We start from the raw sequence: 115343 nt of genomic DNA, 5'->3' as shown, positions 1-115343 counted from the left end.
GTAACCTCTTCTGAATATCCTGCTGGATAGGTTGTTTTTAGCAATAAATCCATCCCTATTTCATTGAACCATGAATATTCAAATTGAAAATACAGATCTTCTCTGTTGGGTAATGTCGCATCCGCTAAACGTTTAAAGTCACCACCGCTTATTTTTCTAATTGTCGATGACTTAAGCAAAGAGCCTTTGTTATATAAGGAAATTTTTGTCAGCCATTCATCTGACCATGTGTCAATATTTATGCTTAATCCAAAACTATCTTCAACCTTATACAAGGTTCTTTGGAAATTATAATTTGTATATGAAAAGCGAAGCTGATGGCCTTTTGCACTGTATAGCCGATTCAGAGTGCCTTCCTTCCGGTCGATAAATTCGATCTCTCCAGAGGCATTAATGACCTTTATTTCACCTTGTTCAGTTCCTGGCGTAGAGACGTAATGAATGCGGATATCTTTTAACTTACGGTATGGTGTTACATACTCATTCTCTGTTGAATTCCATTCAATTTTGAATTGTTGACCATTTCTCAAACTCAATACTGAATTTACATTATCAAAAGAACTAAGTGGTAATGACCAACCTCGCCCAAAGCCAATATCAGTAAAATTATTTATATTATAACCAATAGTTAAATCAAAATAAGGACCATTAAGGCGGTTACCAATTATCGATAATAGTTTTATTTGAGCAGAATAACTTCCCGTTCTGTTATCAACACCTGAGTTAATAAAATCCGAGAAATTATATGCATTACTGATTATATTTTTCATTTTCGCACCAACCTTATACCAATAAGATAAAAAAATAAGCTAAATAGTTAAAATTTAATCTTAAAAAATTTAAATATTATGTAAATACACTAGCACAATGATTTATTTAAAATAAATCACAAAAACCTATAACTTTTTACAGGCAAGATATACATACAAAAAACAAATTACAAAAAACAAATTATAAAACAACAACTTAAAGAAGGGTGCGCATAAAAAAAAGAAAATAGCAAAACAAAAAAGCAGAAATATTCATACCATGAATGAGTTTTATTTGAATTAGCTCCGCAAAAATAAAACTTTAATATTTATTTATAAAGAAATCAGATTCCTGACATTGATTTTTATATAAAACTATCACGCCATAAATAAATTAAAACAAAATAAATTTACACCTTATAATTAATGACTATTAAAACCACCAAAAAAACATACATTATTTACACTTAGACAGGCAATTTAGTTATTTAGACTACCAACTCAATCAAGATTCACCTGATTAAATAAAGTGTTATTTTTATAAAAAAAAATCAATAAAATCTGTATTAGCTATAAATTAACCTAGAAATAGTAACTTCTATTATCTAGAGTGATTACTAAAATATTTACTCCCCCCCCAAAAAAAATAAGAAAACCAAATCAGTTGCACACTGAATGAAAAAGATAACAAATCCAATCTAATATCAACATTCATATCAAACAATGCTAAATGAACCTATCTACAACTGAATTTTTATATATTGTGTGTAAACTAAACACATACTAGGGAAGCTAATAAGAAAAGATCTATGGATAACCTCATAACTCAACTACTGTTCTCAGCCTCAATTACTGGCCCTATTTGCCTAATGTTGTTTTTGGGTGTGGTTCTTAAACGGATTAAATTAATTAACGATAACTTTATTGAGATCGCCTCTAAGCTCGTATTCCAAGTCACTTTGCCTGCAATGCTCTTTTTGAGTATTGTTAATGCCGAGCATAACTTCTCATCAAGCAGTCGTTTAATCATTTACGGATTAATCGCGAACTTCGCCTTTTTCTTATTTACCACCTTTTCAACTAAACTTTTTTTTAACAACAAACAAGATCACGGAGTCATCATTCAAGGTGGATTTCGTGCAAATACAGCCATAATAGCCTTAGCTTATGTTGCTAACGCTTATGGTGATTCAGGGGTAGCTCTTGCCGCTATTTATGTGGCGACGACAACCGTTCTCTATAATATTCAAGCCGTTATTACTCTAACTCCAAAAGAAGAATATAATGAAAAACAAGCGGTAGGAGTAATAATAAAGACTCTGACTAAAAACCCACTCATCATTTCTATCCTACTTGGTGTCGTGTGTTCCTTTCTCTCGATTCCCATTCCAGAGATGATTACTCAAGCAGGCCAATACTTTGCAAACATGACTCTACCTCTTGCCCTTCTGTGTGCTGGTGGATCGTTAAATCTCAACTCAATGAGAGAAGATAAAAGACCGACGTGGTTTGCAACGAGTTATAAACTTATATTAAGCCCGTTATTTATTACCATGGGAGGTATATTGTTAGACTTTAGAGGGTTAGATTTAGGTCTACTATTCTTTATGAGTGCAGCACCAACGGCTGCAGCCAGTTATGTAATGGCAAGGGCGATGGGCGGCAATGCAACATTAGCAGCAAATATTATTGCCCAAACGACGGTTGCCTCTTTAATCACTTGTACTTTGGGGATCTTTATTTTGTCTTCATTCAAATTAATTTAATTTTTATGCAAACTTGTTGGAAATTGAAATAGTCGTATCCTATAAATATAGAGTAACTTTGCTGAACGAGTTATATTCCCCAGAGAACGAATCCTCTTATTCTCTGGGATTTTTTATTAAAGGACGTAACGTACCCCAAATGTAAATGCGATATCCGTCGAATTATCCATATTTACTGCATTTTCTATTACTGATAACTCAAACGCAACTTTCTCTAAAAGATAGCGATAGCCAAGAACAAATTCATTCGAAGGTTCTGAATAGTCTTCACCATCATCAACAGATCCTTCATAAATATGATAAGACGTGACGATATGATGAGATGGAGTAATTGCATAACCATAACCGGCAGAAAAAGCAAACGTGCTATTTTTATAAGAGATATTATCTGCTGCATTATTATCTCTAAAGGTAACTCCTACTGTCGAAAATAACGCGTGTTTTTCATAACTAAAACTGTAGTTGGCTTGCAAACCTTGTTCAAAGCTATCTCGTTTAAAAGATCCACTGTTTACGTGATTAAAATATAAACTGGCACCTAGGCTAATTGCATTATATTGATTGGCAAACACTTGGTATTCAAAATAACTGTGTAATGCACTCGATAAGGTTTCACCTTCAAAGTCATTAATTTCAACTCCATATTTAGGGACCGATATATTAAATCTATCGTTCTCAACCTCATCACGCCCATTTTGCCCAATGCCAAAAAAATCATGAAAACCATGAACAAAAGAATCTAGCCCATTATTGCCCGCATAATTGTATTGGTACTTAAGCTCAGCCTTCATTTTTGGTGTTAATTGCCACTGAGCACCAGTGATAACTTGGTTTTGATAATAATCGAGATTAAAGCTGTCTGAATTAGCCCATACACTGGCAATTGTTCCTGCTGCAAACAACTCAACACTCTCTTCTTTCATTGCAAAAGCGGAACGTAACTCTGTCGATAACGTGTTTGAATGAAGTGGAGCTTGGGCATAAATTTTCATTGGAGTAACGGAAGTATCTGCATTAACCAAAGAAGAAGACAAACTGATAAGAATCGTTGGAGCTAAAATATTTATTATCGGTTTTATAGTAAGCATAATATTTTTCATATAATTAACGGCTACCAATGCACTGATAACAAAAGAAGGAAGTGGAGTAATATTAATCAACACCATTATCACTGATGTTATACCACCCTCTCAAATAAGTTAATGACATGATGGGACATAGATCAAGTTCAATAAGCTTAAACGAACAGAAAAAAGCAGTTAAAAATAATAACCAAACAAACACATAACGAAGATAAATACCTCAAAAATCCACATTCAAATAATCATTATCTTGTTTCTATCATTTGCTGTTGTAACCACTCTTTAAATACTTTTACTTTGTCACTCATTAACCCGTTTTTTTTCCAAACAACGTAATATGCCAGTTCAATGGAGCATTCAAGATCAGGAAAAAGTTGGACTAAGCGACCACAGTCGAGATCGTCTTGTACCAATACACTGCGACCAAGCGCAACGCCTTGGCCACTAATCGCGGCCTGAATAACAGATGCTGAATTATTTATCTTTAATCCTTTATCTGTATTTACATTGTAAATTTCATGTTGCTCCAACCAACGGTTCCATGATGGAAAACCACTTTCTTTAGGTAATGAAAGATCATGTAACAAAGGAAGGAGCACAAGAGATTCAAGCTTATCAATCCCTTTATTAAATAACTCAGGTGAGCAGACAGGGAAAATAGACTCAGTCATTAATAATGATGCTTCCAAACCTTCCCAATTTCCTTTTCCATAACGAACACCGATATCAATGCTTTCTGCAAGGTAATCCACCGTTCTAATATTCGTATCCAACCTCAGATCCCACTCTGGATGAGAAATTTGAAAGTCATCAATTCGCATCAATAGCCATTTAGCAGCAAATGCAGGGCTCACTGCTACCGTTAAAATAGGGCTTATATCTGCTGGTTTTAATAACTCTAACCCTTGTGATAAATGTGTAAATCCACGAATAATCTCGGGCAAACCTTGTGTTGCTTCTTTAGTTAACACTAAGCGAGAAGCACCTGAAGAGCGTCTTTCAAATAAAGAAATACCTAACCATTCTTCTAATAGTTTCACTTGTTGTCCGATAGCAGCAGGGGTGACGTTTAACTCTTTTGCCGCTAAAGAAAAACTCAAGTGACGAGCAGATGCTTCAAAGGCTTTTAATCCATTTAAGTGATTAAGCTTCATTAACTCCCCTTTAACCAATTCATACCAATAAAGAAAAACTTTAGTGAGAGTATAGAAGTTCTGATTTGTTACGCCTAGATAAAAATCAGACAATAAGTTTAATCAACACACACTTATGCAGGTTTACCATGAAACTAAACACTGATTTTTCAAAACACGCAGATGCATTCTTTTCTCAATCAACTTGGGTTCCGTCACCAATAAAAGAAGTCTCTCGTAAAATGTTAGAACGTGATGGGGGAGAGATTGCAACAGCCACTACCTTGGTTAACTATGAACCGAATAGTTATTTTTCTTCCCATGTTCATACTGGAGGAGAAGAGTTTTTAGTATTAGAGGGTGTTTTTTCCGATGAGCATGGAGATTACCCTGTAGGTACTTATATGCGTAACCCTGTAGGAAGCTCACATGCTCCGGCAGTAAAAAAAGGCTGCATGATCCTAGTTAAATTAGGACAATATCAAAAAGGTGATCACACACCAGTTCATATCGATACACAAGCCCACACTTTCATCATGGACCCGATACGTGCTGGTGTTACGTTTCTAAAGTTACATACCTTTAAGAATGAAATAGTTCGTATTGAAGAGTGGCAAAAAAATCACACAATAGAACTTGATAATCAAGGCGGTATAGAAATTTTAGTGCTTGAAGGAGAGTTCTCACACGATAATACAAGTTACCAAAAATTTGATTGGTTACGCTTACCTATTGGTCATTCATTGCATGCAGTAATGAACAATCAACATTGTAAAGTCTGGATAAAAACAGGCCACCATTTACACCAAATTCAGCCTAAGTGAGAACTCAAATGAAAACAGATTATCTTATTGTTGGCGCAGGATTAAGTGGCCTATACATCGCTCATCAACTTGAAAAAATGGGAAAGAGTTTTCGTATTATAGAGGCCAGAGATCGTATTGGTGGGCGGATTTTATCGCATCCAATCATCGATCCCGCGGCTGATTTATCATCCCTTGATAGCGTAGATATGGGACCATCTTGGTTTTGGCCACAAATGCATCCCCGTATTACGCAGCTTATCGACAACTTAATGTTGCCTATTTTCCCACAGTATTCTCAAGGAGCGTATTTACTAGAAAATCAACAAAACAGCGCTCCTATTCGCTATGAATCAGGGTTTGAACAATCCCCAACATCGATGAGAATTGCAGGAGGGATGCAAAGCCTTGTTGATTCATTACTCACCTCTTTACCTACTAATAAAGTTCAACTAAAAAGTACAGTGACTCAAATCGAACACAAAGAAAATGGGTATTCTTATGTCTCAGTCACTCACAATAATAGGCAAGATATCATTGAAACAACCCATGTTATCTTTGCTTTACCATTACGCCTTTTAGCTAACAGCATTGCCTTTACACCGAGTTTACCAACAGAGGTAAAACACCATTTTAAATCAACCTCAACCTGGATGGCTGCTCACGCCAAACTCTTTGCGGTCTATAACACCCCCTTCTGGCAAAAAGAGGGATTATCAGGCTCTGCAAGCAGTCACATAGGCCCATTAGCCGAAATACATGATGCAAGTACATTTGATGGTATTGGGGCGTTATTTGGCTTTGTAGGAGTTGATGCGGCAACACGAATAAAAGCTGGTGATCTACTCATTAAACAAGCGGCAATAGAACAACTCACTCGGATTTTTGGAGAGCAAGCAAACCACCCTATTGATGTAAAGCTAATAGATTGGAGTCAAGAGCCTTATACTGCAACGATAGAAGATCACCAAGCACCGACAACCCACCCTCGCTATGGCTTACCTTCAGCTGCAAAACTATTGGGTCAATTACATTGGTATTTTGCAGGTACTGAAGCTGCACAAGAAAATGGAGGGTATTTAGAAGGTGCATTAGAATCTGCTGACGCCGTAATTTCTGCCCTCAATCTACACTAAAAACAAAAAGGCCAAGTCATTAATAACTTGGCCTTCTATTAGTGTCTGACGCTACAAACTAAGTAACTTAACAGCTGTGTTCCATTAAGAACTGAACATCATCTTCTGCGCTGTAATACACAGGTTCTTTACCATGAGAGAACAATTTAAGTGGTTTCTCATTCGCGGTATGGTAGCTCAATTTGCCATCAAGAATGTGTAACCATGTACCTTCAGGAATACCAACCACTGGCTCGTGTTTATTCACTTCTAGGAACTCTTGAATACGTTCGTCACGAGTTTCACCAAAATGCCCCTCAACCGATGCTTCTAGATAATGAGGGTTGATTTGGAATGGCACTAAGTTTAGCGAAGGAAGAATCGCTCCTGTAATGATAGGCATATCATTGGTGGTACGGATTGTAGGACAACCAATATTTGTACCCGCACTCCAACCAATATAAGGAATTCCGTTGTCCAGTACTGCTTTTCTAATTGGCCCCACTAAACCTAAGTCATGCAATGTTTTGTTTAGCACCCACGTATTACCGCCACTTACTAAAATGCCATCTGCTTCTTGGATCGTTTTGACTGGGTCTTCTGAACGGTGCAGGCCGGTTACTTTGCAATCTAAACCTAGATGATCAAACGTTTGTTGAACCATAGCAACACGGTCATCATGACTAGAGCGAATAACAGCGTATGGGATAAGTACGAGATTTTTCGCTTTAGTGCGTTGAATTTGCTCTACAATTGCTTCACTCGCAAATTCCATCACGTAGTTGTTACCAGAAATCTTGCCGTTACTTAATAATAAAATATCCATTTCTTACTGCCTTATGTCTATTTAACATCGCTTTTTAATGTCATCTAACTCGAGAAAAACAAGCGATAGGATTACGAAAGATGCAAAAACCATATCAGAAATAATGACGTTAAAACTTGTGTTAGATCGTATCTGTAGTCTATAAATTATGTCAAAACAGAAAGAAATCGTCCCGTCATCACAAACAAGACAGAAAATAACTGCTCACCAAAACTTGTGAGAAAGCAGAATATAGGCATAATGCCTTTTAAATTTTATTAATAGTTCAAAAATACGTCACAAGTCACGACGTTTATCTACGCTCATATGAGGTGCAATGAAAATACCAAACAGATTACTACCATTAGTTGAAGATGGTTTAATAGATGAAGTTCTAACCCAATTAATGAGTGGTAAAGAAGCCTCGGTCTACATTGTACGTAGTGGCGATAATATTCAATGTGCCAAAGTCTACAAAGAGATTGAACAACGTAGCTTTAAGCAAGCGGTAGCGTATCGTGAAGGACGAAAAGTAAAAAACAGTCGTCGTGCTCGAGCAATGGAAAAAGGCTCTAAATTTGGCCGTGATGAGCAGGAAAAAGTATGGCAAAACGCAGAAATTGATGCGCTATACAAACTGTCTGAAGCTGACGTTCGTGTACCAACACCTTATGGTTGTTTTGATGGCGTTCTATTAATGGAATTAGTGACTAACGATGAAGGCGCTGTCGCCCCTCGTTTAAACGACATTACGTTAACAAAAGAACAAGCCCTGCGTGACCATGATTTAATGATCCAATACGTCACTCGTATGTTGTGTGTTGGGATTGTGCATGGAGATTTGTCAGAATTTAACGTATTAGTTGATCACCTTGGTCCTGTAATTATCGATTTACCTCAAGCGGTAGATGCATCAGCAAACAATAATGCGAAGTGGATGCTTGAACGTGATGTGAACAACATGACGACTTACTATGGCCAATATGCTCCAGAGTTGCTTGGCACTGAATACGCTAAAGAAATGTGGGCATTGTATGAAACGGGTGAACTATCGCCAAATACCAAGCTTACTGGTGTATTTATCGATGACGGTAAAGATGCTGATGTTGACGGTCTAATGGCAGAAATTAACGCCGTAATGGAAGAAGCTCGTTTACGTAAAGAGCGTCAACTAGAAGATCAAGATCTCGACTAATTTGATAAGCTACATACTCAACGCTTCGTTGGCAGATGATGGATTATCTGCCTTATAGTTTCCTTGCACTTCTTCCTCTTCCCTTTGAAACTTGTGATGCTCAATAAAATAGTCAACTTGATTAACCGTGTCTTTAGCGTAAATCAAACTCGTGTGAGAATGATTTAAACACAAATGATCTGTTAACTCAGGCAACAAGGTTTCTTCTACAGTTACCGTACCATCTGAAGGTTGCTTGTCTCTGATAATAGAAGAGCGAATACCAATCGACATTGTGCCTGCAATAGAACCAACAGGACAATCTACCGTCAACTTATTCATATCAATTAAGCCCTGCTCTTTCGAGCTACCTAAAATAAAGCCTAATTTCATATTGTTCAATTCTTTAGCAATTGAAGAACCTTGAAGTGGAGAACCAATCGTCACCACTGAATCTATTGGTGTATTGTTATCTTGGTGAGAATTGACAAAATGTACGGCTAAAATACCACCAAGACTATGCCCTACAATGACATTTTTCTTAGATACAGATAAGCAATTATGGATACGTTTAAAAAGTAAGGCTTCATTGATACGTAAAGAATTATAAGTAATGACTTGTACTGTATGACCTCTCTTTCTCAATCGAGAGGCTAATGGTTTCATTACGACACCATGCATATACAACCCATGCAACACCACTATATTCGCCATTACTTACCCTTAGAATAAAACTCTTTAACTTTGACTATATCAAGAGAAGAGAGTGCTAATGTATTAGAAATATCATTTATCACGACTCACTACATATGGAGTTTAGAAATCTCGACCTAGAACAAATTATTGAATTAAAAGGTATTAATCATCAATATAATCTGAACTTTCTTCCGCTTCATTATTCAGCCATACCGTGAATAATTGATAGGTTAAACTCAGAACCACAGCACCAACAAATAGCCCCACAATGCCAGACATCGCCATCCCACCCAATGCACCAAGCAAAATGACAATCATAGGAATATGAGAACCACGGCTTAATAAAATCGGTTTTAAAACGGCATCACTGCTGCTTACTAATACACACCAAACAGCAAAAAGCACACCTGATGTTGTAGTATCGACACTGAAAACATAAAAGATAATAGGTAAAAGCACTAATATTGGTGGTAACTGGATAATCGCAAAAACAAGAACTAAGAATATCCATAATCCCAATGCCGGAGCAGGAATACCGATCACCGCCATTCCTAAGCCTGCCATCACTGTTTGTATAACAGCAACACCAATTACCCCTTGAACAACACTTCTAATCGTCGTTTTAGATAATTTAGTTAACTCTTCACCATGTGCCCCAGTTAACCGATTTGAAACTAAAATGGACGCACGTTCACATTTAGCTGCGTTTGCCATAAAAACACCTGCAATGATGGTAGAGATAATAAATTGAATAAATCCACCACCAAGAGAACCGACGATAGATGCTGCTTTACTCGCAACCACTTTTACTTCTGCACTGTATTTAAAAAGCAAACTTTCAAGGTTCGAAGAAGCTAACGACATAAAAGAATACGCTTCATTACCAATAATAGGCCATTCTTGCATACTGGCTTTCGGCTTAGGAATTGCGATAGTTCCATCTTGATAACCTAAAAAGAGTTCAGTACCGCTGGTATAAATACCTGTCGATAAGGCGATTAACGGGATCAGCAGTAATAACACACCAATGATAGTTAAAATTATACTGACCTTACTTTCACTGATCCGTACTTTCTTACTAAAAAAAGCCACAATAGGATACAGAGCGGTTGCAATAATCCCCCCCCAAATCATCAATAATAAAAAAGGTTTTAAAATAGAAAAACACCACAAAACTAGAACCGCAAGGGCACTAATTTTAATAAAGGCATCAATTGCTTGATTAGAGAAATTATGTTCGAGTTTCATCAAAGTTCCTTGTCATAAAAAAGAGCGTTTTATTCATAATAGGGCTTACAATAATCAAAAGTTAACTCTTCTCTCTGGTAAACCACCAACATAATAGTGACGCAATAGTAACCATTATAACGCCTTGCCAAAATTGAATTGTTAGCTCAATGTCTAAAATCCACGCAGAAAAGAAAGTAGATAATATCGGTGTAAAATATGAGAAAGTAGCTAAAAGCACCATGTTGCCACCAATAATACCGATATTCCATAAAGCGTAGCCACTGCCCATAATCATACCGGCAAGCAAGAGGTCTATCGCCGCGTTGCTTGTCATAACAATAGCTCCTTCATCGCTGACTGCATACTTAAGCCAAAGCGTTAATGCTGTTGCAATAAAAAACCACGTAATGGCATTTTTTCCATTCGCTAATTTTTTAGTAATATTGCAATAAATAGCCCAAAGAAATGCACCAGTAAATGCCAAGCTATAACTCACTGGGTTACTTGCCGCATTTTCAATTAATTGAGTTATTGATAATCCTTGATCACCACTTAATGTCCAAGCAACCCCAAAAAATGACAATAATATGGCAGGATAAATCACCTTATTCACTGGCTTATGACTTGCCAGCACCGCAAATAACACCGTTAACGACGGCCACAGATAATTAATAATACTCATTTCTACCGCTTGGTTACGGCTATTTGCCATACCTAACGCTAGCGATAAGCACATCTCATAACTAACAAATAGTCCGCCTCCAATTAATAAATAACGTGGGGAAAATAGACTTAACTTAGGCAATCCCATTACGAGCATTAAAAATAGCGAACCCACGCTATAAATCATTGCAGCGCCACCTATTGAGCCTAATTGCTCAGTCACGTTACGTATTAATCCAACAATCATGCTCCAGAATAAAATAGCAGCACAGCCAGCGATCGTATATTTATATGAGGTATTCAATTTAAGCATTTCCTAACAATAAAAAGTAGCGCTACTACTCTAGCATTTAAATAAGAAATTATATTCATAATATAAATAAAAATGGCACGGACAATGCTTAAAAATACATGAGTCAAATACGTCATTCATTCCTATTATTATCTTCAATGTAATATTTATGACATGATATATTTCGAAGCTTAAAATTATTATGACAAAGTTTAAATACCACTATTCACACAATCATCATTACATAACTAAAAAGATGGAACTCACATGTTAAAAAATTTATCGCTTAAAAACAAATTAGCCATATCAGCTAGTGCTGCAATTATACTCGGGGGAGTATTAGTTGAAGCTCTTTCATTTAATACCTCTTTAGAACGCCTAGATACAGAAGTAACACAGCGCTTAGAAAGCACTACGGCATCGTATAATCAATACGTTACCGACTGGGTTCTCTCGAAGGAACGCGCATTAATCTCATTGCCTCAAGAAACAAATGCAGATGCTATCGTTGTTCACCTAAAACAAGTTCGTGACTCTGCAAAATTTGATAATGTCTTCCTTGCTTATCCAGACGGTTCTCAAGCTAATGCAAATGGCGTTATCCTTCCATCTGGAAATAATGACCCTAGAAAATGGGGTTGGTACACAAATGCTGTTGCCACACCGTCCAAAGTATTTATGGACAATCCAACCGTTGCCGCAGCAACAGGGGCAAATGTTGTTTCTTTAGGCAAAGCGTTAAACCTTCATGGTCAACAAGTCGTTCTTGGCGCAGATGTTGAAATCACCGATATCTTAAATAGCATGGAAAAAGTCATCATTCCTGGTGAAGGTTTTATGTTTATTGCTAATGACAAAGGGAATATTTTTACACACCCAAATACGAAATTACTTAATAAGTCCGTTTCTAGTTTAGGCTTAAATTTTTCAACGATTCAACAAGCAACAAACAGTAACTCTGACATATCTATTGAATTAGATGGTGAGAAATACATTATGCATGCTCAAAAAATTGATGGTACGAGTTTAATTACCGTGAACGTCATTAACTATGACTCGTTAGTTGCTCCTCTATTTGATGCGGTATCTGGCCAAATATTAGTAACCGCGATTGTTGTTATTATCTGTACGTTATTATTCAATCTACTCTGTAATATCTTATTCCGTCCGTTAAATAATGTATCTCAAGCACTTGCACAAATTGCAAATGGTAGCGGTGATTTAACTCAACGAATCCATGTTGAAAATAAAGATGAAGTGGGGGAACTAGCAAATAACTTCAATACTTTTGTGGAAAGCTTACAACAGCTTATTCAGCATATTCGTCAACAATCTCAACAATTAACAGAAGGTTCTGAACAAAGTACTAACCGTGCAAACAATTCAGTTAAAGAGCTTAATCTTCAACAACAAGAAATCACAATGGTTGCCACTGCAGTAACAGAAATGGCATCAGCTACTCGTGAAATAGCCTCTCATGCAGAGCAGACTGCGGAAGCAGCTCAAAACTCATCAAGCAGTACTCAAAAAGGCCATTCTCTTGTTATTGAAACAAAAGCATCAATCAATAATCTAGCAAATGAAGTGAATGAAGCAAGTATGGTAATCAGTGAGCTTCAACAGCACTCTCAAGAAATCAATACCGTATTGGCAACGATTCAAGGTATCGCTGAACAAACGAATTTATTAGCACTAAATGCCGCTATTGAAGCAGCACGAGCAGGAGAGCAAGGGCGCGGCTTTGCTGTTGTTGCCGATGAAGTTCGTGTGTTATCCCAACGTACTCACACTTCAACGGAAGAGATTAAATCAACGATTGATATCCTTCAACAAACAACAAGTCGTGCAGTTAACTTAATGCAAAGCAGCTCTGAGCTAGCAAATAGCTCTGTAGAAGATGCAGACAGAGCAACACTAGCACTAGAAGAGATTAGTTCATCAGTCACTTTAATCAGCGACATGGCTACTCAAATTGCGACCGCCGCTGAAGAACAAACGCACGTAACTGGCGAAATCACTCAAAATGTAACGTCAATTAAAGATGTGACCGATCTGCTTGTTATTGATTCAACAAACAGCTTAACTCAATCCCATTCACTGAAAGAACAAGCAATTGATTTAAGTGAAAAGGTAGCAACCTTTAAATTATCATAAACACTCTAAATGATAAAGGTGGTGATTAACTCACCACCTCTACTGTTTTATGCTGAGGCCCTAAATACGTTCCTTCATTAATATAATACCGCAATGATTCTTCACACTCTGAGCATTCAAAAATCTCATTAGGCTCAATGGCTTCGTCTTCAACCCACTCCCAACCAATATGCTCTTCACAGCTTGGACATTTCATTTCTCTTCCTTATAAAAATTTTTCGCGAGTATAATATCAATCAAATTAAATACTTGAATATTATGTTTACTAAACACATAAAATTATCATTTATTTTTAATATAATAATATTTTGTTATATTGAAACATCATAAGATAACGACTGATTTGGTGATCTATGCTTAACCCTCTATGGCTCAATACATTTTGTACTTTGGTTGATGTTGGCCACTTTACTCAAACGGCAGAACAATTGTACATGACTCAACCGGGGGTCAGTCAGCACATCAAAAAATTAGAAAACACTTGTGGGTATGATTTATTAAAACGTGAGGGAAAAAGTGTTGAGCTGACTGAACAAGGTCGTTTGGTTTATGATTTTGCAAGACAACAACAGCGTAATACAGCTAATCTAATTGAAACACTTAGTTTTGATGACCCACATAAAGGTTTGTGTAAACTGTCTTGTTCTGGTGCCTTAGCGTTGTCTCTTTATCCTGAATGTATCGATTTACAAAAAACATATCCAAAATTAACGACCTCATTAGAAGCGGCACCAAATCATAAAATATTAGATGACATTCAACGTGGGCATATCGATATTGGCATTGTTACTCATAACCCCACGCCTAGTTTATTTCGTAGCGAAGAACTAACCGAGGAGCCTCTTTGTTTAGTTCTGCCAAAAAGCGATCAAAACACGCCCATTACTCTCGATGTATTAATGTCCCGAGGATTAATTAAACACCCAGACGCCGAGCATTATTTGTCGTTATACTTCGATCATTGTAAAGATGAAGCCTTAGAAAAAGGAAATGCGAATGGATTCCCTATCGCAAGCTACATTAATCAATTAAGCCAAATATTATTGCCTATCGCTCAAGGAATTGGTTTTACTGTATTGCCACAAAGTGCCATTGATGCCTTCCCTGACAAAGACAAATTATATATTCACACACCGACAGAGTTGGTTATGGAGCGCTTATTTTTGGTTCAAAAACGAAACAGAGAATTGCCAAAACGATATCAAACACTGATAAAAAAGATCAAAGAAATATTGATATAGAAATGTTTATTTTAAGTAGGTGTTCAGTGGGAATAAATAAATTTTAATATTCAAATTGAATAAACATAAAGCGCTAAAACCAAAAAACTCCTGACGGTCAGGAGTTTTATTTTTTTACCATTTTTTAGCCGTATCTTTTGCAGTGTCTTTCCAGTATTGAATTCGCGCACGTTGCAATTGGGCTTTTCTTGTTCTTTTCATAAGATACTTCCTTTAATCACTCGCTCATCTTTGAGCTGCTGTCATAAATCTCAATGACCCATTCAATCTATAGTAGTGTGGATCACTTTGCGAGGATCAAGATCACGAATATTTAAACGTACTTCGTGTTTTTACTTATATTTTATGATCTATGTAACAGTTTAGCGACTCTCATCACTAAACTGCATTCCATTATTTTTTAACTAAGAAAAGAAACAACTGATTGAAATTATTCTACTAAATGACGAAACTGTGGCATGTAATCTAAATTTTCTCTCACTGTCTCTTCTAATGCTTTGTCTAAAATAGTACCAGTGTTTACTAATGGGTTTAAGATCAGAGCACGTTTAGCAAAATTTAAATCTCCAGTGATTGCAGCTTCAACAGTTAACGTTTCAAATTCTTTCATCAATTGAATAAGACGAAGTGTATCCGTCGGGAATGGTGCTACATTTAATGGCAAAGGACCATTTTTAGTAATCATAGAGCTCACCTCAACCGTACAGTCATCAGGTAAACCTGCTATTGTTCCATTATTACGTGTATTTACATGCATGATAGTTCGTTTATCGTTATAGATAGAACTCATTAACTCGCAAGCGGCTTCTGAATAGTACTGACCACCACGCTTTTCTAATTCTTTTGGCTTCTCATTTAAATCGGGATTACGATATATATCAAACAAACGATCTTCCATCTCTTTAACGACTTCACCACGAGTTCCTTCCCCATCAGCTTCCTTTATTTCTTGCTGCATAATGTCATCACTCATGTAGTAATAACGTAGGTAAGCACACGGGATCATTCCCATTTTAGATAGAAGTTCTTTCGACCATGCAAAAGGGGGGATATTCTTAGGAACTAATTTATCATTGCCCGAGATAATCTCATTAACGATATACGCAAGTTTATCTTGACCTTCATGTAAAATCTGACGTGCCCAAATAAAGTGATTTAAACCCGCAACCTGCATAATTACATCTTCTTCTTTAGCATTTAGTATTTCTGCTACACCTTTTTGCATAATTACAGGTACATTACATAAGCCGACCGTTTTTACTTTAGTGTGTTTTAAAACAGCCTCAGTCACCATACCCGATGGATTAGTAAAATTAAGTAACCATGCATCAGGGCACAATTCTTCAATATCTTTACAAATATCAAGTGTGATTGGGATAGTTCGACACGCATTTGCAAAACCACCGAGGCCATTTGTTTCTTGCCCTATCATTCCATATTTTAATGAAATACGTTCATCACGAATTCGACCTTCTAAACAACCTGCTCTAAATTGAGAGCAGATAAAGTCAGCCCCTTCTAATGCTTCACGACGGTTTAGTGTTACTTTTACCGTTATATTCAAATTTTCACGTTTAATCATACGGCGAGCCAAACCCGCAATAATTTCTACCTTATCTTTTCCGTCTTCAATATCAACCAGCCATAACTCACTTAATGGTAATTCATGCTTTCGCTTTAATAACCCTTCAATTAACTCTGGCGTATAACTTGAACCACCACCGATCACTGCAATTTTTAAAGATTTTTTCATTATGGTTCCCTCAACATAAATTAGACTAACTAATTAAACGTAAAGTTGACTTAACTAACAAACCATATAAAAATGCTTATGAATTAGTAAGGCTAATGCATAGATACGAAGGAAGGACTCCATGAATAATAAACAATCGTTACTCGCGAACTTATATACATTCAATATTGCAGCAAAAAGCTTAAGCTTTACGATTGCAGGAGAAGAGCTTTTTTTAACTCAAGGAGCAATAAGCCAGCGCATTAAACAACTTGAACTCCAATTAGGGTTTACCTTATTCATTCGATTAACTCGAAAATTAGAGCTCACTGAAGAAGGAAAACGTTTATGGGATGTATTAGACTCTTCTCTTGAAACTATTTTTTCTGAAATAGAAGACATTCAATTTAATGAGCTCAGTGGAGAGCTGTACATAGGTGTTGCTCCTACTTTTGCGCAATCATGGCTAATGCCTAGACTGCCTGAATTTCAAGCACTATACCCTAGCCTAGACCTAAAGATTCGAGTAAAAGCAAGCCCATTAGATTTCAAACATGAACCCGTTGATCTCGCCATTTATTACAGTAATGGACAGCACCCAGATCTTCATTGCGAAAAACTTTTTGATGAACATCTCACACCTATTTGTACACCTCATTATGCCCAAAAATTCACTCAACATCCTTTTAATATGAATAATGCTTGCCTAATTCATTGTACTGAATCATTAGATTCTATACGTACAGATTTTGAATGGACATACTGGTTATCAATGACAAATAAACCAACTCCAACACAAATGAAAAACTATGTCTTTAACCATTCAGAAATGGCGATATCTGCAGTAAGAAATGGAATGGGTATTGGCATTGCACGTACCAATCTCATTAGTACATACTTAGAAAATGGCGAATTAATAACTCCTTTTGAATCTATACCTTCTAATCTGAGTTATAATTTGATTTGCCCAAAAGGCCACGAACACCGCCCTAAATATCAAGCATTTACTCGTTGGCTACAACGAAAAATAAAAGAGCAGGGCTAATATTTACCCCTGCTCTATCTTCATAAGCCCAAAATATTAAAACAACGTTAAACCGAAGGCTTTTTTCACATTATGTAAAACTTGATTCGATTCTTCTTGAGACTTCTCACTGTCTTGTCGAAGGATCTCAATCAACTGCGCTTTATCTGATATGTACATTTCTCTGCGCTCACGGATTGGTTTTAGTATTTCCTGTAAACACTCTTCTAAGATTTTTTTAGTTGTCCCATCACCTAAACCATCTTGCTGATACTGGTTTTTTAGTTGATTTATATCTAACAACAAATTAGTAAAAATGCCCCAACATCTTGGAACGACTTATTAGAAGGTTCATACAAAGTAAGCATCGGTGATGTTGGTGTTGCTGCCCAAGCAAATAATGCCGTACTCTCGGCTGCTTTTGCAAACGGTGGCGATGAAGCCAATCTAAAACCTGCAATTAAATTCTTTGCTGAACTAGCAAAACAAGGTCGCCTTTCTTATACCGACCCAGGTTTAGCTAACTTAGAAAAAGGCGAAGTCGAAGTTGCCGTTTTATGGGATTTCAATGCACTTAACTATCGAGACAAATTGGGCCGTGAACGTTTTAGCGTAAATATTCCTCAAGATGGTTCCGTTATTTCAGGCTACACCACCATAATTAATAAATTCGCTAAAAATCCAAACTCGGCAAAATTAGCTCGAGAATATATCTTCAGTGACCAAGGGCAAATCAACTTAGCTGAAGGCTATGCGCGTCCAATACGCAGTGATGTTACATTGCCTCAGTCTATTCAAGATAAATTAATCCCGAACGACCAATACACTAATGTTCACCCTGTAAGTGATTTTAAAGCGTGGGAAAAATCAGCACGCAAACTACCTCGCCAATGGCAAGAAAACGTATTAATTAATCAACAGTAAGAGGTCACAATGAACAATAAGGTTATCCTTGTTGTACTTGATGGCCTTAATTACCAAGTAGCCCGTGATTGCACGGGTTACTTAACTGGGTTAATTGAGCAGCAAAGAGCAACACTATATAAAATTCAATCAGAGCTACCCTCGATGTCACGTCCATTGTACGAATGCTTGCTAACAGGCGTATCACCAGTAAACAGTGGCATTGTGAATAACAATATTGTGCGCTTATCTAATCAAGATTCATATTTAGCTTAGCTACACAACAAGGCAGAACAACGGCAGCAGCGGCATATCATTGGGTCAGTGAACTCTACAATATTTCCCCTTATCATGCTGTTCGTGATCGCTTTACTAATAATAAAGCTCTCAACATTCAACACGCGTGTTTCTACCATTGGGATTACTACCCAGATGAAGCACTCTTTTTGGATGCAGATGATGAGTAGTTCAGTTGTCACTCAATCTAAACGAACATCAATTAGCTCGCCCAAAAACAGGCTAAAAAAACTCAAACCTGCAATTTGGTTAGCTCCTCTCGCCTTGTTTTTCTATCTATTTCAACTTGCTCCCATGCTGTGGGTGTTCATTAATAGTTTTATTTATGAAGATGTGTTCTCGTTAGAAAACTATCATGAAATACTAGATTCCAGTTTTATTCTGCAAGGATTCAGTAACAGCTTATGGTTAGCGATATGGTCTAGTTTTATTGGGCTTTCTATTGCTGCCTTATTAGTTTCATCGCTTCGAAGAATAGATAGCAAAATCCGAGATGGCGTTATCGCATGTACTAATATGAGTAGTAATTTTTCAGGCGTACCACTCGCTTTTGCTTTTATTATTATTCTGGGCGTCAATGGCGCATTTACTTTATTACTAAAACAATATGGTTTGATTGATGATTTTAATCTCTATGGAAAATGGGGATTACTTACTTTATATGTCTACTTTCAAATTCCACTAGCTGTGTTACTACTCTATCCTGCTTTTGATGCATTAAGTGACGATTGGCAAGGCGCTTCAGCCCTTCTTGGTGCGAAAACATGGCAGTATTGGTTCAAAATAGCATTACCCGTGTTATCTCCAGCATTACTAGGTACGTTTATTATTCTCATTGCCAACGCGATTGGTGCTTACGCTAGCGTATACGCCTTAACTAATGGTAACTACAACGTTATTACCGTTCGTATTGCTAGCCTTGTCTCTGGAGACTTATTCCTAGAACCAAACTTAGCCGCTGCAATTTCTGTTATTTTGATGCTGATTTTAGCCTTTATTACCATCATTAATCAGTGGCTTATCGCTAGGAGTTATCATGCAAAACGTTAATTCTATATTCCATAAATCAATCGTCTATTCTATTGTGGGGATCATGATAATCCCTATTATCGCCACTTTAGTTTACTCTCTTTCTTCACGTTGGGGCGCAACCATATTACCTGATGGTTTTACCTTCTCGTGGTACGGTCAACTACTAACAGATCAACGCTTTATTGCAGCCTTTGGACGATCACTCTTCATTGGTATTTCAGAGTTAGCGTAAGTGTTGTTCTTATTATTCCTGCTATTTTTGTGGTTTTTTATTACTTCCCTAAGCTAGATAAAGTAATGAATATACTTATCTTATTGCCCTTTGCTGTTCCGCCTGTCGTCTCTTCCGTTGGCTTATTACAACTCTATGCCAACAGCGCAATTCCATTAGTTGGTACTCCTTGGATACTGATTGGAACCTACTTTACAATTGCACTTCCTTTTATGTATCGCGCCGTAGCAAACAGCTTTGAAGCCATTAATCTAAACGATCTTATGGATGCAGCCCACTTGCTTGGTGCAAGTACGACAAAAGTATTTCTCTTGATCATTCTTCCGAATTTAAAGAAAGGATTAATGGCATCGATCTTCTTATCTTTCTCCTTTTTACTCGGGGAGTTTGTTTTCGCCAACATATTAGTTGGTACTCGTTACGAGACCTTACAAATTTACCTTTATAACATGCGTCAAACCAGCGGGCACTTTACGTCTGCTTTAGTGATGACCTATTTCTTATTCATCTTTTTACTGACTTGGTTAGCAAGTCGTTTTAGCCGAGGCATTAAATAATGAGTTATGTAAGCGTAAGTCAATTAACGAAATCATTTGGTGATAACACTGTCTTTGAAAACATAAATTTCAATATAGAAAAAGGCGAGTTCATAACACTACTAGGTCCAAGCGGTTGTGGAAAATCAACTCTACTTCGCAGTTTAACAGGGTTAGATCCTCTCAATAATGGCGAAATCTGGGTTAACCGTGAAAATATTACAAACCAAACACCACAACAACGTGGCATTGGAATGGTATTTCAATCTTATGCATTATTTCCAAATATGACGGTAACAGAAAACATCGCTTTTGGACTAAAAATGAAAAAAATTGATGCAAAGACCGCTGAAAAGGAAGTAAATAAAGTCATTGAATTAGTAGATTTAAACGATAAAGAAAATCGCTACCCACATCAATTATCAGGCGGACAGCGTCAACGAGTGGCATTGGCTCGTGCATTAGTCGTCAAACCAAGAATATTGCTATTAGATGAGCCTTTATCGGCACTAGATGCCAAGATCAGAAAACGCCTTCGTCAACAGATTCGAGACATTCAAAAAGAACTCAATTTAACCACGATTTTTGTCACTCACGATCAAGAAGAAGCCATGATCATGTCGGATCGCATCTTTTTAATGAACCAAGGTGAAATAGTTCAGCAAGGATCACCCGAAGAGATCTACACACAACCAGCTAATGAGTTTGTTGCTGGATTCATGGGACATTACAACTTAGTTGACGCACCAAAGGGCAAGCAATTATTTAATATTGAAACCGAGTGGAAAGTCGCTATTCGACCAGAATCTATTTATGTAAAAGAAGAAGGACGCCATTATGCAGATCATATATCAACACCCAAACAAGGTATTATTAAAAACCACCAGTTACTTGGAAATGTAATACGATACCAAGTAGAAGTAAATGATTGCAGTTTGACTGTTGATTTACTCAATCGCTCATCAGAAAGACTATTAACCGCAGGAAGTACACTAGACTTACTCTTCAACCTTAATGAAATTCAACCAGTGAGAACTTAGTATGACGCAACCATTGTACGTTTTTGATATGGACTAAACCTTGATTAACGGCGATTGTGCCATGATTTGGAATGAATTTTTAGTTGATAAAGGGATTGTAACTGATCCCGACTTTCTAGACGAAGACAAACGCTTAATGACTCTATACTCTCGAGGTTTGATGGATATGGAGGACTATTTGTCTTTTTCAATGCAGCCATTGAAAACAATACCAAAGAGTGAAATTGCATTACTAACTTCTGAATGTGTCGAGGAACGGATTTTACCTCTATTATTTCCAGAGGCTAAAACACTTATTACCCAGCTAAAACGCGATAATATCGACATGATAATTATCTCTGCATCTGTCGCTTTCTTAGTTCAATCTGTCGCAGATCGCCTTGGTATAGAGCATGCTATTGGAATTGATTTAAAAGAAAAAGGGGAACTCTATACACGTCATATATTAGGTGTTGCGAGTTACAGAGAAGGAAAAGTAGAACGTCTATCAGAATGGTTAAATGGAGGAGATAAAACCTATTCTGAAATACATTTTTATACTGATTCTATCAATGATTTACCATTATGCTTGTACGCGAGCCATACGTACTTAGTAAATCCTTGCGAACAGTTGGCCGCTTATTCAGATAAAAAGAATTGGCCTACATTGTTTTGGGGAGAGTGAATAACCCAAGAGCTGTGATTATAAAGAATAATAATTGATTAATAAGCAATCGAAAAATTGCCAATAGCTTGGTTATTGCTGTTGGTAATGTTTCCTTCACCAGTCTCTTCACAGTATGAAAAACCGATATCAAACGAGTCTAAATTGCCCTTCATCAGAACATTTCTTAGTAGAACATCGCTGTTTAGTTGGTGAATTAATGCATTCCATGACACGTTGTTTTTGAAAATAGTAAAATTTACTTTCATTGAGTACCTTTTATTTTATAAATAAGAAAAATAGTTAATTTTTGGCTCATAAATTTAACGAAGATGAGGCTAAAAATTATTTAATACAGAGTAGTAGATTAATATTACAGAAAAATGATTGGATTAAAACTAAGATGGTAGAAGTAACTAAGAGATTTTTTGACAAGTACAAAACAGGAGCGGATGTTTGAAATGTTGATATCTTACAAAGTAGAACTAAATCGAGTATTAATAGAACATTTAAAAGTAGCGCAAATGGTACTAATACCACCTGCGCAACTTATTTGAAATTAAGCAGCTACAACGTTAGCAGCTTGAGGGCCTTTTTGGCCTTGCTCAACTTCAAAAGAAACTTTTTGGCCTTCAGCAAGAGTTTTGAAACCCTCTGAAGCGATAGCACGGAAATGTACGAATACGTCAGCGCCGCCGTTATCTTGAGTGATAAAACCGAAACCTTTCTCTTCGTTAAACCATTTAACGATACCAGTTGTTTTAGACATGTAATGTCCCTTATATATTTAAATTCATAAAAAATCGCATAATGCGATGTGCTTAGAGCTTGAATTATTAAATGTGACGACAAAGCTAAGGGAAACACTGAGAATAACGACATTACGAAGAAATACTAAGGCTTACTTTACTTGATGTTCATTAACAACTCTGAGCAACAGAGCGAGATGAATAATACCTTAGTGCCAAACATTGTAAAGTTTTTTCTTCAACTTATTTTCGTTTTTGAGGGGTTCTGCTGCATATATCCATACGTTAGTGCCATTATTCTTTCTGATGAACTTCAACGAAGCCTCTTCATTTTAATTAGAATTAACTCATTAATAAACAATAAGTTAAATTAAAAGCTGATAAAGTGAGTTTCTTCATCCAACAAAATCGAAATCTAACATTACCAAGAAAAGCGATTAATTTCTGCTCCTCTTTAGCTATGATGCTTCTATTAATAAGCCATTATTTCTCTATGTTATCGGAGCATTTACGCATGAAAAAAATTGTCCCCTTTATTTTACTCGCCTTTTTCAGTCTGCGTTTATTTGCTTCTGTTGGCCCACACATCCAGCAATTAGAACATGATAGTTTCACTATTTTACGTTCTGCACTAATCGTTGGCGCTGTTTGTTTTGTTATTTCATTGGTTATCAAAAAATTCAAAAAAACATCACCTATAGTAACAAAAACAGATGACATCTCAGAATAGTAGATATCGAGTAGGGTGAGGCGTTGCCGCCTCATCCCTCTCACAGAACCGTACGTACGGACCTCGTATACGGCTCCTGCTTACTTATATTCGTATGTGAACACTTTTCCGACACTTACCGTTTCAAGATTAAATAGTCCTAACTCGGTAAACCACTGATTTGGCATAGCATAGCTCGCTAGTGGACTCTTTGACGAGTTCCATACTCGCATATTGATGTGCTTAAAGGGCGGTTTGTAGTTATGCTGCTTTAACCATCGATGAAGCCTTTCTGGCTTCTTCCATAGCCTTAACTGGATACTACGAAGTCGCCTTCTTATCCAACCTGCTAATGCTTTAAACTGCTTACTGGCATTGGCTATCCGAAAGTATTGGCTAAAACCACGCAACAGGGGATTTAGCTCTTTGATTACCTGCAATAGTGGCTTACCGCCATTTCTTCGGCTTAAATCTCGAACTTTATTTTTGAAGGCGGTTAATTTCTTAGGTTGAATTTGAGTATATCTACTCTTTATTTCTACCCCTAAGAACTTAATACCCTCATCACTGTGTGCTATGTGGCTTTTCTCTTTGTTGATCTCCAACTTGAGTTCACCCTCTAGGATCTTTTCCGCCGTGGCATAAGCATTTTCCGCTGCCTTTTTCGTGCAGCATAGGATTAAAATATCATCCGCATAGCGCACTATGCGATGATTTCTCGCCATCATTTGCTGATCGAATCTATCGAGATAGATATTAGCAATAAGGGGACTAATTACGTAATGCCGATCGTTTAGCTACTTGAACGATCCTCCAGATGCCTCATAATCGGTCGTAACGTAAGTTACGGCCGATTTTTTATGTCTGAATTTTCAAAAGAGTTACAAATTACCGCAGAGTTTTGCCACGAACGTCCAATCGATGTGTTCAGTAAACATATTCCTTTAGAGTGGGTTGAAGAAGCGATTCAACAAACGGGACGAACATCGCTCCGAAAACGCCGACTACCCGCTGAACAAGCTGTTTGGCTAGTTCTAGGGATTGGGCTCCAGCGTAATCGCTCCATTCAAGATGTCTGTGATAAGTTGGAGTTGGCATTCCCTGATGTGGATGGCAAATTCACGCCTATGGCAACAAGCAGTATTATCAAGGGAAAAGAACGTCTCGGTGATAAACCTATGCGCTACTTATTTAAAACTACAGCACAACAGTGGGAGCAACAGTCAGACTTTGATGAAGTTTGCGGTTTGAAGCTTCTTAGTGTCGATGGCACACATTTCAAAACTCATAATACAGAAGAAAATCAACATTTCGGCTTTGCTCAAAAAGGGGCATCGCTTCCGAGTGTACTGGCGGTAACATTGATGTCAACACGCAGCCATCTTGTCTCTGATGCTGCTTTTGGGCCAGTGACAAATAGTGAAATATCCTATGCTCAACAACTAGTGGGCTCAGCACCTGATGATTCATTAACACTCTTTGATAGAGGGTTCACTTCTGCAGAGCTATTTACCACCTGGCGTGGCGCAAGCAGTAACACTCATTGGTTAACCAATCAAGGCTAAGATGCGTTATGACATCGTTGAGAGTTATACTGAACATGATCATCTCATTGATATGCCCGTTTCACCACAAGCTCAAAAGCTTGCTCCTTATCTTGATAAAAAGTGGCAGGCTCGACTTATTCTTATCCCAACGCCTACAGGTGAAATCAAAGGCTTTATTACTTCTTGCCTATGTCCGGAACGCTACCCATTTGATACATTGGTTAAAGTGTATTGGGAGCGTTGGGAAATCGAGCGCAGTTACGGAGAGCTCAAGCAGTATCAGTTGCAGAACAAGCCAGTATTACGAAGCAAGAAAAAAGTTGGCGTATATCAGGAGTTATGGGGAATATTAACCAGCTACAACATAGTAAGGCTGGAAATGGCTGAAATGGCTAAACAGCACGAAGTTGAGCCCCTGCGGATCAGCTTTATCAATGCACTATTTTTAATTATGGACGAGATGATTTGGGCGAGTGATACACGAAGCCCTGGAGCGATACCAAAAAACTTAAAGGCTCTCAGGGAAAGTGGGAAACGGCTTATTCTCCCCAAGAAACGGAATAGGAAACCATATCCCCGAGCAGTTTTAAAAAAGGCAGTCAAATATCCTAATAAACATACCACTCGCCCTTAAGCGAGTGGCATTAACTAATTACGCCACCTTGCGGACTCCCTATCGTCGTCGGCTCGTATGTCCCATTTATCATTACCCCACTTTCGAGAAACTGCCTGATGAGTTTTAGGAGACTTCCATCTGTTACTCGTCTCTTTATGCTCTCAATTATCAAGTCATGATCGAGCATGTCGAAGCATTTCGATAAGTCCATATCAACGACATATTGTCGTTGATATTGTCGGATAAACATTGATGCTTTATTGATTGCATGGTGGCAACTTCGCCCTTTTCTGTATCCGTAGCTTGACGGATGAAAGTTTGGGTCAAAAATGGGGTCAAGCACATCAACGATGGCTTGTTGTACAATGCGATCTCGAACCGTCGGAACACCTAATAGACGAATTCCACCACCATCTTTGGGTATTTCTACCCGTTTAACAGGTTGAGGTTGATACGTTTTAAGGCTTAATTCCTGATGAAGAGCCGTTAAGTTTTCTACTAAATTTTGTTCAAAGTCACTCAGGCTCTGCCTGTCTATTCCGGCCGCACCTTTTGCTCTTTTCACTTGTTTAAATGCATTATATAACCCTCTCAAATCGAGTAAGCGTCCATATAAGCTGTAGAATTTTCTCATCGTTTTTCCATCAATTAAGTGCGCTATTATTTCGTATTTTCTTGTCTGTATGGTGAGTGTGTTTCATCACAGATTTAAGGCGTTCTAGCCAGTTGGCAATCTACCTCAAGGTCTGTGATTACTCCTCTGTACGGCTCTTGGTATCAGTCCACTTATTCCTAAGTAACCAAATCCAGATGTCCTATTTCGTCAAATAGCTTGTGTACCCATATAGCGTCGTTAATATGAATAATAGTCTTTAAGTAAGCTTCCCCCCTTCGCAATCAATTGCACTTTTGGTAGCAATAGACTCTATCAGACATGCTGCTGATAGTCGGCTTGGTTTTGTCCTCCACACCATTACTGGCTTTCATCGGCCTAGCCTTACTCACTACTACGGGTTCATCTGCCACCTCACACCAACATTACTCTTGAGTCACCTCTTGATATAATGCTTCCAGCTGATAGCTGGAGCTGATGTCAGGCTTCCCCAGTTATTGCACTGACTCCCTGTTAGATATCCCACCCTCAAACACAGCATTGGTCTGACTAAGTATTGGGCTTCGCGCTATTTCGGACACTTACCCACCAATTGCTGCCGAAACAGGTTACGGTTAGTTGTGTACATCTAACTTCCTATGGCTTCCTTCAGACCTCACCGTTAGCCAGTGACGCCCTTGCCATTCAGATTGTCTTCCCCTTAGTCGGGGTGACTCTGCTATCTTGCAAGCAGACGGGTTTGCCAGCTTTGCTGGGCAAACAAAAAAATAGCGACCAACTTGGTCGCTATTTTTACTTGTATCTACTGTTGAATTTCAGCTTCATGTTTATAAATATGGAGATCTCGTTGTGGGAATGGGATACTCACACCTTCAGCATCAAAACGTTTCTTAACGGCTTCAGTTACTTCCCAATACACATCCCAATAATCATCCGTCTTCACCCATGGGCGAACAACGAAATCTACTGACGATTCATTTAGTGTATGCAGCTTAATCATGTGTTCAGGCGATTTTAAGACTTTTGGGTGACTTAACAAAATATCATTAAAAATAGATTTTGCTTTTTCAATATCGTCTTGGTAACCAATACCAAAAACCATATCTACACGTCGCACAGTCTCAACCGTGACATTCTTAATCACGTCACCCCAAATTTTATTATTTGGGAAAACCAAATTTTGATTATCAACCGTCTTAATTGTTGTTGAAACTAAGTTCATGTGGCTCACTTTACCCGTAATACCAGCAATCTCAACCAAGTCATTAACATCAAATGGACGGTAAATAAGAATCATCATGCCTGATGCAAAATTTGATAATGTGTCTTTTAATGCAAAACCAATAACGACACCAGCAACACCAAAACCAGCCAATAGCGGTCCCAGATCAATACCAACTTGAGATAGAGCAATCAAGATACCAATCAGCATCACTAATTTAGAACCCATCGATACAAAGAAATCTTGCATCAAACGACTAAATTTCATTTTAGAGTGAGACACACTGCGTTTAATCGTTTTTCCAGCCAATTGAGATAGAACACGAGCAGCCCAAAGGATAATAAAGAAAATAAGCACTTTAAAGACTAAAGATGGCGCATTTTGAATCGCCCATTCTTTAAAGCCATTACCCCACTCTTCCACAAGCCCATAAGCTACACCTATATCAAGCACGTCACTATTGATGTCACCAGTAATAGAGAATATTAACTGTTTATATTTTGTAATATCAACTCCATTTTCTTCCATTAAAGCAGTCGTAGCTTCTAAGCTTGCCACCATTAATGAGATACGTTCTGTCATTGTCACAGCTGTTTGCTTTAATATTTCTTTTTGTTCAGCAGACGCAAACTTTAAACGTTGAGCAATATCACTACGTTGAGAATCGATATAGTGAATTACGTTAAATAATAAATCAGCGCGTCTTTCTAGATCTTTTAAAATCGCTTGCTCTTCATTAGAAAAATTAATTTTTAATTCTTCACCCCAAGCTAAAGTTTCAAATGCTTCTACGTAATATTGGTCCATCAAACCAAGACGCTTTTGAGCTGCAAATTGCAAATCAGCTTTCTCATCGCCACTTGCTTTTCTTAATGCTTTTGTTATGCGAATTAACTCTTTTTGGCTATAGGCCAATAACTGATTAATTAGTAGCATTTCAGATTGAACAAGACCATTTAATTCGGCTTTTTTTGTATCTTCTTGCAGTTCTAATACAATATCAGCTCGAACTTTTTCGTTTTGTCGACGTAATACATCTTCAAAAAAAGGTTTATCGGCAGGATCAGCAGTAGATAGTTGAACTAAACGTTCCTGTAAGTTTTGTTGTGTTGCTTTAATTTCATTAAGACTTTGTGCATAAGTTGGAGCAATAAAGCTAACCATCAATAACAACAAAGCCACATATTTCTTAATCATAAAAAACGTCCTATATAAATCATGACCATATAATAATCTAAGCTTATGTATTCTCGTGCATAACTCTTATCAATCATAGTGGCAAACGATGAAAATGCGCTCAAATGTTGAGAATTTGTGATATTAAAATGCGCTTACTGGGAGTTTTTTTGCTTACTTATGTATCTATCTCTGTGAGATATAGTTAACACACTGACTAAAGCAAAAATTAACCTACAAAAAAAGACGTATTTATATGTAATAAATACGCCTTAAAAAAGAATAAACGTTATATATCTTTATAATGCAGCTACGATAGTTTTTAACTGCTCAACTAATTCTGCGTTTCTTAATTCCCCTTTTTCCATATCAAAGTTATCATAAAAACTTGGTATAGAAAGCGAGCCTTTTACTTCTGCTGCGAAATAAGGAGCAGAGCCAGTCGCTGCGGCTAATACACTTGCTGCACCACCAGGGCCAGGAGATGTCGCTAACATAATCACAGGTTTACCTTGATACACTTTCATATCAATACGTGAAGTCCAATCAAACACATTTTTAAATGCTGCAGCGTATGAACCGTTATGTTCTGCGTATGAAATTACAATCGCATCCGCTTCACCGAGCTTTTGGAAAAAACGTTTAGCCGATTCTAGCTGACCTAGTTCCTTTTCTTTATCTTCACTAAAAATTGGCATTTCAAAATCATTTAAATCTAATACATCAACATCAGCGTTAGGCACTAAACCAGCTGCGTAAGTTGCCAATTGTTTGTTTATTGAAGTTGAACTACTGCTTGCTGCTAATGCTAATACTTTCATCGTTATTCCTTACTTATCTATTTTGAGTAAAAAGAGTAGGTGATACTTTTCTCTTTTCAAGATCATTCTGTTTTTTGCGATAGAGTAACTATAGTTTAATTACAGATATTGATTAATAGCCTAAATGTGCAATGATTGTTTCCATATGACTCGCAATTATACTTAGGAATAGAATAAATGGCGTTTAATTCTGCTCTATTTGATGGAATGATAATTTTTTCTGAAGTGATAAACAGCGGCAGTTTTACTCAAGCTGCACACAATAGTGGCCATTCAACGTCATACATAAGTAAAGAAGTAAGTAAATTAGAAGAGCGCTTAGGTGTTAGATTACTCCATCGTACAACACGAACCTTACGCCTAACTCCAGAGGGAGAGCTCTATTTTCAGCAATGCCAGCAATTAATTGAAGATGCACAAATGGTAGAAAATGCAGTGACAGGTCAACAAGACACCCCAAAAGGTCGCTTAAAAGTCAGTTGCCCTGTTGGCTTTGCACTCTCTCGTTTACGCCCGATACTCGGCAAGTTCTCAGATCGTTATCCAGATATCACTCTAGAATTAGATTTAAATGATAGGAAAATTGATATTGTCGCAGAGGGATTCGATCTTGCGATTAGAGCCTCTCATCAACTTGAAGATTCGAGTTTAATCAGTCGTCGCTTCTTACGATCTGAAGGCATTGTAATAGCCTCACCAGATTACTTAAAAAAACACGGTTCACCAAAACACCCTAAAGATCTATCAAACCATAAGACCATTAGTTATAGCTATGTAAAGCAAGGAGCTGTTTGGGACTTTATTGATAAAGATAACCAACCTTTTGCCGTACCAATACAAAGCCAAATAATCACCAATAATTCATTTATGGAAGTATCTTTGTGTGTTGAAGGTGAAGGTATTACACGAATTCCTCATTTCCATTTAAGAAACGAACTAGAAACAGGACAGCTAGTAGAGTTATTTGCTGACTATCCAAAAATCATCATTGATGTATTTATGGTATACCCAAGTAGAAAGAATATGTCAGGAAAGGTACGCTGCTTTTTAGATTTCATAACAGAACACCTAGGTGATAAGTAGTAACAAGAATAAATACTATTCTTCTAACAACGCTTCAAAACGATCCAATCCTCTCAATGGATCAAAATCTGTTTCTTCAAGAATTAAATCACGCATTGATGAGCTTGCCATAATTGAACGTTGCAAATCATCAATAGCTTGTACCTCAGCCCCCAATTGCGCATACCCACACGCTCGTTGAAACAGAGCATGTGCATTTTGGTCATCGACTTCTAATACTCGATTACATAAATTCAATGCCCAGTGGAATTCACGCATTTCCATTGCGGCATCTGCTTTATAAGTTAACGCTTCTAAATCACCGGGTCTAACTTTTAAAATCTCATCATAAATTTCCATTTTTTGCTCTGCAGTTTGAACGCTTTGAGCTCTCAGCCACAAGTTATGAACTTCATTAATAATTTCAATCTCACGGTTATTTTCAGTAATAATTCGCGTTTTACGCTTGAGATCTCTCTCTAAGGCAACAAATTTTTTCTCATAATCTTGGGCAATTTTATTGAGCTGCTTGTCTGCCATTTCCTTAGTATTCTGTTTAATTTCTTTTAAAGATTGCCACCCTATCAAAGCCACCAATGATGCTACTGCGGCAATAACATAGAAAAAGTACGTCACAGTAACGTTTGAGTAATTAAGCGATTTATCCGCAACAGCAAGCTCTCTATCTGTAATTTGGATAATCATTCTTCGCTCTAAATCTTGCTGATCCGTTCGTAGTGCTTTTAACTCATCAAGAACATAGCGCTCCATTAATGGTTTATCTAAATAATCTTGCTCTGAATACACAACGTCTTCAGCTTGTACGGAAAAAGAGGAGAAAAGAACAACAACGAGCAAGAAAATGTGTCGATACATAGGGATACCCTTATTAATCGTGTATTTATAAATGATGTATTAAAGATAACACATCAAAACCAATTACATCGTATTAACAAGGGGAATTATAATAAAGAAAATACATCTATCATCTGGAAATAATAGGTAATTAAAAACCCATAACCATTGAACCAACAAGCAAGCCCGCCATACTATAATTAAATACTTTTAGATGGCTTGGTTTAGTTAATCTTTTTTGTAATTGCTTCCCTGCTACCGTCCAAAAGCTAACGGTCGGTACATTGATACAAATAAACACAAAAGCAATAAGAAACACACTAAACATATCAGAACTGATCGCGTAAATACTCATCACAGATAATGCCATTGACCATCCTTTGGGATTTACCCATTGAAAGCTCGCCGCTTGCAAAAATGACATTGGCTTATAATCACCATTAACATTATCTACCGATTTACTGCTTGCAATTTTATATGCTAAATATAGTAAATAAACTGCACTCACCATTTGCAGAACTTTTTCTAATTGCGGATAAGTTTGAAAAAATTGCAGTAAACCAAAGCCAACTAAAATCAACATAAACGCAAAACCAAAAATCACACCAAGCATATGTGGGATCGTACGAACAAAACCAACATTCGCACCTGATGTCATCAACATAATATTATTTGGCCCGGGAGTAAACGCACCAACAAAAGCAAAAGTAATTAACGCAAGTAAATGAGGGTATTCCATACTGACAATCTTATAAAAAAATAAATACTGCTTGTATCTTAATGCAAGACTAAGTAAATTTTCTGTCTATATTTGCTTTAAATAAATTAAATACACAAGGATTGGTCGTCATGGATAGATTTGACGAAAGAATATTGCAAGAGTTGAAATTAAATGGCCGACTGACTAATGTCGAGTTATCTGAACGCATTGGATTATCTCCCTCAGCAACTCTTAGACGAGTACAAGAACTAGAAAGAAACCAAACAATTCAAGGATATCGAGCAGTGTTAAACCCTAGCAAATGTGGTGTAGGGTTTATTGCATATGTGACCATTGGCCTATCAAATCACAGTAAACAATCTCAAAAAGAGTTTGAAGCTCAGATTATGGACTCTAAAGAAGTGGTTGAGTGTCATAATATAACAGGTTCAAATGAGTATTTATTGCGGATTGAGACTGAGAGTCTATCCTCTTATAAGCAATTTCATTCAAATGTGCTTGGAGAGATCTCTCAGGTCAACTCAATTGGTACCTTAGTGGTGATGGACACGCCTAAAGATGAACGTACTTAGGCGTGTAAATACTTTGCTAGAAATGTGTTTCGGCTTAACTGATGCAATTGTTTTGCCGAACTCAATATCATCTTCACAGGAACAATAATGAAGTAAATAGAAGCAATCACAACCATGATAGGATCGGCGAGTTGTGCATAGTGTGCGTATGACGTTAATAATAATAATTTAGCTATCATAAAACCAACAAACACTGCAGCACTGATCACGGTATCCATTAACCACTGTTTTGCTTCAGCATCGATCAACGCTGAATTAACTTCATGACCTTGAGTCTTCATAACCCAATAACTGGTATAACAACCAATCATGCTAAAAACACCAAATGCTAACGCTATCCCCGTATTAACTTCTCGACCACCTTCCATTATCGCTTGAACTGCAGCAATAAATGACAATACACACATTAAGGTAATTGCGATCCCTTTTAGCAAAATAACTGAAGACTCAATTACCTTAACGCGCTTAATATTTTTTGATACGTCTTTTCGGCGAATGTATAACACAGCCATTAGGGAAACTAAAGTTAGCCCTAAACTGACTAATGAATATACACCATCAAAAATGATAACGAGTGAGTGAATTAACGTACCTAACGCAATACCAATCATAGCAAACAATAATGCTGAGAACGTTGAGACTAATAACAATTGCCTTTCTTTATGAACTGAATGCGACATATTTTTACCTCTGACTTATTTTTCGTCTTTTTTATATATGTAGCGCATAATATAACGAAAATTGGTGATAGTATAATCAGTCAGCGTCAGGTTATTCGTCGCTTAATGTTAAAGGTATGTTTCCCATTACATTGTTGAGTCAAGATCATGAAAACGAGTCAAATTGAAATGTTCTTATATACGGTTGAGTTGGGGTCTATTGCGGAAGCGGCACGTAAACTTCAAAAAAGCAGAACAACGGTAAGTGCGGCATTAAATGCATTAGAAGATGAGTTAAATGTGACGTTATTAACTCGAACAGGAAATCGAATTACACCGACAGAAATAGGTGAATCTCTTGTACATGATTTCCAACGAATCTCTCTTATTAGTAATGACATTGAAAACAAATGCTTTCAATACAATAACGGAGTCGCTTCAACCATTCGAATCGTTCGGGATGATGCGCTACCTGAAGCAATTTGGCGTCAAATTTTAGGCAAAATGAGTCGTAAATTTCCGAGCACTAGTATTTCGATTTATGTCGCCCCTTCCCCCGAATTAGAAGAAATGGTTGAACAAAATATTGTTGATGTCGCTTATGGTTTATTACCTATTAATAATGAACTCATGCATGTACAGCAAAATGAATTAGGCCAGATAAGAATGATGTCCGTCGCTCATAAAGATCACCCACTTAATCAACTCCGAAAAGTGAACTTAACCGATCTTGAAAGTAATACAGAAATCATTGTGAACTACATTGATGAAGATGGATTAATGATTGTAGAACCCAAATCAAGTAAGTATATCGCTCTGACATTTTATGAGCATTTACGTGATGCGGTATTAGATAAAACAGGCTGGTCTTCTGTCCCTTCATTATTGATTAATGATCACTTACGAGACGGTACATTAAAGGTACTTAAACATAACCGAGCAATGAATTGGCAATCTTTCGCTGAAATGACAAAATCAAACATGCCAAGAGGTGTGATTATTGATTGGTTATCAGAGCAAGTTGAAGACTATTTATTAGAAGTCTCAGAATAATGATTTCTTTCATTCAAAATAAGCAGTAAATTATTCATGATTCACATATGAAAAGGGGCTTAATCATAGCCCTTAATACCAAATGCAGCAGTACACGGAATTATTTATGAGCATTGAAACTTATCTTCTTTTTATCGCAGGGATGTTCGCCTTTTGTGCGATGCCTGGCGCTGATTTCTTTTACGTTCTTTCAAGAGCCTTAGGCGGTGGTGCCAAAACAGGGGTTTATGCCGCTGTGGGTATTGCCACTGGTGTTCTTTTTCATACCTTTTTAGCTGTTGTTGGCTTAAGTGCACTACTGCTCTCTTCAGCAACCGCGTTTATGGTAATTAAATACATAGGTGCCGCTTACCTGTGTTATATCGGATTTAAAATGTTCACAGCAAAAGGCGGTTTTGGCCAAGTAGAAACCACTAATCGTACATCAGATATGAAAGTGTTTCGTCAAGGCATTCTAACTAATGCCCTCAATCCTAAAGTGTGTTTGACCTTTGTTGCTTTTATTCCTCAGTTTTTAACCCCAGAAACGTCATCACCTTTAATGATCGGAATGCTTGGTATTACAACCGCAGTTATCGCTCTATTATGGTTTACTTGTGTGGCCATTTTTGCAGCCAAGTTCAGAACCGTCATTGCCGAAAGCAAAGCATTTTCAAACCTCTTGAAATACGGCCTAAGCTCTTTATTAGTGGGCTTTGGTGCTAAGTTAGCTATGACTAACTAACCTCATGACTAAAAAACAAACAAATAAAAGGTTGAAGATAGCAATACCTTCAACCTTTTTATCATCTCTTATTTGAAGTTTTTATAAAGGCTAATTAACCAACTCTTATAATCCAGCCATATTAATTTTATGCCCTAAATACATAACACTGACCTTAGCATAACCAAAAGAAACCGCTTCAAACTGTTGGCTTAACTCTCGAGCATGTGCTTCATCTTTTGCCATGACAGATACAGAATAAGTTGGACGCGTAGAACCATCTTTCACTGTTTGAGTATTAATATACGATGACGTCACTAATCCCGATGCATTCAAAGAAACCACGCGCTGTAAGTCAACTCCAATAACACGATCCATTTCCATTACATCAATATCTGCATCCCACTGAAACATCAATGCATAATTTTTATTTATCGGTGTATTATCCAACCACTTACCGCCTAACAATTGGATATTAGAAATTTTAACGATGTTTTCTTTATAAAAAGGAAGTGATGCTAGTTTATTTTCAACCTCTTTTTCACTATCCGCTTGGATAACAAATCGAAGGATACCCATTGGTTTTCCGTCAATATCACTTTCAGAAATAAACATATCTTTAATTTCTTTTTGCTTAATTAATTCTCCAAATGCGGAACGTTGAGCACTCATTAACTCCAGTACTTTTTCAACATTCGTAGTATTCCAGTTTAATGAAACACCATAATCAGCTGCTTGTGTTAGCGTTGAAAATCCAAATAGTGATGCGATCAATAATGTTGATTTAATTAATTTTTTCATGACTTTATCCTCTCTAATTTAATTATTTTTGTATTGTTCTAATCAGGAGTTACTTAAAAACGTGAACGGTAAGAACGGTGACACGCATTACACGTATCTTGTGCTTGCTCTAAACCCGTTTTTGCCGCTTCTTTATCTTGTTTCAGGCTTGCTTGATAAAGTTGAACAAAGCCACTATCCATCTCTTGCATTAATTGATTAAATTTTTCAGGTTTACCCCATACCGCTTCTTTTGCTTTACTGCCGTCTTGGCTACCTTCAGGAAATGCCGTGCTTAGTAATTGGCTATGTTTATAAAGTTCATGACTGACCGACTCAATTTCATTCCAATTAGGAGCATCTTCATCAAGCATGCCCTCTACTTGCTCTGATTGATTTTCGATATGTACAAAAGCCTGTTGTCTTACGTTAATTAGGTCAACACTCGCTTGTGAAAATGCAATATTTGGAAATAAAACACATAAACTAATTATTAATTTTTTCATTACTTTCTCTCTAATAAATGTCTGTCTCGCTTCGAGTTGCATTTAATTTACACCACAACAGTTGCACATGCAACTGTTGTGGTGTAAATTATTTATAGTTAGTTAAAACAACCATTAATTAGGAACAAGAAAATGAAGATTTGGGATTTACCAACACGCGTATATCATTGGCTCCAAGCTCTGCTTTTTATCGGATTAGCCGCAAGTGGCTTTAATGGAGAAGGACCGCATGTCTATTTAGGTTTAGTCCTGTTTACTCTTATTATGTGGCGCATTGTATGGGGCTTTGTTGGCAGTGATACGAGCCGTTTTAAAAAATTTATTGCTTCCCCAAAACGTACCATTCGTTATTTATTAGGAAAAGAGCCATCAAAAGTAGGCCATAATCCAGCAGGATCTTGGATGGTTATCGGGTTAATTTTCACTTTATTTATTCAATGTATTACCGGTATCGCGTTAGCAGGGTTATTCGATCACATCCCTTACTCTGATATCGTTTTAAATGATGATGTCTTTGATATTTTCGTTACCCTGCATGGAATATGTGCACGTTTGTTACCGGTATTAGTCATACTGCATTTAGTTGCCATTCTTTTTTATAAATTACGCTCAAAGCCGCTTGTTTGGGCAATGGTTACTGGTATACAAAAGAAACTCACAGAAAATCAAATATCATCAAACTTGATGTTTGTATCAAATAAACGTGCATTATTGGTGCTAATTGCAACCGGATTAGTTACCATTGCAATAGTTGTAAGCGCAGGAGTTTGAACACAATGGAAGAATTTGATCGTCAAAGCAGCTTTGGATGGATGATTAACGTTATTGCCAACCAAGCCTCAAAACATTTCGAAGCAGAGTTAAAACAGCACGGTTTAACAGTTGCTCTTTGGCCAACCATGATGTGTTTATGGGAAGAAGAAGGAGTCACTCAACGCGATATTGCTGAAAAATCAAAAGTGGAAAACTCCACAACAACACGAACATTAGATAAATTAGAAAAGCTTGGCCTTGTTGAGCGACAAGCCGATCCCAACAGTCGTCGTTCATTTCGAATTTACTTAACTGATGAAGGTCGAGCATTAAAAGAAACCCTTTTGCCGATCCCTATTAAAGTAAATAAAGAAATACTTAGCTCTCTTGAATTAAATGAGCAAAAAGAGATGATTCGGCTACTGCAAAAAATGGTCGCTGCCGTATAAATCTTACTCTTTTAAACTAATAAATAGCCCAAATCATCATGGGCTATTTTTGTATCTACGCCACCTTCATATCCAAATCAAAGCCCTCACAGATACTAAGAGAACTAATCTATTTTTCTCTATTTATTATTTTAGCAATCGAACTTAAATGTGATTTAGATCGCATTTAATTGGACTTAATCGTCTTTTTTGTGTCATTAATTTGCTTTTCAACTGCTAAAAATGCCCATAATAAAAAGGAATTTAATTAGAGTACAAAGGATATGTATTTACATATGACTATTGCAGCGCCCAGAATCTTGTGTTCAAGCATGGATATTGAACCCAGCAAAAAATGGACATTTAGAGAACCGTCAAGGACAGACGGTGACGATGTTTACGCATTGATCACCGAGTGTCCTCCTCTTGATATCAACTCTTCATACTGCAATTTTCTCCAATCTACCCATTTCAGTAAGACCTGCGTTTTAGCAGAGAAAGACGGCAACCTTGCTGGTTTTATCTCTGGTTACCATAAGCCTGATGACCCAAAAACATTATTCATCTGGCAAGTCGCTGTCTCTCCTCGCTACCGAGGTAAAGGTTTAGCTTACTCAATGCTAAATGAGCTTTTACAGCGCAAAAACATCAAACATACCGAATTCGTAGAAACAACCATCACCAAAGCCAATACCGCTTCATGGTCGCTATTTAAAAAGCTCGATGCCGAACACGGTGACCAAGGTAAGGTAACCACGTTTCTAGACAAAGAAGCCCATTTCAAAGGCAAACACGATACTGAATATTTGTATCGTATCGCTCTAAAATAAAATAGGAATCATAAACGGACTCATCATGAATATTTTCAAGAAGCAAGAATCACAAGTACGTTCATACTCAAACAGTTTTCCAGTTGTCTTCCAAAAAGCAAAAGGATGTTGGCTAGAAACCGAAAGCGGCGAACGTTACCTAGACTTCCTTGCTGGAGCCGGATCACTCAACTACGGTCACAACAACCCAGTCTTAAAGCAAGCTTTACTTGAATACATCGAAAATGATGGCATTACGCATGGCTTAGATATGCACTCAAGTGCAAAAGCCACTTTCTTGAATGCATTGAATAATTACATCCTAGAACCTAGAGATCTAGATTATAAAGTTCAATTTACCGGTCCTACCGGAACCAATGCCGTTGAGGCCGCTTTAAAACTGGCACGTAAAGTCACTAACCGAACTAACATTGTCGCCTTCACTAATGGCTTCCACGGTTGTACTGCTGGTGCACTTGCAGCAACAGGTAATCAACACCACCGCCAAGGTGCAGGTTTTAGTTTAAACAACATCACTCGCATTCCTTTTGAAGGCTATGCCGACATCGATGGTCTTAATCTGTTTGAAACCATGCTATCTGATAATTCAAGCGGTTTAGATAAACCAGCTGCGGTACTTTTAGAAACCGTACAAGGCGAAGGTGGTTTAAATGTTGCGTCCAATGAATGGCTACAGCGTTTAAGCAAAATTTGTAAAGCCAACGACATTCTAATGATTGTTGATGATATCCAAGCAGGCTGTGGTCGTACTGGCACCTTCTTCAGTTTTGAACCATCAGGTATTAAACCAGATATGGTTACATTATCTAAATCCATTGGTGGCTACGGCTTACCAATGGCGGTTGTCTTACTAAAACCAGAATTAGATGAATGGAAACCGGGTGAGCACAACGGTACTTTCCGTGGTAATAATCACGCGTTCATTACTGCAGCAAAAGCACTAGAGATTTACTGGGCAAACTCAGATTTTGAAACACACATCAAACAGTGCTCTCAAAAAGTCAGTGATGTCATTCTTCGTGCTGTAAAACGCTACCCTAAATTGTTTGTTCAGCAAAAAGGTCGCGGCATGATGATTGGTATTGAGTGTAAAGATGGCATTATCTCAAGTGATATCACTAAAGATTGTTTTAAAAACGGCATGATCATTGAAACTGCTGGTCCATCTGATGAAGTAGTGAAATTCTTCTGTCCATTAACGATCACAGAATCAGAGCTAGAAGAAGGCCTAACTATCTTTGAAAACGCAATTGATAATATTGCAGAAAAACACTTCAAAAAAGCATCTTAATCAGGGACGATACAATGATTGTTAGAACACTAGACGAATGTCGTGATAGCGAACGACGCGTAGCATCAGAAACATGGGAAAGCGTAAGAATGTTGTTGAAAGACGACAACATGGGCTTCTCTTTCCACATCACCACAATTTACCAAGATACAGAAACGCATATTCACTACAAAAACCACCTAGAGTCAGTCTATTGCATGAGTGGCGAAGGTGAAATTGAAGTCATTGGCGGTAAAACCTACCCAATCAAACCGGGCACCTTGTACATTCTTGATAAGCATGACGAACACTACTTGCGTGCTTATAAAGATAAAGAAATGGTGATGGCGTGCGTGTTCAATCCACCAATCACAGGTGCCGAAGTTCATGATAAAAACGGTGTCTACCCTATCTTAGATTAAACACTCATTCCCCCTAGTGCTTATTTAAGTTAGTAGTAAATCCACTTGGGTTCAAGGTGACTCAAGTGGATTCTCCCTCTCAAAGTCAAAAAGGATTTACCCATGACTTATACCGTAGAAAAAATCGGCGGTACTTCTATGACTGCGTTTGACGCCGTTTTAGACAACATCTTTCTTCGCCCTCAGAATCCATATAATCGCGTTTTTGTGGTCTCTGCCTATGGTGGCATTACCGATTCATTACTTGAGTGCAAAAAGACAGGCAAACCTGGTGTTTATAAACTTATCGCTAAGCGCGACGATAGCTGGGATGAAGCATTAGAGTATGTGAAAAATCGTATGCTATTAACCAATGAACACCTCTTTATTGATCCTTTAAATCGTTTAAGAGCAGATAAGTTCATTTGCTCACGAATTGATGAAGCCAAAACCTGTATTTCTAATATTCTTGAAACCTGTCAATACGGCCAGTTCTCATTGCGTCGTTATTTACCTCAAGTGCGTGAATTTCTATCTTCTATTGGTGAAGCTCACAGTGCCTTTAACACGGCATTAAAGCTAAAAACCGTTGGAATTAACGCGAAGTTCGTCGATCTCTCTGGTTGGGATAACCAAACTCCGAGAACATTAGATGAAACCATCACTGATGTATTTAAAGATATAGATGTCACCACAGAGCTACCAATTGTTACTGGCTATGCCTATTGCAAAGAAGGCTTAATGGGCACGTACGATCGTGGTTACAGTGAAATGACCTTTAGCCGCATCGCATCACTTACTCATGCTGATTTGGCGATTATCCATAAAGAATATCACTTAAGCTCGGCTGATCCGCGTGTTGTAAGCACCGATAAGGTATTCCCGATTGGACGTACCAATTACGATGTTGCTGACCAATTAGCAAGCTTAGGCATGGAAGCGATTCACCCTAATGCTGCGGCAGGGCTTCGTGAAAGTGACATTGAAATCCAGATTAAAAACACTTTTGAGCCAGAACACAAAGGCACATTAATCTCATCAGATTACCAGCCAGAAACCAACAAAGTCGAAATCATTGCAGGTAAAGAAAAAGTGTTTGCCCTACATCTGTTTGATCAAGCAATAGTAGGCCAGGTAGATAACGTCGGCTATGAGTTAATGGAGATTATCTCAGACGCACAAGTGAGTTTAATTGGAAAAGAAATGAATGCTAATTCAATTACTTATTACCTTGGCGGTAGCACTGAAAATCTCAATAAACTGTTATACAAAGCAGAAAAACGCTATCCAAACGCCTCTATTAAAGGTCGTATGGTGGCATTAATTTCGGTGATTGGCTCGCAGATTGATACTAACAAAGCACTAGCAAAAGGGGTTTTATCATTGATGAATAATGATGTCACTCCTGTTGCTCTGCACGCGTCTATGCGTAACGTAAACGTGCAATTTGTAGTAAGCGATCAAGACTATCAAAACGCTATACGAGCGCTGCACCACGAATTTTGTGAAAATACAGCCACCACACAAGTAAAAACTGAACAGGTCGCTTAGTTCCGTTTTACAGTGTAAATAAACCGTTAGTTCATTAATAATGAGCTGGCGGTTTTTTTTGACTAATCGTTTGTAAAGAGGACAATAACTCTTCTAATACAGGGCCAAATACATGACTACGCGATACCAAACACCCCATAGGGGTAAGCCAGCCATCAAATTCATGTGCAATCGGCAGCGCCACAAGTTTATTCTGCTCTAGTAAGCTTGCAATACTATGCTCTGGTACTATCGTCCAACCCACTCCTTTACAAGCAAGATCCATCAAGGTTTGATGCGTATTGGCGTACCACAACTTTGAGCTTATCCCATAGCTGAACCATAACTCTTTACGCTTTGAGCTGCGATGCACTAACTGTCTGTGCCCTTTCAATGCGGCATCATTCACGACAGGCAAACTGGCTAACTCATGCTCTGGAGACACAACCGTCAAAAAACGCACATGACCTAGAGTAAAGAAATCCATGTCTACTTTTAGCTCGCCATCTGCATAGACAATCCCTACTTGGGCTTTGCCTTTTTTTACTAACTCTTCAACATCAAAAGTTGAGGTTGTGATGATCTCAAAATCCGTCACAGGAAACTTATCTGCCAATGCCGCCAATATTTGTAATACATCGTCATTCATTAAGCTCTCATCAATGGCGATGACTAACTCATATTCGTGCTCTCTTTCTAACGATTCAACTTTTTGGTCAAAGTATTTTTGTTGATGCAAAATAGATTGAGCAATCGGCAATAACGCTCTGCCTTTCTCTGTTAGCACAGGCGTGTTTTTCTCACGATTAAACAACTCTTGGTTAATTGAGATCTCTAAATTGGCAATAGCCTGACTCACACCGGATTGAGCGCGCTTTAACTGACGAGCTGCGGCAGAGAATGAACCACACTCACACACGGTGACAAAGATTTTCAATTGCTCAAAACTGTACATGGCATTGGCTTAATAATTGGATTAAACACCCAAACTATCACGATTCGTGATGGCTGTTAACTTTATCTCTTTTATTCGCTCTCTATAATCGCTGATTCATTATCTTTAAATGTATCAATAATCATTAAGAGTCATCGCTATGAAAACCACTGAACGTATTTTCCACGCTGTATTATTTGAGGTATTGGCGGTATCACTGTCTATTCTTGGGTTAGCTATTTTTACTAATCACGACGTTACCTCCCTATCAGGAACCATGATAGTCGTTGCCACTATCGCGATGATCTGGAACTTTATTTATAATTGGATTTTCGATCAATTCTTCACTGGCGAGAAAACACAGCGCACCCTTTCATTACGCATCTTCCACGTTGTTTTGTTTGAATTAGGGTTACTGTTCGTAACTGTACCTGTGATGGCTTACTTATTAAACGTAGGCATCTGGGAAGCGTTTGTGATGGATATCGGCGTGACTATCTTTATCACCATTTACGCATTCACCTTTAACTGGGTATACGACAATGTAAGAGCTGTATTGGTACGAAAAATGGAGAAAAATGAGTCGGTCACTGCATAATGCATTGGATGTAATGTATAGAAGCAGATAGTAAACAACCCGCTGATTGGCGGGTTGTTTTTATAAGTGCTAATTGAACAATTATTTATTCTTAATTAATGTACTAACCTCAGAAATAATCAACTTTGCTCTTTGTTTCTTAAACTGATGAATATGATTAGAGGAATAAAGTGATAATTTATTTGGCATTACATTTGAGTCAAGTATTTCCGTAATTTTATTCTGAGGAACTAAGTTCTTAAAATATTCTGATGGAGCTTTAGCACTAATTTTCTTATTGGATGCTGATGATAAAAAACAGAAGTTCAATAAGCTATACCTTTCATCTTTATCAGTCATTTTAAGCTCATTCTTCAGATAAGAATCCGGAAATATATGATGAAACTCACTACGATTATAATTAGATAGCACTTTCCCTATATTTACTTTCACGCCAGAAACTAAATCCATAGGAGAATATTGAGCTTGGAATAAAAGAACTGTTCTAGTTAATGAGCTTCTAATTGAAAATACTGATTTCATTAGAATCTCTTCTGTTATTTTTAAATTCTCAATATTTGTAGCTTTATCCCCAGCTATCAACCGAATCATTACCGTTAAGTCATGATCCATTTTTTGGGTCGTATTACCGCCATCATACCGACGGTTGAATGACGTAATCCAAAACCAAGCGTTCAGCGCCTCAATCTGTTTTGAACTAGGTTTAGGGCATTTATAGAAGAAGTAACTCACACTACATAAAAGTTGCTTATTAGGTAAAAACTTCCCTGACTTACAAAGTAAGTCTGTTGATAAATGATCAATTGCCTTTCTTATAGCAGAACAGATCGATTCCCAATTAGCTTTAAATACATTAGGGTTAATAGATAAAATACTACGAGAAGATGTTGAGTCATTAATAATTGATGATGTAATTTGAAGTATTAACGTGCTATCTAACTTAAATGAACAATGCATTTCCAACTCTTCCAATAACTCATCGATTTCATCTCTCAGATGAAACTCTTCATCCCATGTCCATGCAGTCATTAGATCCATTGTGTTAAGTTTGACACCTGTATTATTAATTCTCTCAAAAATAACGCCAACCTCATCAATCGCACGATTACTAATTTGAATAATTGGCATATCGTAATTCAAGAAATTACTAGATAATTGACTAACTTTTTTCATTCGCTCCTTTTCATAACTATGAGTCATAAACACATCAATTTGTTTCTCATTTGATAATAAGTTGCGAAGATAAAAATAACGCTTTTCATCAATAATATTAATTTCATTAGCATGTACGAAGCAATCATCTTCAAGATCATAGTAAACCTCAAAGACACCTTGATCTGGATTATATTGGGAGCAGCCTACAGAATTAGCATGCTGCCAAAATACACCAAATAATGTAGAAATACGTTGTTGCCCATCAAGACAGTATTGAACAGGGTATTTATCAGGGACATCAGGTAAATCAATACCTGCTATATGCCGTGAAGACTGAAGTTTATCTCCTTTCTCAGCTTCCCACAAAAGAATACTTCCAATCGGATAGTTTTTCACAATACTTTCAAGTAATTCAATTACTTGCTGAGATTTCCATACATAGCCTCGTTGAAATTCGGGAACTTTTATAGCTCCATTTTCAATTTTTTCTATCAGTTTTTGTACACGAATAGATGTTACATCAAGCTCTGCGTTGTTTTTTGAATTCATTTATTAATTCTTATTATTAGTGATTATACTTGTTAAATAACAACAACTTACGTTATTTGAATATATAATATATCAAGAGCTAATGACCTACTAGAGTTAATAAGCTAAAAAAACCTTAGTTTGTAACAAAATGTAACACTCGACAAAATACTACCAAATCAAGGAAGGGAATTAACCTTTCATTAAGCTCTATAATACTTTTGGCTTATTATTAGAAATTATTCAGAGTAAATAAGAAATATCGATTACTTTTCCAATAAATCTAAATTCTACATACAGTTAAATATTAAGAAAAATATATAATCACTATCAAGATAAAGCAAAATTCGTAAACCATTAAGCATCAACTTTGAGCAAAAAACACAAGACTAACACCATAAGTTAATATTCAACTTATGGCACTTGCTTAAGCTTGCTAGACCGTAATTGCACCTTACTCGTTACTAAAACCTCTGCCTTGTCAGCATCCTCCATTGTGGATCATCTAATATGTCTTCTTGATAGCCTTGTTTAATATTATTCTCAGTGGTGTAAGTGCCCATTACATCACGCCAGAATTTAACTGCGTGATCAGCACCTTCTTACTTGCTTCATCTCCCACAAACCACCTCATTGCTTAAATAGCGCTGAAATAAAAATTTTGCCTACTTGGTTCTTTCTAAAGAATGATAACCAATAAGTCAGGAGCTGCGTAATAGATTGGATGTGGTGGTAGAGAGCTAGATAGTAAACAACCCGCTGATTGGCGGGTTGTTATTTTTTAACTAGCAGAGAGCTGTGCTAACTCATTTTCGCCGATTTCAACTTACTGAATAATTTTCAGTCCATTCGGGTAATAAAGGTTTGCTCGTCATCCACAAAAGCCACAAAGCCGCCGTGATAGATAAACACTCGACCACGCCCCTCAACTAGGCAAGCAAGTTGTGGGAGCAAATCTTCTTCGTTATCCTGACTTTGAAATGTGCCTGTATCGGTGATTACGCCGCTGAATGTAGGCAAATACCCATAAGTGCGCTTAGCTTGATCAATCAGGCTCAATTCACTACTGATAGAGAAGCAAGAGGGGATCGCACCGCCTTCTTCGATAAACATCGTTTTAAGTTCTTCAAAAGCGGTAATCACCAGCCAGTCGATATCGTTAACATGATGGATAAACATAGCGTTTCTCGGTTATTCTGATACGGCGATTTTATCACTATTAAGGGGTAACCTAGTAGATATTTAATGGCTAAATTTTTTCCGAAGATTCATTGATCCAACTTGAAATGCGTTTTGTTCATTTCCTAAACCAATCACTTATTTTCGACATCACTCCTTATATCCTCAAACTCCTTCGCACAAGAACTCTACTTTCAAAAAACACAATAGAATATATCTCTCCAGAGGCTCTTAATTTAGTTTATTACACTAATTTAACATCGGATGATAAGTTATATACAAAGAAACACCTACTTACATATATTCTCTATTTATAAAATAAATACGGTGCGTTGCTGATATTTCCAGTATAGAATCCCCGCTCAATGTCCAGTCTATGTCTTCGCAGCCCTTACTTTCTAAATAAGGTGATGCTGAACACGGTAGATTTGTGATAAATAGACGCTGGCTAAATACAGAGAAAAAATGAATCTCTATTTAGTGATAACAGCACTGATGTGGCATTGAGAAAATTTAAAATGAGTAGTACAACAATGAAACCAACAATTGTTATTGCCCTAGGCGGCAATGCACTATTGCGTCGTGGTCAGGTTCTTTCTTATGAAAATCAACTTGAAAACGTAAAGGTAGCGGCAGAATCTATTGCGAAATTAAGTGAAGATTACCGTATTGCTATTGTTCATGGAAATGGCCCACAAGTTGGTTTATTAAGCCAACAAAATGATGCCTTTGATGCTGTCCCATCTTACCCTCTTAGCTGTTTAGTTGCCGAGTCCCAAGGGATGATTGCAACCATGCTTGCGCAAGAATTACGTAACCGTGTTGATTGTAACGTATCAACAATTCTTACTCATGTTGATGTTGATAAAGCCGACCCTGCGTTTAACGACCCGATGAAATTTATAGGTCAAGTCTATTCAGAAGCAGAAGCTAAAGCACTTGCTGAAGAGTTTGATTGGTCTATTCGCCAAGATGGTGACTACTTTAGACGTGTTGTTGCCTCTCCTGCTCCTAAAAATATTCGTGAAAGTGAATTGATTTCATTAGCTTTGCAGCACGATAACATCGTTATTTGTTGTGGCGGTGGCGGCATTCCTATTTGTACTGATGAGAATGGCATCACTTCAAATATTGATTGTGTTATTGATAAAGACTCAACGGCATCGTTACTTTCTCAACAAATTTCCGCCGACTTTTTCTTAATTTTGACCGATGGTGATGGGGTATTCTTCCATTACGGTAAGCCAAACCAAATCAAATTAGACATTGCGACAACCGAAGAATTAAAAGGTTATGCGTTTGATAAAGGCTCTATGCAGCCAAAAATTGATGCGATGATCAACTATGTTGAAAATGTCGATATTTCAATTGGTATCATTACCGATTTGCATTTGGCTTTAGATGCTCTTAATGGCACTGCTGGAACGAAGATCGTCAAAGAAAAATTTTATGATGATTCTATTTCTCATCAACAAAATGATGGTGAGTTAACTCTAGCTTAATTGTTTTAATGCACTAGAAAAATAAAAAAGCCCTAACGCATTGTTAGGGCTTTATGACTAATTAGAATCGATATGCAGCACTTATATAGAGTGAACTTAAATTAAAAAAGTGATCTTCAGATGTCGTGATATTAGAATAAAGGTAAGTCACCTCTTCATCTGCAAAGAATAAATCAGCCTCATAACCAACCCTTAGGCTTAGAGATTTCAATCTCCGAGGGGTATATTCAACCCCAAAGCCATAATGAAACCCAATGTACTTTTCATCATTCAATGTTTTTTTAGATTCATTCATATCAATATTCGATAGCCCCGCAATGCCAAAAGGTCGTAAACCATTACTAAATGTATAACCCACATTTGCCGCAATAGAGAGTGATTCAGGAGACCAACTGTATGTATTTCCCCCTCCAAATAAAGGTGTAGTAACATTTATATCACCATATTTAGTATATTGCGCTTCAACAGCTACAATTCGATTAAACTGATAGCCAGCAATAAATTTAAATGTATTTCCGTCTTCATCAACTGATAATGTATTAAACAAATCATCGTAATCATTTAGTGTCGTAGACCCAACACCAATACCAGCATAAAATTTTCGCATCTCGTTAGCTTGAGAAAATGTAGCCATAAATAGTGAGCTTAAAATAACGAGTGTTTTAATAAAATTCATATTCTTAATAAAAATCCAAGTAAATGTATATTTTCAATTAAATATAGAGAGGAGTATTCCCAATGAAATAAGTAATAACGACTGCTAGAGCTATTATTTATTGTAGTGATTCAACATGAAATTTTCTTTTGTGAGATATTTTTTAGGTGATGTTCCTGTAAAGTATCGGAACTCCTTAATAAAATGAGGCTGATCGTAATAACCATTATCTAAAGCAATATCCACATAATTATTATCTGCATTATTCAACTGCATACGTAACGTTGATTGAAATCGTGCTGTACGTTCAAAATACTTGGCATCAACTCCTGTATATAATTTAAATTTGCGTTGAAAAGTTCGTTTACTCATATTTACCTCTAGCTGTAATTCATTGATCCCTCGATAGTTTTGTTGATAGTAAGCTCTATCAATAGCCCATATAATCGCAGACGAAGTTAAAACCCTAGGGTTAACTCTTCCCATTAGCCATGATTCAAGTAAACGTATTTTTTCAGCGTAATTAGACTTAATAATAATGCGTTCTATTAATTCTTCTGGTAAAAACTGATACATATCGATTATTTTATCAGATAGTTCATCCATAGGAATACCAAAAATAGAATAGCAACCACTAGAACGAAATCTAATAGAAATAAGTTGGCTTTCTCCTATCTTTTTAAATTTAAACGTCGTTCTTCGTGGACAAATAAGTACGCTTTGCCCAGTTAATAATAAATGATGAAATGGTTGTAAAATAACCAACGGACCACCAATGTTAATTAATAACTCAGCCCCCGTCCCTGGAAGAATATCGGGAACATAAGGATGATGTGTACTTTTCCATAGCCAATAATGCGCAATAAAAGGTGAAAGTTGTTGATTAGGTTTAATACGATTTATATGCAAAATAGTAGCAGCCAAATTATATCCATACGACATAGTAATGATGGTAACCCATATTATCATTACAATAAATGATAATATTAACAATTATTATTTAGCTATAAATAACGTATCACCACTAACATTATCTAAACAAGGATGGTGATCAAAACGAACAACACCAATTGGAATACGTCCGGCAACTACTTTAGATATTTCAGCGACTCCTTGATGGCCAAAGCCACCACACAATTCAATTGCTTTAATGCCTTCTTTTTCAAGCCCATCAATAGAATCACATGCTTCTTGGTAACTGGATACCGCTAGAGTTTTAACATGAACTTCAGGGGTTATCACCCATGAAGAGTTAGAGTTTGCATTCGTTTCTGGTGCAATAAAAATAAATGCGGCTTTAAATATTGTTGTCATTTTTCGTTACCTCTGTGTGATTTCCGATGATAATACGAATAATCACACTGGTAATATTGTAGAAATACGCCAAATTTAAACAGTTAGACCTAATTAATAATCAACACTGCGCAAATCAAAATTAGATATATTTATATCCAGAAACGTAAGTCAAACTCCTCTATTACAATATTTTATTATTTATTTGGAAGTGTGAATCTATACTTCAAGATAAGAGCGGATCACGCTAAAGACACCTGCTTCTTTATTACTTGGCGCGATAAAGCGTGCCGTATCTTTGACCTTCTGATGTGCATTTTCCATCGCGTAAGAGTAGCAGCTCTCTTGCAGCATTTCTAAATCATTTAGATAATCACCAAAGCTCATTGTCTCTTCGAAGCTAAAGCCAAGCGTGTTTTGAAGATGTTTGATCGCCGCCCCTTTAGAGGCAACCACATTCATTACATCGAGCCAGATCTTAGCGCTGACCACCACTTGATGTGTATAACCAAACTCTGCATTTATTACGGGATTAATATGCTCTGCTGAGCCATCAAAATGACAAATGGCCACTTTAATGAACTCATCATCCACTGCTAATAAATCTTCTACGTATTGGCAACGTTGATAATATTTAGAGAACTCAGCTAATGCTTGTGGATCTTGAGTTTCAATGTAAGCGGATTGTTTTCCGCACAATACAATGTGTGCTCCATCTATTGAACGTGCGCTTTGAATAATGTTTTTGATTGATGGTGTATCTATCGTGCAACTATAAAGCTCTTGGCCTTTATGCATCACTAAGGTGCCGTTTTCTGCAATGAACATCATGCGATCTTTCACTGGTTCAAAGGTTTCTAATAAACTGTAATATTGACGCCCAGAGGCCGCCGCAAATATGATATTTTTATCTTCCAGTTGCTGATAAAGATCGAAAAAAGCAGGGTCTAATTGGCTATATTCGTTAAGCAGTGTGCCATCCATATCGGCAGCGATAAATTTTACGTTATGTTTTTGCATTAATAAGTACTCAGAATAAATTGGACAATAGAATGCGCTGAGGCGAGATAATGACAAAAGAGTATATACCTTAGCATTAGGGAACCGAACCACTCTAGTTCAAAATGAGAGGTTAATATCACTCTTTTTGTAAATATCGAGTAGGGTGAGGCGTTGCCGCCTCATCCCTCTCACAGAACCGTACGTACGGACCTCGTATACGGCTCCTGCTTACTTATATTCGTATGTGAACACCTTTCCGACACTTACCGTTTCAAGATTAAATAGTCCTAACTCGGTAAACCACTGATTTGGCATAGCATAGCTCGCTAGTGGACTCTTTGACGAGTTCCATACTCGCATGTTGATGTGCTTAAAAGGCGGTTTGTAGTTATGCTGCTTTAACCATCGATGAAGCCTTTCTGGCTTCTTCCATAGCCTTAACTGGATACTACGAAGTCGCCTTCTTATCCAACCTGCTAATGCTTTAAACTGCTTACTGGCATTGGCTATCCGAAAGTATTGGCTAAAACCACGCAACAGGGGGTTTAGCTCTTTGATTACCTGCAATAGTGGCTTACCGCCATTTCTTCGGGTTAAATCTCGAACTTTATTTTTGAAGGCGGTTAATTTCTTAGGTTGAATTTGAGTATATCTACTCTTTATTTCTACTCCTAAGAACTTAATACCCTCATCACTGTGTGCTATGTGGCTTTTCTCTTTGTTGAGCTCCAACTTGAGTTCACCCTCTAGGATCTTTTCCGCCGTGGCATAAGCATTTTCCGCTGCCTTTTTCGTGCAGCATAGGATTAAAATATCATCCGCATAGCGCACTATGCGATGATTTCTCGCCATCATTTGCTGATCGAATCTATCGAGATAGATATTAGCAATAAGGGGACTAATTACGCCACCTTGCGGACTGCCTATCGTCGTCGGCTCGTATGTCCCATTTATCATTACCCCACTTTCGAGAAACTGCCTGATGAGTTTTAGGAGACTTCCATCTGTTACTCGTCTCTTTATGCTCTCAATTATCAAGTTATGATCGAGCATGTCGAAGCATTTCGATAAGTCCATATCAACGACATATTGTCGTTGATATTGTCGGATAAACATTGATGCTTTATTGATTGCATGGTGGCAACTTCGCCCTTTTCTGTATCCGTAGCTTGACGGATGAAAGTTTGGGTCAAAGATAGGGTCAAGCACATCAACGATGGCTTGTTGTATAATGCGATCTCGAACCGTCGGAACACCTAATAAACGAATTCCACCGCCATCTTTGGGTATTTCTACCCGTTTAACAGGTTGAGGTTGATACGTTTTAAGGCTTAATTCCTTATGAAGAGCCGTTAAGTTTTCTACTAAATTTTGTTCAAAGTCACTCAGGCTCTGCCTGTCTATTCCGGCCGCACCTTTTGCTCTTTTCACTTGTTTAAATGCATTATATAACCCTCTCAAGTCAAGTAGACGACCATATAAGCTATAGAATTTTCTCATCGTTTCTCTATCAGTTAAGTGCGCTATTATTTTGTATTTTCTTGTCTGTATGGTGAGTATGTTTCATCACAGATTTAAGGCGTTCTAGCCAGTTGGCAATCTACCTCAAGGTCTGTGATTACTCCTCTGTACGGCTCTTGGTATCAGTCCACTTATTCCTAAATAACCAAATCCAAATGTCCTATTTCGTCAAATAGCTTGTGTACCCATATAGCGTCGTTAATATGAATAATAGTCTTTAAGTAAGCTTCCCCCCTTCGCAATCAATTGCACTTTTGGTAGCAATAGACTCTATCAGACATGCTGCTGATAGTCGGCTTGGTTTTGTCCTCCACACCATTACTGGCTTTCATCGGCCTAGCCTTACTCACTACTACGGGTTCATCTGCCACCTCACACCAACATTACTCTTGAGTCACCTCTTGATATAATGCTTCCAGCTGATAGCTGGAGCTGATGTCAGGCTTCCCCAGTTATTGCACTGACTCCCTGTTAGATATCCCACCCTCAAACACAGCATTGGTCTGACTAAGTATTGGGCTTCGCGCTATTTCGGACACTTACCCACCAATTGCTGCCGAAACAGGTTACGGTTAGTTGTGTACATCTAACTTCCTATGGCTTCCTTCAGACCTCACCGTTAGCCAGTGACGCCCTTGCCATTCAGATTGTCTTCCCCTTAGTCGGGGTGACTCTGCTATCTTGCAAGCAGACGGGTTTGCCAGCTTTGCTGGGCAAACAAAAAAGGAGCCACGAAGGCCCCTTTTGGTTTAGTAACTCAATGATTTACTGAAAAATTACTCATCATCAATGTGAACAAGCTTAGTACTGCCACCATGCAGTTTCTCACGACGACGTTGCACCATCGCATAAAAACCAGGGATAAGTAATGTACCCACCAATAACACGCACAGTAAGCCGCCAATCAGTGACACACCCAGAGAGTTTTGGCTGATGTAACCGGCACCTGATGCAAACACCAATGGCAGAATACCTAAGATGAATGACCACGATGTCATGTTTACCGCGCGGAATCGTAAACGACCACCATTCACCGATGCGTTATCTAAATCTGTCTCTTTCTCTTCACGCTCGTTTTTTGCAAACTCTACAATCAAGATGGCATTTTTTGCGGCTAGCGCGATTAAGAGAACCAAACCAATTTGAGCGTATAGATTCAATGGCATTCCGGCGAAATTTAAGGCCACAAAGGAGCCTAATGTCGCCACAGGAACCACAAGTATGATCGCCAGAGGAATACTCCAACTCTCGTACTGTGCCACCATAAACAAGTAGATAAAGATCAGTGCTAAAGCGAATGCATAAATCGCTTGGTTACCCGCTTTTACTTCTTGGTAAGCCATGCCTGTCCATTCGTATTGATAACCATGAGGAAGCACCTCTGCTGCCACACGCTCCATTGCAGCAATCGCATCACCACTTGAATACCCTTCTGCAGGTTGGCCTTGAATAACGGCTGAACGATACATGTTATAACGCCACGCCACATCAGGTTCAAATACAGTGTCATAAGTAACCAGTGTACTTAGCGGTACCATTTGACCTGAGCTTGCACGAACATGGAATTTATCCAAATCATCCATACTGCTGCGGTACTCACTGTCCGCTTGCATCGTTACGCGGAAGTTCTTACCAAACATGGTGAAGTCATTGACGTACATTGACCCCAAATTACCTTGCAGCGTTTGAAAGATAGAACCAAGTGAGACACCAAGTTGTTTGGCTTTTTCACGGTCAATATCTACATAGTAGTGCGGAACATTGGCACGGAAGGTACTAAAGGTATATTGAATTTCAGGCTGTTGATTAGCAGTCTGGATCATCTCATTCATTACGTTAGCTAAATCGGTACGATTACGACCTAACGTATCTTCTAAGACAAATTCAAAACCAGAAGCTGCCCCCATACCCGGAACCGCAGGAGCACCCATTGCAAAGATCACCGCTTCTGGTAGTTCCATTGCTGCACGGCCATTGATACGATTAGTAATGGCAAATGAAGAGTTATCTCCCTTCATATCATTACGGGCATCCCATGGCTTTAATTTCACAAATAACGACGCACCATTTGATGCCGCAGCACCAGTTAAGAATGCATAACCATTTGCAACGGTAACACCATCAACGCCTTGCTCTTGCTCTACAATCTCTAGTAATTTTGCAGATACTTCCTCTGTACGAGATAGCGACGCAGAATCTGGTAACTGCACGTTAACCAATAAGATCCCTTTATCTTCTTGAGGAACAAAGGCAGTAGAGGTATTTTTTGCAAGGTAGGTTACCGAGCCAAGAGCCACAGCAAAGAACATCATCAGGATCATTGTTTTTCGAACAAAGAAGCCTGCAATTTCACCGTATTTATTAGTTACATTATCTAAACCACGGTTGAACGCTTTAAACCAACGAGCCGTATTATCTCCGCCCTGTTTTAATACCAAAGAACACAATGCAGGAGAAAGCGTTAATGCATTAATTGATGAGATAACAACAGCAATACAGATGGTTAATGCGAACTGGCGATACATAATGCCAGTAATACCTGGAAGCATAGCAACTGGAATAAACACCGCAAGCAGTACCAGAGTCGAAGTAATGATTGGGCCAGTTACTTCTTTCATTGCCATTAAGGTGGCTTTTCTAGGGCTTAAGGACGGATCACGCTTCATGATAGTATCAACGTTTTCGATAACCAAAATAGCATCATCCACCACGATACCAATCGCTAAGATCAAACCAAATAACGTCACGGTATTGATCGTGAACCCCGTCATTAGCATCACAGCAAACGTACCAATTAACGATACTGGAATTGCGACAACAGGAATCAAGGTGGCACGCGCACTGCCTAAGAACAAATACGTCACCGCAATAACCAATAGAATAGCTTCAATCAGGGTTTTAATTACCCCTTTAATGGATTCCGCAACAAACAGCGTGGTGTCATAACTGGTTTCATACGCCAAGCCTTCAGGGAAAGTCGCACTTAGCTTTTCAAGCATCTCCATTACCGCCTTTCCACTCTCCAATGCGTTCGCATCAGATTGCAAAGAAAGCGTTACGATAGAAGCGTCTTTTCCTCTAAATTGACCATTACCGTCGTAGAATTTCTTGCCTAACTCAACACGGGCAATGTCTTTTAAATAAACAGAAGATCCATCGTTATTTGCTCGAAGAACGACATTTTCAAACTCTTCAACCGACTCTAAACGTCCTTTAGTTACTAGGTTAAACTGCACATCTTGCGCACTCGCGTAAGGTGCTGCACCTATTTTACCCGCTGCAACTTGTACGTTTTGTTCGGCTAACGCGGCATGAACATCGGATGTGGTTAATCCTAAGTTGGTCATTTTGTCTGGATCAAGCCAAACACGCATGGCGTATTCACCACCACCAAGCACACCAACTTCACTGATGCCAGTAACACGAGCCAACTGATCTTTGATATTCAGATTTACGTAGTTAATTAAGAATTGATCGTCATATTTCCCATCAGGCGAGTAGAAGTTCAATACCATCAAAAGGTCTGGAGAACGCTTCTTCACTGTCACGCCAACCATTCGAACTTCTTGTGGCAGTTTAGATTCTATCTGCGCCACGCGGTTCTGAACGTTAACCTGAGCCATATCTGGGTCAGTACCGACATCAAAGGTTACGTTCAGAGAGTACGATCCGTCATTGGCACTTTTAGAAGACATATAAATCATGTTTTCAACGCCGTTGACCGAGGTTTCTATCGGGTCGGCAATGGCTTGCTCTACCACCTCTGCACTTGCCCCTGTGTAGTACGCATTAACGCTCACTGAAGGCGGACTGATTTTTGGGTATTCCGCCACAGGAAGAATTGCTAAAGAAATGGCTCCGGCAAGAGTGAGGATGATAGAAATAACCAGAGCAAATTTAGGACGCTGTATAAAAAATCGACTTAACATATTAAGACTCCGCGTTCTCTAGACGAACCTGAACGCCATTTCTTACACGTTGTAATCCTTTTACTAGCACTTGCTCATTCGCATCTAAACCAGAGCTGATAATCACCCCTTCTGGCAGTTGCTTACCCAAGGTAACATTGCGTCGTTCAACAATATTTCCTTCAGTCAGTACCATCACAAAGCTGCCTTCTAAGTCACTTTGCACCGCACGACGAGGCGTAACAATGACGTCAGTTGGTTTCTTTTCTCGTAGATTTACGTTGATATGCTGACCCGGAAGCAAGGTGAAATCAGGGTTTTGAACCAATGCACGAAGTGTTAACGTACCTGTGGTTTGGTCGATACGGTTACCAATGTAGTCAATCTTACCTAAATGATTATATTCTTTACCATTCTCAAGATTCAGAACGACTTCAACTTGGCTTGATGCGCCATCACCATCGCCTTTCACTTGATCGATCCCCATTAATAAACGTTCGCGCTCACTAATGGTAAAACGGGTGTGAATTGGGTTTAAACTCACCAAAGTAGTCAATACACCAGAAGCCGGTGAAACCAAATCACCGATGCTGACTTTACTGTCGCTAATACGTCCTGAAAATGGGGCGGTAATGGTGGTGTAAGAAAGGTTAACTTCTGCCAATTTTAATTGTGCTTGAGCCGACTCAACTTGTGCTTCACCACTTAATAATTGTGCGGTTAAGCCATCGAATTCAGCTTGGCTAATGTTGCCTTTAGGAAGTAGGTTTTTACCACGCTGGAAATCAAGTTGTGCTTTTTTTAATGCTGCATTCGCTTGAGTGATGCCCGCTTTGGCATTGGCTACTTGCGCTTCAAAGGTAGAAGGATCGATCTGAAAAAGTACATCGCCTTTCTCAACCATTTGGCCTTCTTTAAATGAACGAGACTGAATATAACCAGAAACATGAGCAACAATAGACGCATCTTCCATCGCTTCAATACGGCCAATATAAGTTTTACCTTGTTGGTATTGAATAGACTCTACGGTATGGGTTGCTACAAGAGGGGCAGGAGGTGCTGTTTTTGTCGCTGCTTCATCACTGCAACCGACAAGAAAGGCCGCACTAATTAAAGAAGCAAGAAGAGTTTTTGATTTCATAAAATAACCATTTAACTGTCGAATTCTGTGTATTCTGACAGCTAAATGATTGAAATTATTAATGTTAAATCGCAGAGATTGTTACTGAATGTGTCTGCAATTTACGTTTAGTCAAATTTAGAAACGTTTTATAACTAACCTATTGATAGGTAAAGAATAAAATCAGTATCTAAAAGCTTACAAATTTACATTAGCTTGGAATGTCCATGCCACAAAACGGCTGATTTTCTGACCTTGAGCCATATCAACTGTCTTAATTGTTTTAACTCCTAATCGTGCAAGCTCTTGATGTAAAGCTTCTACGTTTTCTTTCTTAGAAATCAATGTCGTAAACCATTGAACTTGCAGTGCAAATTCACAACTCTCTTTTGCCATTTTAGTAATGAATGCTAATTCACCACCTTCACACCAAAGCTCTGCTTTTTGGCCACCGAAATTCAGTTTTTTCACGCCTCTTAATTCATTGTAAGCGTGACCTTTCTTCGATTTATTTGTCGCTAGATTCTGTTGTTTACGTTCAGATCCTGCTGTTGCTTCTGCTTCTGATGCATGGAACGGAGGGTTACACATGGTGAACGCAAATTCATCTTGTGACTTGATAATACCTCTAAAGATATTCTCTTCATTTTTCTGCTGACGACACTCAATACCCTTCTTCAGACTTGGGTTATTGTTTGCAATAAACGACGCCATTTTAAGCGCTTGAAGATCAATATCAGAACCAACAAAGTTCCATTTGTATTCGCGGTGACCAATGATTGGGTATACACAGTTAGCACCCACACCGATATCTAAACCACGCACGTTTTTACCTGTTGGGATCTCACCGTCATTAGTGATTGCAAGTAAATCAGCAATGTTATGAATGTAATCTGCACGACCTGGGATTGGTGGGCATAAGTAACCTTCTGGAATATCCCAAAATGGCACATTGTAAAAATGCGCTAATAAGGCTTTGTTTAACGCTTTTACTGCCATTGGATCTGAAAAGTTAATTGACTCATTACCATATTGATTCATTTCAACAAATGCTTTCAGTTCAGGACAAGTTGCAATCAGTGCTGGAAAATCATAATTTGCATTATGCTTGTTACGCGGGTGCAATGATTTTTTAATCGGAGCTTCGTTATTATTCTTAGATGCCGATTGATTTTTTGAAAAATGAGAATGAGACATGTGAACTCAATGGTAATAAATAATTGCGGATATAATAGCTTATCTTCAGCATAATTACTTTAAATAACGTCGATAAAACTACGTGAAATAATACTCTTTGATGCATAAAAAAAGCATCAAATGTACACTGACATTAGATGCTTTTTTATCAAAAAATAAACGTATTAATTAGAATGCTTGAGGAGCAAAACCTGTCATTTCTTTAAGACCAAGTTCTTTGCCTAAAGCAGTCATTGGATGAACAACTACTAGACCACGTACTGATTTCTTCAGTTTGCCCATGTCAGCTTGCTCAGCTTTAGTAATTGCACGTTTGAATTCAAGGTTACGAACTTCAGTTCCTTTGTTCCCTGTTTCAAATTGCTTTTTACCATTTAATTTTGCTACTTTCTTTTCTAGCGTTTGGATTTCATGCAAAAACTGTTTAACGACAGGTTGATCGTCACGCTTTTGTGCAGCGTCTAAACGATGCTTACAACGATCTAAACGGTTATGAATTTTTTGCAGTTCTTCTTTTACACTCATGAAATTACCTTTGTATTGAAAATGGTGCGTATCGACGCTACCTGGTAGTATACCCCCTAATAGAAGAACGATCATAGGTTTATTACATGTTAACCATTTCAAATTACGTTCAGTTGGCCAGTTGGGAAATTGAACTCACCGCGATTAGAGCACAAGGTGCTGGTGGTCAAAATGTCAATAAAGTCTCAAGTGCGATTCATTTACGCTTTGATATCAATAACTCAAGCCTCCCCCCTTTCTATAAAGAACGACTATTGAAAATGAAAGACAGTCGTATTACCAAAGAAGGGATTATCGTTATTAAGGCACAGCAATTTAGAACGCAAGAAAAAAACCGTGACGACGCACTTGAACGCTTAAAAACCTTAATCATATCAGCGGCTGAAACTCAAAAAGCACGCCGAGAAACCAAACCCACTCGCAGTTCTCAACGTAAACGTGTGGATAATAAAACACAACGCGGCCAAACTAAAAGCATGAGAAAGAAGGTAGATTACTAATGACATACCAGAAGACATTAAAAAACGTATTTGGTTTTGACTCTCTAAGAGGTGGCCAGCAACACGTTATTGAAAAAGTACTCAATGGTCATTCGTCTGCTGCTATCTTTCCGACAGGCTCAGGAAAGTCATTATGCTACCAATTGCCTGCACTTTTATTACCCAATCTAACGTTGGTTATTTCACCCTTACTTGCTTTGATGAAAGATCAAATTTCATTTTTAAAAAGCAAAGGCATTGCCGCCGTATCAATTGATTCAACTCAAACTAGAGAAGAGACTCAAGCGATACTGCAAGGGGTACGAAATGGCGAAATTAAAATTTTGATGATCTCAGTAGAGCGCTTAAAGAACGAGCGTTTTCGTCAGTTTATCGCTCAAATCAATATTTCATTATTGGTCGTCGATGAAGCACACTGTATCTCTGAGTGGGGCCACAATTTTAGACCCGATTATCTTAAACTACCTCAAGACAGAGAAGCATTAAATATCCCAAACGTCTTGTTATTAACGGCAACGGCAACGCCTGCAGTTATTGAAGATATGAGTAAAAAATTCAAAATAGATAAAGACGATATTGTCATTACTGGTTTTTATCGCCCTAATTTAGATATTTCAATTATTCCTGTGGAAGAAGAGCAAAAACGTTCTGCTTTATTTGCCACATTACAACAAAGACCAAACCAACCAAGTATCGTTTATGTCACGCTACAACAAACAGCTGAGAATGTGGCTCAATGGCTTCAAAGCAATGGCATTCAAGCCAAAGCCTATCATGCAGGTCTGAAACACGATATCAGGGAAGACATTCAACATAAATTCATGCATGGTGAACTTAACTGTATTGTCGCCACCATAGCATTTGGAATGGGTGTCGATAAATCGGATATTCGTCAAGTTATTCACTTTGATTTACCTAAATCAATTGAAAACTATTCACAAGAAATTGGACGTGCGGGTCGAGATGGTAACCCATCTTTTTGTACCGTGCTTGCCAATACTTCTGGACTGAATGTTTTAGAAAACTTTGTTTATGGAGATACACCAGACAGAGAAGCGATTCAATATGTATTGGATGATATCTATAAATCTTCTGATACATGGGAAACCCAATTACTACGCTTATCTAAAGACAGTAATGTTCGCCAACTCCCATTAAAAACACTGTTAGTTTATTTGGAACTCAAGAAAATAATCCAAGCTAAATACAGTTATTATGCAGATTATCGATTTAAAATCTTAATTCCAGTGAATGATATTATTGGTAAATTCCAAACTGAACGCCAGTATTTTGTATCCACAGTTTTTCAGTGTTCTCCAAAATCAAGAACATGGCACACAGTGGATTTTGATGCGCTTTGGATTGGTTACCAAGCTGAACGTAAGCGTGTCATTGCAGCATTAGATTACTTTCACGAACAAGGTTGGATAGAGCTTGAAAGTAAGTTAATGACTGAAGTTTACCAAGTATTAAATAAGGTAGAGAGCACTCACGTACTTTCTCAAGAGCAGCATCAGCTGTTCAAAAATAAAGAAGAAAGTGAGATTAATCGTATTCATGCCATGCTCGATTTCTTTGAAACAAAAACATGTTTAAGCCATTCATTAGCGAATTACTTTGCTGATTTTAATGCGCCAGAACAATGTGGTCACTGTTCAGCTTGTCGATCTAAAGGCGCTTATTTACCAAGAAATAATTTTGTCTTTGTGGCAGATGACGAACAAGTAAAAAGTTGGTGCCAAGAATTACAAAATGGCAGTAAAGAACCTCTTGCCAATGCTGTTTTTGCTCGTTTCTTATGTGGAATATCAACACCTCTAACGACAAAAATTAAAGCGAATAAAATGCAAGGGTTCGCGAAATTTGAATCTCAACCATTTTTTGAGGTACTCGAATTAGTCGGAAAATTAAACGGATAATTTATAAACTGTGAGCGTGTTGGCACTTATTTACATATTTCGTAAACCCCATACGCTATAAGTGATAATGTTCTTTCTTAATACTGAGAATTCAGCACCTATTGGGAGAGAATATGATCGATCACTTTTTGGCATTTTCAGATAATAAATCTGTTATACGTTTTATTGTTCCTGAAAATACAACATTAAACCAATCTATTGAGGTAATGCATTTTCATCAAGCATTACACTCAATTGGTGCTGATCAATTTTATCTTTTTGAAAATAAAGTAGAAGAAATTATCGTTGCAATTAATAAAGGCAGCCTTAGTTCTATTGATGATACTGTGATAGCACAACGCCTAAATGCTCAATTATCTATCCACATTCAAGACGATGAAATGAAAGCCTCTATGACGGTAACTGGTGCTTATGGCGGGCAACCTCTACGCGGTCCTGCCATTATTACAGCATTAACAGAAAATAGAATATTAAAAGGCATACAGAAAGAAAGCCTTAAAACCTTATTATTAAAAAGCAAAGATCTTGCTTCTGGTGAAACCTATTCTGAAGTCATTGCTATTGGTCGAGAAGCTATACCAGGGCAAGACACACTATTTGAAGCGTTAGTTCCTAATGTAAAAGAACGCATTCTACAACCACAAGAAACCGACGATGGTCATGTGGATATGCGAAATTTAGGAGAAGTTATTAGTGTTAAGAAAAATACGCCATTAATGAAACGTACCCCTGCAACACAAGGAGTTAATGGTAAAACGATTACAGGAAAAATAGTAATTGCTACACCAGGAAATGATTCCCCATTCCAACTTTACTCTGGCTCCTCTCTTTCTCCAAATGATCCTGAATTACTCATTTCTGATATTAATGGTACACCACTGATTCACAAAGCAGGCGTTGGTATCGATAATTTGCTAACACTAAAAAGTGTTAATGCAACGACTGGACACGTTTCATTTGAAGGCAGTATTTTTGTACAAGAAGATATTGAATCAGGAATGAAAGTGACCGCAACAGGTTCTATTACCGTAGGCGGTTTTATTGAAAATGCTGAGGTAACGGCAAAACATGATATTACCGTAATGAATGGCATTATAGGTCGCCCTGTACACGATGATGATAACTTAACTTGCGTACTCAAAGCAGAAGGGTCTATAACCAGTAAACTTGCTCAAAATGCATATTTAATGGCTCATAACGACATTCATATTACTCTTCATGCGAACCATTGTTTAGTGGAATCATTAGGCTCTATTTATGTTCTAGATAAAACAGAGAGAAATGGCACCATCAGTGGAGGCAGTCTTACCGCTAATGGCTCGATTAAAACGGCCAATTTAGGCATTGAAGGAGGGGCTTATACTAAGGTTCATGCTTTTCATAATTTTAATGAGCAAAAAGAAAACCTGCATTCACTCCAAAAACATCTAGATGATGTAAGCGCTCAAGTTGTAAAAATTGCACAAATAAATATTGAACGACAGTCTCCAGAATTAGCAGAGAAGATATTGCGCTCAAAAGAAAAATCAACTCAAGATTTGCAGGTTATAAAATCAAAATTAGCCAAAGAACAGATCATCTTTAATGCAAATTTAAAAGATAATCATGTATTTGTTACTAATAAAATATTTCCAAGAGTAGACGTCCAATTTAACACTGAACATTTAGTCACAAAAAGAGAATATAGCCCAAGTAAAATATCCTACTCTGGTTATGACATAGATATTGAACCTGTCATGATCAAGAAAAAATAATCAATAAACCAATCCAATATCACCTTAAAAAAGACAAAAAATAGCATTGGCGGTTTCGCTCAATGCTATTTTTTATGATGTTATTTAGAGAGTATTATTGCTCTGCTAATACCATTTTTTCTTCTTTATTTGATTTAAATACCAATACAGCACCAATGAATAAGAACACCAATTGTAGCAGCATAATACTACCCATTGAGATAGGACCTAAATAGCTAATGCTTGATACCATTGCACTTGCTGCTACACAAAATAGCATTTGTAAAAAGTTTAATAGACCTGAAGCAACTGCGCTGCCTTCTTTAAAATCCATTAATGCGTTATTTACAACAATCGGATACACCGCGCCATTCGCTGCTGCTAAGAAACAGAAAGGAATTAACATTGGAATGATTGATGAAACGTCCATTCTCCACGAGATTAAAAATACTGTAACTACGCTTGCAACAGATAGTTTCAAAATCCAAGGAAGTACTTTTTGGCTTTCAAAACGCTCTAGCGCCCAACGACAGCCATAACCACCAACAATGAATGCGATTGTTTGTGGAATGTAGCTCAAACCAATATCTGCGCCTGAATAACCCATTTGTGTCATGACAAAAGGTGAGCCTGTTAACCATGCAAAGAAAATTGCAGAGCTTGCAGCGTAAATTAGCATATTACCTGTGAATTTTTTTGACTTAATAACATCACGGAAAGTAATGGTTTTTACATTCGAATTTGCAGCTTGCGCTGGCTCTTTATCAGCAAACGTTCTTGCCGCTAGACCAACACCAATAACCGTTAATGTTACAAAAATCATCGACCAGCCATAGAACTTTTCAATTGCCGCACCAAGTAAAGGAGCCAGTGCAGGAGAGAGGGCAACTAGCGGCATAATCGTTGCGAAAATACGTTGAGATGTTTTTGCATCATAACGTTGAATCACCATCGCTTGCCAGATAACGTTTGCACTACAAGCACCTAACGCTTGGAAAAAACGAGCAACTAATAGCATTTCGACACTGGTTGAAAATGAAGCAACTAAACTGCTTATTGCAAAAATGCTTAGACCAATGATTAATGATTTTTTCGTGCCTAATTTTTGAGTCAAACGCCCATAAAAAAGTTGACCAATGGCCATACCAAACAAGAAAATACTTAACGTTAGACCTATCATGCTTTCTGTTGTTGCCAGATCACCACGAATGATATCGAATGCTGGTAAATACATATCTGTAGCTAAAAAGCCCAACATACTTAGGCCAGCAAGCCAGATATAAGGAATAGATTGTTTTTGCTTATCCATGTTCTTTCTCCAAAGATGAACATATTTCTAGAATGATTTGCATTCTATTTGCTAGTTGCTACTCTTGTGAAACGATAATATTTGCACTTTGCATCAATATTTTTGATGTGAATAATTCACCATCAGGTTTTTTATGTTTTCTTATCACGAATTAATCACTATTGAGTCTGTAGCACGTCTTGGCAGTTTTAGTCACGCTGCTGAAGAATTGCACAAAGTACCGAGTGCAATTAGCTATACAATTAAGTCTGTTGAAGACCGCTTAACCGTGTCTCTTTTTACTCGTTTGCATCGTAAAGTAGAATTAACTGCTGCCGGTGAATATTTTGTAGAACAAGCAAGAAAACTGCTTAAAGAGATGGAAGATATACGTTTAAATACACAACGAGTCGCTAATGGTTGGCAACAAAGTGTCTCTGTGGCACTAGATAACGTCGTTCGTGAAAATAGCGTAAACCAACTGGTTCGTGATTTTTATGCAACCTTCCCAGATATAGAGCTTCAATTGACAATGGAGGTATTTAATGGCGTATGGGACGCCTTAATGACAGGCAGAGCGGATATTGGTATTGGAGCAACGGCAACGATACCTATCGGTGGTAACTTCTCTTATCGTCCAATGGGGGAGCTTTCATGGGACTTTGTTATGAGTACAACTCACCCACTCGCAAACTATGACGGTGCAATCCCCGATTCTGAATTAATGAAATACCCTGTAATATGCCTAGAAGATACTTCTCGTATATTACCAAAACGAACAACTTGGCAGTTAGATAATCAACGTCGATTAATTGTTCCTAATTGGCACAGTGCTGAACAGTGCTTTATTGATGGTCTAGGTGTTGGTGTTATGCCGAGCCATAAAGCGAAGCGACTATTATCTTCTGGGCATATAATTAGTAAAAAAATCGAAAATAATATAGATCCAAGCCCTTGCTGTTTAGCATGGAATAAAAACAATCAATCCATCGCAATTCAGTGGCTACTAGATTATTTAGGTGATACAGAAAAACTTAACACTGAATGGTTAAAAGAGAGATAAAAAATACCGATGACCATAGATCATCGGTATTTTTATGAAATAATTAAGATCAAACCACAATTACGTCAAGATCATGGCGCTAATCGGTCAATCACCCATTCATCTTGATCTTTACTGTATAAAAAACGATCGTGCAAACGGCTATCACCACCTTGCCAAAACTCAATAGAATCGATTTTAATTTTAAAACCGCCCCAAAATTTTGGTACCGGAATTTCTCCTTTCGCAAATTTTTGTTTCAACTCAAGAAACTTTCCTTCTAATGCAGAGCGTGTTGTCAATCTACTGCTTTGTTTACTTGCCCAAGCTGCAATCTGACTATCTTTTGGTCTCGAAGTGAAATATTTCATATTCTCTAGCGCTGAAAGTTTTTCGGCTGTACCCGTTATATGAACTTGACGCTCCAGAGGATGCCATGGGAAATGCAATGAGATTTTACTATGGTCTTCTAAATGCTGTGCCTTTCTAGAAGCAAGATTGGTGTAGAACACAAAGCCTGTCTTATCAAAATGTTTTAATAACACAATACGTTGAAAAGGCTGTCCATTCTTGTCAACCGTAGCGACTGTCATCGCAGTTGGATCTGTCAATTTAGCTTCAACAGCTTGTTTTAACCATAACTCAAACAGCTCAATCGGTTCCTGTGGTAAATCCGCTCTACGTAGACCACCAAGGCTATAATCCCGACGAATATCTTCTAATTCCATTACTGTATCTCCAACTGCTTTTTCTAAATTGTGCTCTTTTGAAATCATTTAATCAAGAGCCATTCTTAATGGTGGTATAACAAGTAAAAAGGGCCTCAAATAGGCCCTTTATCTAGTTCACGTTATATAACTAACTAATTATTATTATCTAACTTAAACAGTTGATTATCTAATAGCTGAGTTAAGATCTCTGATTGATTAGAGAAGTTCGCATCCTCTAATCCAAATGAACCGACCCCGCCCTCGACAATAATGGTGTGATTATTATCAGAATCATCGGTAATCGCTAGCGTTAAGTCATTACCACTTTCAGATACGGTAACATGAGACAATAAATCTTCCATATCAACAGCACTATCATTACCACTAATGATTTCTGTTAGATCAATTAAATCCTCACCAACAGTAAAATCTTTAATTGTATCAGTACCTGTATCAACACCTTGATCAATCCACTTGAAAATATCTTCCCCTGCACCACCAACTAAAATATCGTCACCTAATCCACCAATTAGAATATCGTTACCTTCATGGCCTAAAATAATATCTGCATTATCTGTGCCGATAACAACATCGTCACCTGTTGATGCATTCAGACTAGAGGTAACAGCAGCATTAACTTCTCCACTAGGGCTTATATTTAATGTTACAAGCTGCTCATCTTCTATCCCATTATCATCGACTGTCGTATATAAAACTTCAAAGGCGACTGATTTTCCTCCTTCAATTTCAGGAGCTGATAATGATGGTTGGAAGTAATAAGACCCATCTTCCTCAATACGTAAATCACCGTATTCAGTATCAATAAGTAATTGATTATTATCTTGACTAACTACATAGGTTGTATTTGAAATAACGCCATCTTGCTCTATAACTCTCAGAACTTCAGCTTTAGTTTCATCAATAACAATAGCGGCAGCGTCTAAACCAATAATCCCCATAAGTAATGCCCCTGCCTGCCCAATTGTAGGACGAAGCTTTGGTAACTCAGTAAATAGTTGCCCATCCGTAAGATAAATAATTTTATCCGAAATTTTATTTAATCCACTTAATGTCGTATCTGAGTCTCTAACAATACCAATAGCAGTAACATCTTTACCTATAATAAAGTTTTCCCAAATATCTTTAGGTCCATTAGTACCACCTTGCCAACCACCGTCATTATTACCATCACTAAAGAAGTAGACAACATCATTAGTTTCTCCAGTAATATTAGTAACTTGAATATCCTGATAGCCCGAAATTACAGCATAAATGCCTTCTTCGTAATCAGTTCCTCCGTCTGGATAAAAATCTTTATCCCCATCTTCCGCCGCGATATTACCTAAAGCGGCATTTAATGTATTAATTGCACTTTGAACAGTGAACCAACCAAGCGACTCTACATTTTCATCCTCACTGTGATGCTTTTGGTTATCAAAATCGACTAACTGAACGAGAACCTCTTCAGAGCCTTCTTGAGAATTCACATTATCAAGCATGGCAATGGATGCTTCTAAAACGAGCTCCATTCTAGTTTTATCTTGATCTGGATTTGAGTCATCAGATTTAAACGGTTGATGATTCATACTACCGGATGAATCAAGAACTAAAGAAATCAATGTGGTCGGCGTTTCCCCGCCTTGATCTGCATTTATATCTTGACTAGGTGACGCATTCACGGTTGTTGTCGCTTCTGAATTATTTGAAGATTCTTTTGCAACTGCTGAAACATCAATATCAAGAGTTTCTGTCGATGGATAACGAATAACTAAATTATCGTAATTAACCGTTTGAGTATTTTCTCCAATAATATCAATTACCCAAACTTGCTCACCATTAACCTCTTTAAACTCTCCAAGAGGCTGATTTGAATCTTTATCAATAATTTGAGCACCAGCAGGAAGACCTGAAATATTAATAGCATCTAAATATTCACTGCCATCGGTATCCACTACAGATGCAGATAAATCGAGAGCCGTTTCTGTCTCTTGTAGAATCGTATATGTTCCATCAGGATTTAGCTCAACAATGGCATCAGAGAAGATTAATCGCTCGATTTGATATAACTGATCACCATTATCTTCAGGTGCAGTATGGTCATATCCGGTATCTCTACCTAGCGTATCAGTTACTACCCAGTGATCAATACCGCCACCATGAGCGCCACCTTGATTTACAATTAAGTACTCACTGATTTTACCACTGTATATAACACCATCAATACCAAAATCTAGAGGCCCTGTACCTCCATAAATTGAATCATTATTTGCTCCTCCAACAAAAATATCATTGCCAGTACCTGAAACTGAATCACCAATCAAATTATTAACAACACCAGTACCAATAATTAGATTATTACCATCATCACCAAGTACCATTTCACCGCTATAAACAACATTTCCTATGCCTGGTATCGTTCCACCATTAGCAAAGAAGTCTTTAATTGAATCTACATCACTTGTATCAAAGCCTGGACCAGCAACGGCTGACTCGCCTAGCACAACAGATAACGTTGGTTCGTCTGCCACAGCATTAACTATCAGTGTTGCTGTTCCTGTTGAAGATTGATATCCGTCGGTCGCTGTTATTTCAAATTCAACTGCATTATTACTATCAAAATGTACATTTTCTGCAGGCGTAAATTGAGCACCTATAACTTCATCACCATTAAAAATAAGCTCTAAAGAACCAAATGCTGGATCAACCGTAATATTAGTTAACGTAATATCATCTCCATCCAGATCTGTTATCAGCAAGTCGTTTAAATTTAATGGGATAGCGACATCTTCATACGTCGCATTAAATACTGAATCGTCAATGATTGGGGCATTATTTATCGCACGCTCAGTACTGTCAGTTGAAACAGTAATAACACCAGTATCGGTAGCATCATCACTATCTGCTGCTTGATAAGGAATATCTTCACTCACCATAGCATCAACGACTTCAACACCTTGTAATGTCACATTCGAATTTGATGCAGTGGAACCCTCTCCATGAACGGTATAAACCCGAATTTGGTCAAAGCCGCTATCAAGTTGAATATTAGCGGTAAACTCACCGCTGCCATCATAAACATTATGAGTTTCATCATCGAAGATATAAGGGCTTTCTCCAACAAGAGCCCCATCTTTAAATAATAAGATATGAATTTCAGCATTCGCATTACTATTTTCTGAATAATGACCATAGACACTACCAAAATCAATATTAACTTCTTTAATATCAACATCTGTTGTATTCGCATTACCTACATGAGTGAAATCCACTTCAATATAATCTTTTGAATTTACATCTATTTCACGATTACCGACACCAAGACCTGTTTCGTTTGTTGCCGAATCATAATAAAGTTCGTCTGCCATTAATGTACTTGTTGTATCCGGTCTTGTTCCAGAATAAGTACCACCAGAAACAATAACACCGCTAGCTAGGGTGAAAGACGTCACCGTCCCATTATTATAATTAGGCGCAAAGTCTTCTGTTGCATTAAAACTCAGATCATCATTTATCGTATCATCAAGCACATATTCAATTTGAGAATCTTCAGTTAACACCGTTGCTGCGGTAATCTCTGTACGGCTAACACCATCAACAAGATACAATGTTCCTAACTCTGGCAGATTTGTAATCTGAATTTCAATAGATTTACCATCTGTATTGCTAGCATCATCTTCAATGTCACTAACATGAGGCTCAAAAGTAAATTGAACACTTGCATCATCTGTTAGCGTGATTTCAAAATCTGTAGCAATAGGGTCAGAATTAACCGTCACATCCTGCGTTGTTGATATTGTATTACCTACCGCATCTTCCGCTACGATAAATAGTGAGTTTGAACCTTCTTTCAGCGAGTTTGTTATCCCGATGATGTATACACCGTTCATGTCCGCTGTACCAGTCGCCGTCTGCGCTTGGTTATTCGCATCCGTATAATTAATCGTTACAGTAGCACCCGCTTCCGTCACACCGGTTATATCTGGTGTATGAATATTAGTAACAGTATCCGCGTTTGAGCCAGTATTAGTCGCGTTCGTAATATCAGAAGTCAATCCGATAACTTGGGTATCTACCGTATGGATTGATGTCGCAGTGCTGTTAATCGTGTTACCCGCCACATCCGTTGAGGTTACAACAACCTCGAACTCGGTGTCGCTGGCTAGATCATTGCCCGCAACATCGACACTCCAATTGCCGTTTTCATCAACCGTGGTTTGGTAGTCAGTGCCATTAATGGTCATGGTGACCACATCGTTTTCACTGATGTCGCCACCCGTTGCAGTACCTGTGACCGCAATCACTTGCCCACTTTCGGCTGCATTAATCACGTCATCTGCCGTAATATCCGCCACCGTTACGGTGCCTGTATCTGCAACCAGATCGACCGTGTGAGTTGAGGTTGCTGAACTTTCGATAGTATTTCCAGCAGCATCATTTGAGGTTACAACAACCTCGAACTCGGTGTCGTTGGCTAGATCATTGCCCGCAACATCGACACTCCAGTTGCCGCTCTCATCAACCGTGGTTTGGTAGTCAGTGCCGTTGATGGTCATGGTGACCACATCGTTTTCACTGATGTCGCCACCCGTTGCAGTACCTGTGACCGAAATCACTTGCCCACTTTCGGCTGCATTAATCACGTCATCTTCCGTGATATCCGCCACCGTTACGGTGCCTGCATCCGCAACCAGATCGACCGTGTGAGTTGAGGTTGCTGAACTTTCGATGGTATTTCCAGCAGCATCATTTGAGGTTACAACAACCTCGAACTCAGTATCGTTGGCTAGATCATTGCCCGCAACATCGACACTCCAGTTGCCGCTCTCATCAACCGTGGTTTGGTAGTCAATGCCATTGATGGTCATGGTTACCACATCGTTTTCACTGATGTCGCCACCTGTTGCAGTACCTGTGACCGCAATCACTTGCCCACTTTCGGCTGCATTAATCACGTCATCTGCCGTGATATCTGCCACCGTTACGGTGCCTGCATCCGCAACCAGATCGACCGTGTGGGTTGAGGTTGCGGTACTGTTGACTTCGTTACCCGCCGCGTCCGTTGACGCCACGACAGCCTCGAACTCAGTATCGTTAGCGAGATCCGCACCCGCAACATCGACACTCCAATTGCCGTTTTCATCAACCGTGGTTTGGTAGTCAGTGCCATTAATGGTCATGGTGACCACATCGTTTTCACTGATGTCGCCACCCGTTGCAGTACCTGTGACCGCAATCACTTGCCCACTTTCGGCTGCATTAATCACGTCATCTGCCGTGATATCCGCCACCGTTACGGTGCCTGCATCCGCAACCAGATCGACCGTATGAGTTGAGGTTGCTGAACTTTCGATGGTATTTCCAGCAGCATCATTTGAGGTTACAACAACCTCGAACTCGGTGTCGTTCGCGAGATCCGCACCCGCAACATCGACACTCCAATTGCCGTTTTCATCAACCGTGGTTTGGTAGTCAGTGCCATTAATGGTCATGGTTACCACATCGTTTTCACTGATGTCGCCACCTATCGCCGTACCTGTGACCGCAATCACTTGTCCACTTTCGGCTGCGTTTATCACGTCATCTGCCGTGATATCCGCCACCGTTACGGTGCCTGCATCCGCAACCAGATCGACCGTGTGGGTTGAGGTTGCGGTACTGTTGACTTCGTTACCCGCCGCGTCCGTTGACGCCACGACAGCCTCGAACTCAGTATCGTTAGCGAGATCCGCACCCGCAACATCGACACTCCAATTGCCGTTTTCATCAACCGCGGTTTGGTAGTCAGTGCCGTTGATGGTCATGGTTACCACATCGTTTTCACTGATGTCGCCACCTATCGCCGTGCCTGTCACCGCAATCACTTGCCCACTTTCGGCTGCATTAATCACGTCATCTGCCGTGATATCCGCCACCGTTACGGTGCCTGCATCCGCAACCAGATCGACCGTATGAGTTGAGGTTGCTGAACTTTCGATGGTATTTCCAGCAGCATCATTTGAGGTTACAACAACCTCGAACTCGGTGTCGTTCGCGAGATCATTGCCCGCAACATCGACACTCCAATTGCCGTTTTCATCAACCGTGGTTTGGTAGTCAGTGCCATTAATGGTCATGGTTACCACATCGTTTTCACTGATGTCGCCACCTATCGCCGTACCTGTGACCGCAATCACTTGTCCACTTTCGGCTGCGTTTATCACGTCATCTGCCGTGATATCCGCCACCGTTACGGTGCCTGCATCCGCAACCAAATCGACAGTATGAGTTGAGGTTGCTGAACTTTCGATGGTATTTCCAGCAGCATCATTTGAGGTTACGACAACCTCGAACTCAGTGTCGTTGGCTAGATCATTGCCCGCAACATCGACACTCCAATTGCCGTTTTCATCAACCGTGGTTTGGTAGTCAGTGCCGTTGATGGTCATAGTGACCACATCGTTTTCACTGATGTCGCCACCCGTTGCAGTACCTGTGACCGCAATCACTTGCCCACTTTCGGTTGCATTAATCACGTCATCTGCCGTAATATCAGCCACCGTTACGGTGCCTGCATCCGCAACCAGATCGACCGTGTGGGTTGAGGTTGCGGTGCTGTTGACTTCGTTGCCCGCCGCGTCCGTTGACGCCACGACAACTTCGAATTCAGTATCGTTAGCGAGATCCGCACCCGCAACATCGACACTCCAGTTGCCGCTCTCATCAACCGTGGTTTGGTAGTCAGTGCCGTTGATGGTCATGGTGACCACATCGTTTTCACTGATGTCGCCACCCGTTGCAGTACCTGTGACCGCAATCACTTGCCCACTTTCGGCTGCATTAATCACGTCATCTGCCGTGATATCCGCCACCGTTACGGTGCCTGCATCCGCAACCAGATCGACCGTATGAGTTGAGGTTGCTGAACTTTCGATGGTATTTCCAGCAGCATCATTTGAGGTTACAACAACCTCGAACTCAGTATCGTTGGCTAGATCATTGCCCGCAACATCAACACTCCAATTGCCGTTTTCATCAACCGTGGTTTGGTAGTCAGTGCCGTTGATGGTCATGGTGACCACATCGTTTTCACTGATGTCGCCATCCGTTGCAGTACCTGTGACCGAAATCACTTGCCCACTTTCGGCTGCATTAATCACGTCATCTTCCGTGATATCTGCCACCGTTACGGTGCCAGCATCCGCAACCAGATCGACCGTATGAGTTGAGGTTGCTGAACTTTCGATGGTATTTCCAGCAGCATCATTTGAGGTTACAACAACCTCGAACTCGGTGTCGCTGGCTAGATCATTGCCCGCAACATCGACACTCCAATTGCCGTTTTCATCAACCGTGGTTTGATAGTCAGTACCATTAATCGTCATGGTGACCACATCATTTTCACTGATGTCGCCACCCGTTACAGTACCTGTGACCGCAATCACTTGCCCACTTTCGGCTGCATTAATCACGTCATCTGCCGTGATATCTGCCACCGTTACGGTGCCTGCATCCGCAACCAGATCGACCGTGTGGGTTGAGGTTGCTGAACTTTCGATGGTATTTCCAGCAGCATCATTTGAGGTTACAACAACCTCGAACTCGGTGTCGTTGGCTAGATCATTGCCCGCAACATCGACACTCCAGTTGCCGTTTTCATCAACCGTGGTTTGATAGTCAATGCCATTGATGGTCATGGTGACCACATCGTTTTCACTGATGTCGCCACCCGTTGCAGTACCTGTGACCGCAATCACTTGCCCACTTTCGGCTGCATTAATCACGTCATCTGCCGTGATATCCGCCACCGTTACGGTGCCAGCATCTGCAACCAGATCGACCGTGTGAGTTGAGGTTGCTGAACTTTCGATGGTATTTCCAGCAGCATCATTTGAGGTTACGACAACCTCGAACTCAGTGTCGTTGGCTAGATCATTGCCCGCAACATCGACACTCCAATTGCCGTTTTCATCAACCGTGGTTTGGTAGTCAGTGCCGTTGATGGTCATGGTGACCACATCGTTTTCACTGATGTCGCCACCCGTTGCAGTACCTGTGACCGCAATCACTTGCCCACTTTCGGTTGCATTAATCACGTCATCTGCCGTAATATCAGCCACCGTTACGGTGCCTGCATCCGCAACCAGATCGACCGTGTGGGTTGAGGTTGCGGTGCTGTTGACTTCGTTGCCCGCCGCGTCCGTTGACGCCACGACAACTTCGAATTCAGTATCGTTAGCGAGATCCGCACCCGCAACATCGACACTCCAGTTGCCGCTCTCATCAACCGTGGTTTGGTAGTCAGTGCCGTTGATGGTCATGGTGACCACATCGTTTTCACTGATGTCGCCACCCGTTGCAGTACCTGTGACCGCAATCACTTGCCCACTTTCGGCTGCATTAATCACGTCATCTGCCGTGATATCCGCCACCGTTACGGTGCCTGCATCCGCAACCAGATCGACCGTATGAGTTGAGGTTGCTGAACTTTCGATGGTATTTCCAGCAGCATCATTTGAGGTTACAACAACCTCGAACTCAGTATCGTTGGCTAGATCATTGCCCGCAACATCAACACTCCAATTGCCGTTTTCATCAACCGTGGTTTGGTAGTCAGTGCCGTTGATGGTCATGGTGACCACATCGTTTTCACTGATGTCGCCATCCGTTGCAGTACCTGTGACCGAAATCACTTGCCCACTTTCGGCTGCATTAATCACGTCATCTTCCGTGATATCTGCCACCGTTACGGTGCCAGCATCCGCAACCAGATCGACCGTATGAGTTGAGGTTGCTGAACTTTCGATGGTATTTCCAGCAGCATCATTTGAGGTTACAACAACCTCGAACTCGGTGTCGCTGGCTAGATCATTGCCCGCAACATCGACACTCCAATTGCCGTTTTCATCAACCGTGGTTTGATAGTCAGTACCATTAATCGTCATGGTGACCACATCATTTTCACTGATGTCGCCACCCGTTGCAGTACCTGTGACCGCAATCACTTGCCCACTTTCGGCTGCATTAATCACGTCATCTGCCGTGATATCTGCCACCGTTACGGTGCCTGCATCTGCAACCAGATCGACCGTGTGAGTTGAGGTTGCTGAACTTTCGATAGTATTTCCAGCAGCATCATTTGAGGTTACGACAACCTCGAACTCCGTGTCGCTGGCTAGATCATTGCCCGCAACATCAACACTCCAATTGCCGTTTTCATCAACCGTGGTTTGGTAGTCAGTGCCATTAATGGTCATGGTGACCACATCGTTTTCACTGATGTCGCCACCCGTTGCAGTACCTGTGACCGCAATCACTTGCCCACTTTCGGCTGCATTAATCACGTCATCTGCCGTGATATCCGCCACCGTTACGGTGCCTGCATCTGCAACCAGATCGACCGTGTGAGTTGAGGTTGCTGAACTTTCGATGGTATTTCCAGCAGCATCATTTGAGGTTACAACAACCTCGAACTCGGTGTCGTTCGCGAGATCATTGCCCGCAACATCGACACTCCAATTGCCGTTTTCATCAACCGTGGTTTGGTAGTCAGTGCCGTTGATGGTCATGGTGACCACATCGTTTTCACTGATGTCGCCATCCGTTGCAGTACCTGTGACCGAAATCACTTGCCCACTTTCGGCTGCATTAATCACGTCATCTTCCGTGATATCTGCCACCGTTACGGTGCCAGCATCCGCAACCAGATCGACCGTATGAGTTGAGGTTGCTGAACTTTCGATGGTATTTCCAGCAGCATCATTTGAGGTTACAACAACCTCGAACTCGGTGTCGCTGGCTAGATCATTGCCCGCAACATCGACACTCCAGTTGCCGCTCTCATCAACCGTGGTTTGGTAGTCAATGCCATTGATGGTCATGGTTACCACATCGTTTTCACTGATGTCGCCACCTATCGCCGTGCCTGTCACCGCAATCACTTGCCCACTTTCGGCTGCATTAATCACGTCATCTGCCGTGATATCCGCCACCGTTACGGTGCCTGCATCCGCAACCAGATCGACGGTATGAGTTGAGGTTGCGGTGCTATTAATCGTGTTGCCCGCAGCATCGGTTGATGCCACGCTCACTTCAAATTCGGTATCGTTCGCGAGATCATTGCCCGCAACATCGACACTCCAATTGCCGTTTTCATCAACCGTGGTTTGGTAGTCAGTGCCATTAATGGTCATGGTTACCACATCGTTTTCACTGATGTCGCCACCCGTTGCAGTACCTGTGACCGCAATCACTTGTCCACTTTCGGCTGCATTAATCACGTCATCTGCCGTGATATCCGCCACCGTTACGGTGCCTGCATCTGCAACCAGATCGACCGTGTGGGTTGAGGTTGCTGAACTTTCGATGGTATTTCCAGCAGCATCATTTGAGGTTACAACAACCTCGAACTCGGTGTCGCTGGCTAGATCATTGCCCGCAACATCGACACTCCAATTGCCGTTTTCATCAACCGTGGTTTGATAGTCAGTACCATTAATCGTCATGGTTACCACATCATTTTCACTGATGTCGCCACCCGTTGCAGTACCTGTGACCGCAATCACTTGCCCACTTTCGGCTGCATTAATCACGTCATCTGCCGTGATATCCGCCACCGTTACGGTACCTGCATCTGCAACCAGATCGACCGTGTGAGTTGAGGTTGCTGAACTTTCGATGGTATTTCCAGCAGCATCATTTGAGGTTACAACAACCTCGAACTCGGTGTCGCTGGCTAGATCATTGCCCGCAACATCGACACTCCAATTGCCGTTTTCATCAACCGTGGTTTGGTAGTCAGTGCCGTTGATGGTCATGGTGACCACATCGTTTTCACTGATGTCGCCATCCGTTGCAGTACCTGTGACCGAAATCACTTGCCCACTTTCGGCTGCATTAATCACGTCATCTTCCGTGATATCTGCCACCGTTACGGTGCCAGCATCCGCAACCAGATCGACCGTATGAGTTGAGGTTGCTGAACTTTCGATGGTATTTCCAGCAGCATCATTTGAGGTTACAACAGCCTCGAACTCAGTATCGTTAGCGAGATCCGCACCCGCAACATCGACACTCCAGTTGCCGCTCTCATCAACCGTGGTTTGGTAGTCAGTGCCGTTGATGGTCATGGTGACCACATCGTTTTCACTGATGTCGCCACCCGTTGCAGTACCTGTGACCGCAATCACTTGCCCACTTTCGGCTGCATTAATCACGTCATCTGCCGTGATATCCGCCACCGTTACGGTGCCAGCATCCGCAACCAGATCGACCGTATGAGTTGAGGTTGCTGAACTTTCGATGGTATTTCCAGCAGCATCATTTGAGGTTACAACAACCTCGAACTCGGTGTCGCTGGCTAGATCATTGCCCGCAACATCGACACTCCAATTGCCGTTTTCATCAACCGTGGTTTGGTAGTCAGTGCCGTTGATGGTCATGGTTACCACATCGTTTTCACTGATGTCGCCACCTATCGCCGTACCTGTGACCGCAATCACTTGTCCACTTTCGGCTGCGTTTATCACGTCATCTGCCGTGATATCCGCCACCGTTACGGTGCCTGCATCCGCAACCAGATCGACCGTGTGGGTTGAGGTTGCTGAACTTTCGATGGTATTTCCAGCAGCATCATTTGAGGTTACGACAACCTCGAACTCAGTGTCGTTGGCTAGATCATTGCCCGCAACATCGACACTCCAATTGCCGCTCTCATCAACCGTGGTTTGGTAGTCAATGCCATTGATGGTCATGGTTACCACATCATTTTCACTGATGTCGCCACCCGTTGCAGTACCTGTGACCGCAATCACTTGCCCACTTTCGGCTGCGTTTATCACGTCATCTGCCGTGATATCCGCCACCGTTACGGTGCCTGCATCCGCAACCAGATCGACCGTGTGGGTTGAGGTTGCGGTGCTGTTGACTTCGTTACCCGCCGCGTCCGTTGACGCCACGACAACCTCGAATTCAGTATCGTTAGCGAGATCCGCACCCGCAACATCGACACTCCAATTGCCGTTTTCATCAACCGTGGTTTGATAGTCAGTACCATTAATCGTCATGGTTACCACATCATTTTCACTGATGTCGCCACCCGTTGCAGTACCTGTGACCGCAATCACTTGCCCACTTTCGGCTGCGTTTATCACGTCATCTGCCGTGATATCCGCCACCGTTACGGTGCCTGCATCCGCAACCAGATCGACCGTGTGAGTTGAGGTTGCTGAACTTTCGATGGTATTTCCAGCAGCATCATTTGAGGTTACAACAACCTCGAACTCGGTGTCGCTGGCTAGATCATTGCCCGCAACATCGACACTCCAATTGCCGTTTTCATCAACCGTGGTTTGATAGTCAGTACCATTAATCGTCATGGTTACCACATCATTTTCACTGATGTCGCCACCCGTTGCAGTACCTGTGACCGCAATCACTTGCCCACTTTCGGCTGCATTAATCACGTCATCTGCCGTGATATCTGCCACCGTTACGGTGCCTGCATCTGCAACCAGATCGACCGTGTGAGTTGAGGTTGCTGAACTTTCGATAGTATTTCCAGCAGCATCATTTGAGGTTACAACAACCTCGAACTCGGTGTCGCTGGCTAGATCATTGCCCGCAACATCAACACTCCAATTGCCGTTTTCATCAACCGTGGTTTGGTAGTCAGTGCCGTTGATGGTCATGGTGACCACATCGTTTTCACTGATGTCGCCACCCGTTGCAGTACCTGTGACCGCAATCACTTGCCCACTTTCGGCTGCATTAATCACGTCATCTGCCGTGATATCCGCCACCGTTACGGTACCTGCATCTGCAACCAGATCGACCGTGTGAGTTGAGGTTGCTGAACTTTCGATGGTATTTCCAGCAGCATCATTTGAGGTTACAACAACCTCGAACTCGGTGTCGTTCGCGAGATCATTGCCCGCAACATCGACACTCCAATTGCCGTTTTCATCAACCGTGGTTTGGTAGTCAGTGCCGTTGATGGTCATGGTGACCACATCGTTTTCACTGATGTCGCCATCCGTTGCAGTACCTGTGACCGCAATCACTTGCCCACTTTCGGCTGCATTAATCACGTCATCTGCCGTGATATCCGCCACCGTTACGGTGCCTGCATCCGCAACCAGATCGACCGTGTGGGTTGAGGTTGCGGTACTGTTGACTTCGTTACCCGCCGCGTCCGTTGACGCCACGACAGCCTCGAACTCAGTATCGTTAGCGAGATCCGCACCCGCAACATCGACACTCCAATTGCCGTTTTCATCAACCGTGGTTTGGTAGTCAGTGCCATTAATGGTCATGGTGACCACATCGTTTTCACTGATGTCGCCACCCGTTGCAGTACCTGTGACCGCAATCACTTGCCCACTTTCGGCTGCATTAATCACGTCATCTGCCGTGATATCCGCCACCGTTACGGTGCCTGCATCCGCAACCAGATCGACCGTATGAGTTGAGGTTGCTGAACTTTCGATGGTATTTCCAGCAGCATCATTTGAGGTTACAACAACCTCGAACTCGGTGTCGCTGGCTAGATCATTGCCCGCAACATCGACACTCCAATTGCCGTTTTCATCAACCGTGGTTTGATAGTCAGTACCATTAATCGTCATGGTTACCACATCATTTTCACTGATGTCGCCACCCGTTGCAGTACCTGTGACCGCAATCACTTGCCCACTTTCGGCTGCATTAATCACGTCATCTGCCGTAATATCCGCCACCGTTACGGTGCCTGCATCCGCAACCAGATCGACCGTGTGGGTTGAGGTTGCGGTGCTGTTGACTTCGTTACCCGCCGCGTCCGTTGACGCCACGACAACCTCGAATTCAGTATCGTTAGCGAGATCCGCACCCGCAACATCGACACTCCAATTGCCGTTTTCATCAACCGTGGTTTGATAGTCAGTACCATTAATCGTCATGGTTACCACATCATTTTCACTGATGTCGCCACCCGTTGCAGTACCTGTGACCGCAATCACTTGCCCACTTTCGGCTGCGTTTATCACGTCATCTGCCGTGATATCCGCCACCGTTACGGTGCCTGCATCCGCAACCAGATCGACCGTGTGGGTTGAGGTTGCGGTGCTGTTGACTTCGTTACCCGCCGCGTCCGTTGACGCCACGACAACCTCGAATTCAGTATCGTTAGCGAGATCCGCACCCGCAACATCGACACTCCAATTGCCGTTTTCATCAACCGTGGTTTGGTAGTCAGTGCCATTAATGGTCATGGTGACCACATCGTTTTCACTGATGTCGCCACCCGTTGCAGTACCTGTGACCGCAATCACTTGCCCACTTTCGGCTGCATTAATCACGTCATCTTCCGTGATATCCGCCACCGTTACGGTGCCTGCATCTGCAACCAGATCGACCGTGTGGGTTGAGGTTGCTGAACTTTCGATGGTATTTCCAGCAGCATCATTTGAGGTTACAACAACCTCGAACTCGGTGTCGTTCGCGAGATCATTGCCCGCAACATCGACACTCCAATTGCCGTTTTCATCAACCGTGGTTTGGTAGTCAGTGCCGTTGATGGTCATGGTGACCACATCGTTTTCACTGATGTCGCCATCCGTTGCAGTACCTGTGACCGAAATCACTTGCCCACTTTCGGCTGCATTAATCACGTCATCTGCCGTGATATCCGCCACCGTTACGGTGCCAGCATCCGCAACCAGATCGACCGTATGAGTTGAGGTTGCTGAACTTTCGATGGTATTTCCAGCAGCATCATTTGAGGTTACAACAACCTCGAACTCGGTGTCGCTGGCTAGATCATTGCCCGCAACATCGACACTCCAATTGCCGTTTTCATCAACCGTGGTTTGATAGTCAGTACCATTAATCGTCATGGTTACCACATCATTTTCACTGATGTCGCCACCCGTTGCAGTACCTGTGACCGCAATCACTTGCCCACTTTCGGCTGCATTAATCACGTCATCTGCCGTGATATCTGCCACCGTTACGGTGCCTGCATCTGCAACCAGATCGACCGTGTGAGTTGAGGTTGCTGAACTTTCGATGGTATTTCCAGCAGCATCATTTGAGGTTACAACAACCTCGAACTCGGTGTCGCTGGCTAGATCATTGCCCGCAACATCGACACTCCAATTGCCGTTTTCATCAACCGTGGTTTGATAGTCAGTACCATTAATCGTCATGGTTACCACATCATTTTCACTGATGTCGCCACCCGTTGCAGTACCTGTGACCGCAATCACTTGCCCACTTTCGGCTGCGTTTATCACGTCATCTGCCGTGATATCCGCCACCGTTACGGTGCCTGCATCCGCAACCAGATCGACCGTGTGGGTTGAGGTTGCGGTGCTGTTGACTTCGTTACCCGCCGCGTCCGTTGACGCCACGACAACCTCGAATTCAGTATCGTTAGCGAGATCCGCACCCGCAACATCGACACTCCAATTGCCGTTTTCATCAACCGTGGTTTGATAGTCAGTACCATTAATCGTCATGGTTACCACATCATTTTCACTGATGTCGCCACCCGTTGCAGTACCTGTGACCGCAATCACTTGCCCACTTTCGGCTGCGTTTATCACGTCATCTGCCGTGATATCCGCCACCGTTACGGTGCCTGCATCCGCAACCAGATCGACCGTGTGAGTTGAGGTTGCTGAACTTTCGATGGTATTTCCAGCAGCATCATTTGAGGTTACAACAACCTCGAACTCGGTGTCGCTGGCTAGATCATTGCCCGCAACATCGACACTCCAATTGCCGTTTTCATCAACCGTGGTTTGATAGTCAGTACCATTAATCGTCATGGTTACCACATCATTTTCACTGATGTCGCCACCCGTTGCAGTACCTGTGACCGCAATCACTTGTCCACTTTCGGCTGCATTAATCACGTCATCTTCCGTGATATCCGCCACCGTTACGGTGCCAGCATCCGCAACCAGATCGACCGTATGAGTTGAGGTTGCTGAACTTTCGATAGTATTTCCAGCAGCATCATTTGAGGTTACGACAACCTCGAACTCAGTGTCGTTGGCTAGATCATTGCCCGCAACATCGACACTCCAATTGCCGTTTTCATCAACCGTGGTTTGATAGTCAGTACCATTAATCGTCATGGTTACCACATCATTTTCACTGATGTCGCCACCCGTTGCAGTACCTGTGACCGCAATCACTTGCCCACTTTCGGCTGCATTAATCACGTCATCTGCCGTAATATCCGCCACCGTTACGGTGCCTGTATCTGCAACCAGATCGACCGTGTGGGTTGAGGTTGCGGTACTGTTGACTTCGTTACCCGCCGCGTCCGTTGACGCCACGACAGCCTCGAACTCAGTATCGTTAGCGAGATCCGCACCCGCAACATCGACACTCCAGTTGCCGCTCTCATCAACCGTGGTTTGGTAGTCAATGCCATTGATGGTCATGGTTACCACATCGTTTTCACTGATGTCGCCACCTGTTGCAGTACCTGTGACCGCAATCACTTGCCCACTTTCGGCTGCATTAATCACGTCATCTGCCGTGATATCTGCCACCGTTACGGTGCCTGCATCCGCAACCAGATCGACCGTGTGGGTTGAGGTTGCGGTACTGTTGACTTCGTTACCCGCCGCGTCCGTTGACGCCACGACAGCCTCGAACTCAGTATCGTTAGCGAGATCCGCACCCGCAACATCGACACTCCAATTGCCGTTTTCATCAACCGTGGTTTGGTAGTCAGTGCCATTAATGGTCATGGTGACCACATCGTTTTCACTGATGTCGCCACCCGTTGCAGTACCTGTGACCGCAATCACTTGCCCACTTTCGGCTGCATTAATCACGTCATCTGCCGTGATATCCGCCACCGTTACGGTGCCTGCATCCGCAACCAGATCGACCGTATGAGTTGAGGTTGCTGAACTTTCGATGGTATTTCCAGCAGCATCATTTGAGGTTACAACAACCTCGAACTCGGTGTCGCTGGCTAGATCATTGCCCGCAACATCGACACTCCAATTGCCGTTTTCATCAACCGTGGTTTGATAGTCAGTACCATTAATCGTCATGGTTACCACATCATTTTCACTGATGTCGCCACCCGTTGCAGTACCTGTGACCGCAATCACTTGCCCACTTTCGGCTGCATTAATCACGTCATCTGCCGTAATATCCGCCACCGTTACGGTGCCTGCATCCGCAACCAGATCGACCGTGTGGGTTGAGGTTGCGGTGCTGTTGACTTCGTTACCCGCCGCGTCCGTTGACGCCACGACAACCTCGAATTCAGTATCGTTAGCGAGATCCGCACCCGCAACATCGACACTCCAATTGCCGTTTTCATCAACCGTGGTTTGATAGTCAGTACCATTAATCGTCATGGTTACCACATCATTTTCACTGATGTCGCCACCCGTTGCAGTACCTGTGACCGCAATCACTTGCCCACTTTCGGCTGCGTTTATCACGTCATCTGCCGTGATATCCGCCACCGTTACGGTGCCTGCATCCGCAACCAGATCGACCGTGTGGGTTGAGGTTGCGGTGCTGTTGACTTCGTTACCCGCCGCGTCCGTTGACGCCACGACAACCTCGAATTCAGTATCGTTAGCGAGATCCGCACCCGCAACATCGACACTCCAATTGCCGTTTTCATCAACCGTGGTTTGGTAGTCAGTGCCATTAATGGTCATGGTGACCACATCGTTTTCACTGATGTCGCCACCCGTTGCAGTACCTGTGACCGCAATCACTTGCCCACTTTCGGCTGCATTAATCACGTCATCTGCCGTAATATCCGCCACCGTTACGGTGCCTGTATCTGCAACCAGATCGACCGTGTGGGTTGAGGTTGCGGTACTGTTGACTTCGTTACCCGCCGCGTCCGTTGACGCCACGACAGCCTCGAACTCAGTATCGTTAGCGAGATCCGCACCCGCAACATCGACACTCCAGTTGCCGCTCTCATCAACCGTGGTTTGGTAGTCAGTGCCGTTGATGGTCATGGTGACCACATCGTTTTCACTGATGTCGCCACCCGTTGCAGTACCTGTGACCGCAATCACTTGCCCACTTTCGGCTGCATTAATCACGTCATCTGCCGTGATATCCGCCACCGTTACGGTGCCTGTATCTGCTGATGTATCTACCGTGTGAGTTGAGGTTGCTGTGCTATTAATCGTGTTGCCCGCTACATCGGTTGACGCCACGCTCACTTCAAATTCGCTATCGTTAGCTAGATCCGCACCCGCAACATCGACACTCCAGTTGCCGTTTTCATCAACCGTGGTTTGGTAGTCAGTGCCATTAATGGTCATGGTTACCACATCGTTTTCACTGATGTCGCCACCCGTTGCAGTACCTGTGACCGCAATCACTTGCCCACTTTCGGCTGCATTAATCACGTCATCTGCCGTGATATCCGCCACCGTTACGGTACCTGCATCTGCTGATGTATCTAACTCAAATTCTACTTTATTAGAACTTGGGCCTATATCACCAGCAGGATCTGTAATCTCAGCTACGTATTCATAACTTCCATCTGGTTTAGGTGCTGATACTGTAATTTCAACACTACCGCTCGTAATGTCATCTTCTGTAATTAAATGCGTTCCAACCACAGTACCTGTACCATCACTCAACTCAATTATGTCACCGCCCTCAGTCCCTTCAGGTAATGTAATATCTACTTGAATACCGTTTTCCACTTGCTCTTCATTAATCACACCATTTTCATCAATTTCAGCAATGAAAATACTAGGAGCAGACTTAATTAGCTCATTATTTGGGATCGTTATTTGGAAATCACCAGTCTCTCTAAAAGACTTATATTGTTCTAGTAACGTTAAACTTTGAATTCTTGATAAACCAATGGTTTCGAGTGAGGATGTATCAAAATTAGTTTCTGCAATCGTACTTTTCCCTATGCGCTCAATCTCAGTAGAGGCAGTTAAACTCGATCCCCCCTCTTCACCTGCAGCAGGAGCTTCGGATATAACGCTAGGGTCTTCACCGCTAGCGATAGCGTTAAGTATGTTATTAATATCATTATTTTTTTCAGAATCATCAGCCAAATCAACAGATACTTCGCCTGATTCATACTCTATAACAATGTCACCAGGCAGTATCGGCTCACCCGAATTAATCAATTTCAGGTTACCGTTTTTATCAATAGTGATGATCTGTTTTTCTGATGTCATTAGAGCCATGATATTAATTCCCAAATCCATTTATAATCAAAAAGCATTCATTAAAGCTAAGCTAATCACAATACCCATTAATTTTATCATATACGCAACAAATCGACCACATACGAAAAAAATAGAAAACAATGAGAGAAATACGTCCAAAATCAATTTTATTCTCAATTATTCTAACCAGATCACAAAACGTAAGATTAATTCCATTTTTATACAAAGGAAATACTTAGATATACATATTCCGAATGTAATTAACATAAAAAACCTGATCAAAGTCTTATATGTAATACTTTTTTTATTTAAATTTATATTGTGATTTTAAAAACCTCATCAAGTTAACTATTCTTTTAATATGAGAAACTATTAACTTATCAGTTTTCAATAAGTTAAATTTTGCTTTTTAAATAAATATCACGTAGCATTTCTTTGATATTGAAAAACAAAAATACATACAGTAATGATAATTATATCACTACAAGCTAGCTACTTTTAAACCAAATGTCATGCTCACTGCTTCTGTTTTTAGGATTCAGTGATTTAGGAGAAACACTTTGAAATGGATGAAACTTGCGACTTACAGTAGCTTGCTAGTTTTGAGTGTATCAGCTCAAGCACAAACGTTAGAGCAAGCAATATCACAAACACTAACAACCAATCCTGAAGTAAAGAAAGCATATAATGCTTATCTAAGTTTTGTGGCGGATAGTGATAGCGTCTCTGGAAACTATTTACCATCAATTGACTTAGATGCAGGTATTGGTTATGAGCAGATCAACCCAGCGCGTGAAAATGATACAGATCTCACACGTAAAGATGCGACCTTATCCTTAACCCAATTAATTTGGGACGGTTCGAATACAATTAATGATATGGACCGAACTGATGCAGAAGCAGAATCAGCTCGTTTACAACTAATTTCTTTAGCTGAAAATAAAGCATTAGACGTTTCTCAAGTATATTTGGATGCAGTAAAAGCAACTGAAATTCTAGCTCTATCTGAGAGTAATCTTGCTATTCATAAAAAAATCTACAAAGACATTAAAAAAAGAGCCGATTCTGGAATTGGTTCTACTGCTGATGTATCGCAAATAGAAGCACGTATTGCTAGAGCTCACGGTAACCTACTTGCAGCTCAGAATAACTTATTTGATACACATACTGTATTTACACAAATTGTAGGCTCTCCACCTCAGGCACTAATTTATCCTCGAGCAGATGCTAATACTCTCCCTCTAAGTTTGCAGGAAGGTATCGAACGAGCTTATGAGCATCATCCTGTTATTTTGACTGCACAATCAGATATCCAAGCTGCTAAATATCAATATGCACAATCAAAAAGTACAAACTATCCAACCTTTTCGTTAGAAGCTGCTCAAACATGGCGTGATGATGCTGGTGGTATAGAAGGAAATAGTGATGAGTTTTCTGCCATGATCCGCATGCGCTATAATTTATATAACGGTGGTAGCGACAGTGCCCTTTCAGATAAAAGCGCATATCAATTAAATATGGCAAAAGACCTTCGTGACAGTGCTTATCGTAATGTTGAAGAAGGGTTTCGCCTTTCTTGGAGTGCTTTAGATTTAACTCTACAGCAAAAAGAGTTTCTAGCAGACCATGTTGATGCCGCCTCTGACACCGTTATTGCATACGAGAAGCAATATCGTATAGGAAAGCGTACATTACTTGATTTATTAAATACTGAAAATGAATTGTTTGAAGCTCGTAAGTCTTATTTAGATGCCCATTATTCTGAACAATTTGCAAAATTTAGAGTTTTACATGCAACAGGCACACTTATACCTTCATTATTGATAGATACACCAAAAGAATGGAATCCAAACAAGTCTGAAGAAGAGGAGAAATAAGAATGAAAAATCTAATTTACCCAACACTTATTACGTCTCTTTTTTTAACTGCCTGTGTATCTGGAGATAAAGATTACATTGAAACTCCAAAATCCGATCAAATTGCCGATCTAAGAGACGATGATTACGATGGCGTAATTAACGCAAGAGATGTTTGCCCGGGAACCCCTCGAGGTGCTGAAATTGACAATGATGGCTGTGCTGAATACGTCGAACATTCAGATAAAAAAGACCTTAAAATTCTTTTTGCAAATAACTCATCTGAAATTTCACCTATTTTTAAAAGTGAAATTAGAACGATGGCTGAATTCTTAAATGAATATAAAGAAGCCTCAATCCAACTGCAAGGTTTTGCAAGTCAACAAGGTAATGCTGAATATAATATTCGTCTTTCAGAGTTACGAGCATCAGCAGTCAGAGTTGCATTAATCGAATATGGCGTAGAACCAGATAGAATAGAAACCATAGGCTTTGGAGATACCCTACTAACAGCAAAAGGCGATTCTGCTGTTAGCCATGCTTTAAACCGTCGTGTTGTTGCTACTGTTGTTGGTTTTAAAGGTGACGTTGTAAATGAATGGAATATCTTTACACGCAAGAAAAAATAGAACGCAAATAACAGTATTGTAGACAAAAAAGAGGCAGTGAATTCACAGCCTCTTTTTTATTAAAGTAATAACTAACTAACCGCTCTTACTTTTCCTGTTTTCAACTCATTTAAGACCTGATTTTTAGGCCCATCAGCGATGATATGTCCTTTTTCCATAACAATAATACGGTCAACGACATCAAGCATTGACGTTTTATGAGTGATCAAAATTAAGGTTTCAGAGGGCTTTAAGTGTGATAACTGGTTCTTAAATAACATCTCAGAACGATTATCCATACTACTTGTTGGTTCATCTAATAATAAGACAGGTGGGCGTCCAATAAGAGCTCGAGCAATCGCAACTGATTGACGCTGACCACCAGAAAGTAATAACCCCCCCTCTCCAACTTGGCGCTCTAATCCAGCAGGATCTTGCTGTGTAAATGCAGTAACACCAGCTCGGTTTGCTGCATCCATCATTTCAGCATCATCAGACAACTCTCTCCCTAAAATAATATTTTCTCTAATAGAGCCATAAAATAGAGTAATGTCCTGCGGTACACAGCCTATATTGCGTCGCACATCAACGTGATGAAGCTGAGAGATATCTGTATCATCTATTCGAACAGAACCCTCTGTGGCTTGATATAGCCCCATAATAAGGCGCTCTAACGTTGTTTTCCCTGAGCCAATTCGGCCAATGATGGCTACTTTTTCTCCAGGATTAATCGTAAGGCTAATGTCTCTAACCGCTGCGACTTGAGATTCTGGATAGCTAAAATTCACCTTATCTAGTTCAATTTTTCCTTGAAGTATCGGGCGATGAATATAACGCTTCTCTTCTTCTTGCTCATCAGGCATTGCCATCAATTGCTCAATGATCGTCATTGATGATTTAGCTTGATTATAACGTGTAGATAACAGCGATATTTGAACTAATGGTCCAATAGCTTTACCACTAAGCATGGTTGAAGCGATTAATGCTCCCATCGTTAAATCACCATTAGCAATAAGGTAAACACCAACGATGATCATTCCAATATTAACCGCCTGCTGTACAAAACCAGCCATATTTTGAATTGAATCAGTAATACGTCTACTTTTGATACTCCAATTTGAAATATGAGTTACCGCTTCTTCCCATTTATATTGAAATTGACTCTGAGCATTAAAAATCTTTAATGTTTCTAAACCAACTAGGCTTTCAATTAAATTGGCATATTTTTGCGAGGCAAGTCGAGAACCTTCTTCTATTGTCTTCTTCAAAGGCCCTTGGATAATTGCAGCATGGATCAATAACAAAACAATACCGACAATTGGAACAAGAACAATAGGGCCAGCAACAAGATAAATCACAAACAAAAATAATAGAGCAAACGGCAGGTCAATCAATGCAGCTATCGTAGCTGAAGTGAAGAACTCTCGGATTGACTCAAATTCTTGTAAATGTCTCGCAAAAGCACCAACAGACGGAGGTCTAGCCTCCATCCTAATGCCTAATACTTTTTGAAATAATTTAGATGAAATTAATACATCTGATTTTTTACCAGCAACATCAATAAAATAGCCTCGAACATATTTCAAAATAAAATCAAAAATAAAAACTACAAAAATACCAGACGCTAATACCCATAATGATTCAAAAGCTAAATTAGGAACAACCTTGTCATAGACTAACCGTGTAAACATTGGTGTTGCAATAGCAAAAATATTAATCAATATAGACGCGATAAACACATCACGATAGATGTGTTTAGATTCAAACAAAGTACTCCAGAACCAATGTCCTTCCCGCTTCTTTAATATTTCAGGGGATCGGTCATCATATCTAAATTGCTTTTTTAACAAAAAATACCGACCAACATACTGAATAGAAAGTTCCTCTATTGAGATCGATATCGGCATCATTCCTGAGCTAGCGGTTATTATTTCAGCATGTTCATTATCAGCATCAAAACCAATTAATACACAAGATTCACCGCCTTTAAGTAAAAGAATTGCGGGTAATACAAGTTGAGGGATTTTTAACAATTCAGTTTGATTTTCTTTTGCAACTAATCCAGCTCTCTCTGCGGCACGAGAGAAAAGAAAAGGCGTTAATTTACCATCTTGTAAGGGTAAACCATTTATCAAAGCCTCAGGTGAGTTAACTTGGCCATAATAGCGGCCAACGTAGCACAGTGAATGCAGTAATGAATCTTTCATTTTATTCACCTTTTACTTTTTCATTAACAAAAAAGCCTTGGAAAACATCAACATGATGTTCAGAGAGCAGCTCAAGTTGTTCTTTATTCTCAACTCGTGACGCAATAGTAATAACCCCTAAATTTTGAGCAGTTCTAGAAATAGAAGCAAGGATGTAACGTTGCTTTTCATCATCAAGTTGATGAGTAAATAAATAATCCAATTTCACGTATTTAGGCCTGAACGTTTCTATATATTCTAATGATTCAAAATTTCGTCCGAAATTATCAACACCGAACTCAGAACCTGATGAACGAATCACATTACACAATAATGCAGTATGATCTTCATTATCAATAAATGACGTTTCTTGAATCTCAAAGTGAAGTAGCTGTGCAATTGATTTATGCTTTTTCAATGAGTTTGTTAACCAACGAACAAAACTTGGATCCTCAATACTTCGATTCGCTAAGTTAATAGCAACTGGTTGAGTTATTTCTCCGCTAACAATACGCTCAATCATAGAACGAATAACAAACTGGTCAAAAGAAGTTGTTTCATTCAATTGTTCAAGAGCAAATAAATATTGATTAGCAGAGTATCGTTGATTATCTTTTTCAATAGCAGAAAATACTTCTTGATGAAAAACAGCACCACCGCGGGTTGTCGCTAGTTGCAATGTAAAATCAAACAAATGCTCATTTATCGCTTCATCAACAAATTGTTTCCATTGTTGTTTACCCATTAACTCATGCTCACTCTCATCTGCAATATAACCAAAGAGTAATTCTGGACTCGTATGAGCCTGAGTTAGAGCATTATCAGCTAACGATAATATATCTGTTGTTGTTTTTCTTGATTCATTAAATACAACACCAAGATTAGCATCAATAGGGGCAGTAGCGGTTGGATCACCTTTAATATCTTGGGTATACGCAATAATATTTTCTGCGGCTAATCTCAGTTCTTCTTCTTCTATATTTGGAAAAATAAAACCAAATTCATAAGAGTTAAGTCGAGTAAGGATGACATTTGTTGAAGGCAGTGTGATTTTTAACAAATCCGCAAGCTCTCTAACTTTTTCATCTCCAGCTTCATAACCTTCTTCTTCATACACTTTATTTATAAAATTAACTCTAAATAAAGCAATACCACCTTTAGCTGATTCAGATAACCAAGTATTAAGTTGAGCCATAAAGAAAGCTCGATTCCCTAATCCTGAAATAGGATCAAGATAAACTTTATCTCTCAACTTCTCTGCTTCTTTTGCTTGGGACTTAAAGCTTTGTGCTATTTGAGATGACATGGAATTTATACCAACAATCACAGCTTCAAGATCTTTCGTTTTTGGTTTCTCTAATTCATTACTAAAATTATTTTCAGAAACCTCTTTCATCTTCACAATTATTAATTGTAATGGTGCTAATGCCCTCTTAACAACAAAAGCAATGATAATAACGCCGGCCAACATAATGATTGCAAAAGTAGTTAGTAGCTGCGTAAATGCCAACCATAACTGTTGATAAGCATAAGCAGGGTTAGTCACAATCTCTACTTCTGCCAGCTGTAACCAGCCACTAGTAATAGTACGATTTTCTGAAATAACACGAAATAAATGCAGATCAGAAAACCATTGGGGCACTGTATCTATTCTTAATGGATAAACTCTAACTATCTCATCATTAGTACTGAGTAACGTTAAACGTACAGCAGAATAATAACTACCATCGAATAAAGCGTTAATAACAGATTCAGCAGCAACTTTATCTTCGTTTTCTAGATATGGGGCCAGTGCTAAACCAACAGTATTTATACTATTATTTACTTCCGAGCGTTGCTGGTTTTCCAAAAATGCTTTTGTATTAAAAAATTCAATGGCAAAGACAGAGATCATTAATATTAAAAAGACGGCTGTCATCCATGATACTAGCTGTTTATATAATGTCATTTGGCTACTCATCATAATTTATAATTGGGTGGTTTAATCTCAGGCCTTTATTTCTTGCTCGTAAATCATTCCATAAGCTTAGTCGCGAAGATTTACCTGCCTGTTGTCCGTTTCCTTTACCTTTCATTAGCCACAGATGTTGACCGTTAAAACTATAAATAGGTAATAAATCGGTACGCTCTGTGGCTGGCTTTATTTCTTTATCTATATTATCTAAAATTAAAGGGATCGAAGATGGTGTTGGATAATACGCCAACACCATATGAAATTGATTTAGCTCTAACGCTTTCAAATAAATTAATCTTAATTTTTTATCCGGTACGCCAAGTTCTAATAAAGAAAAATATTTTGCAATAGTAAAATCTTCACAATCTCCTGCATTACTTCCCAAGAACTCTAGTGGCGTAGCCCAATAATCTTTTTTCCCCCAAAGCTTAATATCATCGACAAAATACAATTGATTAAAAAATTGATTAATACCGACTAACTGTTCTTTCTCTTTTTTATTATCTAACTCTGATATGAGTTCACGCCAAGCATTAACTCGCCTTGATGCTCTCTCCCCATACTCTTCTTTTACTGCTTTAATCCAAAGATTATCTTGTTTGGTTAAAGCGATTGTTGCTAGAGAGAATATAGTGAGAGGGATAATGAATAACCACTTAGCTCTCATTATTTATTACTCTCCTTATTCATTATCACTCTTTAAATGCAGACCCTTTCACTTGAATTATAGGTTTAAGTAAGTAATCTAAAACACTTCGCTTTCCAGTAATAATATCTACAGAAGTTGTCATTCCCGGAATAATATAAAACTGTGTTTTCTCTGCTAAATCTTCTTGCGAAGTTCGTACCCGAACCAGATAAAAGCTATTTCCTTCTTCATCCTGAATAGTATCAGCACTGATATGCTCTAACGTTCCCTTCAACCCACCATAACGAGTAAAATCATAAGCACTAAATTTCACAATAGCAGGAAGGCCCGGTCTTAAAAAAGCAATATCTTGTGGTGCGATTTTAGCTTCAATCAACAAAGTATCTTCTGTAGGTACAATCTCAATTAAGTCCATACCTGGCTGAATAACACCACCGACGGTATTAATATAGATTTTCTTAATTGTCCCTGTTACAGGAGAAAGCACAATAGTTCGATTTACTTTATCTTTCAATCCAACTTGTGACTCTGTTAACGCAGAAAGCTTATCTTGTATGCTGTTTAATTTTTCTTGCTGTTCTGAACGAAATTTAAGGGCTGCATCTATTCGGTTTAATACCGCTTCTTGAATGGTTGAAGTTAATACTGGGATTTTTAATTCAGTCGACGTTAACTCTCGTTTTGTATCGTTAACTTGTCGCTGTAACTTGAGAAGCTCAATCCTAGGAACAACACCTTCGTCTGCTAACGGTTTAGTTATATCTAGTTCTTTCTTAGCCAGCCCATAACTTCCTTTTAAACTTCTAACACGAGATTTGATTTCAACGAGGTCTTGTTGCTTTTGTCTGACTTGCTGATCAAATACATTAATGCGGTTTTTTAAATTATTCATGTCCGCTTTGTATTCGGCCATTTGTCTTCTAACTACAACTGGATTTTCTTTAATAAACTCTTCTTCAAATTTTAATTTATCAGTAGATAGAATTACTGATTCTTTCCAGCGTTTTTTACTATTAATATCTTGAATTAAAATACTGTCCATTGAAGCAGACAATTGCATTGCACTTGCAGTAAGATTGATTAGTTGTTTTTTCCTTTCTCTAAAATCAGAGCGAAAACGAGTATCATCAATTAATAATAATTGTTGACCCTTTGTCACCTTATCGCCTTCTTTGACTAGCATCTCTTTTACTAGTCCACCCTCAAGGTTTTGAACAACTTGCAATTGAGATGAAGGAATCACTTTACCTTGACCAACAGTAACTTTGTCGATCTCAGCCCACGATGCCCAAGCAATCGCGATGCCGAAGAAAATAGCAATTATCCATAAAATTATTTTAGCGTTTGCTGGCGTATTTAAAAGTAAAGCAGCTGTTCTATCGTCTACAAAATCCAGCTCTTCTTTTTTTAAATTATTAAATCCTTTTTCATTCATTTCTGTATCCCTAGACATCGTATAAATGAATAACATTTTTATTACATTAAGAATATAGCATTTATGAATAACTCACTAGGTTAATTGTCTATATTTTATGGACTTGGTTACAAAATGAGAAAAGAATTTATAAGGTTGATTTACAGTGTAAATTAAAATTAGGGGAATCGATTTACACTGTAAATTAAGGTGGGATTTAAAATCAAAGGAATTAGGATTTACACTGTAAATTATGAACCATGACCTTGATACACTCTCGAAGTACTGCTTCTGCATTCTTACGGCCAATTAGCTCACATTGAGCAATAACTGAATGCCAATCATGACTCTGAATTATTTTCGTAATAACAACTTTTTGTTGTTGATTGCTTAACGAAGATAAGACCTCAATATTAGATAACACAAAATGACGTAATTCATACTGAAGCAATTCAAAACCTCCTCCCCCTTCAATAAAAATAGTAATGCGTTTTTTCATTAAAGAGCTTATTGGCTCTATATCAGAAATATCCGCAAGTAAGCTGAGAACTTCATCATAATTCAAATCTGAAAAAGTAGACATTAACTGCTCAGGAAAAGAGGTTCTAAAATACTCTTTAGCTGCAGGTAACCAGGTCTCTGCATCATTGCTTAATGATTTCACAGCTAATAAGGAATGCGTACCACTGGCTTTATCTTTACTAATGCCTAAACGAACAAATTCAAAACCAAGAGCACGCCAGAAATTATTAAGTTCAGGTGTTGAGCCAAAGCTAGTACTGAGATAATTGATCCCCTCTTCTGAGTAATAATCTTCAATCGCTTCTATAAAATGAGAGCCAATTCCATTATGTTGATACCCAACCGCAACCGCGATTCGCATCACTCTAATGCTAGTTTGAAGTGCTGGCTCATCAATACATAATATTTGGGTTAGAGATACAGGCGCTAAATGCCCTTTAGGTCTTCTTTTCCCATATTGAACATCATTAACTAAATCACTATCTAGCTCGCCTTCTTTTGATAATAAAGCACAACAAAGTAACCTTTTTGAGTCAGTATCAACACCTATCCAACAAGAAAGTGTTGGATCCGTTAATAATGATAACCAATCATTAGGAGATGTTTGATAGTGAGCAGAGGCAAGTAACGAAAATAAAGATTGAGCAAGTTCAGCATTATCTAGTAAGTCTGAAATAGATAAAGAAAAGTAATCTATCGATGATAGAGACAACTCTTCACATGAAGAGGATAGATCTTCCAGATGATTTAATAGGAAAACAGCAGACAACCAAAGCTCAAGTGGGTCATTAATACTCCATCGGATCGGTTGTTGCATTTCAATAGAACGATAACTAGGTCGCAATTGTGCTAACTGCTTCTTAAATTTAATTTCAAAACCACGCCCAGTTCCTTCGTAACCATTAATCGTTGTGGAAAAAACCATACGTGAATATTGTTCAACTAAAGAAAGTAATATAGGAGCAGGAATAGCAGCGGCTTCGTCCACACACAATAAATCTAAATACTGAGGGTTTCTCAATAATTCATCAGGGGCGATATAAACAATTTGAGTATCATTAATCATTAATTTATTTTTTTGATTACTTACATCAACATTCTTCAATCGTGCAATACGTTCAGCATGTATAAAGATTTCATCGACACTTGCACGTTGTGGTGCCGTTACACCAATAACTAAAGAGCGTTCCATTGCTAACTCAGCAATTGCAATTCCAAGGGCTGATGACTTACCTCTCCCACGATCGGCAGTCATGACTAATGGCCGCTTTGAGTGGCCTGTAACTACTTTTTGAATCGCACTTACTGCGATCTCTTGATCCGATGAACGATAAACCGCATCATCCCATTTAGGCATATCATCAATTAAAAGAGGATTTTCAGGTAATACGCAATCGGAACCTGTTTCTTTTAAGCACACCATTTGAGTTACAAATTGCGATAACCAATGACTAACCACAGGAGAAAGTGAAGAGGTATTAGTACGAATAAAAAAAACTACCCCCCCACCAACAACGGTTCCACATACTGCATTAATAGCATTCGCATTAAATTCATGAGAAATATCGATAACTAAACAATCGGTTTCTTGGCCTAATTTCTTTAAAGCAGACTTAATAGGAAAAGCCGTATGCCCAGGAATAGTTAAATCACCGTATAATTCAACGTTAGTAAATCGAGAACTTTGCTGAATAAAAAAAGAATCTAATAATGACTCACACCATAGCTTTGAACCTTCAAGCAAAATGGGATAACGGATATAACCACTCGCAGCATAAGAAGATAACGTATTTAGAAATGACAGCGCAGAAAGCATTGCAGAAAAGTCCATTAACATAAGAAGATATTATGCATAAATTGTAGCATGAGATGAATATTTTCTATCTATTAAGAAAAGAAAGTATGACGAGACAAATCCGGAGAAGGTATAATGCTTATTACATTTAAGCCTTCATCATTTAGGAATGACCATGCATTTAAGTCAACTTACTCAACCTATCTACCAAAAGCTATATCAAGACATTGAACAATTTAGAAGTACCTTTGACTTAGCAGTAGAAGCACCTGAATCATTAGATGAAAAAAATGATCTATTACACACCTCGTTAGCAATCGAAGAGTTAACGGAATTAGCAGAAGCAGACAGTAAAATTGAACAAGCTGATGCTATTGTGGATACAGTTTATGTCTTAATGGGACGTGCGGTACATTTAGGAACGAAGAATTTAGAAGACAATTTAAGTATCTCATACTTAATTGACCTTCTATTGAACGTTGCAAAAAACTTAGACATCAATTTTGTACCGTGTTGGGATGAAGTTCATTCAAGCAATATGAGTAAAGTGTGTAAAACAGAAGATGAATACCAAGCAACAAAAACGTTCTACGCAGAGCAAGGCATTGAACTGATGTCGACTGAAAAAGGTGGATTCATCATTGCTAAATGCGCTAAAAATGTAGAATTAGAAAACAAAGTAATTAAGCAAGGTAAGGTTTTAAAATCAGTAAACTATCGTCCAGCGGACCTTGCGCCATTAGTGTAATTTGAAGCTAAAGATTCAAATATAAAAAAACGCCGGACTTAGTTAACTAAATCCGGCGTTTTTTATTAAACAATTAATAGCGAATAAAACCTATTAAGATACTTTTTGGCTAATATAGGCAAGGATATCTTCCATTAATGCGTCATCAACTTTTTTCAGGTTAAGTATTAGAGCAGAGCCTTTACGCTTATATGATGCACGACCTTTTACCAATTCAGTGCTTAATGGCTTGGCCGCTTCTCTTTTTGGTAATAAGTCTTCAACCCAAACCTCAATAAGTTCTGTCACTTCTTTAGTCATTCGGCTAACACCAAGCGCAGCAGAACGTGTCCAGACGGCTCCTTGCTCGCCAGCACACTGCTCAAGTAAGGTTTTTTGATCTTCTTCAGAGAGCGTATTATAGAGCTTATGAAGCTTAACTACGGTAGGGCGACCAATTTCGCTAACACTTGGGTACGCTTGAAGCAGCTCTAACGGTAATGTCGCGGCTTTTAATGCACCACTCACTAATGCTTCACTACACTGGCATACTTTAGCTAGCTCTTTTTGATCAGCAACATCGCCTCGAGAAAGCATTGCATGCATCTCTTTACCGCGCTCATACAGTGATAACGGTTTATGCGCATTGGCGACATCAGAAAGAAACTTAGCATGCGTAGTATTGATGCCTTCAGCAACATAAATTAAGAAGTCCTGCTCTGCCAAAATACATGACATACGACGACGGCTACCGTCAAGAACCTCTATTTTTCCACCTTCAACAATACGACCAACAGCAGGATATTGCTGTCCACGATCACGTAGTGTCGTTAAAATATCCGATAAAGCATGCTCAGTTAGAAATGATTGTTCACGAGCATTTTCGGCAAAAACAACCGTCGAATTACGCACGTCTTTCGCTGGAATTTTACGTAATTCAAAGGTCACCATATCTTCACCAGCAACTGCTAGTTCAATCACTTGAGCTTGAGATTTTGCTGCTTTTTGTGCTTCTACTGGAGTCGTCGCTCTGCGCTTATTTGTTTTACCAAATAACTTAGCATTTAAGTCTGAAGTTTTAATTGCCATGGATTAGTACTCCCCTTTATTTAACGAATTCCAGTGACTGTGAAGTACTCGCTCAAACTCTAATGCACTTTTCTTCACTGCATCTTGAGCAACAGCTAACGTTTTCTTACCACCTTCAAAGTCAGCCGCGGTTAAATCAAAAACAGTACTGTAGGTATCGGCACAAATTTCAAATGCACGACTTCTTGGAATCGTCGCCATCATCACTTGATCCGCCAATAAATAATTCATTTCAGTTAGTACCGAAACTTGTTTTTTATTATCATCTTCAAACATCGTTGGCATCAGGCGAACAAATTCTAGTCCATGCCAATCTTCAGGGAACATTTCATATACAGTTGGTAGATGTTGGAAAAAGTTAACTGTCGATGCCCAGTCTAAACGCTTTGCTGCACATGGAATTAACAGTGAATTCGATGCATACATTGCATTCCAAACTAATGGGTCAACATGTGGCCCAGTGTCAATCATGATCACATCAAACTGATCTGCAATTGGGTCTATAACCTTTTCTTTTAATAACTTAACAATATCTAATGAACCATTTGTTGATAGATCTTGCCACGCTTCTGCATTAAACATCGCATCTTCAGGGAAAGCAGAAATAGTCTTCAAGTTCGGATATTGTGTATTTAGAAGTACATTTTTAGCCATAAACTGACCATCAATAACTTCATTTTCAGGGACATTATCCAGCATAATATCAACAGCTGAATAGATGGTATCTTGCTCTGAAACGCTAATTTGAGGGTTTAAGAAAAGACGTAGTGACCCTTGAGGATCCAAATCGATTAAACAAATACGGTAACGCTTTTCCAAATTTAGCGCCAAACAAGCAGCAAGATGTACTGCACTCATTGACTTACCTGTACCACCTTTTTGGTTTTGAACATTTACAACCCAAGGCTTATTGTTCACATTTTTTTTCTGTTCATGAAACGCTGGCATTCCTGCCGCACCCATCAACATATGTGCTTCTGTTAATGAAATCGAATAATGATTTGCATTATTCTTCGTAAATTGATGACCCTCAGACTCTAAACGAGTAATTGCTTCATCAAGTTTTCTTCTTGTTAAGCCAGAACGAGTTTCCATCATTGCTTTTGACATTGGAGGGAAATGTTCGTTATTTCTTTCTTCAAGAACCAGTTCGATACGGTCGGATTGTACCTGTTGGGTCTGCTCTGCCAATGCAGCTAAATTAGCAATGGTTTTTTCTCTGTTCATAATATTCGCCATTAATGTAACTATGAAATTAATTGTACAGCAATGAAGGTCAATTACAACAAATTGGTGAACATGAATTTAATAATGTGATATACATTAAAAAGAAAAAATAACTAACAAAGCTGTTATTTATGTTAAATAGATCACGATTTTATCTCTATAACTAATGGATAAAGTCTAAATAACAAAAGTGTTACAGTGTCACCTACCATGGATTTACAGTGTAAATTTCTACGGAAGCGTGAAATAAAATCCCTATATTACGGAGCTTGTATTTTCAATAAAAAAAACGGGAAAAATAATGATAAAAATGTATCTTATGGAGAGATAAAAGGGAACTAAAAATTAGATAAAATGAAGCATGATCAAGGTATGAATTATAGGGAAATGAAGATATATGTACTGTAAATTGGACTTAATTTAAAGGAAGCATGATCAAGAATACAAATTTATCGGAAGCATGATAACAATCAGATAAATTACAGTAAATGTATATTCTATAAGGGTTCCTAAAGGATCACTTCATAAAACATAGGATTGATAAATTCAAAATACAACTTGATCATTCTTCTGGATCCATAGTTTGTATTAAATTAGATCTAAACTCGTTGAAAATAAAACTCAAAATAACAAAATAGAGCTCAGGTTGAATCTATAAACAAAAAAACTTTAAGAAAAGCATCAATGACTAAAAATTAAGGAATAAATTAGCGGTCGAAGATCCAATCTGTGGATAACTTGTGCAAATACCATGATCATTCTTCAATAATATTCATGATCATGGATTCATGTTAACGATGATCATGCTTTTGAATATTAGTGATCATAGCTCCGAACTTGTATTGATCATGCTTTCTAAAAACTCTTGATCATACTTTCATTGCGAAAAAAAATAAAGCTTATATATACAATAACTTACAAGCAAAAAACCAACCAGATCATAGATCAATATAATCATATAGATCAGTATTAATCATAAAGATCAATTTAAAAGAATAATAATTTTTTTCTTTCTTTAAAGATCCAATTCATTTAACCTATACGAAAGAATGATTAAAATACAATGAATGTCAGTTGAAAATGAATCATATAAAAACAGCAGATAATGAAAAGATCTACATTCCTCTTCCTAGAGATCACAAGGGAGGACACTTATTTGAGATACCTACAAACTTAGTTGATTGGATCACTCAATATCAACATTTTAAAGGTGTCACAAAAAGTATTTTAGAATTAATGAATCTAATTTCGTTAAAAGGATTTTCATCCACTGATGGTTTAGTCTCAACAACTGAAATTATAGAAACAACAGATGGACATCTAACACGAGCAGCTATCCAACAACGTTTACGTACTGCGGTAAGTATCGGATTATTCGAACAATATCCAGTTCGTTTCGAACAAGGATTAGCAGGCAAAACAATGTTACATAAATTTATTAATCCATCGCAGTTAATTTCAACGCTAGGTATTACTAGCTTAAAGTCCGAACAAAGTCATGAACAAGAAAAACAAAAACGTTCAAAAGCATTAGCTCAAACTCAAGTGAATCGTCAGTTTTTAACAGAACATGGATTAGCGATCCCTCCAAGTATGAGAGATGAAGCTGATCAATTTGTTGTATCTCCAACAAATTGGGCAGGGATCATAGACCAAGCATTAGCACCACCACGAACACGCAAGAATTATCAAAAAGCAATGGTTGCGATTTCTGGAACAAAAGCAATTATAGAAACAAGGTCATCAAAAAATATCATGACAGTTGATGATCTAATGACTCTTTTTGCTCTGTTTACACTGACAGTCCAATATCATGATCATCACCAAGACGATTATCACATTCAAACCAAAACGATGGGGAATAAAACCCCAATTTACATTACTGATATTTTAACATTACGTGGGAAAAAAGATTCCGGTCCTGCACGTGATTCTATCCGAGAAAGTATTGATCGTATTGAGTTTACAGATTTTCAACTTCATGAGCTTACAGGACGTTGGCTCAGTGAAAATATGCCTAAAGGCTTCAAAAGTGATCGTTTCCGTTTTTTAGCTAGAACGATTACAGCATCAGATGAAGCACCAAAAGAAGGCAAAGACGGTGAAATTAAAATTAAACCTAATTTGTATATTTTGGTTTGGGAACCGTCATTTTATGATGAATTATTGACCAAAGATTACTTCTTTTTATTCCCACCAGAGATCTTGAAGCAACATACGTTAGTATTTCAGCTCTATAGCTTCTTCAGAAGCCGCCTAGCGCGCCGAATGACTGACAACCTACTCCTAAGCGAAATAAACCAAAAACTCGCTCGTAACGTTGATTGGAGACGATTTTCTTTAGATCTCATTAGAGAATTAAAAAAACTCGCCAAAGATAAAGTGACTGATGAGTTATTTATTGTAAATCTTTGGGGTTACCATTTAACGATCTCGATGCTTGATAGTAATGAAAAATTACCAGATTATCAGGTAGATATTCGTTGCGATCCTGAAGAGGTGATCCGTTATTCTCGAGCAAGAACCACAAATGCTGGAAAACGTAATATGGCACCAACAATGCCAAATCCATTACGTAATGAGATCATGCCTAAGCAGCAACTTGATCAACTTTCCACAATTATTGATGGTGAATTTGAGCCTATTAAACGTAATACGGCTAATAAATCCGGCCGTTTAGGTCGACGAGTGAAACTGCGTAAGCATTCTGCTGAGATTAACGCTGATGAGTTGACTATCACATTAACCAAATACACATCAGAACAAGCATTAGAGAGAAGTATTACGGCGTTGTCTGCTATGACTGGACACAGTTCATCATCGATTTCTGAAGAGTGTAAAGAATTGCAAGAGAAGCTCGATTACTTAAAAGTAGGGGGAGAAATATTACCTTACGAAACATTGAGTAAAACGATTGAATTTTATAACAGTCAAGATCATGGAAAACACTTATCTATTGAGAACTTAATCGCAGGTCTTGCGGTAAGAAGGAAGATCAGTAAATTAGTTTACTCTCAGAACTATGATCAAGACGTTTTACGAGCTTTGGATGAAATGGCGGGATAGTCAGTCTATTGACATTTTTATAGCTATACTCTGACAAGGTGCTGACAAAAGAATAGGGATGAAGGTTATCATTAAAAACGAATAGACAACCTTTGTCCTTTACCAATCGAAAGATTGGCTCATATTGTTACACATCTAACTTTTATTGTTTTCAATAATCGTATTGGCGAGCTTAGTGCTCGCCGTTTTTTTATCTAGCGATAAATCCTCTTCACACTCCCCGTATCCTATGAGACCATGATCATTCTTCCATTATGAAATAAGGCTTTAACGCGAAGAGTCCTCGTATTTTCTTTTATTTTTTATTACTCTAGCACTCTAAATTACACCTTAATATTTTAGAAGTAGGTAAGTATGATTGAACGTCAAGAAACAAAACAACGTATGAGCCGTATTGTGAAACATAATGGAACCATTTATCTGTGTGGCCAAGTGTGTGCTGATGCAACAAAAGACATCGCAGAACAAACTCAGACAATGCTAGATAAAGTGGATCTATTATTAGAACAAGCTGGCAGTTCACGTGAGCACATGCTATCTGCGACGATCTACATTAAAGATATGAAAGATTTTGCTGAAATGAATGCTGTTTGGGATGCATGGGTACCAGAAGGTCACGCTCCAGCACGTGCATGTGTTGAAGCGAGTATGGCTCGTGAAGCTCTTCTTGTGGAAATATCAGTAGTCGCTGCTGAAAAATAATAAAAAATAGATAACTAAAATAATAGCTTACTTAGTTTATCTTTGGGTAGCTAAGTAAGCTTGATATAAGGAAATATCATGCTCAATCATTCAGAACCCGCTTTTTATCTTGATGGTGTAAAGTATCAATCTCATCATTTTTCTTTGCCTCTTAATTACGATGATTACACTGCTACCCCTGATCATGTTTCCGTTTATGCTCGAGAATTAGTAAAAGCAGAAAATAGCGATCTTGATCTTCCATATTTAGTTTATTTTCAAGGTGGGCCAGGTTTCCCTGCTGCTCGTCCACTCAGTAATTCTGGTTGGTTAAAGCGTGCCTTAGAACAATATCGTGTGATCTTATTGGATCAGCGTGGTACGGGATTAAGCTCTCCGATCACAACTCAAACGATCCAACACTTAAATCCGATAAAACAAGCAGAATATTTAAGCCACTTTCGAGCCGATAATATTGTTCGTGATGCTGAAGCGATTAGAAAGCATTTTAGTGTTGATAAATGGGCGATTATTGGCCAGAGTTTTGGTGGTTTCTGTTCTCTAACATATTTATCTATGTTTCCTGAGAGTTTACTGGCTTCGTATATTACTGGTGGGATCCCTTCTATTACACGTAATATTGATGATGTTTACCATGCGACATATAAGCGTACGTTAGATAAAAATAGTGAATTCTTTGATCGCTTCCCACGAGCGCAAGAGCTGTGTGATCGCATTGCGAACCGCTTACTAGATCACTCGGTGACGTTACCTAATGGCCAGATCTTCACCGTTGAGCAATTTCAAAAAATGGGGATCTGTTTTGGTATGGCGGGAGGACCAGAAGAGCTCTATTTCCAATTAGAAACAGCTTTTGTAGATGTAAATGGCCAACAAGAGTTAGGTTATGGCTTTTTAAATTATGTACTTTCACAACAAGCGCATTTAACTAATCCACTGTATGCGATTTTACATGAGTCGATTTATTGCCAACATTATGCTTCAAAGTGGTCTGCACACCGAGTTAGAGAGAGTTACCCTGAATTTAACCATCAAAAAGGCGCTTCATTGCGTTTTACCGGTGAAATGGTCTATCCATGGTTCTTTGACCAGCTTGAAACCTTAAAACCGTTAAAAGAGGCTGCAGAGCTTTTGGCGGCAAAGTCTGATTGGCCAAATTTATACAATGTTGATCAATTAGCAAAGAACAGAGTACCCGTGGCGGCAGCAACGTATGTTAATGACATGTTTGTTGAGTTTGATTTTTCACGTGAAACGTTAAAGTCTATTCCTAACTCTAGAGCATGGATGACCAGTGAGTATGAGCACAATGGCTTGCGAGTCGATGGGGAGAAGATCTTATCAACTCTAATATCAATGGCTGAAGATATTAAAGCCATTCAATAAGTTTTTTATTGATCCAGAAGCATGATCAAGTAGGATGTGATCCCTTGATCATGCTTCTTATATTTAGTTTGTTTGCTTAAAATAATGATCCCAACTTTGACTTAATGAATCAAATTGAAATTCACAAAACTCTTTTCTATCCTCAGACTCAAATGTAAACATATCTGCTGCACTTATCGCAATATCATCACCACTATCTACATAGTTTAATAATAAGATGGTTGCAAAGTGATCGACGGCATCTTCTTTTCCTAAAACCGGAATGTTCTGATCAGCGATAAAAGCATGACCTGCCTCATGCAATAAAGTATCAAGCGCACCTAGCTGCGGCGATTTATTAAAGCGTTATTAGTATTTATTTTTTGAAAAGTAATCGAGTGATTCTTTATGGACAGGAATTTCAAAGTTGAGAGTAACAACAATATCGAGTCATACCTTAAGTCCTGTAAGGACATTCGATAAGAGCAATTCTTTCTAATTCTCTGGATATTCCCAATCTGTTTGTTTTTCACTCAGAATGACATCAAAAAGACGGTTCTATCCTAGTAATACTGTCTACATTGGCCTTAATAACGCTAGGTTTCAATTGACCAAGCTTAGGCCCTCGGATAAATCCGCTGAAAAACATTTTTGAACCACAGTCCTAATTCAGCTAATGCTAAGTGAATATGGCAATTAAAGTTTAGCTTCCGACCATAGGTATGAAGAGCCGCAAAAATACCTATGGTTAATTTTTTAGTTTTCGCCTGAGTGAGTAACGTATTTGCAGAAATAGAAAAAAGATCCCCCAAGAGTCACCGGTTTAATTGAAATAAAGGCCAAAACTGACCTGGCATGGTGAAGGTAATATGGCGAAATTTACAATCTGGAAGTATTTCACTCTGAGCTGCTATCCAACGTTTTGTGGTCTTTTGGCCACACGAGGGGCATAACTTACTACAAGTACTAAAAACGTATTTTACGTGTGAGCAGGCGTTGTTTCTGCATGAATAGGTTAGCTTCCCTAAGCGGTCTGTTTTGCAAGAAAGATATTTTACGACGGCTTCTAATTCTACAGTGCGAAAAGGGTAATTATCTTTGTATGCTTTATAGAAGCACCTGCCAAGAGTAAATAGATGTTTAAAATGATTAGGGTCGTACATAGAAAAGGCTAACGTGATGTTGTCACGTTATTGTATTCGAAAGGGTTGCAGCGTGGAAGCTGCAACCGAAGGTTGCTTATCTTGATGAATTAATGTAAAGAATGAAAATAAATGTCGAATATAATCAATCTCTTATAATTTTATAAAACTGAACTATCTAATAAATTAATTACTTGATCTTTGTTCTAATGTTGAGTCAATGATTTAACGGTTCTAATTATTTGCAACAACCCCGTAAATCAATGCCACCTCAGCAACATTCAAATTCCTTATCTTAATATAAAAATCTCCAACCAAACTTGATAAACATCGAATCTAATTTACCTTTTAATCTATTAAAGGAACTGCTTCTATATCAGCACGCCAAATCATAGATGAGGTTTTACTTAGATTTACTCATCAAATAGGTTTGCCCTAATTAAAGTTAACTGAAGATGAACTGACTTTAAATTTTGACGAAATTAAGAGTGCATTTCATTTACTATCCAGCAACAGAAACGCTTCAATTAGAAGCAGGAATTGTCGATCTACAAATGGCGTTGTTAACTAAATCAAGGAACCTTTCGTAAATTTTGTGATCAGATCATTATCACTGATTCTAAGAGGTTTACTTGATAGGTAAGTTAAAGAATAAAATCACAAATTGGCCTTCATATAACCGTGGTTAATATGAAGGCCACCAAGGTTTTAATAAGCATAGTGAAATAAATAGAGGTGTTAAATGGATTATGAAGCTTTAGCTGATAATTTTCAAGACGGAGATGTAATTTACGGTTTAGATTCTCCTCGAGCCGTAGCATTAGCAACACTTAAAAACCGAGGTATAAATCGAACTCAGCCAATAACGACAGCCTATTGCTGTGGATTGTTTGGCTCGACAGCCATTAAAAGGCACATAATTATTCAAAATGATATTACTAACGCGGTCTGGGATCCAAGTTCACCCAAAAGCTATTCTAGTAATAAAAGCATTAATCGTGGGTTAATTGATGGTCCGCGAGGAGTTGCTTTTAAAAAATTCATAGAAAATGATCCCTATTATAATGTTGCTTCTCGGCATGATCCAGAATTAGATCCACAAAAAAGAGCTAAAAATGCATGGCAACGTACAAGTAAATGCGGGCTAAAATTCCACATAGAAAGTAGGGGAACAATACATTTTATCATAACCAATTTACAGATCGATGCAGTCGTATCAAAAGTAGGGTATGGCGAAAGTATAACCAGTGCAGAATTGCGTTGGCTATATAGGCATAAGAATGTGCAGGCTGTAATTGATCATGTGAAATTTTATGTGGCAGATAAAGAAGTTCTTTATCAAGATGTGTTTAATGACCGAGCTTGGGATACTTATATACCGAGTAATACATACGGTAGTGACGGGGAAGTTCTGAGAATTTCAAAAATGATTGATCAGGTAAGAAGTGCACGCATATAAAGAATAACGGTTCGAAAATATATCGATTAGATGCCATTGAGTCAGATCATTCCCCATTAAGGAATTGGTTCTGGCCACTGGTGGTTTCAAACTGAGGAAACGAGCTTGGTTAACCATCCAAGGATTTGAATCATTACGAATGTTGAATAAAGGCCAGTTTTATTTCTGGCTTCGTCATGATGAACGTAAAACCCTTGTGCGGGAGAGCTCCGCCTTTCTCAATTGATTATTTAACCTCGTTAGTTAATGAAAATTAATTATCGGGGTCTTCGTCTATTTACCGTCTAAAAAACTTATGTCAGTCGCTATTCTAACTTAAACACTTTCCTTAATCTGTATACGGTCTATTGTTTTATTTGAGGTGTGACAGTAGAGTTTCCCTTACTGTCATATGACAATAAAGTTATGCTTGGTTTTCGTGGTATTTGAAATAAAACGTGATCGCGAGCAACAAAAAAAGCCACCAATTTAGGCAACCTCTGTGATTCGTAAAGAAATGTTATAGACACCTTGATGTGTTGTTAGCAATATTCCCCACCTAACCAACTTAAATTCATTTCTTGTTTTATTTGCCTCTGAGTTTTTTTGTATGCTCTCTTACCAATTGGATAATCTTTAAATTACTTACGAAGTTCTAACCATTCTTGCGATAACACACTGTATTGTGCAGGATTATCTAATAGATGCAGAAATACTCATGATTGCGGGTTTTATGTTCGTTTTAATCTCATTTAATGAGTTTTAGATACACTTATCCTACAAACCTTATTATGCAACCCTCAATTCTGACTGAACTATCGTATGGGTGACTAAATCATTGACCGAATTTCCGACTCGGAAATTCGTAAACACCAAACGACTTTCACATAAAATACATTCGTACGGATCTACTTTTACATATCCTTTTAACATTGCGGCATACTCTGGCATTTTCGGCTCAGCCTCTATATTGTCATACCTAAAGCGGCATAAACTCTAGGCAGAGCTTCTCCACGACGACGCATTGATAAAAAACCGTAGTATCGGATCATCTTGAAATGTTTATCAGGATAGTGCTCTACTATCCGTCTTATCATCTCTTCTGGTGATAACGTTAGGCTGTCTGTTTTTCCTGTTCGATGGCCTAAATAATCAAACGTTATCATTCCGCCTTTGGCGTAATGACTTAAGCGTGACGCTGAAATCGGTGGCTGTTTTAAATACCGACCAAGATAGTTCATCGTCGGTTTTACATTATTTGTCTTTTTAGTAAAATGAAGCTTCCAACGACGATTATATTGATTGCTTAAAAAGCGTGACCAATCCGCTTTATTACGGATGTAGGGGCATTCTTTGCTTGATAAATCAAGCTCATCATAAGCCTTGCCTAATAAACTGACGATAGCCGCTCTCCAACAAGGCTCTGTCGTTTTCATTTGGAAGTAAATTGGTTTCCATAAACCAGTACGTTCACAAATTCCCCATGAGTGACCGATAAATGTAAGTGCGTATTCCAATTCAGTTTTCGACCGTAAGTATGAAGAGCACAAAAGATACCGATATCTATTCCTTTCTCTTTTGTCCATTCCAGCAGAATGTTTGTCGCACATTTGAATAATTTATTTAACAGCCAGCGGTTATGACGAAAGATTGGCCATAACGTGTTTGGAAGGGTAAAGGTGATGTGTTGGTATTCGCATTCAGGGAAGACATGTTGTTGTTTTTGTATCCATCGCTCAGTGGCTTTCATGCCACAGCTACTGCACGCTCGTGATTTACAGGTTTGGTGAATATATTTGATATGGGTGCAGTTAGGATTACAACAATGATATTCGCGAGAGCCAAAAGCCGCTGTCCCACAGGACAGCATCTTTGTGACATTTTCAATCACGATCGCTCTTAGGTTGGCTTTGTTATCATGAAGAAGTTTAAGCCAGTTGTTTTGACTATTAAATACTTGCTTCAGTGGCTTATATGCGTGTATGACGATAGGATAAACGATTTATTGGCAATAATGGAAGAGGGTTGAGTCCTTTTGATTTGCGCCGTAGGCGCCTATTGTTCTTAAATGGGAAATAGTCGTTAGAAAGAGCTATCAATGTGTCATTAATGCCACTTTCTTTTATCGTTTGCTGAATTGTGATTTCTTGCTGATTTAAAGGTTTTGAATATTGTATTGATATATTAGGTTTTTCAGCAAAGCTACATAAACAGATGCCCATTAAGGAAATGAAGAGAGGGGGAGGAATAGCTGTTTTCATAGTTAGTCCATTAAGCAGTCTCGAATTAGTTGTAGCATAGTATAAGTCAATTAAGGATCCAGAAGAATGTAACCTTGATCATGCTTCTGTTTTGATCTCTATTTTCTTTATTAGAAGTAAGAATAAAGAAAGATCTGACAGAGGGTTCACATGTTTTTTCTTTTCCTTTGTAAACTTTAGCTAGTTTATCTGTTTGGTTTATTTATGTATTTCTTAAAAGTGTCACCTTTCTTCTTTTTGTCATTATTCTTGGCTGGCTGTGGTTCTAATGATGCTTCGCCGACAGATCCCATAAATTATTATGATACAGCAATGGGAAGTTCGGTTACTGAAAAGGGTGGTTTGGTAACGACTAAGCCAAAAATCAGTTGCCAAGTATTTATTAATCCTGATATTGGCTTTACTGATTTTCATTCTATTTCCATTAAAGATAATCAATGGAAGCCCATTCCCTCTTACTCCTTAAACTAATACCGTTTATTATCGCTGGAATTGGTCTGATATTCAGCCAACAGATGCTGATTTGTTTGATTTTAGTGAGATTCAGAAGGTTGTTGATAAAGCTAAAGCGGTTAATAAAAAATTAGCTCTACGTATTATTGCTATGGAAAATACAGGATATGGATCAAATGAAAGTAAATTACCTGATTGGTTAATGGCTAAAGTATCTGTTGTTGCTTCTCCAAACGGCCCTTTAGTTCCTGATTATACCGAATCTGTATTTCTAATGGCTGCAGAGGCATTGATTAATGAATTAGGAACTAAGTTTGATGATCCTAATATTATTACCAGTATCGATATTGGAATGATTGGATCTTGGGGGAGTTGAATCTTGAAGATGCTTATCCTAGTAGTGGGACACTAGAGTTATATGCAAATAATCAAGAAGGCTTGTTTAGAAGATAAGTATGGTTACTTCTCTGACTCATGGAGCCATATGGATGAAGGCTATCCTGAGGCGCTAGATAATGCTGAAAATAATGGGTCTCAAATTCGAAGTATTTGGAAACAAGCTCCCGTTCAATTTGAAACATGTGATGATATGACAAAATGGAAAACAGAGCATGACTTTAGTGAAAAAGAGGTAATCGAGGTATTCAATTATGCGCTAGACCACCACGCCTCATTAATTAATGCTAAATCAAAGCCTATTCCTAATGAATACCAACCTGAAGTTCAAGAGGTGCTTAAAAAGCTTGGTTATCGCTTTGAGCTGAGATCGTTAACACACCCTAAAGTTGCTCCTAGTGGGAGTTCAATAACTATAATGTCTGAATGGAAAAATAGTGGGGTTGCCCCATCTTATTATCCTTATCGCGTTGCATATCGTTTTGTTGATTCTTCGGGGAATGTAGAGAAACAGGAAGGACTTCAAGAGAAGTGTTAGATTGGTTACCAGCTGAAACTAGAATGGGGGATGCACCAGTGATTGCTATTAATGACGACATAACTGTTTCAGTTTTAGCCGGTGAATATGATTTACAAATCGCTTTAGTCAATGATCTTGGTGAAGCCAAAATTAAACTGGCGATTGATATGCCCCAAGAAAAAAGGTTCATCGCAGATTCGCGGGAATTGAAAACAAAAACGGCAGTTAGTGGTAAAGTTACATCGCCAAACACAACTTTTCACAAACTGCCGTTTTCATGCCAAATAATACTTTTTTATCATCATTCTGGAAAGGTTTTCAGATCGTAAAGTCTCATAAAACTGATTCATTAATCTCTATAACCTTAAAGCCTGATTCCCCAGCATTCTGCTCTTGCGGGCGACTCTCTGAATTTACTCACGATACTCAGTGGCGAATTATTAAAGACGCTATGATATTAGGAGCTCCAGTTGAACTTTTGATTCAGACTAGGCGCATTACATGTTAGCTATGTGGTACAAAAACGGAAGCAATATCTTGGCTTAAACCATACTCACGCCTGACTAATCGATTGATAGAATATATTGAACAACTGCTGCCTTTGCTGCCGATTAAACATATTTCAGAACTGACTGGAGTACATTGGCACACGATAAAGAACATTGATAAACAACGACTTAAACGAGTTATCCCTGACATACCATGGGATAAATTACGTCAACTAGTGATGGATGAGTTTGCCATATTTAAAGGACATCGATATGCAACAGTGATTGCCGATGCGCAGACACATCAAGTGCTTTGGATTGGTTTAGGTAGAAGCCGAACTGATATCAGGCCTTTCTTTGAAGAGCTTGGTGAGCATGCCGAAAATATCGAAACAGTAGCTATGGATATGAATACAGCTTTCGATCTCGAAGTGAAAGCTCATTGCCCTAATGCGCGTATTGTATACGATCTTTTTCATGTGGTAGCCAAATATGGACGAGAGGTAATGGATAGAGTTAGGGTAGATCAAGCGAATCAACTCAAAGAAGACAAAAAAGCTCGTCGTTGGATTAAGCGTTCACGCTGGATCCTTTTGAAAAATAGAGACAACCTAGACGCAAATCAACAGAGTTATCTAGATGAAATACTTTCGGTAAACCACGATTTAATGGTGACTCATTTGCTAGGAGAGCAATTAAAAGAGCTCTGGTATTGTGACTCAGAAACGCAGGCAATAGAACTATGGGATGTATGGTGGCAACAGGTAAATGAGAGTGGGATCCAACCATTAATCAGTTTTGCACGAAAGTTAAAACCATACCTTCACGGAATTGTTAGTTCGGCTTTATATTGATTAAATACATGTACACTGGAAGGAATAAATAACAAAATTAAGCTGATCAAAAGAATGGGGTATGGCTACAGAGATACAGACTATTTCTTTATGAAGATAAAAGCGGCTTTCCCCGGAAAGCCGCGATGAACCTTTTTTTCTATTAAAAATTTAATCTAGCATCAATGAGAAATTCGAAATCAATTAGCTTTGCTACAACATCATGACAGCTACTTTCAAAGGTAATATTTATTACCCGTTTATTAGCTAGGCAATATTTTATATTAATCGAAAGGGTTAGATATTCAATATCTTCATTACTGAAATCAAAGTCATTTAATTGAATGCTATTTTCTAGCTCTATATCTATAAGATTAAATTGTTTATTATATGAGAAACTAGAAACTAAAAATTCAGATAAGCTATAACTGCAATGTCCTTTTCCTGTTATTAGCTTATGAATTTCTGACTTTAACTTTAAATTACCAGAGTAGTAGATCTTTAAACTGTTAATATCTTCTATATACATAATTTGTTAACCACGTTATAAAATCTGATTAGGTGTTAACTGAGGTGAGGTTTTTGTAACCGTCATTTTTAAGCCACTATTTTTAATAAATAACTTTTTAAGACTTTCAATTTCATTGGTCATTAGTGGAAAGGTGCAATGAATATTTGTATCCTCAACCAACTCGTTAATGCACATATCAATAAATGATTGATAAGTGTTAGCAATAAGTGTCTTTGTCATTATATACCTCTTAAAATTTTAATAATATGTAAATCCTATTAAGGCCCCGATAAGCAGAGATAAATATTATTCAATAATAAAAACTGTTACTTTCAAGGTCTAGGAAACTATTCACAGGAAAAATGCTAGTGAGACTAATAACTTGCATTTCTATTTGTAATATTCCAAGTTATTTAACTTGTTCGGTTGATTTATTCCTTTTGCTGTCATTCTACCCTCATATTACTTATTTAAAAATGACAGCGCGTGAGAACTCCACTTTGATTATCGCTAGTACATGACAGCTTTTTCTAGTTAAGTGTTTATCGTACATTAGTTAAATTTATGAAACACTAAAACTACGTGTTTTCAATGTTAAAAAAATCCATATCCAATTTCAAATTATGAGCTAGTTTCATTACCCTATTACTAGAATTAACAGTTTCGTATATTCCTTCAAGATTTTTTTGAACCAAAATACTCATACCTTCAAGCTGTTTTGAAATATCCATTGTTACTGCACTTTGCTCCTCTGAAGCTGTCGCAACAATGGCGTTAACGTCAGAAATACTTGCGACTTTTTCTGAAATAACGATAAATGATTTAGCTAATTCTTCTGTTGCCAATTGCGTAATATTCATTAACTTTACATTTTTACTCATTGATTCATCAGCTTGTTTAGATTGATCCTGTAATTGAGAGATAATTTCTTGAATATCGATCGTTGATTGTTGAGTCTTTCCAGCCAAAGCTCTCACTTCATCAGCAACTACAGCAAAGCCTCTCCCTTGCTCTCCAGCACGAGCAGCTTCTATTGCAGCGTTCAATGCTAATAAATTAGTTTGCTCTGAAATATTGGTAATAACATCTACAACACTGCTAATTTTCTCTGAATGTTCTCTAAGGTTGATAACGATCTTTTGTGCTTCAATAATCGAATTAGAAACCGATTCTGTTGTTTGGGTTGAATGATTTAACGTATATTGACTTGATAAAATAACCTCATTAGCTTCTTGAGCTGCTAGCTCAGCCTTTTGAGCATTATCTGCAACATCACTGGCTGTCGATGCCAGTTCTGTCGATGCCGTCGCAATTTGCTCTACAGAAGATAGCTCGTTTAAAGAATTATTTTTATTTTCTGCCATTAAAATTAGTAATGACTCTTGTTGAGATCTAATTCCTTCACTTCCTTCTCTAACACTCATAATTGGACAAATTAAAGAGTCATTCATAGCAACAAGTTCACCAAGAATTCCTTTAACTTGTTCAACTCCTTTAGTTTTTACTAATTTTCCTTGAGAAATATCTTTCATTAGGCGAGCTATTTTCTCTGGCTCTCCACCTAAGGAATTAAAAACCCGATTAAAAATTATTCTGGCATTAAAAGATAGTATTGTTACAAAGAATAACCCAAAGAAAATTGCATAACGTTTATATTCGGTCAGTAATTTATTGAGTATAGGACCAATGATATCTTGTTCTTTTATACTAGATAACTTCTCATTTTCAGATTCTGATGATAGCTTCGGACCAATAATATCCAAGTAAGAAGCTTTCGAGTTCATTAAAATCAAATTTTTCACTGATTTCGACAGCAAAGTTTTATAAGTAGATAAAGCGAGAGTCTCATTGTCCTTTTTTCCCAAAGCAATATTTAGACTTTTGTTCAAGGCTAAATCATTTGGATTATGTGAAAGTTTAATGTACATGTTTTCTAGTTCGATAAGACTAATCAAAACTTTTTTTGATAATATTGAATTATTTGATCGTATTGATGACATAAGTTCTTTATATGATTCATTTCGATCTTCTTCTATAGATATCCATTCTTTCTTGGTCTCAATGTATTCCTGAAATGACTCATTATATAACTTTAGTTCACTTTGAATATTTGGATAATTAGAAGAGTTTTCAATCGAAGCCTGTAGCCTTTGCTTGAAACGGTCGATGTTAGATTGGTTAAGATTAGTATTATTCATATACTTAATAGCCTGGATTCTAGCTTCCAATACATTAGCTTGGATTCTTCCCCATTCAGTACTCTTTAAAGCTTGAGAACGATACTTTATGGCCATACTTGATAAATCAGACAAAGCCAAAAAAGAAGAAACGGAAGCAAAGAATGATAATGCAATCATTATCGAAAAACTTAATATCAAAAATCGTTTAAACATAACGAATTATCCTTATAAAGATATCCACGATACCTAATTGTTACGACTTATTGGATTGTATTCTCAATAGTCTTATTTCGCACAAAAAAATAACAACCCTATAACCATTAATGGCTGTAAGGTTGTTATTTATAAACATAATTACTAATAATTAGTTTGAGCTAAATTATAATTTATAAAGAGTATATTAAATGTAAATCAGCTTGTATGTTTATCAAATTTGGTTGGCATTTTTTATATGAATGTTTCTTCTGTAGGTGATGTAAATATTAACGGTGTTTTATTTAGTAAATTCCAAAGAGTATTCTCACTTAATTCCGTATAGAGTTTTATTTGCGAAATAAATAAAGTAATAGAGATTTATAAG

At 38.9% G+C, this 115343-nt stretch carries 86 protein-coding genes and 10 pseudogenes (1 of these 96 running past the window's edge); 46 read left to right on the top strand and 50 right to left on the bottom strand.

What is annotated here, in order from left to right:
* Positions 1 to 770, bottom strand: partial view of an RHS repeat protein gene (locus AC2IP4_RS17025; RefSeq protein WP_486311177.1) — the start only. Its footprint begins 3013 nt before the window's first position; only the first 770 of its 3783 coding nucleotides appear in the window; the start codon lies at positions 768 to 770; the stop codon falls past the left edge of the window.
* Between the two features lie 788 nt (positions 771 to 1558).
* On the opposite strand from AC2IP4_RS17025, the gene AC2IP4_RS17020 reads away from it, so the two are divergent.
* The gene (locus tag AC2IP4_RS17020; RefSeq protein WP_486311176.1) at positions 1559 to 2515 is read left to right on the top strand and encodes an AEC family transporter; all 957 of its coding nucleotides are present in this window, start codon (positions 1559 to 1561) and stop codon (positions 2513 to 2515) included.
* Positions 2516 to 2631: 116 nt separating this feature from the next.
* Here AC2IP4_RS17020 and AC2IP4_RS17015 read toward each other — a convergent pair whose 3' ends face one another.
* Both AC2IP4_RS17015 and AC2IP4_RS17010 read right to left on the bottom strand, forming a co-directional pair.
* Positions 2632 to 3603 (bottom strand): DUF3187 family protein, encoded by a 972-nt coding sequence (locus AC2IP4_RS17015; RefSeq protein WP_375319979.1) that lies wholly within the window; start codon positions 3601 to 3603, stop codon positions 2632 to 2634.
* Between the two features lie 239 nt (positions 3604 to 3842).
* Complete coding sequence (locus tag AC2IP4_RS17010) at positions 3843 to 4751, bottom strand: LysR substrate-binding domain-containing protein (protein WP_375319980.1); 909 nt, start codon at positions 4749 to 4751, stop codon at positions 3843 to 3845.
* Between the two features lie 128 nt (positions 4752 to 4879).
* Here AC2IP4_RS17010 and AC2IP4_RS17005 point away from each other — a divergent pair, with 128 nt between their 5' ends.
* Together AC2IP4_RS17005 and AC2IP4_RS17000 are read left to right on the top strand one after the other, a co-directional pair.
* The gene (locus tag AC2IP4_RS17005) at positions 4880 to 5554 is read left to right on the top strand and encodes a cupin domain-containing protein (RefSeq protein ID WP_486311175.1); all 675 of its coding nucleotides are present in this window, start codon (positions 4880 to 4882) and stop codon (positions 5552 to 5554) included.
* 8 nt (positions 5555 to 5562) lie between these two features.
* Complete coding sequence (locus AC2IP4_RS17000; protein ID WP_375319982.1) at positions 5563 to 6669, top strand: flavin monoamine oxidase family protein; 1107 nt, start codon at positions 5563 to 5565, stop codon at positions 6667 to 6669.
* Between the two features lie 67 nt (positions 6670 to 6736).
* Here the strand turns inward: AC2IP4_RS17000 and pepE are convergent, their stop codons facing one another.
* Complete coding sequence (gene pepE / locus AC2IP4_RS16995) at positions 6737 to 7474, bottom strand: dipeptidase PepE (RefSeq protein WP_375319983.1); 738 nt, start codon at positions 7472 to 7474, stop codon at positions 6737 to 6739.
* A gap of 316 nt (positions 7475 to 7790) precedes the next feature.
* On the opposite strand from pepE, the gene AC2IP4_RS16990 reads away from it, so the two are divergent.
* Positions 7791 to 8648: a PA4780 family RIO1-like protein kinase gene (locus AC2IP4_RS16990; RefSeq protein ID WP_105055642.1), complete on the top strand. Its 858-nt coding sequence runs from the start codon at positions 7791 to 7793 to the stop codon at positions 8646 to 8648.
* Between the two features lie 9 nt (positions 8649 to 8657).
* Here AC2IP4_RS16990 and AC2IP4_RS16985 read toward each other — a convergent pair whose 3' ends face one another.
* The 3 genes from AC2IP4_RS16985 to yddG form a co-directional block, all read right to left on the bottom strand.
* Positions 8658 to 9341, bottom strand: a complete 684-nt coding sequence (locus AC2IP4_RS16985; RefSeq protein WP_375319984.1) for an alpha/beta fold hydrolase — start codon at positions 9339 to 9341, stop codon at positions 8658 to 8660.
* A 144-nt stretch (positions 9342 to 9485) separates the two neighbouring features.
* Positions 9486 to 10571 (bottom strand): AI-2E family transporter, encoded by a 1086-nt coding sequence (locus AC2IP4_RS16980; protein ID WP_105055640.1) that lies wholly within the window; start codon positions 10569 to 10571, stop codon positions 9486 to 9488.
* Between the two features lie 61 nt (positions 10572 to 10632).
* Positions 10633 to 11520, bottom strand: coding sequence for an aromatic amino acid DMT transporter YddG (gene yddG, locus AC2IP4_RS16975; RefSeq protein ID WP_486307781.1), 888 nt, complete (start codon positions 11518 to 11520; stop codon positions 10633 to 10635).
* Positions 11521 to 11775: 255 nt separating this feature from the next.
* Between yddG and AC2IP4_RS16970 the strand changes: the two genes are divergently transcribed.
* Positions 11776 to 13662 (top strand): methyl-accepting chemotaxis protein, encoded by a 1887-nt coding sequence (locus tag AC2IP4_RS16970; protein WP_375319986.1) that lies wholly within the window; start codon positions 11776 to 11778, stop codon positions 13660 to 13662.
* Positions 13663 to 13687: 25 nt separating this feature from the next.
* On the opposite strand, the gene AC2IP4_RS16965 is transcribed toward AC2IP4_RS16970, so the two are convergent.
* Positions 13688 to 13858, bottom strand: coding sequence for a hypothetical protein (locus AC2IP4_RS16965; protein WP_375319987.1), 171 nt, complete (start codon positions 13856 to 13858; stop codon positions 13688 to 13690).
* A gap of 157 nt (positions 13859 to 14015) precedes the next feature.
* Here AC2IP4_RS16965 and AC2IP4_RS16960 point away from each other — a divergent pair, with 157 nt between their 5' ends.
* Positions 14016 to 14903: a LysR family transcriptional regulator gene (locus tag AC2IP4_RS16960; RefSeq protein ID WP_486307779.1), complete on the top strand. Its 888-nt coding sequence runs from the start codon at positions 14016 to 14018 to the stop codon at positions 14901 to 14903.
* Positions 14904 to 15333: 430 nt separating this feature from the next.
* Here the strand turns inward: AC2IP4_RS16960 and AC2IP4_RS16955 are convergent, their stop codons facing one another.
* The gene (locus AC2IP4_RS16955) at positions 15334 to 16656 is read right to left on the bottom strand and encodes a 6-phospho-beta-glucosidase (RefSeq protein WP_375319989.1); all 1323 of its coding nucleotides are present in this window, start codon (positions 16654 to 16656) and stop codon (positions 15334 to 15336) included.
* A gap of 121 nt (positions 16657 to 16777) precedes the next feature.
* On the opposite strand from AC2IP4_RS16955, the gene AC2IP4_RS16950 reads away from it, so the two are divergent.
* Entirely contained in the window at positions 16778 to 17680 is a 903-nt protein-coding gene (locus AC2IP4_RS16950) for a LysR substrate-binding domain-containing protein (protein ID WP_375319990.1), read from the top strand.
* A 36-nt stretch (positions 17681 to 17716) separates the two neighbouring features.
* Here the strand turns inward: AC2IP4_RS16950 and AC2IP4_RS16945 are convergent.
* Positions 17717 to 17953 (bottom strand): annotated as a pseudogene (locus AC2IP4_RS16945) (tryptophan--tRNA ligase); the annotation flags it as partial.
* On the opposite strand from AC2IP4_RS16945, the pseudogene AC2IP4_RS16940 reads away from it, so the two are divergent.
* From AC2IP4_RS16940 to AC2IP4_RS16915, 6 genes and pseudogenes are all read left to right on the top strand, one after another.
* A pseudogene (locus AC2IP4_RS16940) lies at positions 17949 to 18583 on the top strand (ABC transporter substrate-binding protein); the annotation flags it as partial. The pseudogenes AC2IP4_RS16945 and AC2IP4_RS16940 sit on opposite strands and share 5 nt — an antisense overlap.
* A 9-nt stretch (positions 18584 to 18592) precedes the next feature.
* Positions 18593 to 19020, top strand: a pseudogene (locus AC2IP4_RS16935) (alkaline phosphatase family protein); the annotation flags it as partial.
* A gap of 1 nt (position 19021) precedes the next feature.
* Positions 19022 to 19909 carry an ABC transporter permease gene (locus AC2IP4_RS16930; protein ID WP_375320840.1) on the top strand — a complete coding sequence of 296 codons (888 nt, stop codon included), beginning with the start codon at positions 19022 to 19024 and terminating at the stop codon, positions 19907 to 19909.
* Positions 19896 to 20680, top strand: a pseudogene (locus AC2IP4_RS16925) (ABC transporter permease). The gene AC2IP4_RS16930 and the pseudogene AC2IP4_RS16925 overlap by 14 nt, the downstream one beginning before the upstream one ends.
* Positions 20680 to 21699: an ABC transporter ATP-binding protein gene (locus AC2IP4_RS16920; RefSeq protein ID WP_375319991.1), complete on the top strand. Its 1020-nt coding sequence runs from the start codon at positions 20680 to 20682 to the stop codon at positions 21697 to 21699. Before AC2IP4_RS16925 ends, AC2IP4_RS16920 begins: the two are co-directional and overlap by 1 nt.
* 40 nt (positions 21700 to 21739) lie before the next feature.
* On the top strand, positions 21740 to 22363 hold the full coding sequence (locus AC2IP4_RS16915; RefSeq protein WP_486307778.1) for an HAD family hydrolase: 624 nt from the start codon (positions 21740 to 21742) through the stop codon (positions 22361 to 22363).
* A 38-nt stretch (positions 22364 to 22401) separates the two neighbouring features.
* On the opposite strand, the gene AC2IP4_RS16910 is transcribed toward AC2IP4_RS16915, so the two are convergent.
* Positions 22402 to 22611, bottom strand: a complete 210-nt coding sequence (locus AC2IP4_RS16910) for a hypothetical protein (RefSeq protein WP_045104442.1) — start codon at positions 22609 to 22611, stop codon at positions 22402 to 22404.
* A gap of 290 nt (positions 22612 to 22901) precedes the next feature.
* Positions 22902 to 23111: a transcription antiterminator/RNA stability regulator CspE gene (cspE, locus tag AC2IP4_RS16905; protein ID WP_012552262.1), complete on the bottom strand. Its 210-nt coding sequence runs from the start codon at positions 23109 to 23111 to the stop codon at positions 22902 to 22904.
* Between the two features lie 494 nt (positions 23112 to 23605).
* Here cspE and AC2IP4_RS16900 point away from each other — a divergent pair, with 494 nt between their 5' ends.
* Complete coding sequence (locus tag AC2IP4_RS16900) at positions 23606 to 23821, top strand: hypothetical protein (RefSeq protein ID WP_375319993.1); 216 nt, start codon at positions 23606 to 23608, stop codon at positions 23819 to 23821.
* Between the two features lie 80 nt (positions 23822 to 23901).
* On the opposite strand, the gene AC2IP4_RS16895 is transcribed toward AC2IP4_RS16900, so the two are convergent.
* Positions 23902 to 24528 (bottom strand): group II intron maturase-specific domain-containing protein, encoded by a 627-nt coding sequence (locus AC2IP4_RS16895; protein WP_486311174.1) that lies wholly within the window; start codon positions 24526 to 24528, stop codon positions 23902 to 23904.
* Positions 24529 to 24660: 132 nt separating this feature from the next.
* Between AC2IP4_RS16895 and AC2IP4_RS16890 the strand changes: the two genes are divergently transcribed.
* Together AC2IP4_RS16890 and AC2IP4_RS16885 are read left to right on the top strand one after the other, a co-directional pair.
* Positions 24661 to 25365: an IS4 family transposase gene (locus tag AC2IP4_RS16890; protein WP_486311173.1), complete on the top strand. Its 705-nt coding sequence runs from the start codon at positions 24661 to 24663 to the stop codon at positions 25363 to 25365.
* A 1-nt stretch (position 25366) separates the two neighbouring features.
* Positions 25367 to 25981 (top strand): transposase, encoded by a 615-nt coding sequence (locus tag AC2IP4_RS16885; RefSeq protein WP_486311172.1) that lies wholly within the window; start codon positions 25367 to 25369, stop codon positions 25979 to 25981.
* Positions 25982 to 25994: 13 nt separating this feature from the next.
* On the opposite strand, the pseudogene AC2IP4_RS16880 reads toward AC2IP4_RS16885, so the two are convergent.
* The 3 genes and pseudogenes from AC2IP4_RS16880 to AC2IP4_RS16870 form a co-directional block, all read right to left on the bottom strand.
* Positions 25995 to 26597: pseudogene (locus tag AC2IP4_RS16880) on the bottom strand (reverse transcriptase domain-containing protein); the annotation flags it as partial.
* Between the two features lie 781 nt (positions 26598 to 27378).
* Positions 27379 to 28995, bottom strand: a complete 1617-nt coding sequence (locus AC2IP4_RS16875) for a mechanosensitive ion channel domain-containing protein (protein ID WP_375319995.1) — start codon at positions 28993 to 28995, stop codon at positions 27379 to 27381.
* Positions 28996 to 29273: 278 nt separating this feature from the next.
* Positions 29274 to 29795 (bottom strand): NADPH-dependent FMN reductase, encoded by a 522-nt coding sequence (locus tag AC2IP4_RS16870; RefSeq protein WP_375319996.1) that lies wholly within the window; start codon positions 29793 to 29795, stop codon positions 29274 to 29276.
* Between the two features lie 177 nt (positions 29796 to 29972).
* On the opposite strand from AC2IP4_RS16870, the gene AC2IP4_RS16865 reads away from it, so the two are divergent.
* The gene (locus AC2IP4_RS16865) at positions 29973 to 30878 is read left to right on the top strand and encodes a LysR family transcriptional regulator (protein ID WP_486311171.1); all 906 of its coding nucleotides are present in this window, start codon (positions 29973 to 29975) and stop codon (positions 30876 to 30878) included.
* Between the two features lie 15 nt (positions 30879 to 30893).
* Here the strand turns inward: AC2IP4_RS16865 and AC2IP4_RS16860 are convergent, their stop codons facing one another.
* Positions 30894 to 31733 carry a TPR end-of-group domain-containing protein gene (locus tag AC2IP4_RS16860; RefSeq protein WP_375319997.1) on the bottom strand — a complete coding sequence of 280 codons (840 nt, stop codon included), beginning with the start codon at positions 31731 to 31733 and terminating at the stop codon, positions 30894 to 30896.
* Between the two features lie 130 nt (positions 31734 to 31863).
* Entirely contained in the window at positions 31864 to 32451 is a 588-nt protein-coding gene (locus AC2IP4_RS16855; protein ID WP_375319998.1) for a LysE family translocator, read from the bottom strand.
* Positions 32452 to 32561: 110 nt separating this feature from the next.
* Between AC2IP4_RS16855 and AC2IP4_RS16850 the strand changes: the two genes are divergently transcribed.
* The gene (locus tag AC2IP4_RS16850) at positions 32562 to 33005 is read left to right on the top strand and encodes an Lrp/AsnC family transcriptional regulator (protein WP_375319999.1); all 444 of its coding nucleotides are present in this window, start codon (positions 32562 to 32564) and stop codon (positions 33003 to 33005) included.
* On the opposite strand, the gene AC2IP4_RS16845 is transcribed toward AC2IP4_RS16850, so the two are convergent.
* Positions 33002 to 33685: a cation efflux transmembrane domain-containing protein gene (locus tag AC2IP4_RS16845; protein WP_375320000.1), complete on the bottom strand. Its 684-nt coding sequence runs from the start codon at positions 33683 to 33685 to the stop codon at positions 33002 to 33004. The two genes, AC2IP4_RS16850 and AC2IP4_RS16845, sit on opposite strands and share 4 nt — an antisense overlap.
* A 147-nt stretch (positions 33686 to 33832) precedes the next feature.
* Here AC2IP4_RS16845 and AC2IP4_RS16840 point away from each other — a divergent pair, with 147 nt between their 5' ends.
* Both AC2IP4_RS16840 and AC2IP4_RS16835 read left to right on the top strand, forming a co-directional pair.
* On the top strand, positions 33833 to 34717 hold the full coding sequence (locus AC2IP4_RS16840) for a LysR family transcriptional regulator (protein ID WP_375320001.1): 885 nt from the start codon (positions 33833 to 33835) through the stop codon (positions 34715 to 34717).
* Positions 34718 to 34823: 106 nt separating this feature from the next.
* A complete protein-coding gene (locus tag AC2IP4_RS16835; protein ID WP_486307777.1) occupies positions 34824 to 35441 on the top strand; it encodes a LysE family translocator in 618 nt (205 codons plus the stop codon).
* 105 nt (positions 35442 to 35546) lie between these two features.
* Here the strand turns inward: AC2IP4_RS16835 and AC2IP4_RS16830 are convergent, their stop codons facing one another.
* Complete coding sequence (locus AC2IP4_RS16830) at positions 35547 to 36221, bottom strand: hypothetical protein (protein WP_375320003.1); 675 nt, start codon at positions 36219 to 36221, stop codon at positions 35547 to 35549.
* Positions 36222 to 36274: 53 nt separating this feature from the next.
* The gene (locus AC2IP4_RS16825; protein WP_375320004.1) at positions 36275 to 36706 is read right to left on the bottom strand and encodes a c-type cytochrome; all 432 of its coding nucleotides are present in this window, start codon (positions 36704 to 36706) and stop codon (positions 36275 to 36277) included.
* 132 nt (positions 36707 to 36838) lie between these two features.
* Between AC2IP4_RS16825 and AC2IP4_RS16820 the strand changes: the two genes are divergently transcribed.
* The 6 genes from AC2IP4_RS16820 (at position 36839) to AC2IP4_RS16795 (ending at position 41939) form a co-directional block, all read left to right on the top strand.
* Positions 36839 to 37477 (top strand): cytochrome b/b6 domain-containing protein, encoded by a 639-nt coding sequence (locus tag AC2IP4_RS16820; RefSeq protein ID WP_375320005.1) that lies wholly within the window; start codon positions 36839 to 36841, stop codon positions 37475 to 37477.
* Between the two features lie 5 nt (positions 37478 to 37482).
* Positions 37483 to 37908: a MarR family winged helix-turn-helix transcriptional regulator gene (locus AC2IP4_RS16815; protein ID WP_375320006.1), complete on the top strand. Its 426-nt coding sequence runs from the start codon at positions 37483 to 37485 to the stop codon at positions 37906 to 37908.
* Positions 37909 to 38183: 275 nt separating this feature from the next.
* Positions 38184 to 38717 (top strand): diaminobutyrate acetyltransferase, encoded by a 534-nt coding sequence (ectA, locus tag AC2IP4_RS16810; protein ID WP_165367175.1) that lies wholly within the window; start codon positions 38184 to 38186, stop codon positions 38715 to 38717.
* A gap of 25 nt (positions 38718 to 38742) precedes the next feature.
* Positions 38743 to 40008, top strand: a complete 1266-nt coding sequence (ectB, locus tag AC2IP4_RS16805) for a diaminobutyrate--2-oxoglutarate transaminase (RefSeq protein WP_486307775.1) — start codon at positions 38743 to 38745, stop codon at positions 40006 to 40008.
* 14 nt (positions 40009 to 40022) lie between these two features.
* Complete coding sequence (locus AC2IP4_RS16800) at positions 40023 to 40409, top strand: ectoine synthase (protein WP_375320007.1); 387 nt, start codon at positions 40023 to 40025, stop codon at positions 40407 to 40409.
* Positions 40410 to 40511: 102 nt separating this feature from the next.
* Positions 40512 to 41939, top strand: coding sequence for an aspartate kinase (locus AC2IP4_RS16795; protein ID WP_486311170.1), 1428 nt, complete (start codon positions 40512 to 40514; stop codon positions 41937 to 41939).
* 34 nt (positions 41940 to 41973) lie between these two features.
* On the opposite strand, the gene AC2IP4_RS16790 is transcribed toward AC2IP4_RS16795, so the two are convergent.
* Entirely contained in the window at positions 41974 to 42873 is a 900-nt protein-coding gene (locus AC2IP4_RS16790; protein WP_486311169.1) for a LysR family transcriptional regulator, read from the bottom strand.
* Between the two features lie 139 nt (positions 42874 to 43012).
* Here AC2IP4_RS16790 and AC2IP4_RS16785 point away from each other — a divergent pair, with 139 nt between their 5' ends.
* The gene (locus AC2IP4_RS16785; protein WP_486311168.1) at positions 43013 to 43450 is read left to right on the top strand and encodes a PACE efflux transporter; all 438 of its coding nucleotides are present in this window, start codon (positions 43013 to 43015) and stop codon (positions 43448 to 43450) included.
* Positions 43451 to 43531: 81 nt separating this feature from the next.
* Here AC2IP4_RS16785 and AC2IP4_RS16780 read toward each other — a convergent pair whose 3' ends face one another.
* Both AC2IP4_RS16780 and AC2IP4_RS16775 read right to left on the bottom strand, forming a co-directional pair.
* Positions 43532 to 45154, bottom strand: a complete 1623-nt coding sequence (locus tag AC2IP4_RS16780) for a GmrSD restriction endonuclease domain-containing protein (RefSeq protein ID WP_486311167.1) — start codon at positions 45152 to 45154, stop codon at positions 43532 to 43534.
* Between the two features lie 819 nt (positions 45155 to 45973).
* A complete protein-coding gene (locus AC2IP4_RS16775) occupies positions 45974 to 46312 on the bottom strand; it encodes a cytosolic protein (RefSeq protein ID WP_486311166.1) in 339 nt (112 codons plus the stop codon).
* Positions 46313 to 46830: 518 nt separating this feature from the next.
* Between AC2IP4_RS16775 and AC2IP4_RS16770 the strand changes: the two genes are divergently transcribed.
* Positions 46831 to 47814 carry a carbamate kinase gene (locus AC2IP4_RS16770; RefSeq protein ID WP_486311165.1) on the top strand — a complete coding sequence of 328 codons (984 nt, stop codon included), beginning with the start codon at positions 46831 to 46833 and terminating at the stop codon, positions 47812 to 47814.
* A 61-nt stretch (positions 47815 to 47875) separates the two neighbouring features.
* Here AC2IP4_RS16770 and AC2IP4_RS16765 read toward each other — a convergent pair whose 3' ends face one another.
* The 9 genes from AC2IP4_RS16765 to AC2IP4_RS16725 all read right to left on the bottom strand — a co-directional run bounded on the left by AC2IP4_RS16765 (position 47876) and on the right by AC2IP4_RS16725 (position 59035).
* The gene (locus AC2IP4_RS16765; protein WP_486307774.1) at positions 47876 to 48490 is read right to left on the bottom strand and encodes a porin family protein; all 615 of its coding nucleotides are present in this window, start codon (positions 48488 to 48490) and stop codon (positions 47876 to 47878) included.
* A gap of 93 nt (positions 48491 to 48583) precedes the next feature.
* Positions 48584 to 49393, bottom strand: a complete 810-nt coding sequence (locus tag AC2IP4_RS16760) for a DUF6597 domain-containing transcriptional factor (RefSeq protein WP_375320014.1) — start codon at positions 49391 to 49393, stop codon at positions 48584 to 48586.
* Positions 49394 to 49465: 72 nt separating this feature from the next.
* Positions 49466 to 49783 (bottom strand): DUF6506 family protein, encoded by a 318-nt coding sequence (locus AC2IP4_RS16755; protein WP_060993074.1) that lies wholly within the window; start codon positions 49781 to 49783, stop codon positions 49466 to 49468.
* Between the two features lie 198 nt (positions 49784 to 49981).
* Positions 49982 to 50782, bottom strand: a complete 801-nt coding sequence (locus tag AC2IP4_RS16750) for a Cof-type HAD-IIB family hydrolase (RefSeq protein WP_375320015.1) — start codon at positions 50780 to 50782, stop codon at positions 49982 to 49984.
* A gap of 210 nt (positions 50783 to 50992) precedes the next feature.
* Positions 50993 to 52264 (bottom strand): group II intron reverse transcriptase/maturase, encoded by a 1272-nt coding sequence (gene ltrA, locus AC2IP4_RS16745; RefSeq protein WP_486311164.1) that lies wholly within the window; start codon positions 52262 to 52264, stop codon positions 50993 to 50995.
* 797 nt (positions 52265 to 53061) lie between these two features.
* Positions 53062 to 56214 (bottom strand): efflux RND transporter permease subunit, encoded by a 3153-nt coding sequence (locus tag AC2IP4_RS16740; RefSeq protein WP_375320016.1) that lies wholly within the window; start codon positions 56212 to 56214, stop codon positions 53062 to 53064.
* Between the two features lies 1 nt (position 56215).
* On the bottom strand, positions 56216 to 57334 hold the full coding sequence (locus AC2IP4_RS16735; protein WP_130088212.1) for an efflux RND transporter periplasmic adaptor subunit: 1119 nt from the start codon (positions 57332 to 57334) through the stop codon (positions 56216 to 56218).
* 177 nt (positions 57335 to 57511) lie between these two features.
* On the bottom strand, positions 57512 to 58510 hold the full coding sequence (gene rlmF, locus AC2IP4_RS16730; RefSeq protein WP_375320017.1) for a 23S rRNA (adenine(1618)-N(6))-methyltransferase RlmF: 999 nt from the start codon (positions 58508 to 58510) through the stop codon (positions 57512 to 57514).
* 168 nt (positions 58511 to 58678) lie between these two features.
* Positions 58679 to 59035 (bottom strand): YibL family ribosome-associated protein, encoded by a 357-nt coding sequence (locus AC2IP4_RS16725; RefSeq protein ID WP_060993069.1) that lies wholly within the window; start codon positions 59033 to 59035, stop codon positions 58679 to 58681.
* Between the two features lie 86 nt (positions 59036 to 59121).
* On the opposite strand from AC2IP4_RS16725, the gene arfB reads away from it, so the two are divergent.
* The 3 genes from arfB to AC2IP4_RS16710 all read left to right on the top strand — a co-directional run bounded on the left by arfB (position 59122) and on the right by AC2IP4_RS16710 (position 63208).
* Positions 59122 to 59535, top strand: coding sequence for an alternative ribosome rescue aminoacyl-tRNA hydrolase ArfB (gene arfB / locus AC2IP4_RS16720; protein ID WP_060993068.1), 414 nt, complete (start codon positions 59122 to 59124; stop codon positions 59533 to 59535).
* Positions 59535 to 61454, top strand: a complete 1920-nt coding sequence (locus AC2IP4_RS16715; RefSeq protein ID WP_486311163.1) for a RecQ family ATP-dependent DNA helicase — start codon at positions 59535 to 59537, stop codon at positions 61452 to 61454. The genes arfB and AC2IP4_RS16715 overlap by 1 nt, the downstream gene beginning before the upstream one ends.
* Positions 61455 to 61567: 113 nt before the next feature.
* A complete protein-coding gene (locus AC2IP4_RS16710) occupies positions 61568 to 63208 on the top strand; it encodes a flagellar assembly protein A (protein WP_375320019.1) in 1641 nt (546 codons plus the stop codon).
* A 94-nt stretch (positions 63209 to 63302) separates the two neighbouring features.
* Here AC2IP4_RS16710 and punC read toward each other — a convergent pair whose 3' ends face one another.
* The gene (punC, locus tag AC2IP4_RS16705) at positions 63303 to 64496 is read right to left on the bottom strand and encodes a purine nucleoside transporter PunC (protein WP_486307770.1); all 1194 of its coding nucleotides are present in this window, start codon (positions 64494 to 64496) and stop codon (positions 63303 to 63305) included.
* Positions 64497 to 64629: 133 nt separating this feature from the next.
* On the opposite strand from punC, the gene punR reads away from it, so the two are divergent.
* Complete coding sequence (gene punR / locus AC2IP4_RS16700; protein ID WP_375320021.1) at positions 64630 to 65538, top strand: DNA-binding transcriptional activator PunR; 909 nt, start codon at positions 64630 to 64632, stop codon at positions 65536 to 65538.
* A gap of 71 nt (positions 65539 to 65609) precedes the next feature.
* Here punR and pdxH read toward each other — a convergent pair whose 3' ends face one another.
* Positions 65610 to 66245: a pyridoxamine 5'-phosphate oxidase gene (gene pdxH / locus AC2IP4_RS16695; RefSeq protein ID WP_486311206.1), complete on the bottom strand. Its 636-nt coding sequence runs from the start codon at positions 66243 to 66245 to the stop codon at positions 65610 to 65612.
* Positions 66246 to 66379: 134 nt separating this feature from the next.
* Positions 66380 to 85399 (bottom strand): Ig-like domain-containing protein, encoded by a 19020-nt coding sequence (locus tag AC2IP4_RS16690; RefSeq protein WP_486311162.1) that lies wholly within the window; start codon positions 85397 to 85399, stop codon positions 66380 to 66382.
* A gap of 551 nt (positions 85400 to 85950) precedes the next feature.
* Here AC2IP4_RS16690 and AC2IP4_RS16685 point away from each other — a divergent pair.
* Positions 85951 to 87258, top strand: a complete 1308-nt coding sequence (locus AC2IP4_RS16685) for a TolC family outer membrane protein (protein WP_486307821.1) — start codon at positions 85951 to 85953, stop codon at positions 87256 to 87258.
* Positions 87259 to 87260: 2 nt separating this feature from the next.
* On the top strand, positions 87261 to 87866 hold the full coding sequence (locus AC2IP4_RS16680; RefSeq protein ID WP_105056543.1) for an OmpA family protein: 606 nt from the start codon (positions 87261 to 87263) through the stop codon (positions 87864 to 87866).
* A gap of 71 nt (positions 87867 to 87937) precedes the next feature.
* Here the strand turns inward: AC2IP4_RS16680 and AC2IP4_RS16675 are convergent, their stop codons facing one another.
* The 5 genes from AC2IP4_RS16675 to AC2IP4_RS16655 form a co-directional block, all read right to left on the bottom strand.
* Complete coding sequence (locus AC2IP4_RS16675; protein WP_375320024.1) at positions 87938 to 90052, bottom strand: type I secretion system permease/ATPase; 2115 nt, start codon at positions 90050 to 90052, stop codon at positions 87938 to 87940.
* A gap of 1 nt (position 90053) precedes the next feature.
* On the bottom strand, positions 90054 to 91979 hold the full coding sequence (locus tag AC2IP4_RS16670) for a bifunctional diguanylate cyclase/phosphodiesterase (protein ID WP_486311161.1): 1926 nt from the start codon (positions 91977 to 91979) through the stop codon (positions 90054 to 90056).
* Positions 91980 to 91983: 4 nt separating this feature from the next.
* On the bottom strand, positions 91984 to 92652 hold the full coding sequence (locus AC2IP4_RS16665) for a transglutaminase-like cysteine peptidase (protein WP_105056540.1): 669 nt from the start codon (positions 92650 to 92652) through the stop codon (positions 91984 to 91986).
* Positions 92653 to 92677: 25 nt separating this feature from the next.
* A complete protein-coding gene (locus tag AC2IP4_RS16660; protein ID WP_375320026.1) occupies positions 92678 to 94069 on the bottom strand; it encodes an HlyD family type I secretion periplasmic adaptor subunit in 1392 nt (463 codons plus the stop codon).
* A gap of 211 nt (positions 94070 to 94280) precedes the next feature.
* The gene (locus tag AC2IP4_RS16655) at positions 94281 to 96407 is read right to left on the bottom strand and encodes a tRNA(Met) cytidine acetyltransferase TmcA domain-containing protein (RefSeq protein WP_375320027.1); all 2127 of its coding nucleotides are present in this window, start codon (positions 96405 to 96407) and stop codon (positions 94281 to 94283) included.
* A gap of 133 nt (positions 96408 to 96540) precedes the next feature.
* Between AC2IP4_RS16655 and AC2IP4_RS16650 the strand changes: the two genes are divergently transcribed.
* Entirely contained in the window at positions 96541 to 97113 is a 573-nt protein-coding gene (locus AC2IP4_RS16650; RefSeq protein ID WP_375320028.1) for a nucleoside triphosphate pyrophosphohydrolase family protein, read from the top strand.
* Between the two features lie 93 nt (positions 97114 to 97206).
* Here AC2IP4_RS16650 and AC2IP4_RS16645 read toward each other — a convergent pair whose 3' ends face one another.
* Positions 97207 to 98181, bottom strand: coding sequence for a ParB/RepB/Spo0J family partition protein (locus AC2IP4_RS16645; protein ID WP_375320029.1), 975 nt, complete (start codon positions 98179 to 98181; stop codon positions 97207 to 97209).
* Positions 98182 to 98184: 3 nt separating this feature from the next.
* On the bottom strand, positions 98185 to 99408 hold the full coding sequence (locus AC2IP4_RS16640; protein WP_375320030.1) for a ParA family protein: 1224 nt from the start codon (positions 99406 to 99408) through the stop codon (positions 98185 to 98187).
* Between the two features lie 1080 nt (positions 99409 to 100488).
* On the opposite strand from AC2IP4_RS16640, the gene AC2IP4_RS16635 reads away from it, so the two are divergent.
* The 3 genes from AC2IP4_RS16635 (at position 100489) to AC2IP4_RS16625 (ending at position 104562) form a co-directional block, all read left to right on the top strand.
* Positions 100489 to 102474, top strand: coding sequence for a replication initiator protein RctB domain-containing protein (locus tag AC2IP4_RS16635; RefSeq protein ID WP_375320031.1), 1986 nt, complete (start codon positions 100489 to 100491; stop codon positions 102472 to 102474).
* 354 nt (positions 102475 to 102828) lie between these two features.
* Positions 102829 to 103176, top strand: a complete 348-nt coding sequence (locus tag AC2IP4_RS16630; RefSeq protein ID WP_375320032.1) for a RidA family protein — start codon at positions 102829 to 102831, stop codon at positions 103174 to 103176.
* 78 nt (positions 103177 to 103254) lie between these two features.
* Positions 103255 to 104562, top strand: coding sequence for an alpha/beta fold hydrolase (locus AC2IP4_RS16625; protein ID WP_375320033.1), 1308 nt, complete (start codon positions 103255 to 103257; stop codon positions 104560 to 104562).
* Positions 104563 to 104625: 63 nt separating this feature from the next.
* Here AC2IP4_RS16625 and AC2IP4_RS16620 read toward each other — a convergent pair whose 3' ends face one another.
* Together AC2IP4_RS16620 and AC2IP4_RS16615 are read right to left on the bottom strand one after the other, a co-directional pair.
* Positions 104626 to 104865 carry a DUF4344 domain-containing metallopeptidase gene (locus AC2IP4_RS16620; protein ID WP_375320034.1) on the bottom strand — a complete coding sequence of 80 codons (240 nt, stop codon included), beginning with the start codon at positions 104863 to 104865 and terminating at the stop codon, positions 104626 to 104628.
* A 335-nt stretch (positions 104866 to 105200) separates the two neighbouring features.
* Positions 105201 to 105704 (bottom strand): annotated as a pseudogene (locus AC2IP4_RS16615) (IS91 family transposase); the annotation flags it as partial.
* A 352-nt stretch (positions 105705 to 106056) separates the two neighbouring features.
* Here AC2IP4_RS16615 and AC2IP4_RS16610 point away from each other — a divergent pair.
* From AC2IP4_RS16610 to AC2IP4_RS16600, 3 genes and pseudogenes are all read left to right on the top strand, one after another.
* Positions 106057 to 106240, top strand: a pseudogene (locus AC2IP4_RS16610) (type III secretion system chaperone family protein); the annotation flags it as partial.
* A 185-nt stretch (positions 106241 to 106425) separates the two neighbouring features.
* Positions 106426 to 107142: a hypothetical protein gene (locus tag AC2IP4_RS16605; protein WP_375320035.1), complete on the top strand. Its 717-nt coding sequence runs from the start codon at positions 106426 to 106428 to the stop codon at positions 107140 to 107142.
* Between the two features lie 20 nt (positions 107143 to 107162).
* A pseudogene (locus tag AC2IP4_RS16600) lies at positions 107163 to 107368 on the top strand (DDE-type integrase/transposase/recombinase); the annotation flags it as partial.
* A 542-nt stretch (positions 107369 to 107910) separates the two neighbouring features.
* Here the strand turns inward: AC2IP4_RS16600 and AC2IP4_RS16595 are convergent.
* Both AC2IP4_RS16595 and AC2IP4_RS16590 read right to left on the bottom strand, forming a co-directional pair.
* Positions 107911 to 109105 (bottom strand): annotated as a pseudogene (locus AC2IP4_RS16595) (IS91 family transposase).
* Positions 109092 to 109382 (bottom strand): hypothetical protein, encoded by a 291-nt coding sequence (locus tag AC2IP4_RS16590; protein ID WP_375320036.1) that lies wholly within the window; start codon positions 109380 to 109382, stop codon positions 109092 to 109094. The pseudogene AC2IP4_RS16595 and the gene AC2IP4_RS16590 overlap by 14 nt, the downstream one beginning before the upstream one ends.
* Positions 109383 to 109586: 204 nt before the next feature.
* Here AC2IP4_RS16590 and AC2IP4_RS16585 point away from each other — a divergent pair, with 204 nt between their 5' ends.
* The 5 genes and pseudogenes from AC2IP4_RS16585 to AC2IP4_RS16565 all read left to right on the top strand — a co-directional run bounded on the left by AC2IP4_RS16585 (position 109587) and on the right by AC2IP4_RS16565 (position 112222).
* Positions 109587 to 109853, top strand: a complete 267-nt coding sequence (locus AC2IP4_RS16585) for a hypothetical protein (RefSeq protein WP_375320037.1) — start codon at positions 109587 to 109589, stop codon at positions 109851 to 109853.
* A gap of 52 nt (positions 109854 to 109905) precedes the next feature.
* Complete coding sequence (locus AC2IP4_RS16580; RefSeq protein ID WP_375320038.1) at positions 109906 to 110211, top strand: hypothetical protein; 306 nt, start codon at positions 109906 to 109908, stop codon at positions 110209 to 110211.
* Positions 110212 to 110253: 42 nt separating this feature from the next.
* Positions 110254 to 110769 (top strand): DUF4832 domain-containing protein, encoded by a 516-nt coding sequence (locus tag AC2IP4_RS16575; protein WP_375320039.1) that lies wholly within the window; start codon positions 110254 to 110256, stop codon positions 110767 to 110769.
* Complete coding sequence (locus tag AC2IP4_RS16570) at positions 110763 to 111080, top strand: hypothetical protein (RefSeq protein ID WP_375320040.1); 318 nt, start codon at positions 110763 to 110765, stop codon at positions 111078 to 111080. Before AC2IP4_RS16575 ends, AC2IP4_RS16570 begins: the two co-directional genes overlap by 7 nt.
* A pseudogene (locus AC2IP4_RS16565) lies at positions 111029 to 112222 on the top strand (ISL3 family transposase). The gene AC2IP4_RS16570 and the pseudogene AC2IP4_RS16565 overlap by 52 nt, the downstream one beginning before the upstream one ends.
* A gap of 13 nt (positions 112223 to 112235) precedes the next feature.
* Here AC2IP4_RS16565 and AC2IP4_RS16560 read toward each other — a convergent pair.
* The 3 genes from AC2IP4_RS16560 to AC2IP4_RS16550 all read right to left on the bottom strand — a co-directional run bounded on the left by AC2IP4_RS16560 (position 112236) and on the right by AC2IP4_RS16550 (position 114976).
* Complete coding sequence (locus AC2IP4_RS16560) at positions 112236 to 112601, bottom strand: hypothetical protein (protein WP_375320041.1); 366 nt, start codon at positions 112599 to 112601, stop codon at positions 112236 to 112238.
* A gap of 15 nt (positions 112602 to 112616) precedes the next feature.
* Positions 112617 to 112823 carry a hypothetical protein gene (locus AC2IP4_RS16555; RefSeq protein WP_375320042.1) on the bottom strand — a complete coding sequence of 69 codons (207 nt, stop codon included), beginning with the start codon at positions 112821 to 112823 and terminating at the stop codon, positions 112617 to 112619.
* Positions 112824 to 113161: 338 nt separating this feature from the next.
* A complete protein-coding gene (locus AC2IP4_RS16550; RefSeq protein ID WP_375320043.1) occupies positions 113162 to 114976 on the bottom strand; it encodes a methyl-accepting chemotaxis protein in 1815 nt (604 codons plus the stop codon).
* Between the last annotated feature and the right edge of the window lie 367 nt (positions 114977 to 115343).

Source organism: Aliivibrio thorii, assembly GCF_057368585.1.
Note: the sequence above shows the minus strand (reverse complement) of the source record. Positions and strands in the feature narration are given on the sequence as shown.

Excerpts from the sequence above, each read along its gene's own strand:
- AC2IP4_RS16765 (WP_486307774.1), bottom strand. The coding sequence starts at position 48,490 with ATGAATTTTATTAAAACACTCGTTATTTTAAGCTCACTATTTATGGCT.
- AC2IP4_RS16735 (WP_130088212.1), bottom strand. The coding sequence starts at position 57,334 with ATGAAATCAAAAACTCTTCTTGCTTCTTTAATTAGTGCGGCCTTTCTT.
- AC2IP4_RS17005 (WP_486311175.1), top strand. The coding sequence starts at position 4,880 with ATGAAACTAAACACTGATTTTTCAAAACACGCAGATGCATTCTTTTCT.
- AC2IP4_RS16900 (WP_375319993.1), top strand. The coding sequence starts at position 23,606 with ATGAAAAAAATTGTCCCCTTTATTTTACTCGCCTTTTTCAGTCTGCGT.
- AC2IP4_RS16895 (WP_486311174.1), bottom strand. The coding sequence starts at position 24,528 with ATGATGGCGAGAAATCATCGCATAGTGCGCTATGCGGATGATATTTTA.
- AC2IP4_RS17000 (WP_375319982.1), top strand. The coding sequence starts at position 5,563 with ATGAAAACAGATTATCTTATTGTTGGCGCAGGATTAAGTGGCCTATAC.
- rlmF (WP_375320017.1), bottom strand. The coding sequence starts at position 58,510 with ATGTCTCATTCTCATTTTTCAAAAAATCAATCGGCATCTAAGAATAAT.
- AC2IP4_RS16860 (WP_375319997.1), bottom strand. The coding sequence starts at position 31,733 with ATGTATCGACACATTTTCTTGCTCGTTGTTGTTCTTTTCTCCTCTTTT.
- AC2IP4_RS16960 (WP_486307779.1), top strand. The coding sequence starts at position 14,016 with ATGCTTAACCCTCTATGGCTCAATACATTTTGTACTTTGGTTGATGTT.
- arfB (WP_060993068.1), top strand. The coding sequence starts at position 59,122 with ATGTTAACCATTTCAAATTACGTTCAGTTGGCCAGTTGGGAAATTGAA.
- AC2IP4_RS16630 (WP_375320032.1), top strand. The coding sequence starts at position 102,829 with ATGATTGAACGTCAAGAAACAAAACAACGTATGAGCCGTATTGTGAAA.
- AC2IP4_RS16685 (WP_486307821.1), top strand. The coding sequence starts at position 85,951 with ATGAAACTTGCGACTTACAGTAGCTTGCTAGTTTTGAGTGTATCAGCT.
- AC2IP4_RS16770 (WP_486311165.1), top strand. The coding sequence starts at position 46,831 with ATGAGTAGTACAACAATGAAACCAACAATTGTTATTGCCCTAGGCGGC.
- AC2IP4_RS16550 (WP_375320043.1), bottom strand. The coding sequence starts at position 114,976 with ATGTTTAAACGATTTTTGATATTAAGTTTTTCGATAATGATTGCATTA.
- AC2IP4_RS16970 (WP_375319986.1), top strand. The coding sequence starts at position 11,776 with ATGTTAAAAAATTTATCGCTTAAAAACAAATTAGCCATATCAGCTAGT.
- AC2IP4_RS16965 (WP_375319987.1), bottom strand. The coding sequence starts at position 13,858 with ATGAAATGTCCAAGCTGTGAAGAGCATATTGGTTGGGAGTGGGTTGAA.
- AC2IP4_RS16660 (WP_375320026.1), bottom strand. The coding sequence starts at position 94,069 with ATGAATGAAAAAGGATTTAATAATTTAAAAAAAGAAGAGCTGGATTTT.
- AC2IP4_RS16955 (WP_375319989.1), bottom strand. The coding sequence starts at position 16,656 with ATGAAAAAATCTTTAAAAATTGCAGTGATCGGTGGTGGTTCAAGTTAT.
- AC2IP4_RS16635 (WP_375320031.1), top strand. The coding sequence starts at position 100,489 with ATGAATCATATAAAAACAGCAGATAATGAAAAGATCTACATTCCTCTT.
- AC2IP4_RS16890 (WP_486311173.1), top strand. The coding sequence starts at position 24,661 with ATGTCTGAATTTTCAAAAGAGTTACAAATTACCGCAGAGTTTTGCCAC.
- AC2IP4_RS16930 (WP_375320840.1), top strand. The coding sequence starts at position 19,022 with ATGAGTAGTTCAGTTGTCACTCAATCTAAACGAACATCAATTAGCTCG.
- AC2IP4_RS16605 (WP_375320035.1), top strand. The coding sequence starts at position 106,426 with ATGGATTATGAAGCTTTAGCTGATAATTTTCAAGACGGAGATGTAATT.
- AC2IP4_RS16715 (WP_486311163.1), top strand. The coding sequence starts at position 59,535 with ATGACATACCAGAAGACATTAAAAAACGTATTTGGTTTTGACTCTCTA.
- AC2IP4_RS16800 (WP_375320007.1), top strand. The coding sequence starts at position 40,023 with ATGATTGTTAGAACACTAGACGAATGTCGTGATAGCGAACGACGCGTA.
- AC2IP4_RS16655 (WP_375320027.1), bottom strand. The coding sequence starts at position 96,407 with ATGTTAATGGACTTTTCTGCAATGCTTTCTGCGCTGTCATTTCTAAAT.
- ltrA (WP_486311164.1), bottom strand. The coding sequence starts at position 52,264 with ATGAGAAAATTCTATAGCTTATATGGTCGTCTACTTGACTTGAGAGGG.
- AC2IP4_RS16985 (WP_375319984.1), bottom strand. The coding sequence starts at position 9,341 with ATGGCGAATATAGTGGTGTTGCATGGGTTGTATATGCATGGTGTCGTA.
- AC2IP4_RS17020 (WP_486311176.1), top strand. The coding sequence starts at position 1,559 with ATGGATAACCTCATAACTCAACTACTGTTCTCAGCCTCAATTACTGGC.
- AC2IP4_RS16920 (WP_375319991.1), top strand. The coding sequence starts at position 20,680 with ATGAGTTATGTAAGCGTAAGTCAATTAACGAAATCATTTGGTGATAAC.
- AC2IP4_RS16870 (WP_375319996.1), bottom strand. The coding sequence starts at position 29,795 with ATGAAAGTATTAGCATTAGCAGCAAGCAGTAGTTCAACTTCAATAAAC.
- AC2IP4_RS16555 (WP_375320042.1), bottom strand. The coding sequence starts at position 112,823 with ATGACAAAGACACTTATTGCTAACACTTATCAATCATTTATTGATATG.
- AC2IP4_RS16885 (WP_486311172.1), top strand. The coding sequence starts at position 25,367 with ATGCGTTATGACATCGTTGAGAGTTATACTGAACATGATCATCTCATT.
- AC2IP4_RS16710 (WP_375320019.1), top strand. The coding sequence starts at position 61,568 with ATGATCGATCACTTTTTGGCATTTTCAGATAATAAATCTGTTATACGT.
- AC2IP4_RS16625 (WP_375320033.1), top strand. The coding sequence starts at position 103,255 with ATGCTCAATCATTCAGAACCCGCTTTTTATCTTGATGGTGTAAAGTAT.
- AC2IP4_RS16855 (WP_375319998.1), bottom strand. The coding sequence starts at position 32,451 with ATGGAATACCCTCATTTACTTGCGTTAATTACTTTTGCTTTTGTTGGT.
- AC2IP4_RS16645 (WP_375320029.1), bottom strand. The coding sequence starts at position 98,181 with ATGGCAATTAAAACTTCAGACTTAAATGCTAAGTTATTTGGTAAAACA.
- ectB (WP_486307775.1), top strand. The coding sequence starts at position 38,743 with ATGAATATTTTCAAGAAGCAAGAATCACAAGTACGTTCATACTCAAAC.
- AC2IP4_RS16840 (WP_375320001.1), top strand. The coding sequence starts at position 33,833 with ATGAAAACGAGTCAAATTGAAATGTTCTTATATACGGTTGAGTTGGGG.
- cspE (WP_012552262.1), bottom strand. The coding sequence starts at position 23,111 with ATGTCTAAAACAACTGGTATCGTTAAATGGTTTAACGAAGAGAAAGGT.
- AC2IP4_RS16950 (WP_375319990.1), top strand. The coding sequence starts at position 16,778 with ATGAATAATAAACAATCGTTACTCGCGAACTTATATACATTCAATATT.
- AC2IP4_RS16820 (WP_375320005.1), top strand. The coding sequence starts at position 36,839 with ATGAAGATTTGGGATTTACCAACACGCGTATATCATTGGCTCCAAGCT.
- AC2IP4_RS16690 (WP_486311162.1), bottom strand. The coding sequence starts at position 85,399 with ATGGCTCTAATGACATCAGAAAAACAGATCATCACTATTGATAAAAAC.
- AC2IP4_RS16585 (WP_375320037.1), top strand. The coding sequence starts at position 109,587 with ATGTATTTCTTAAAAGTGTCACCTTTCTTCTTTTTGTCATTATTCTTG.
- ectA (WP_165367175.1), top strand. The coding sequence starts at position 38,184 with ATGACTATTGCAGCGCCCAGAATCTTGTGTTCAAGCATGGATATTGAA.
- AC2IP4_RS16795 (WP_486311170.1), top strand. The coding sequence starts at position 40,512 with ATGACTTATACCGTAGAAAAAATCGGCGGTACTTCTATGACTGCGTTT.
- AC2IP4_RS16850 (WP_375319999.1), top strand. The coding sequence starts at position 32,562 with ATGGATAGATTTGACGAAAGAATATTGCAAGAGTTGAAATTAAATGGC.
- AC2IP4_RS16740 (WP_375320016.1), bottom strand. The coding sequence starts at position 56,214 with ATGTTAAGTCGATTTTTTATACAGCGTCCTAAATTTGCTCTGGTTATT.
- AC2IP4_RS16560 (WP_375320041.1), bottom strand. The coding sequence starts at position 112,601 with ATGTATATAGAAGATATTAACAGTTTAAAGATCTACTACTCTGGTAAT.
- AC2IP4_RS16755 (WP_060993074.1), bottom strand. The coding sequence starts at position 49,783 with ATGACAACAATATTTAAAGCCGCATTTATTTTTATTGCACCAGAAACG.
- AC2IP4_RS16680 (WP_105056543.1), top strand. The coding sequence starts at position 87,261 with ATGAAAAATCTAATTTACCCAACACTTATTACGTCTCTTTTTTTAACT.
- AC2IP4_RS16865 (WP_486311171.1), top strand. The coding sequence starts at position 29,973 with ATGGCGTTTAATTCTGCTCTATTTGATGGAATGATAATTTTTTCTGAA.
- AC2IP4_RS17010 (WP_375319980.1), bottom strand. The coding sequence starts at position 4,751 with ATGAAGCTTAATCACTTAAATGGATTAAAAGCCTTTGAAGCATCTGCT.
- AC2IP4_RS16775 (WP_486311166.1), bottom strand. The coding sequence starts at position 46,312 with ATGTTTATCCATCATGTTAACGATATCGACTGGCTGGTGATTACCGCT.
- AC2IP4_RS16575 (WP_375320039.1), top strand. The coding sequence starts at position 110,254 with ATGCAAATAATCAAGAAGGCTTGTTTAGAAGATAAGTATGGTTACTTC.
- AC2IP4_RS16750 (WP_375320015.1), bottom strand. The coding sequence starts at position 50,782 with ATGCAAAAACATAACGTAAAATTTATCGCTGCCGATATGGATGGCACA.
- AC2IP4_RS16910 (WP_045104442.1), bottom strand. The coding sequence starts at position 22,611 with ATGAAAGTAAATTTTACTATTTTCAAAAACAACGTGTCATGGAATGCA.
- AC2IP4_RS16675 (WP_375320024.1), bottom strand. The coding sequence starts at position 90,052 with ATGAAAGATTCATTACTGCATTCACTGTGCTACGTTGGCCGCTATTAT.
- AC2IP4_RS16785 (WP_486311168.1), top strand. The coding sequence starts at position 43,013 with ATGAAAACCACTGAACGTATTTTCCACGCTGTATTATTTGAGGTATTG.
- AC2IP4_RS17015 (WP_375319979.1), bottom strand. The coding sequence starts at position 3,603 with ATGCTTACTATAAAACCGATAATAAATATTTTAGCTCCAACGATTCTT.
- AC2IP4_RS16990 (WP_105055642.1), top strand. The coding sequence starts at position 7,791 with ATGAAAATACCAAACAGATTACTACCATTAGTTGAAGATGGTTTAATA.
- punC (WP_486307770.1), bottom strand. The coding sequence starts at position 64,496 with ATGGATAAGCAAAAACAATCTATTCCTTATATCTGGCTTGCTGGCCTA.
- AC2IP4_RS16830 (WP_375320003.1), bottom strand. The coding sequence starts at position 36,221 with ATGAAAAAATTAATTAAATCAACATTATTGATCGCATCACTATTTGGA.
- AC2IP4_RS16670 (WP_486311161.1), bottom strand. The coding sequence starts at position 91,979 with ATGACATTATATAAACAGCTAGTATCATGGATGACAGCCGTCTTTTTA.
- AC2IP4_RS16650 (WP_375320028.1), top strand. The coding sequence starts at position 96,541 with ATGCATTTAAGTCAACTTACTCAACCTATCTACCAAAAGCTATATCAA.
- AC2IP4_RS16845 (WP_375320000.1), bottom strand. The coding sequence starts at position 33,685 with ATGTCGCATTCAGTTCATAAAGAAAGGCAATTGTTATTAGTCTCAACG.
- AC2IP4_RS16725 (WP_060993069.1), bottom strand. The coding sequence starts at position 59,035 with ATGAGTGTAAAAGAAGAACTGCAAAAAATTCATAACCGTTTAGATCGT.
- AC2IP4_RS16790 (WP_486311169.1), bottom strand. The coding sequence starts at position 42,873 with ATGTACAGTTTTGAGCAATTGAAAATCTTTGTCACCGTGTGTGAGTGT.
- AC2IP4_RS16665 (WP_105056540.1), bottom strand. The coding sequence starts at position 92,652 with ATGAGAGCTAAGTGGTTATTCATTATCCCTCTCACTATATTCTCTCTA.
- pdxH (WP_486311206.1), bottom strand. The coding sequence starts at position 66,245 with ATGGAATTAGAAGATATTCGTCGGGATTATAGCCTTGGTGGTCTACGT.
- AC2IP4_RS16980 (WP_105055640.1), bottom strand. The coding sequence starts at position 10,571 with ATGAAACTCGAACATAATTTCTCTAATCAAGCAATTGATGCCTTTATT.
- punR (WP_375320021.1), top strand. The coding sequence starts at position 64,630 with ATGTTTTCTTATCACGAATTAATCACTATTGAGTCTGTAGCACGTCTT.
- pepE (WP_375319983.1), bottom strand. The coding sequence starts at position 7,474 with ATGGATATTTTATTATTAAGTAACGGCAAGATTTCTGGTAACAACTAC.
- AC2IP4_RS16875 (WP_375319995.1), bottom strand. The coding sequence starts at position 28,995 with ATGATTAAGAAATATGTGGCTTTGTTGTTATTGATGGTTAGCTTTATT.
- AC2IP4_RS16835 (WP_486307777.1), top strand. The coding sequence starts at position 34,824 with ATGAGCATTGAAACTTATCTTCTTTTTATCGCAGGGATGTTCGCCTTT.
- AC2IP4_RS16780 (WP_486311167.1), bottom strand. The coding sequence starts at position 45,154 with ATGAATTCAAAAAACAACGCAGAGCTTGATGTAACATCTATTCGTGTA.
- AC2IP4_RS16825 (WP_375320004.1), bottom strand. The coding sequence starts at position 36,706 with ATGAAAAAATTAATAATTAGTTTATGTGTTTTATTTCCAAATATTGCA.
- AC2IP4_RS16590 (WP_375320036.1), bottom strand. The coding sequence starts at position 109,382 with ATGAAAACAGCTATTCCTCCCCCTCTCTTCATTTCCTTAATGGGCATC.
- AC2IP4_RS16640 (WP_375320030.1), bottom strand. The coding sequence starts at position 99,408 with ATGAACAGAGAAAAAACCATTGCTAATTTAGCTGCATTGGCAGAGCAG.
- AC2IP4_RS16815 (WP_375320006.1), top strand. The coding sequence starts at position 37,483 with ATGGAAGAATTTGATCGTCAAAGCAGCTTTGGATGGATGATTAACGTT.